The 115,343-nt window shown below is 65.8% G+C and carries 95 protein-coding genes, 3 tRNA genes and 3 pseudogenes (1 of these 101 running past the window's edge); 44 read left to right on the plus strand and 57 right to left on the minus strand.

Annotated elements, in window-relative coordinates; genetic code table 11:
• Positions 1-465, minus strand: a pseudogene (locus HB681_RS21915) (helix-turn-helix domain-containing protein); the annotation flags it as partial.
• Between the two features lie 217 nt (positions 466-682).
• Between HB681_RS21915 and HB681_RS21920 the strand changes: the two are divergent.
• Complete coding sequence (locus HB681_RS21920) at positions 683-1,003, plus strand: hypothetical protein (protein WP_213956985.1); 321 nt, start codon at positions 683-685, stop codon at positions 1,001-1,003.
• Positions 1,004-1,024: 21 nt separating this feature from the next.
• Here the strand turns inward: HB681_RS21920 and HB681_RS21925 are convergent, their stop codons facing one another.
• The 4 genes from HB681_RS21925 to HB681_RS21940 all read right to left on the minus strand — a co-directional run bounded on the left by HB681_RS21925 (position 1,025) and on the right by HB681_RS21940 (position 5,052).
• Entirely contained in the window at positions 1,025-1,729 is a 705-nt protein-coding gene (locus HB681_RS21925) for an SDR family oxidoreductase (protein ID WP_213956986.1), read from the minus strand.
• Positions 1,730-1,763: 34 nt separating this feature from the next.
• Positions 1,764-3,140, minus strand: coding sequence for an MATE family efflux transporter (locus tag HB681_RS21930; RefSeq protein WP_256735057.1), 1,377 nt, complete (start codon positions 3,138-3,140; stop codon positions 1,764-1,766).
• A 94-nt stretch (positions 3,141-3,234) separates the two neighbouring features.
• Positions 3,235-4,548 (minus strand): MFS transporter, encoded by a 1,314-nt coding sequence (locus HB681_RS21935; protein ID WP_213956988.1) that lies wholly within the window; start codon positions 4,546-4,548, stop codon positions 3,235-3,237.
• 39 nt (positions 4,549-4,587) lie between these two features.
• Entirely contained in the window at positions 4,588-5,052 is a 465-nt protein-coding gene (locus tag HB681_RS21940) for a MarR family winged helix-turn-helix transcriptional regulator (RefSeq protein ID WP_213956989.1), read from the minus strand.
• A 51-nt stretch (positions 5,053-5,103) separates the two neighbouring features.
• Between HB681_RS21940 and HB681_RS21945 the strand changes: the two genes are divergently transcribed.
• The 5 genes from HB681_RS21945 to HB681_RS21965 all read left to right on the plus strand — a co-directional run bounded on the left by HB681_RS21945 (position 5,104) and on the right by HB681_RS21965 (position 8,038).
• Positions 5,104-5,646, plus strand: a complete 543-nt coding sequence (locus HB681_RS21945; protein ID WP_213956990.1) for a PaaI family thioesterase — start codon at positions 5,104-5,106, stop codon at positions 5,644-5,646.
• Positions 5,647-5,690: 44 nt separating this feature from the next.
• Entirely contained in the window at positions 5,691-6,101 is a 411-nt protein-coding gene (gene gloA / locus HB681_RS21950; protein ID WP_213956991.1) for a lactoylglutathione lyase, read from the plus strand.
• A gap of 10 nt (positions 6,102-6,111) precedes the next feature.
• Positions 6,112-6,639: a DUF1697 domain-containing protein gene (locus HB681_RS21955; RefSeq protein WP_213956992.1), complete on the plus strand. Its 528-nt coding sequence runs from the start codon at positions 6,112-6,114 to the stop codon at positions 6,637-6,639.
• A 156-nt stretch (positions 6,640-6,795) separates the two neighbouring features.
• On the plus strand, positions 6,796-7,101 hold the full coding sequence (locus HB681_RS21960) for a hypothetical protein (protein ID WP_213956993.1): 306 nt from the start codon (positions 6,796-6,798) through the stop codon (positions 7,099-7,101).
• The gene (locus HB681_RS21965; protein ID WP_256735049.1) at positions 7,082-8,038 is read left to right on the plus strand and encodes a sigma-70 family RNA polymerase sigma factor; all 957 of its coding nucleotides are present in this window, start codon (positions 7,082-7,084) and stop codon (positions 8,036-8,038) included. Before HB681_RS21960 ends, HB681_RS21965 begins: the two co-directional genes overlap by 20 nt.
• Here HB681_RS21965 and HB681_RS21970 read toward each other — a convergent pair.
• The 5 genes from HB681_RS21970 to HB681_RS21990 all read right to left on the minus strand — a co-directional run bounded on the left by HB681_RS21970 (position 7,993) and on the right by HB681_RS21990 (position 19,188).
• Complete coding sequence (locus tag HB681_RS21970; RefSeq protein WP_213956994.1) at positions 7,993-14,661, minus strand: autotransporter outer membrane beta-barrel domain-containing protein; 6,669 nt, start codon at positions 14,659-14,661, stop codon at positions 7,993-7,995. The genes HB681_RS21965 and HB681_RS21970 overlap by 46 nt on opposite strands.
• A gap of 480 nt (positions 14,662-15,141) precedes the next feature.
• Positions 15,142-15,864 (minus strand): haloacid dehalogenase type II, encoded by a 723-nt coding sequence (locus HB681_RS21975; protein WP_213956995.1) that lies wholly within the window; start codon positions 15,862-15,864, stop codon positions 15,142-15,144.
• 197 nt (positions 15,865-16,061) lie between these two features.
• Entirely contained in the window at positions 16,062-16,703 is a 642-nt protein-coding gene (locus HB681_RS21980) for a bifunctional 4-hydroxy-2-oxoglutarate aldolase/2-dehydro-3-deoxy-phosphogluconate aldolase (protein WP_213956996.1), read from the minus strand.
• Entirely contained in the window at positions 16,694-18,526 is a 1,833-nt protein-coding gene (gene edd, locus HB681_RS21985) for a phosphogluconate dehydratase (protein WP_213956997.1), read from the minus strand. The genes HB681_RS21980 and edd overlap by 10 nt, the downstream gene beginning before the upstream one ends.
• A gap of 128 nt (positions 18,527-18,654) precedes the next feature.
• Positions 18,655-19,188, minus strand: coding sequence for an OmpA family protein (locus HB681_RS21990; protein ID WP_213956998.1), 534 nt, complete (start codon positions 19,186-19,188; stop codon positions 18,655-18,657).
• 108 nt (positions 19,189-19,296) lie between these two features.
• Between HB681_RS21990 and HB681_RS21995 the strand changes: the two genes are divergently transcribed.
• Positions 19,297-19,941, plus strand: coding sequence for a gamma-glutamylcyclotransferase (locus HB681_RS21995; RefSeq protein WP_213956999.1), 645 nt, complete (start codon positions 19,297-19,299; stop codon positions 19,939-19,941).
• Between the two features lie 177 nt (positions 19,942-20,118).
• Positions 20,119-20,589, plus strand: a complete 471-nt coding sequence (locus HB681_RS22000) for a superoxide dismutase family protein (RefSeq protein WP_256735058.1) — start codon at positions 20,119-20,121, stop codon at positions 20,587-20,589.
• On the opposite strand, the gene HB681_RS22005 is transcribed toward HB681_RS22000, so the two are convergent.
• Positions 20,573-21,130 (minus strand): NTP transferase domain-containing protein, encoded by a 558-nt coding sequence (locus HB681_RS22005; RefSeq protein WP_213957001.1) that lies wholly within the window; start codon positions 21,128-21,130, stop codon positions 20,573-20,575. The genes HB681_RS22000 and HB681_RS22005 overlap by 17 nt on opposite strands.
• 35 nt (positions 21,131-21,165) lie before the next feature.
• On the opposite strand from HB681_RS22005, the gene pdxH reads away from it, so the two are divergent.
• Entirely contained in the window at positions 21,166-21,813 is a 648-nt protein-coding gene (gene pdxH / locus HB681_RS22010) for a pyridoxamine 5'-phosphate oxidase (RefSeq protein WP_213957002.1), read from the plus strand.
• 227 nt (positions 21,814-22,040) lie between these two features.
• Positions 22,041-22,892 (plus strand): hypothetical protein, encoded by an 852-nt coding sequence (locus HB681_RS22015; RefSeq protein ID WP_213957003.1) that lies wholly within the window; start codon positions 22,041-22,043, stop codon positions 22,890-22,892.
• Positions 22,893-22,926: 34 nt separating this feature from the next.
• On the opposite strand, the gene HB681_RS22020 is transcribed toward HB681_RS22015, so the two are convergent.
• Both HB681_RS22020 and msrA read right to left on the minus strand, forming a co-directional pair.
• The gene (locus tag HB681_RS22020) at positions 22,927-23,883 is read right to left on the minus strand and encodes an AEC family transporter (protein ID WP_213957144.1); all 957 of its coding nucleotides are present in this window, start codon (positions 23,881-23,883) and stop codon (positions 22,927-22,929) included.
• Positions 23,884-23,914: 31 nt separating this feature from the next.
• Positions 23,915-24,187 (minus strand): annotated as a pseudogene (gene msrA, locus HB681_RS22025) (peptide-methionine (S)-S-oxide reductase MsrA); the annotation flags it as partial.
• Positions 24,188-24,294: 107 nt separating this feature from the next.
• Between msrA and HB681_RS22030 the strand changes: the two are divergent.
• Genes HB681_RS22030 through HB681_RS22055 form a run of 6 tightly spaced genes read left to right on the plus strand, consistent with a single transcriptional unit; the run spans position 24,295 to position 32,034 of the window.
• Entirely contained in the window at positions 24,295-24,975 is a 681-nt protein-coding gene (locus HB681_RS22030) for a TetR/AcrR family transcriptional regulator (protein ID WP_213957145.1), read from the plus strand.
• Positions 24,972-26,216, plus strand: a complete 1,245-nt coding sequence (locus tag HB681_RS22035) for an efflux RND transporter periplasmic adaptor subunit (RefSeq protein WP_213957004.1) — start codon at positions 24,972-24,974, stop codon at positions 26,214-26,216. Before HB681_RS22030 ends, HB681_RS22035 begins: the two co-directional genes overlap by 4 nt.
• 15 nt (positions 26,217-26,231) lie before the next feature.
• Positions 26,232-29,450, plus strand: coding sequence for an efflux RND transporter permease subunit (locus HB681_RS22040; protein WP_213957005.1), 3,219 nt, complete (start codon positions 26,232-26,234; stop codon positions 29,448-29,450).
• Positions 29,451-29,468: 18 nt separating this feature from the next.
• Positions 29,469-30,152, plus strand: a complete 684-nt coding sequence (locus tag HB681_RS22045; RefSeq protein WP_213957006.1) for a protein-L-isoaspartate O-methyltransferase — start codon at positions 29,469-29,471, stop codon at positions 30,150-30,152.
• Positions 30,153-30,159: 7 nt separating this feature from the next.
• Positions 30,160-30,498: a rhodanese-like domain-containing protein gene (locus HB681_RS22050; RefSeq protein ID WP_213957007.1), complete on the plus strand. Its 339-nt coding sequence runs from the start codon at positions 30,160-30,162 to the stop codon at positions 30,496-30,498.
• 18 nt (positions 30,499-30,516) lie between these two features.
• Entirely contained in the window at positions 30,517-32,034 is a 1,518-nt protein-coding gene (locus tag HB681_RS22055) for a TolC family outer membrane protein (protein WP_213957008.1), read from the plus strand.
• 13 nt (positions 32,035-32,047) lie between these two features.
• Here the strand turns inward: HB681_RS22055 and HB681_RS22060 are convergent, their stop codons facing one another.
• Positions 32,048-32,875 carry a thioesterase family protein gene (locus HB681_RS22060; RefSeq protein ID WP_213957009.1) on the minus strand — a complete coding sequence of 276 codons (828 nt, stop codon included), beginning with the start codon at positions 32,873-32,875 and terminating at the stop codon, positions 32,048-32,050.
• Positions 32,876-32,964: 89 nt separating this feature from the next.
• Here HB681_RS22060 and HB681_RS22065 point away from each other — a divergent pair, with 89 nt between their 5' ends.
• From HB681_RS22065 to HB681_RS22085, 5 genes are all read left to right on the plus strand, one after another.
• Positions 32,965-33,621 carry a TetR/AcrR family transcriptional regulator gene (locus HB681_RS22065; RefSeq protein WP_213957010.1) on the plus strand — a complete coding sequence of 219 codons (657 nt, stop codon included), beginning with the start codon at positions 32,965-32,967 and terminating at the stop codon, positions 33,619-33,621.
• Positions 33,622-33,790: 169 nt separating this feature from the next.
• Positions 33,791-35,443: an isovaleryl-CoA dehydrogenase gene (locus tag HB681_RS22070; RefSeq protein ID WP_213957011.1), complete on the plus strand. Its 1,653-nt coding sequence runs from the start codon at positions 33,791-33,793 to the stop codon at positions 35,441-35,443.
• 147 nt (positions 35,444-35,590) lie between these two features.
• Complete coding sequence (locus tag HB681_RS22075; RefSeq protein ID WP_213957012.1) at positions 35,591-37,099, plus strand: long-chain-fatty-acid--CoA ligase; 1,509 nt, start codon at positions 35,591-35,593, stop codon at positions 37,097-37,099.
• A 37-nt stretch (positions 37,100-37,136) separates the two neighbouring features.
• The gene (locus HB681_RS22080) at positions 37,137-38,456 is read left to right on the plus strand and encodes a serine hydrolase (RefSeq protein WP_213957013.1); all 1,320 of its coding nucleotides are present in this window, start codon (positions 37,137-37,139) and stop codon (positions 38,454-38,456) included.
• A gap of 33 nt (positions 38,457-38,489) precedes the next feature.
• A complete protein-coding gene (locus HB681_RS22085) occupies positions 38,490-38,771 on the plus strand; it encodes a hypothetical protein (protein ID WP_213957014.1) in 282 nt (93 codons plus the stop codon).
• 253 nt (positions 38,772-39,024) lie between these two features.
• On the opposite strand, the gene HB681_RS22090 is transcribed toward HB681_RS22085, so the two are convergent.
• Both HB681_RS22090 and HB681_RS22095 read right to left on the minus strand, forming a co-directional pair.
• Complete coding sequence (locus HB681_RS22090) at positions 39,025-40,350, minus strand: 3-deoxy-D-manno-octulosonic acid transferase (protein WP_213957015.1); 1,326 nt, start codon at positions 40,348-40,350, stop codon at positions 39,025-39,027.
• Between the two features lie 28 nt (positions 40,351-40,378).
• Positions 40,379-41,761: a phosphomannomutase/phosphoglucomutase gene (locus HB681_RS22095; protein ID WP_213957016.1), complete on the minus strand. Its 1,383-nt coding sequence runs from the start codon at positions 41,759-41,761 to the stop codon at positions 40,379-40,381.
• Positions 41,762-41,874: 113 nt separating this feature from the next.
• Between HB681_RS22095 and HB681_RS22100 the strand changes: the two genes are divergently transcribed.
• The 3 genes from HB681_RS22100 to HB681_RS22110 are packed head-to-tail and all read left to right on the plus strand — an operon-like array spanning position 41,875 to position 44,857.
• Positions 41,875-43,410, plus strand: coding sequence for an AlkA N-terminal domain-containing protein (locus tag HB681_RS22100; protein WP_213957017.1), 1,536 nt, complete (start codon positions 41,875-41,877; stop codon positions 43,408-43,410).
• An 11-nt stretch (positions 43,411-43,421) separates the two neighbouring features.
• The gene (locus tag HB681_RS22105) at positions 43,422-43,922 is read left to right on the plus strand and encodes a methylated-DNA--[protein]-cysteine S-methyltransferase (protein WP_213957018.1); all 501 of its coding nucleotides are present in this window, start codon (positions 43,422-43,424) and stop codon (positions 43,920-43,922) included.
• Positions 43,919-44,857, plus strand: a complete 939-nt coding sequence (locus tag HB681_RS22110) for a DMT family transporter (protein WP_345944721.1) — start codon at positions 43,919-43,921, stop codon at positions 44,855-44,857. Before HB681_RS22105 ends, HB681_RS22110 begins: the two co-directional genes overlap by 4 nt.
• Here HB681_RS22110 and HB681_RS22115 read toward each other — a convergent pair.
• The gene (locus tag HB681_RS22115) at positions 44,829-45,491 is read right to left on the minus strand and encodes a DUF1345 domain-containing protein (protein ID WP_213957019.1); all 663 of its coding nucleotides are present in this window, start codon (positions 45,489-45,491) and stop codon (positions 44,829-44,831) included. The genes HB681_RS22110 and HB681_RS22115 overlap by 29 nt on opposite strands.
• A 91-nt stretch (positions 45,492-45,582) precedes the next feature.
• Positions 45,583-46,992, minus strand: coding sequence for a PLP-dependent aminotransferase family protein (locus HB681_RS22120; protein WP_213957147.1), 1,410 nt, complete (start codon positions 46,990-46,992; stop codon positions 45,583-45,585).
• Positions 46,993-47,092: 100 nt separating this feature from the next.
• On the opposite strand from HB681_RS22120, the gene HB681_RS22125 reads away from it, so the two are divergent.
• Positions 47,093-47,797, plus strand: a complete 705-nt coding sequence (locus HB681_RS22125) for a c-type cytochrome (RefSeq protein ID WP_213957020.1) — start codon at positions 47,093-47,095, stop codon at positions 47,795-47,797.
• Entirely contained in the window at positions 47,797-49,074 is a 1,278-nt protein-coding gene (locus HB681_RS22130; protein ID WP_213957021.1) for a c-type cytochrome, read from the plus strand. The genes HB681_RS22125 and HB681_RS22130 overlap by 1 nt, the downstream gene beginning before the upstream one ends.
• Here the strand turns inward: HB681_RS22130 and HB681_RS22135 are convergent.
• The 15 genes from HB681_RS22135 to HB681_RS22205 all read right to left on the minus strand — a co-directional run bounded on the left by HB681_RS22135 (position 49,064) and on the right by HB681_RS22205 (position 69,305).
• The gene (locus HB681_RS22135) at positions 49,064-50,581 is read right to left on the minus strand and encodes a hypothetical protein (protein WP_213957022.1); all 1,518 of its coding nucleotides are present in this window, start codon (positions 50,579-50,581) and stop codon (positions 49,064-49,066) included. The genes HB681_RS22130 and HB681_RS22135 overlap by 11 nt on opposite strands.
• Before the next feature lie 32 nt (positions 50,582-50,613).
• Positions 50,614-50,880 (minus strand): PAAR domain-containing protein, encoded by a 267-nt coding sequence (locus tag HB681_RS22140; RefSeq protein WP_213957023.1) that lies wholly within the window; start codon positions 50,878-50,880, stop codon positions 50,614-50,616.
• Positions 50,881-51,110: 230 nt separating this feature from the next.
• A complete protein-coding gene (locus HB681_RS22145; protein WP_213957024.1) occupies positions 51,111-51,734 on the minus strand; it encodes a hypothetical protein in 624 nt (207 codons plus the stop codon).
• Between the two features lie 659 nt (positions 51,735-52,393).
• On the minus strand, positions 52,394-53,116 hold the full coding sequence (locus HB681_RS22150; RefSeq protein WP_213957025.1) for a putative type VI secretion system effector: 723 nt from the start codon (positions 53,114-53,116) through the stop codon (positions 52,394-52,396).
• Complete coding sequence (locus HB681_RS22155) at positions 53,113-55,818, minus strand: T6SS effector BTH_I2691 family protein (RefSeq protein ID WP_213957026.1); 2,706 nt, start codon at positions 55,816-55,818, stop codon at positions 53,113-53,115. The genes HB681_RS22150 and HB681_RS22155 overlap by 4 nt, the downstream gene beginning before the upstream one ends.
• A gap of 10 nt (positions 55,819-55,828) precedes the next feature.
• Positions 55,829-56,824, minus strand: coding sequence for a DUF4123 domain-containing protein (locus HB681_RS22160; protein ID WP_256353969.1), 996 nt, complete (start codon positions 56,822-56,824; stop codon positions 55,829-55,831).
• Between the two features lie 5 nt (positions 56,825-56,829).
• Positions 56,830-59,679, minus strand: a complete 2,850-nt coding sequence (locus HB681_RS22165) for a type VI secretion system Vgr family protein (protein WP_213957028.1) — start codon at positions 59,677-59,679, stop codon at positions 56,830-56,832.
• A 63-nt stretch (positions 59,680-59,742) separates the two neighbouring features.
• Positions 59,743-62,457, minus strand: coding sequence for a type VI secretion system ATPase TssH (tssH, locus tag HB681_RS22170; RefSeq protein WP_213957029.1), 2,715 nt, complete (start codon positions 62,455-62,457; stop codon positions 59,743-59,745).
• Positions 62,458-62,478: 21 nt separating this feature from the next.
• A complete protein-coding gene (gene tssG, locus HB681_RS22175; RefSeq protein ID WP_213957030.1) occupies positions 62,479-63,597 on the minus strand; it encodes a type VI secretion system baseplate subunit TssG in 1,119 nt (372 codons plus the stop codon).
• Positions 63,561-65,402 carry a type VI secretion system baseplate subunit TssF gene (tssF, locus tag HB681_RS22180; RefSeq protein ID WP_213957031.1) on the minus strand — a complete coding sequence of 614 codons (1,842 nt, stop codon included), beginning with the start codon at positions 65,400-65,402 and terminating at the stop codon, positions 63,561-63,563. The genes tssG and tssF overlap by 37 nt, the downstream gene beginning before the upstream one ends.
• 6 nt (positions 65,403-65,408) lie before the next feature.
• Positions 65,409-65,900 (minus strand): type VI secretion system baseplate subunit TssE, encoded by a 492-nt coding sequence (gene tssE, locus HB681_RS22185; RefSeq protein ID WP_213957032.1) that lies wholly within the window; start codon positions 65,898-65,900, stop codon positions 65,409-65,411.
• Positions 65,901-65,991: 91 nt separating this feature from the next.
• Positions 65,992-66,495 carry a type VI secretion system tube protein Hcp gene (locus tag HB681_RS22190; protein ID WP_213957033.1) on the minus strand — a complete coding sequence of 168 codons (504 nt, stop codon included), beginning with the start codon at positions 66,493-66,495 and terminating at the stop codon, positions 65,992-65,994.
• 77 nt (positions 66,496-66,572) lie between these two features.
• The gene (gene tssC, locus HB681_RS22195) at positions 66,573-68,057 is read right to left on the minus strand and encodes a type VI secretion system contractile sheath large subunit (protein WP_213957034.1); all 1,485 of its coding nucleotides are present in this window, start codon (positions 68,055-68,057) and stop codon (positions 66,573-66,575) included.
• Positions 68,058-68,061: 4 nt separating this feature from the next.
• Positions 68,062-68,577 carry a type VI secretion system contractile sheath small subunit gene (tssB, locus tag HB681_RS22200; protein ID WP_213957035.1) on the minus strand — a complete coding sequence of 172 codons (516 nt, stop codon included), beginning with the start codon at positions 68,575-68,577 and terminating at the stop codon, positions 68,062-68,064.
• Positions 68,578-68,603: 26 nt separating this feature from the next.
• Positions 68,604-69,305 carry a hypothetical protein gene (locus HB681_RS22205; RefSeq protein ID WP_345944722.1) on the minus strand — a complete coding sequence of 234 codons (702 nt, stop codon included), beginning with the start codon at positions 69,303-69,305 and terminating at the stop codon, positions 68,604-68,606.
• A 183-nt stretch (positions 69,306-69,488) separates the two neighbouring features.
• On the opposite strand from HB681_RS22205, the gene tssJ reads away from it, so the two are divergent.
• The 4 genes from tssJ to tssA all read left to right on the plus strand — a co-directional run bounded on the left by tssJ (position 69,489) and on the right by tssA (position 73,520).
• Positions 69,489-70,109 (plus strand): type VI secretion system lipoprotein TssJ, encoded by a 621-nt coding sequence (gene tssJ, locus HB681_RS22210; protein ID WP_345944723.1) that lies wholly within the window; start codon positions 69,489-69,491, stop codon positions 70,107-70,109.
• 99 nt (positions 70,110-70,208) lie between these two features.
• Positions 70,209-71,555, plus strand: a complete 1,347-nt coding sequence (gene tssK / locus HB681_RS22215; RefSeq protein ID WP_213957037.1) for a type VI secretion system baseplate subunit TssK — start codon at positions 70,209-70,211, stop codon at positions 71,553-71,555.
• Positions 71,556-71,604: 49 nt separating this feature from the next.
• Positions 71,605-72,396 carry a type IVB secretion system protein IcmH/DotU gene (gene icmH, locus HB681_RS22220; protein ID WP_213957038.1) on the plus strand — a complete coding sequence of 264 codons (792 nt, stop codon included), beginning with the start codon at positions 71,605-71,607 and terminating at the stop codon, positions 72,394-72,396.
• Entirely contained in the window at positions 72,396-73,520 is a 1,125-nt protein-coding gene (tssA, locus tag HB681_RS22225) for a type VI secretion system protein TssA (RefSeq protein WP_256735051.1), read from the plus strand. The genes icmH and tssA overlap by 1 nt, the downstream gene beginning before the upstream one ends.
• 33 nt (positions 73,521-73,553) lie before the next feature.
• On the opposite strand, the gene HB681_RS22230 is transcribed toward tssA, so the two are convergent.
• The 4 genes from HB681_RS22230 to HB681_RS22245 form a co-directional block, all read right to left on the minus strand.
• A complete protein-coding gene (locus tag HB681_RS22230) occupies positions 73,554-74,393 on the minus strand; it encodes an OmpA family protein (RefSeq protein ID WP_213957039.1) in 840 nt (279 codons plus the stop codon).
• Position 74,394: 1 nt separating this feature from the next.
• Positions 74,395-75,390: a type VI secretion system-associated protein TagF gene (gene tagF, locus HB681_RS22235; protein WP_213957040.1), complete on the minus strand. Its 996-nt coding sequence runs from the start codon at positions 75,388-75,390 to the stop codon at positions 74,395-74,397.
• The gene (gene tssM, locus HB681_RS22240; RefSeq protein WP_213957041.1) at positions 75,387-79,241 is read right to left on the minus strand and encodes a type VI secretion system membrane subunit TssM; all 3,855 of its coding nucleotides are present in this window, start codon (positions 79,239-79,241) and stop codon (positions 75,387-75,389) included. Before tssM ends, tagF begins: the two co-directional genes overlap by 4 nt.
• Positions 79,242-79,463: 222 nt before the next feature.
• A complete protein-coding gene (locus tag HB681_RS22245; protein WP_213957042.1) occupies positions 79,464-80,306 on the minus strand; it encodes a M15 family metallopeptidase in 843 nt (280 codons plus the stop codon).
• A gap of 123 nt (positions 80,307-80,429) precedes the next feature.
• On the opposite strand from HB681_RS22245, the gene HB681_RS22250 reads away from it, so the two are divergent.
• Positions 80,430-81,233, plus strand: a complete 804-nt coding sequence (locus tag HB681_RS22250; RefSeq protein ID WP_213957043.1) for a hypothetical protein — start codon at positions 80,430-80,432, stop codon at positions 81,231-81,233.
• Positions 81,234-81,262: 29 nt separating this feature from the next.
• Here the strand turns inward: HB681_RS22250 and HB681_RS22255 are convergent, their stop codons facing one another.
• The 4 genes from HB681_RS22255 to HB681_RS22270 form a co-directional block, all read right to left on the minus strand.
• Entirely contained in the window at positions 81,263-81,997 is a 735-nt protein-coding gene (locus HB681_RS22255) for a response regulator (RefSeq protein ID WP_345944724.1), read from the minus strand.
• Positions 81,998-82,273: 276 nt separating this feature from the next.
• Positions 82,274-82,507 carry a hypothetical protein gene (locus HB681_RS22260; RefSeq protein WP_213957045.1) on the minus strand — a complete coding sequence of 78 codons (234 nt, stop codon included), beginning with the start codon at positions 82,505-82,507 and terminating at the stop codon, positions 82,274-82,276.
• A gap of 65 nt (positions 82,508-82,572) precedes the next feature.
• Positions 82,573-83,676 (minus strand): porin, encoded by a 1,104-nt coding sequence (locus HB681_RS22265; protein WP_213957046.1) that lies wholly within the window; start codon positions 83,674-83,676, stop codon positions 82,573-82,575.
• A gap of 17 nt (positions 83,677-83,693) precedes the next feature.
• Positions 83,694-84,644: a DUF1254 domain-containing protein gene (locus HB681_RS22270; protein ID WP_213957047.1), complete on the minus strand. Its 951-nt coding sequence runs from the start codon at positions 84,642-84,644 to the stop codon at positions 83,694-83,696.
• Positions 84,645-84,827: 183 nt separating this feature from the next.
• Here HB681_RS22270 and HB681_RS22275 point away from each other — a divergent pair, with 183 nt between their 5' ends.
• Positions 84,828-87,545 carry a glucosidase gene (locus tag HB681_RS22275; RefSeq protein WP_256353967.1) on the plus strand — a complete coding sequence of 906 codons (2,718 nt, stop codon included), beginning with the start codon at positions 84,828-84,830 and terminating at the stop codon, positions 87,543-87,545.
• A 4-nt stretch (positions 87,546-87,549) separates the two neighbouring features.
• On the opposite strand, the gene HB681_RS22280 is transcribed toward HB681_RS22275, so the two are convergent.
• Complete coding sequence (locus HB681_RS22280) at positions 87,550-89,904, minus strand: fatty acid cis/trans isomerase (RefSeq protein ID WP_345944725.1); 2,355 nt, start codon at positions 89,902-89,904, stop codon at positions 87,550-87,552.
• A gap of 194 nt (positions 89,905-90,098) precedes the next feature.
• On the opposite strand from HB681_RS22280, the gene HB681_RS22285 reads away from it, so the two are divergent.
• On the plus strand, positions 90,099-91,460 hold the full coding sequence (locus HB681_RS22285; RefSeq protein WP_213957050.1) for an NUDIX domain-containing protein: 1,362 nt from the start codon (positions 90,099-90,101) through the stop codon (positions 91,458-91,460).
• A gap of 35 nt (positions 91,461-91,495) precedes the next feature.
• On the opposite strand, the gene HB681_RS22290 is transcribed toward HB681_RS22285, so the two are convergent.
• From HB681_RS22290 to HB681_RS22325, 8 genes are all read right to left on the minus strand, one after another.
• On the minus strand, positions 91,496-91,918 hold the full coding sequence (locus HB681_RS22290; RefSeq protein WP_213957051.1) for a secondary thiamine-phosphate synthase enzyme YjbQ: 423 nt from the start codon (positions 91,916-91,918) through the stop codon (positions 91,496-91,498).
• Positions 91,919-91,924: 6 nt separating this feature from the next.
• Positions 91,925-94,222 carry a xanthine dehydrogenase family protein molybdopterin-binding subunit gene (locus HB681_RS22295; RefSeq protein WP_213957150.1) on the minus strand — a complete coding sequence of 766 codons (2,298 nt, stop codon included), beginning with the start codon at positions 94,220-94,222 and terminating at the stop codon, positions 91,925-91,927.
• Between the two features lie 53 nt (positions 94,223-94,275).
• Positions 94,276-94,740: a (2Fe-2S)-binding protein gene (locus HB681_RS22300; RefSeq protein ID WP_213957052.1), complete on the minus strand. Its 465-nt coding sequence runs from the start codon at positions 94,738-94,740 to the stop codon at positions 94,276-94,278.
• 201 nt (positions 94,741-94,941) lie between these two features.
• The gene (locus HB681_RS22305) at positions 94,942-95,925 is read right to left on the minus strand and encodes an MBL fold metallo-hydrolase (protein ID WP_256353927.1); all 984 of its coding nucleotides are present in this window, start codon (positions 95,923-95,925) and stop codon (positions 94,942-94,944) included.
• 87 nt (positions 95,926-96,012) lie between these two features.
• Positions 96,013-97,263, minus strand: a complete 1,251-nt coding sequence (locus tag HB681_RS22310; protein WP_213957054.1) for an MFS transporter — start codon at positions 97,261-97,263, stop codon at positions 96,013-96,015.
• Between the two features lie 31 nt (positions 97,264-97,294).
• Positions 97,295-98,914 (minus strand): bifunctional 3-(3-hydroxy-phenyl)propionate/3-hydroxycinnamic acid hydroxylase, encoded by a 1,620-nt coding sequence (locus HB681_RS22315; protein ID WP_213957055.1) that lies wholly within the window; start codon positions 98,912-98,914, stop codon positions 97,295-97,297.
• 26 nt (positions 98,915-98,940) lie between these two features.
• A complete protein-coding gene (locus HB681_RS22320) occupies positions 98,941-99,897 on the minus strand; it encodes a VOC family protein (protein ID WP_213957056.1) in 957 nt (318 codons plus the stop codon).
• 109 nt (positions 99,898-100,006) lie between these two features.
• Positions 100,007-100,846 carry a fumarylacetoacetate hydrolase family protein gene (locus HB681_RS22325; protein ID WP_213957057.1) on the minus strand — a complete coding sequence of 280 codons (840 nt, stop codon included), beginning with the start codon at positions 100,844-100,846 and terminating at the stop codon, positions 100,007-100,009.
• 167 nt (positions 100,847-101,013) lie between these two features.
• Between HB681_RS22325 and HB681_RS22330 the strand changes: the two genes are divergently transcribed.
• A complete protein-coding gene (locus HB681_RS22330; RefSeq protein ID WP_213957058.1) occupies positions 101,014-101,727 on the plus strand; it encodes a TetR/AcrR family transcriptional regulator in 714 nt (237 codons plus the stop codon).
• A gap of 66 nt (positions 101,728-101,793) precedes the next feature.
• Here HB681_RS22330 and HB681_RS22335 read toward each other — a convergent pair whose 3' ends face one another.
• Complete coding sequence (locus HB681_RS22335) at positions 101,794-102,621, minus strand: GntR family transcriptional regulator (RefSeq protein WP_256735052.1); 828 nt, start codon at positions 102,619-102,621, stop codon at positions 101,794-101,796.
• A gap of 91 nt (positions 102,622-102,712) precedes the next feature.
• On the opposite strand from HB681_RS22335, the gene HB681_RS22340 reads away from it, so the two are divergent.
• From HB681_RS22340 to HB681_RS22380, 9 genes are all read left to right on the plus strand, one after another.
• A complete protein-coding gene (locus HB681_RS22340; RefSeq protein WP_213957059.1) occupies positions 102,713-104,191 on the plus strand; it encodes a mannitol dehydrogenase family protein in 1,479 nt (492 codons plus the stop codon).
• Positions 104,192-104,235: 44 nt separating this feature from the next.
• Entirely contained in the window at positions 104,236-105,252 is a 1,017-nt protein-coding gene (locus HB681_RS22345) for a TRAP transporter substrate-binding protein (RefSeq protein ID WP_213957060.1), read from the plus strand.
• Positions 105,253-105,263: 11 nt separating this feature from the next.
• Positions 105,264-107,123, plus strand: a complete 1,860-nt coding sequence (locus HB681_RS22350; protein ID WP_213957061.1) for a TRAP transporter large permease subunit — start codon at positions 105,264-105,266, stop codon at positions 107,121-107,123.
• Positions 107,124-107,154: 31 nt separating this feature from the next.
• A complete protein-coding gene (manD, locus tag HB681_RS22355; RefSeq protein ID WP_213957062.1) occupies positions 107,155-108,363 on the plus strand; it encodes a D-mannonate dehydratase ManD in 1,209 nt (402 codons plus the stop codon).
• Between the two features lie 39 nt (positions 108,364-108,402).
• A complete protein-coding gene (locus HB681_RS22360; RefSeq protein ID WP_213957063.1) occupies positions 108,403-109,446 on the plus strand; it encodes a Zn-dependent oxidoreductase in 1,044 nt (347 codons plus the stop codon).
• A gap of 195 nt (positions 109,447-109,641) precedes the next feature.
• Positions 109,642-110,469: a transporter substrate-binding domain-containing protein gene (locus tag HB681_RS22365; protein ID WP_213957064.1), complete on the plus strand. Its 828-nt coding sequence runs from the start codon at positions 109,642-109,644 to the stop codon at positions 110,467-110,469.
• 20 nt (positions 110,470-110,489) lie between these two features.
• Positions 110,490-111,155, plus strand: coding sequence for an amino acid ABC transporter permease (locus tag HB681_RS22370; RefSeq protein ID WP_213957065.1), 666 nt, complete (start codon positions 110,490-110,492; stop codon positions 111,153-111,155).
• Positions 111,152-111,811: an amino acid ABC transporter permease gene (locus HB681_RS22375; RefSeq protein ID WP_213957066.1), complete on the plus strand. Its 660-nt coding sequence runs from the start codon at positions 111,152-111,154 to the stop codon at positions 111,809-111,811. The genes HB681_RS22370 and HB681_RS22375 overlap by 4 nt, the downstream gene beginning before the upstream one ends.
• Positions 111,812-111,819: 8 nt before the next feature.
• Positions 111,820-112,584, plus strand: a complete 765-nt coding sequence (locus HB681_RS22380; protein WP_213957067.1) for an amino acid ABC transporter ATP-binding protein — start codon at positions 111,820-111,822, stop codon at positions 112,582-112,584.
• 59 nt (positions 112,585-112,643) lie between these two features.
• Here HB681_RS22380 and HB681_RS22385 read toward each other — a convergent pair.
• Positions 112,644-112,787 (minus strand): annotated as a pseudogene (locus HB681_RS22385) (IS481 family transposase); the annotation flags it as partial.
• A gap of 70 nt (positions 112,788-112,857) precedes the next feature.
• On the opposite strand from HB681_RS22385, the gene HB681_RS22390 reads away from it, so the two are divergent.
• Entirely contained in the window at positions 112,858-113,205 is a 348-nt protein-coding gene (locus HB681_RS22390) for a hypothetical protein (protein ID WP_213957158.1), read from the plus strand.
• Positions 113,206-113,248: 43 nt separating this feature from the next.
• On the opposite strand, the gene HB681_RS22395 is transcribed toward HB681_RS22390, so the two are convergent.
• From HB681_RS22395 to HB681_RS22415, 5 genes are all read right to left on the minus strand, one after another.
• A tRNA-Asp gene (locus HB681_RS22395) sits at positions 113,249-113,325 on the minus strand.
• Between the two features lie 70 nt (positions 113,326-113,395).
• Positions 113,396-113,471, minus strand: a tRNA-Glu gene (locus HB681_RS22400).
• Positions 113,472-113,506: 35 nt separating this feature from the next.
• Positions 113,507-113,582 (minus strand) — tRNA-Ala (locus HB681_RS22405).
• A gap of 64 nt (positions 113,583-113,646) precedes the next feature.
• Positions 113,647-115,035, minus strand: a complete 1,389-nt coding sequence (gene gltX, locus HB681_RS22410; RefSeq protein WP_213957068.1) for a glutamate--tRNA ligase — start codon at positions 115,033-115,035, stop codon at positions 113,647-113,649.
• Positions 115,036-115,040: 5 nt separating this feature from the next.
• On the minus strand, positions 115,041-115,343 hold the end of the coding sequence (locus HB681_RS22415) for an O-succinylhomoserine sulfhydrylase (RefSeq protein ID WP_213957069.1). It continues 915 nt past the right edge of the window; the window shows 303 of its 1,218 coding nt (coding positions 916-1,218); its start codon lies off the right edge, out of view; it ends in the stop codon at positions 115,041-115,043.

The following is a 115,343-nucleotide window of genomic DNA, read 5'->3' on the forward strand; positions in this document are numbered from 1 at the left end:
CAGCTCCGCGGCGGCCAGTTCCGCCACCGCCGCCAGCGATGGCGACAGTCCGCGCACGTCGAGTTGCGCAAGGGCCTTCTCGGCCTCGCCAAGACGCCCGATCAGCAACAACCGGCGCGCCGCGATCAGCCGCGCCTGCAGCGCGTTGGCATGGTCCGCGCGCGCCTCCAGCGTGCTCGCAGCCGAGGCCAGCGCGCGCGGCGAGCCACCAAGGTCGCGCATGGCCAGCGCCACCTCGGCCTCCGCGACCACGCAACGCGCACGCGAGTGTTCTTCATGGGTGCCGAATCCCCGGGCGGCGCGGCGCAACAGTTCGCGGGCGCGCACGAGTTCGCCGAGCTGCGCCATGGCGATGCCGCGCAGCGCCAGCGCCGGCGGGTCGTCGCGCAGGGCCACGCGCTTGAGCGCGCCGAGCGCATCGCCCGCGGCAAGGGCGCGTGCGGAGGCGGCGATCAGGGAGTCCATGGCGACAGGCTAACTTGACTCGCGAAATGCCGCGCGGGTTCTGGCCAGGTGCAGGCGCTGTAGGTCAGCGCGCCCTCCGCGTCGCAGTGGATTGCCACGCGCGACGCTGATGGCGCCCTGACGGCTTGCACAACTTCATGACACTTCGCTCCTCGCTTACACGCCGTTGACATGGGGATGCCACCATGAAGGCACTTATCGCTCTTCTGGAGTTGTCATGAAAAAACTTAGTTTCGCAGTTGCCGCAGCGGCCCTCCTTTCGCTCGGCGCCGTGGGGACCATTGCGCAAGCACAGCCGCGCATCGACGCGCAGGTCTACCTCGGCGCGCCCCCGGTGATCGTGGCGCCCCCGCCGCCCGTGTACGTGCGCCCGGCGCCGGTCTACTACGGCCCGCCTCCGCCGCCGCAACGCCGCTTCTACGACCATGATCGCGCCCACCGCTGGGACGAGCGCCACGGCTACTACCGCCACGACCGTGACGGCGACGGCGTGCCCAACCGATACGACCGCGCGCCCGACAATCCGTATCGCCGCTAAGGCCTGAGGGCGCGTGCTTCCTCAGCGCGCCGTAGCGTAGGCCGGAGCCTCGGTAGAAAGGCTCTGCTTGACCTGACGGGTCAACGCATCGGCAAGCACTTCGACCTGGTCCGCCTCCACGCCTTCGAGCGCCTGGCGGGCCACGTCATCAGGCGAAGCCTTCGGCCCCGCGATGCCCGCCGTCATGTCGGTCTCCATGAACGCGACATGCAGGCTCGTCACCTGCGTTCCCTGCCCGCGCAGCCCATCGCGCAACCCATTGCTCAACGACCACGCGGCCGATTTCGACGCACTGTAGGTGGCCGCACCCGGCAGGCTCAGCCAGGCCAGCACGGACAGCACGTTGAGGATCGCCCCGCCGCCATTGGCCTTGAGCACCGGCGCGAATGCACGCGCCATGGCCCAGGATCCGAAGAAGTTGGTCTCGAACTCCGCGCGCGCCGCGTCGAAGGCATCTGCCGCACCGAGCAGCGCACCACCCCTGGAGATGCCCGCGTTGTTGATCAGCAGCGTCACGTCGCCGCATGCCTTCGCCGCAGCCTCGATCTGCGCAGCGTTGGTCACATCGAGCGCCACCGGCGTCACACCGGCCAGCGTGATGCTCGCAGGGTCGCGCGCTGCGCCATAGACCTTGCGAGCGCCGGCAGCCAGCGCGGCCTTCGCAAATGCAAGCCCCAGGCCACGATTGGCGCCGGTCACGAACACAACGGAATCCTTGAGTTTCATCTACGTCTTTCGGTTGTCATAGGAAGAAGAAAATTCAGGCCCGCTGAACACGCCGAAGCATGCCGGCGGTGGTGCGCGGCCAGCCGACGCGACCGAACCACGCGCCGCCCGCGATGGCCGCCGCGATGACGGCCCCGTAAGCCACCATCGCCACGCCCTGCATGGAAAACACCTGCCCCAGGTTGCCGCCCCAGCGCAGCGCCAGCCAGCCACCGATGGCGGCAACCGCCAGGCGCACCAGGTTGCCCATCACCGGCCACAGCAAGCGCCCCGCCCCTTGCGAGGCGAAATACAGGACCAGCCCGACGCCGAAGAAGCCATACATCGGCCCGGCCGCCTGCAGGTACTGCGTACCGGTCTCGAGCATGCCCGGATCGCTGCCGAACAGTTGCAACCAGGGGCGTGGAAACAGTGCCGCCGCGAGGCCGATGGTCTCGGTCAACGCGAACGCCAGGGCCGCGCCGGCCCATGCGGCACGCATCGCACGCTCGCGCTGCCCCGCGCCCATGCAGGTGCCCACCATCGCCAGCAGCGGTGCACCCAGGCCGAAGACCAGCGGCACCAGCAGGTATTCGAGGCGCGATGCCGTGCCGTACCCGGCGATGGCGCTGGCGCCGAAGTGCCCGGCGAGCGCCGTGGCGACGCCGATGGCCAGGTTGGTGGAGAACGTCGAAACCGACCCGAGCAGCCCGACGCGCAGGATGTCCCGAAACAGCGCCCAGCGCAGCCGGATGCCGGTGAGCTTCAGCTTGAGCAGGCTGCGGTTCGAGCGCAGATACACCACCAGCGCGATCGTGCCGAGCAGGTAGTACAGCAGCAACGCCACCGCACCGCCCGCGATGCCCATGCCCGGGATCGGGCCCCAGCCGAAGATCAGCAGCGGCGACGCAGGCACCAGGAACACGACGCCCGCCACCATCACGTTGGCCGGCACCGTCATGTTGCCCGTCCCCCGGATCACCGCGGCCAACGAGTTGAACAGCCACACCAGGATCGCGCCCACGAACACCCAGTTCGAATACGTCAGCGCAGCCTCCAGCGCCTCTCCCGAACCGCCCATCAGCGTGTAGAGCCAGCGCCCGCCCAGCAGCAAGGCCAGCGAGAACACCACGCCAAATCCCAGCGCGATGACCATGGCATGCAGCACCAGCCCATCCGCATCGGCGCGACGACCGCCGCCGAGCGCACGCGCGATCGCCGACGCAATGCCACCACCCATCGCGCCCGCCGAAGTCATCTGCATCAGCATGACGATGGGGAACACCAGCGCCATGCCCGCCAGCGCATCGAGCCCCAGCTTGCCGACGAAGTAGGTCTCGATGAGGCCGGTCGCGGCCTGCGCGACCATCACCAGGATATTGGGCGCGGCCAACTTCAGCAGCGTGGGCACGATCGGCGCCTCCAGCAGCATCCGCGTGCGCGGGTCGAGGTTGCCGGCGGCGCGCGCCGGCGCGGGATTGGCGCCGTTGGCGGGATTCGCAGTGTTGGACATGGGGTTCCCTGTTTCAGGCGCGAGCCGTGGCCGAAGCGACGGGCTTGGCCGCCTGTTTCGCCGGGCGACGGATCATCATCACCAGCACCGAGGCCAGCAGGCAGGCCGCACCGGCCGTATACAAGGCCGGGGTGTAGGTCAGCAGCAACGTGCGCGCGAAGCCCGCGCCATAGGCGGCAGTGGCCGCGCCGAGCTGATGCGCGGCGAAGACCCAGCCGAACACCAGCCCGACCTTCTGCGGCCCGAAGGTGGCGCCGGCCAGCTTCACCGTCGGCGGCACGGTCGCGATCCAGTCGAGCCCGTAGAACATCGCGAACAGGCCCAGGCCGTAGATCGTGAACTCCGAATGCGGCAGCCAGAACAGCGAGAGCCCCCGCAGGCCGTAGTACCAGAAGAGCAGCTTGCGGTTGTCATAGCGGTCCGACAGCCAGCCCGACAGGATCGTGCCGACGAAGTCGAAGGCGCCCATCATCGCGAGCACCGATGCCGCCGGCACCGCGCTCAGGCCGTTGTCGCCGCACAGCGAGATGAAGTGCGTCTGCACCAGCCCGTTGGTGCTGAGGCCGCAGATGAAGAAGGTGCCGGCCAGGATCAGGAAGGTCTTGTTGCCGATGACTTCGCCCAGCACCTTGAACGGCGTGCCGAAGTTCATGACCATCGGCGCGGCCGCGGGCCCCGCCGGTTGCGTGCCGGGCGCTTCGCCATACGGCAGCAGCCCCACGTCGGACGGACGATTGCGCACCAGGCACAGGGCCAGCACCGCGATGGTCACGCAGCCCACGAACAGCGGTGCCACGGCGGAACGCCAGCCCCAGTGCTCGATCATCCAGGCCGCGAAGGGCAGGAACGCGAGCTGCCCCGTCGCCGCGCTGGCGGTGAGCATGCCGACGACCAGCCCGCGCCGCGCCACGAACCAGCGGTTGGCGACCACGGCACCCAGCACCAGCGCCGTCAACCCGGTGCCAAGGCCGAGCAGCAGGCTCCACAGCACGAAGAGTTGCCACAACTGGCTGGCGACGGTCACGAGCGCCATGCCGGTGCCCACCAGCGTGAGGCCGGCGCACATCACGGCACGCAGGCCGAAGCGTTCCATCAGCACCGCCGCAAATGGCCCCATCAGGCCGAACAGCGCGAAGCGCAGCGCCAACGCAGACGAGATCTGTTCCGTGCTCCAGCCGAATTCCGCGGTGAGCGGCTTCAGCATCGCGCCCGGCAGGCCCAGCGCGGCCGACATCGTCAGCATGGTCAGGAAGGTGACGGCGGCGACGATCCAGCCGTAGTGGATGCCACGGCGTTGCAGCCAGGCGGAGAGTTGTGAGGCAAACATGGGGGCCCTGCTTGAACTGGAATGAAAGGGTGCTGGAACTCAGGCGACGTGTTCGGCCTGCGCGGCGGGCTCGTCCGAACCCAGCAGCGCTAGCGACTCGTCGATGAGCTGGTGCAGCGCGCTCACGCGCTCCACGCCAAGGATCTTGTTGAGGCCGAGTTGCGCCTCGCGCCAATGCACCTGCGCTTCCTTGCGCTTGGCAATGCCCGCCTCCGTCACGGCAATGAGGCGGCTGCGCGCGTCGGCGCCCTCGCCCTGCACCAGCCAGCCCGCGGCCACCAGCGGCTTGAGGTTGCGCGTGAGCGTGGAAGCGTCGACGCTCATGGCACGGGCCAGGTCGACCGGGCGCAACGGCCCCAGGTTGATGACATGCGACAGCAGCGAGTACTGCGAGGTCTTCAGGCCGCTCGCCGCGACGTGCGCGTCATAGTGGCGCGAGACCACGCGGCCCAGCTGCCGGAGCTTGAAATTCGTACACCCTTGGGGTTTGGAAATTTGCGTCATGGCTTTGATTGTAGCTACAATCATTGCATATGCAACCGTAAAGGAAAGACCATGTCGCAAAACAACCTTCTCGAACAGTGGCTCGCCGAAGAGCGCGAAGTCATCGCCCGCCTCGATGCCGGCCCCGGCCCGGGCCTGGCGCGCCCCGACCAGCTGGAAGGCAAGACCGGCCTCGAAGTCATGCAGATGATGCTGGCTGGAGAGATTCCCTATGCCCAGATCGCCAAGACGCTGGAGTTCACGATCATCGAAGCCCGCCCCGGCGTCGCCATCTTCCAGGGCACGCCGCTGCCCCAGCACCTGAACCCGCTCGGCACCATCCACGGCGGCTGGGTCGCGACGATGCTCGATTCGGCGCTGGGCTGCTCGGTCCACACGATGATGCCGCCCGGCCGCGGCTACACCACGGCCGAACTCGGCGTGAACTACGTCAAGGGCCTCACGCCGAAGATCGAGCGCGTCCGCGCCGAGGGCAAGGTCATCCACTGCGGCAAGCAACTCGCCACGGCGGAGGCCCGCCTGTTCGGGCCCGACGGCACGCTCTACGCGCATGCCACGACCACCTGCCTCGTGTTCGAGATGCCCAAGCGCTGAGAGAGACCTCCCCACGCAGGCTCGTGGGAAGCAATAATCCCTCGATGAGACTCCTCCACACGATGCTGCGCGTTGGCAACCTCCAGCGCTCGATTGACTTCTACACGCAGGTGCTCGGCATGCAAGTGCTACGCACTTCCGAAAACCCCGAGTACAAATACAGCCTCGCCTTCGTCGGCTACGAAGGCAATCCGGCGCAGGCCGAGATCGAGCTGACGTACAACTGGGGCACCGAGAGCTACGAGCTCGGCACCGCCTACGGCCACATCGCGCTCGGCGTGCCCGATGCCTACGCGGCCTGCGAAAAGATCAAGGCCAACGGCGGCAACGTCACGCGCGAGGCGGGTCCGGTCAAGGGCGGCACCACGGTCATCGCCTTCGTGACCGACCCTGACGGCTACAAGATCGAGCTGATACAGCGCGCAGAACAAGCCGCCGGCGGCGGGCTGCGCTGACCCTGGCGCCATGACGCGTCACGTCGCGTTGCTGCGCGGAGTGAACGTGAATGGCATCACCATCCGCAGCGTCGACCTGAAGAAGCTGTTCGTCGACCTCGGCTTCGCGAACGTGCGCACGGTGCTGGCCAGCGGCAACGTACTGTTCGACGCCACCGGCAGCGCCGCAACGCTCAAGAAGCGCATCGAGGCCGCGCTGCGCGAGCGCTTCGGCTACGATGCCTGGATCGTGCTCGAAACGCAAGCGCAACTTGCGAAGGCGGCGGCGGCGTGGCCCTTCGAACGCATCGACGACGAGCGCCATCCGTACGTCGTCTTCAGCTCCGACGCCAAGGTGCTCGACGCATTGGTCCACCAGGCCGGAAAAGCAGATCCCGCCATCGAACGCCTGCAGGCCGGCCAGGGCGTGCTGTATTGGCAATGCCCGCGCGGCAGCAGCACCGACACGCCGGTCGCCAGGCTCCTGGCCAGGCAGACCTACAAGGCCAGCATCACTACGCGCAACCTGCACACGGTCGAAAAACTCATCGCCGATTGATTTCGCGCCACACCGCATCCTTTCGCGGCGCCCAAACGTCCTGTTGATTGCCTCTTGAGTCGATGCGGCTTCGCCATCTCGACTCAATCCCCCGCGGGGGGCGGGCCGGGCATCGCCCGGTCCTGGGGCCTCTCCAACATCAACCGAAGGACCGTCATGAAACACATGGTGAGCTACAAACTCAAGCCCGATTGCGTTGCCGAGAACGAACGCCTATCCAAAGCCGTGTACGAGGCGCTGGAGCAGGCACGGCCGCGGGGACTACGCTACGCGACGTTCAAGCTGGAAGACGGCGTAAGCTTCATTCACGTCGTCTCGCACGACGAGGCCGACGGCAGTAACACGCTGACCTCGCTGCCGGCATTCAAGGCGTTCTCGGCGGGCGTCAAGGAGCGCTGCGAGGTCCTGCCGCACCGCGTGCAACTGACGGAGATCGGATCCTATGGATTCATCGGCGAATGACCAGGCCGAGCCCGGCGACATCATCGGCATGCTGGAGCAGGGGCGCCGGCAATTCCTTGCGCTGGTCGCGCACATCCGGCCCGACCTGCACCGCTACTGCACCCGCATGACCGGCTCCGTCACCGACGGGGAAGACGTCGTGCAGGACACGCTGGCCGCCGCCCTCTTCGAACTGTCGCAGTCCCGGGCCTTGCCGCCGCTGCGCCCCTGGCTTTTTCGCATTGCACACAACAAGACCATCGACCACCTGCGCCATGAGAAATACCGGCGCCACGAGCCGATCGAAGCCGCGAGCGATGTCGCCGACGATGCGGCGGGCGAGCCCGACAACATGCTGGCGCGAAGCCAGGCCACCCGGGCTGCCATCGCGTGCTTCCTGGCGCTGGCGCCAGCCCAGCGCGCCTGCGTGATCCTGAAAGACGTGCTCGACCATTCCGCCGAGGACATCGCACTCGAACTGAACCTGAGCGTGCCGGCCGTCAAGTCCGCGCTGCATCGTGGGCGCGCCGTGCTGCGGCAAGCGGCCAGGGCGCCATCCCGTGCCCCGAACGCATCGCCGATCTCGCCGGCCCTGCTGCGCTACGCCTCGTTGTTCAACGCCCACGACTGGGACGGCGTGCGGGCCCTGCTCGCGGACGACGTGCGGCTCGACCTCGTGTCCCGGCGCAAGGCCGCGGGCCGTCGCGAAGTCGGCCAGTACTTCAGCAACTACGACCGAACCGCGGGCTGGCAACTGTTGCCCGCCTGGCTGGAGGGCCGCGAGGCGCTGGCGGTCCGCACGCAGGCGCAATCCGAAGCGCCGGCCTACTTCATCGAAATCGATTGGGCCGGCGGCCGGGTGGCCTCGATCCGCGATTTCCGCTACGTGCCCTACATCGCCCGGGACGCGGCCTACCAGCTGTACTTCACGCCGGCCTGCCCCTTGCCCGCCATGTAGTTGCGCGCACCGAACTCCCCGCCCACGCTGCCCCAGACGCTGACGCGCTTCGTCACGTTGCCTTGCAGGCCGATCCTGGCCTCGAAGCGGTTCCTGGGCATGCGATCGACGACACGATCGCCGTCGAACATCATCGACTTGTCGGCGGCGGTGCCGCGCCACCAGTTCACCTCGGCGAAGGGTCGCATCAGCTTGTTGCCCGCATCGTCGTCCGTGTTGCCATGGACGCGCAAACCGACGCGCGTGGTGGGGCCGCTCACATTCAGGCGCGACACCACCGTGCTCGTGGACTCGACGTGGTTGTCGGCGCGCAGGTCCTGCAGGATCAGTTGCGCCTGCGGCTCGACATACATCTGGCTCCGTCCGTTGTCGAACACCTTGAACGAGTAGCCGGCTTCCAGCGAAGCCGTGATGCCGCGCGAGCGGTACGACTCCTGCTGCAGCCCCAGGCCCTGCACCTTGTTCTTGTAGGCGCCGCCCAGGATCCATGCGTCCACATACGGGCCGGAGAGGATGTCGCGGTTGCCGTACCAGGTGGCGTACATGCCCAGGTTGTAGCCGTCGACCGTGCCGGCGGCCGAGCTGCCGTCGGCGTTGACCGAGCGGCTTTGCGTCCTGCCGTACATGCCCATCGCGCCGATCCGCACACTGCCTTCGCTGCCGACGTTAAAGCGGGCCAGGTCAGCGCCGCCGTGCAGGATGTAGGTACGGCCGCCGATCGTCGACTGCGGGCTCGCACCGTCGCGGCTGGCATAAGTGTCCACCACGCGCACCCAACCGTTGCCGTCGCTCGACGCCTTGAGGTCCTTGCCTTCCTGTCCCGGCGCCTGGCCCTGCCGCTCGTGCAGGGTGTGCACCGACATCTGCAACGCGGCCTGGCGATTGGCGAGATAACCGCCCACCTCCGGCCGGTACACAGGGAACGCCGCTGATCCGCCGCCGCCACCGCCGTCGACCGGCGGCCTGAAGGCCACCAGGCTCGAGGTGTTCACCAAGTACCAATCCTGCACCTGCCCGCCGTCTCCCCCGCGCACGAGCCGATAGTTGAATGCGCCGGAAGCGATCGCATTGCTGCCCACACGGTAGCCATCGGAGCGGGTGTCCAGCGCGAAGGCGCGGGCCGTGGTGGTGGCGCCATTGCGCGTCTCCACCACGCGAATGCCTTGCCGCGTCTGCGTGCCGGCAGTGCCCGCGGACTTCACCACCAGGCCGGTCGAGCCCGTGGCGCTGCCGCCGTCGATCACCAGCTTGTCGGTGGCCGACGCGTCGCCGCCCAGCACGGTGCGAATCACCAGGCTGGCGTTGTTGCCGACGTAGCCGCCCGTCACCACCAGGTTGTTGCCCGGCGTGCTGCCGATGGGGCCGGCCAGGTTCACGATGCCGTTGTTGCCGAGGCCATTGGCCAGCGTGAACACGCTGTTGCGCGGATTCGGCGTCGCGCCCAGCGCATTCAAGGCCGCCACGGTGCCGTAGTTGGTCACATGGCCGTTCACCGTGCCGGTGCCCGACAGCACGCCGGACTGAGCCACCGTGACTTCACCCGCGCCAGCGCCGCCGAAGCTGCCGCCCGCGATGAGCGCGCCGCCGTTGATGTCGGTGCGCCCGGTGTGCTGCACGTTGTCTTTCACGGTCACGGCGCCGGGGCCGTTCTTGACCACATTGCCGGCGCCGCTGACGGGGTTGACGAAGGCGCCTTGCGCGCCATCGAAGGTCAAGGTGCCGGCGTCGGCGATCGCGCCGCTGCCCAGGCCATCCACCTGCCGGATGGAAGCCGCGGCGCCCTGGGCGATCGACGTGGCCGCCGTCATGGAAGCGTTCGAACTCGAAACGGCCAGCGTGCCGCCGACGATGTTGAGCTGGCCCGCGCCGGTCAGTCCGCCGTCGGCCCTGCCCCCATTGACGAGGTTGAGCGTGCCGCCGCCCAGGTCCAGCATCGAGCCGGCATCCGCCTGCAACTGGCCGATGGTCTGCAGGTGCCCGGCGAGTTGGGCCTGCGTCGAATTCTGCAGGTTGAGCGAACGCGTGTTCCCCAATGCGTTGTCGGCCGCGAGCTGGAGCGTGCCACCGGCGACCGTGGTCTGGCCGGTGTAGTCGTTGGCCGTGTTCGACAAGGACACCAGCCCCGTGCCGGCATCGATCGCTAGGTTGCCGCTGCCGGTGATCCGGGCCGATTGGTCGCCCGCTTCGCCCGTCGCGCCGCTGCGCTGCTGCAGCGTCAGCGTCTGGCCCTGCTGCAGGTCGAGCTTCGTCAAGCCGTAGTTGACGTAGAGGCCGTCGTCTTGCCGGACGGCCAGGCGATAGTTGTAGTCGCCCTTCGCGACGACCTGCCCGCCCTGGGTGATGTCGAGCGTGCGCTTGTCGGAGATCAGTTGCCCGCCCTGGTCGCGCAGCACGAGGTTGCCGCCGGTGCCCACCGTGGCGGCGGCGTTGACGAGCTTGAGGCCGATGTTCGCGTCATCCTGCTCCAGCAGCGAGGCCCGGGTGTCGACCGTCGGCGTGACGGCGTTGTAGGGCGCCGGCACATTGACCTGGACCGTGCCCGTGCCGCTCGCGTCCAGCGCGCCGACGGTGATCGAGCTGACGGCGACCCTGTAGTTGGGCGCCGTGCCGTTGAACAAGGCGGCGCCGCCGTTGAACCTCAGGCCGCCGATCTTCTGCTCGCCGTCGCCCACCGTCGTGATGCTCTGCTGGCCGAGTTCCAGCGTGGCGTTCTGCAGGGCCGCGGTATTGGCGCCGCCCAGCGCGAAGCTGCTGTCGCCGAGCTTGACCGTCCCCGCGAACGCGCCGCCGACGTTGCGCGTGAAATCGAAGGTCTGGCCCGCGGTGTCCGTCACGACCGTGCCGGTGCCGGCCAGCTTGTTGTTCAGCGCGAACGCGCCGCCGGTCGCGGTGACGAGCGAGCTGCTCTTGTCGATGGAGAGGATGCCGGTGTCGGCCTGGTTGTCGTCGAGCTTGAGCGCCGTCTTCAGCGTGACGACCGAGCCATTGACGAGGGCGACGTTTTCGAAATTGCGGATGCCGGATGTCGCGCTGTCGTAGGCCGTCTGCGTGTTGTCCAGGATCAGGGTGTCGGTCGCGCCCCCCACGCCGCCGTCCAGGCGGCCCGTGACGATGGCCTTGTTGCCCCGCACGGTTACTGTGTCCTGGCCGGTGCCGCCGACGAGGTTGCCGGTGATCATGCTGTTGTCCAGCAGCGCCGTGTTCGTTCCGTTGCCGAGCAGGACGTTGCCCATGACAACGCCGCCCGCGCTGTTCTCGAAGGCGTGGCCCGCGTCGTCCAGCACGACGGCGTTGGAGCCGGCCACCCCCAACAAGGTGCCGTGGTTGACGAGCGTCCCGGGCGCGCCCTGCACCAGCACGGCGCCTGCATTCGTGCCCGTGATGTTGGCCCCCTGGTCGATCGTGACGGTATCGGCCGACTTGACCAGGATCGCCTGGCCCGTGCCGCTGACCTGGACCGACTTGCTCGTCACGGTGAGGTCCCCGGTCGTGTTGGCATAGACGCCCGAGCCGTTGCCGGTCACGCTGATGTCGAATGCATCGCCGACCACCAGGTCGCCGGTGGTGGGGGTGCCGTTGGCGTTGGTCAGGGCCAGCCCCTTGCCGGCCGTGTTGCTGCTCACCAGGATCGTGCCGTGCGAGGCCGCGTCGAGGTTGTTCTCGGTCAGCAAGGCGGCGCCGCTGCCCCTCATTTCAAGGAAGGTGCCGTCCAGCAGGGTGTTGCCCGCCTGGCCCTGGTTGGTCACGAGATTGCCGAAGCCGCCACCCAGGCCGATGATCGAAGCGTCACTGGTCAGCACGACGCGCCCCGCGTCCGTGCCGATCAGCACGCCGGAGGCGCCCTTGTCCACCGTGATGGTGTCCGAGGTCGTCAGCGTGCCACCCCCATGCACCCAGATGCCGGCGTTGCCGTCGTGCACGGTGATCGTGCCGGCCTTGCCGTCGACCGGCGTCACGCGCGAGCCCACGCCGGTGATCTCGATGCCGGTGCCGTGCGCGAGGTCGATGTCGCCGGCGTTGCTCAACTCGGCGCCGTTCTTCACCTGGAAGACGGTGACATTCCTGGCGCTGTCGTCCACCGTGATGTCGGCGGTATTGGTGAACCTGGAATCGCCTCGCCCGACGATATTGCCGCCCAGGTCATGCTTGTTGTCGTCCACCGAGACGGCGATGGTGTCGTCGCGGAACGAGATGACCTTGGCCGCGCCGGTCATCGTGCCCGTGGCGCCGCCTTCCACCTTGAGCGCCGTGGCGCCCTTGCCTGCGACAGTCAGGTCCATGTTGTCGAGGTTCGCCGAAGAGCCGACGCCGGTGACCAGGATCGCAGTGGAGCCTTCGCCCGAAGCCACCAGTGGTGCGGACGTTGCGTTGTTGATGGTGGCGCCGTCCTCGATGCGGAACAGCGTCGAGTTCTTCGTGGCCACGTCCAGCGCGCCGCCTGCCGGGGCGTTGTTGATGTTCACCACCGAGCCCACGCCATGGGCGAAGAAGCCGACCTGGCGCTCGCCGTCGTTGAACTTGACGTTGCCGCCGCTGACGTCGATCTTGCCGCCCGCGCGCGCATGCACGCCGATCGCGTTGTCCCCGCTCAGGTTCACCACGCCGCCCAGCGTCACCGCGCTGCCGGCGCCTTCGGCCCACACACCATAGTTGGGCAGGTCCTTGTCGCTCGACGTGCCGAGGTTGATGGTGCCGGTGCTCGTTGCCTTGCCGCCATCCGTGGCCTTGAGGCCCACGCCGTTGGTGCCCAGCAGGTTGATGGTGCCGGCATTGACGATGGTCGAGCTGCCGCTGTCGCCCTGGACCCAGATCCCGCGGTTCTCCAGCGGCGAGCCGTCACGCGCCCCCTTCACGTCGATCGTCCCGTTGTTCACCACGCTGGCCGAATTCACGCCTTGGACGAGGATGCCCGTCGCATCCTGCATGCCGCTGCCGATGCCGATGTAGCCGTCGTTGAGAAACTGGCTGCTGTCATGGACGACTACCGCCTGCCCGCCCGCGCGCACGGAGGTGTCAGCGCCGCCCGCGGCCATGCTGCCGGCCAGGCTTCCCGGCGTGATCGAGCCGGCCGCTTCACGGCCAAGGTACAGCACGCCAGTCGCCGTGTTGACGACCTTGCTGCCGTTGCTCGCCATCACGCCGAGCACCGGGCTGGCCAGCTCCGAATCGTTGGAGCCGATGTTCATCGCACCTTCGTTGATGAAGGTGCCCTGGTTGGTGACGTCGACGCGCGAGAAGCCGTTGAGCGCCCGGGTGTCGGAATTGACCGCGCCTGCGTTGAAGATGCCCTTGTTGGTCAGGACCGAGCCCGCACCGTCGACCGAACTGTTTCCGCCGATGTAGACCACGCCCGGCGCCGATGCATCGGCCGCCGTGGACGCATAGCCCACCGTCACCACGCCGTTGTTGGTGCCCTGCGAGCCCCCCAGGACCACGAACGGACGGGCAGTACCGGCGGTCGTGGCGATGCGACCGTCGTTGATGACCGTGGCGCCCTGCTCGCCGCGCAATGCGTCGCCATCCGCCATCTCCACGGTGGTGCCCGTCGGGTTGGCGACGCGCGCGGTGGCGTTGGCGCCCACGGCCAGCAGCAGCGCGCGCTTGCCGGCATCGATGTAGAGGGGATCGTTGGGCGGCAGTGGCGCGTCACTGCCGGTCGGCATGATGTGCACGCTGACCGGCGACGTGCCGTAAGCCAGCTTCACGCTCGCGTCGTAGTTCGCGTAGTCGATGCGGCCCGCCTGGATCTCCTGCACGAGCCAGGCGTTGTACTGGGTCAGCGAGGCCAGGTCCGTGACCGTGTGCGAGGTGGTGGCGCCCTTGGCGTCTGTGACGTTGAAGGTGCCGGTGTAGGCCACGGCATCGAAGGTCTGGTCGCGCGCGGCCGTCTGCGCCGGGGCAGCGGTGATCTGGAAGGCGTCGCCGAACTTCACGTAGTTGCCCGATCGCCAGACGGCCTCCGTCTTGTTGCCGGTCGTGCCGTCGACATAGATCAGCGCGGTCTGCTTCGCGGCATTCAGGGCGACCCGGCTCGTACCCAGGTCGACGTTGAGCGTGCCGTTCTGGACGCTCGCCAGGCGCAAGTCGACATAGGCCTGCGCGTCTTTCGGGAAAATCTGCACCGCGTTGACGAAGTAGGCATTTGCAAAAGCAGTGCCGATGGGCCCTTGCGTAAATGACGATGCGCTATAGACCGGCAGCGATTGCATATTGCCGGTGATCGAATCTGGCACCGTAATTGTGGAATTCTTGGCACCTACGACCAATTGCATCTTGCCCGTCACGTCCGGCGCTGTGGCATAGCCTTGCGAGATCGCATCTGCCCACGGGATGAAGTAGCCGGCCGGGATTTTCTGGAAATTGGCGGGGCCGGTGAGGCTGTTCATGCCGGTCGACGTGAAGACGGTCTGGCCCACCTTGTTGCTGTTGCCGCCGCTGTTCCAGTCCGGGGCGATCGTGACATCGAGCGCCATCGCCGGGCCGCTCGCCAGCGCCGCCGCGCCGAGCAGCCAGTGCGAAACCTTGCTGCGTGTGCTGGATTTGCTGCGCCCCCTGGCCGTTTCCTGGACGGCAACGTATGTGTTGAGTGATTCGTTCCAGATGACTCGGTGATTCTTATTCATTGACAATTTGAAAAAACGTTAATAGCTCAATATTCCAGCCTCCAAGTAAATCATGACGACTAAACGATCACAACCAAAGGTTCTGAACTTTCAATCACCGCAATTGTTAATTCAATTAACGCACTTGTGATTTATTCATTCTCACAGCTGCCGCGGCATCCCATTTTTTCAAGTCGACGCGCTTATTCCAGCGCTTGCGCTGCGACGGCAGTGCGCCAGCGTCCCGGAATGAATGCACTAGTCAATGCAAGACCCGCCTCAAGACAAATTGATTTGTCAATTGGCCAAAGGCACCGACGCTATGGAAGTACAGTGCGGTTTTAGGCAGGCGTGCAGGCGAACTGCGGCCGGCCGCAGCGGTGCGTCAGCTGCCAAAGGCCTGCAAATCGACCTGCCGTCGGGCGCACGGCAGAGGCGCCAGGTGTTGGCGCAGCGCCGCGGGGAGGCGCCGCGTGGCGCCTCGAAGCGTCGCCGGCAGCGCTAGGCGCAGCCCAGCAAATCCGCCAACGTGTTGATATCGCGGGCGTGAAAAGTGTTGCTTTCACGCGACGATACGTCCTTCGGACGCTTCGCGCCGTACTCCAGAGGACGCTCGATGTACCCGGTTTGCAGGCCGCAATTGCGCGCGGCCTCCAGGTCGTCATGGTGCGCGGCGGCCAGCATGACCTCGCCGGGGCTGAGGTCGAACACCCCAGCCACACCCAGGTAGGTGCGCGGGTCCGGCTTGTAGGCCTTGAATACTTCGGCCGACAGCACGCAATCCCAGGGCAGGCCGGCGCGCTTGGCCATCTCGGTGAGCAGGCCGATGTTGCCGTTCGACAAGGTGCAGATCGTGAACTTGCGCTTGAGGCGCGTCAGTCCCTCGACTGAATCGGGCCAGGCCGGCAGCCGATGCCAGGCGCGGTTCAACTCGCGTTTCCGGGCCTTGTCGAGACGGCCGACCTTGAACTCGCGCAACACGTCCTCGAGGATGGCGAGGTGCAGTTCATCGACGAGCGTGAAGCCGCCCTCGCCCGCCGCGAGCCGTTCCATGACGCCGCGCATCGCCGGCTGGTAGCCCGCGCGCCAGGCCAGCGCAAACGCATCGGCATCGACCTCGGGCAGCGCCTGCGCCACCTCGGCCGAGATGCCGCCGTGCCAGTCGACGACCGTGCCGAAGACGTCGAACGCGATGACCTTGAGGGTCTGTGTTGTGGACTCCATGAGCGCCATTTTGACGCTCTGGAAAACGGGGAGCCGAACAGCCGGATGCGCAGCCGAACAGCCGGATGCGGGCAGCCGAACGCAGAAGTCGCAAAAGGAATGCAGAAGCATTTCTTGAGTTTCTTCTGCGACCTCTGCGTACTTTTGTCTTCCTTCTGCGTTCGGCTGCCCGCGTCCGTGTCCGCGTCCGACGGACCTCAGCGCTTGAGTTGGCTCGCCTCGCGCGCCAGCGTTTCGATGCGGGCCCAGTCGCCCTTGGCGATGGCGTCGGTCGGCACGATCCACGAGCCGCCGACGCAGGCGACGTTGGACAGGGCTAGGAAGTCGGGCGCGTTGCCCAGGCTCACGCCGCCCGTGGGGCAGAAGGTCACGTCGCCGAACGGGCCCTGCCAGGCCTTCAGCATCGGCAGGCCGCCGGCTTGCATGGCGGGGAAGAACTTGAGCTCGGTGAAGCCGTCTTCCTGCGCCGTCATGATTTCGCTGCCGGTGGCAACGCCGGGCAAGAGCGGCAGGCCGATGTCGCGGCAGGCCTTGCCGACGGCGCGCGTGTAGCCGGGGCTCACACCGAACTTGGCGCCGGCCAGCGCGGAAGCCTGCGCATCGGCGGAGCTGCGGATGGTGCCGGCGCCGGCGACGGCCTCCGGCACTTCCTTGGCAATGGCCTCGATGCACTGCAGCGCCTGGGGCGTGCGCAGCGTCACTTCCAGCATGCGGATGCCGCCGGCCACCAACGCGCGCGCCAACGGCACGGCATGAGCCACGTCGTGCAGCACGATGACCGGTATCACCGGTGCGTCGCGCATCACCTGGAGCGCGGTCAATGTCTCTTTCACAGCCATGTACAGGCTCCTTTTTCTGCGGTCAAAGCATTGCGGCGCATGCCGGCGAACAGTTCGCGACCGAGGCCGCGGCCGTCGGCATCGCGTTGGGACTCGGGTTGGACGGCGTTCTCGCGCGCGGCCCATTCGTCGTCCGGCAGCAGAACGGCCAGCGTGCCGGCCACCGCGTCGAGGCGGACCAGGTCGCCGTCACGCACCTTCGCCAATGGGCCACCGGCAGCCGCTTCCGGCGAAAGGTGGATGGCCGCGGGGATCTTGCCCGACGCGCCGCTCATGCGCCCGTCGGTGACCAGCGCCACGCGGAAGCCCTTGCCCTGCAGCACGGACAGCGGCGGCGTGAGCTTGTGCAACTCGGGCATGCCATTGGCCTGCGGACCTTGCCAGCGCACCACGCACACGACGTCCCGGTCCAGTTCGCCAGCGGTGAAGGCCTTCTGCAGCGCGAACTGCGAATCGAATACGCGCGCCGGCGCCTCGATCACATGGCGGTCCTCGGGCACCGACGACACCTTGATCACGCTGCGGCCCAGGTTGCCGTTCAGCAGCTTGAGGCCGCCGGTGGCGCTGAAGGGCTGGCCGACCGGTCGCGTGATCGCCTCGTCGGCCAGTGGCGCGGCCGCATTCCAGCGCAACGTGGCATTGGCTGCATCCGCCAGTTCGGGAATGCCGCCGAATTCGCGGATGCCGCCGGCGCGCACGGTCATCACGTCGGCATGCATCAGGCCGGCCTCGACCAGCTCGCCGATCACGAAGCCGGGGCCGCCCGCGGCCTGGAACTCGTTGACATCGGCGGTGCCGTTGGGATAGACGCGGGCCAGCAGCGGCACCACGTCGGAGAGCCTGGAAAAGTCATCCCAGTCGATCACGATGCCCGCCGCGCGGGCTACCGCGACCCAGTGGATCAGGTGGTTGGTCGAGCCGCCCGTGGCGAGCAACGCGGCCATCGCATTGACGATGGCCCGCTCGTCGACCATCACGCCGATCGGCGGGCAGTCGTAGGCCTGGGCCGCGGCGCGTCCGAGCACGGTGCGGACCGCCTCGCGCGTCAGCGCCTCGCGCATCGAGTCGCCGGGCTGGATGAACGCACTGCCCGGCACATGCAGGCCCATGGCCTCCAGCAGCATCTGGTTGCTGTTGGCGGTGCCGTAGAAGGTGCAGGTGCCTTGGCCGTGATAGGCCGCCATTTCTGCCTCGAGCAGTCCCTTGCGCCCGACCAGGCCCTGCGCAGCCTGTTCGCGCACCTTCGACTTGGCCGTGTTCGACAGGCCCGAGGGCATCGGCCCCGCCGGCACGAACACCGTGGGCAAATGGCCGAAGTGCAGCGACCCGATGAGCAGCCCCGGCACGATCTTGTCGCACACGCCGAGCAGCAGCGCCGCATCGAACATGTCGTGCGTGAGGGCGACGGCCGTGCTCATCGCGATCACGTCGCGGCTGAACAGGCTCAGTTCCATGCCGGGCGTTCCCTGCGTCACCCCGTCGCACATGGCGGGCACGCCGCCGGCCACCTGCGCGGTCGCGCCGAGCTTGCGCGCCTCGTTCTTGATGATGTCGGGGTAGCCCTGGTACGGCGCGTGGGCCGAGAGCATGTCGTTGTAGGCGGTCACGACGCCGATGTTGGGCGCCCGTTCGCTCACCACCCTGAACTTGTCGTTGGCCGGTATCGCGGCCACTGCATGCGCGACGTTGGCGCATCCCATGCGATCGGAGCCCCGATCGCGGTCACGGATTTCGGCCAACTGCTGCAGATAGGCATTGCGCAATGGCTGGCTGCGCACGCGAATCCGCTCGGTGACCTCTAGAACTGTGGGGTGTGTGGTCATGGCCAATCATCGTACCAAAGCAATATGAAAAGCCCGGTGTTACCGGGCTTTTCATCGATACGCTCTTGCGCCTTTGCGCGCGGAACAGTATCTCGGGTCGATGTGGCTTTGCCACTGCGACTGGGGGCTCAATCCCCCAGCTTGACTTCCACGCGGCGTGCCTGGGCGTTGCTGCCGGTGCCTTCGGTGGTTTCGGGCTTCTTCAGTTCGAGCTTGTCGGCCGGCACGCCAAGGCCGACCAGCACGTCGCGCACCGCTTCGGCGCGCTTCTTGGCGAGTTGCTCGTTGATGGCGGCGTCGCCGGTGGTGTCGTGGTAGCCGGAGATCACGGCCCGCTTGCCGCCCTGGATGCCCTGGATCACGGCGGCGAGCGCTTCGGCCGCGCCGGGCGCGAGGTCCGTGCTGCCGGTCGCGAAGTAGAAGTTGACGACGCCGTTCTCCACACGGATGCTCGCGCCGTCCGGAATAACGACCACCACCGTTTCAGTGACCGTGGCCACGACCGGCGCGGTGGCCGCGGCAACCACGGGCTTGGCCTTGTGCGCCTTGCCGTTCGCATAGAGCGCAATGCCGATCACGAGGAACAGCACGAGCGCAATGACGCCCACTGCGATGCCGAGGATGAGATTTTGTTGACTGTCGTCGTCGCTGGGGGATGCCATCGGGCGGACTCCGTTATTAAGGGGCAAGTAAATAATGGTGCGGTGAACCATGAGCCTCAAATTGTAGGTGCACCTGCACCCGACCCCGGCCCGCCCGGGCTCGACCCCATGCCCAAGCCATTGCGCGATCCGAAGCCCATGCTGGACCGCGTGATCGAGCAATGGGGCGGCCACCACGACCTCTGGCTCTTCGGCTATGGCTCGCTGATCTGGAAACAGGAGTTCGAGCATGCCGAGCGACGGCCCGCGAAGGTGCACGGCTGGCACCGCGCGCTCAAGATGTGGAGCCGCGTCAACCGTGGCACGCCGGCGAACCCCGGCCTGGTGTTCGGCCTGCTCTCCGGCGGCAGCGTTCAGGGCATGGTGTTCCGCATCCCGGCGGCCGAGGGGCTGGAAACGCTGGGCCGGCTATGGCTGCGCGAGATGCCGACCGGCGTCTACGACCCGCGCTGGCTCGATTGCAGCACGCCCGGCGGCAAGGTTCGCGCGCTGGCCTTCACCCTGTCGCGGCGCAGCCCCAACTTCACCGGCGAACTGGGCGAGGCGCGCTATCGCGAGATCTTCGCCAGCGCGGCAGGCCGCTACGGCACGTCGATCGACTACGCGCGACAGACCTTGCTGGAACTGCGCCGCCACGGCATCCACGACGCGGCATTGGCGCGGCTGGTGAGGATGGCAGGCGAGGACCTGTCGGTCGCATCGCACGGTGACCCGGCGTCGTGGCGACAGGCGTCGTCGGACAAGTCCCCGTGATGCGCAGGCTTGTGCTGCGCGGCTTTACCCGGACATGAGGCCGCCCGATACTGGACCGGCCAATCATCTGGAGAAGCCATGACATTTCGATTCGCTGCCTTGACCACCCTCCCCCTTTCCACCCTCGCCCTTTCCACCCTCGCCCTTTCGAGCGCCTTGCTGGTCGGTTGCGGCAGCATGGGAATGGGAAAGGCCGGTGCCGTCGCCAACCTCGCGCCCACGGGCGCCATCACGCCCAACCCGACCCAGGGCAAGGCAACTTTCACGGCGCTGGAGCATGGCGTCCGCCTCACGGGCGAAGTCAGCGGCCTCCCCCCGGGCAGCGAACATGGCTTCCACATCCATGAAAAGGGCGACTGCGGCGACAACGCGATGGCAGCCGGCGGCCACTTCAATCCGGCCGGTGGCACGCATGGGAAGTTCGAGGCGGCAGGCAGCCATGCCGGCGAACTGCCCAGCCTGAAGGCCGACGCCGCCGGTGTCGCGCGCTTCGACGTGGAAGTCCATGCCATCTCGCTGACCGACGGCGCCGCCAACAACGTCGTGGGCCGCGCGCTGGTGGTTCACCGCGACCCGGACGACTTCAAGACCCAGCCGGCCGGCAACTCGGGCCCGCGCACGGCCTGCGCGATCATCGCGAAGGGTTGAGCAACAGCGCCTCGGCGCGCGCCAGGGCGTCGAGCGTGTCGATGTCGGTGACGATGCCGACGTCGTCGACTTCGATGTCCGCGACCTTCCCGGCGGCACGCAGCGCCTTGAGCACGGGCGCCGCCCCCAGGTTGCCTTGCAGCGCCATCAGCGACTCGCGATTCACCCGCGCAAAGCCGACGGGATGGCCGCGCTCGCCGCGGAAGAAGGGCTGCGCCGCCTGCGCCTCGCCGCCGAGCGCCGCCGCCACCTGCCGCAACGTGGACGGCTGCACCAGCGGGAGGTCACCCGGCAAGATCAGCCATCCCGCCGCGTCGGGCGTGTTGCGCACCGCCGCCGCGATCGAGTCGCCCATGCCGGGGTGGCCGGCATCTTCCAGGTGCCACGGCAGCCCACTCGCCTGGACATGGGCCAGCGTATGCGCCAGCACGGCCTGGCCGGCCAGCAGGGCCTGCAGCTTGGAACCGCTGCCGCCGGAAGCGACGAAGCGCTCGCCGCGTCCCGAAGCCAGCACGATGACGGTGGGCAGTGTGTCGGTCATGGCCGGAGTATCGGTGTCCGGCGCGACAATGGCCCATGAGCTCACCGAACGATTCCCTGGCCGCGCTGCGCAAGAGCTACGAGCGCGCCGAACTCGACGAAACCGCGAGCGCCGGCGACCCGCTGCAGCAGTTCGAGCGCTGGCTCACCGAAGCCATCGACGCCCAGGTGCCCGAACCCAACGCCATGACGCTGGCCACCGTGGCCGGCGACTTGCGGCCGTCGACCCGCATCGTGCTGATCAAGGGCTACGACGCGCGCGGCATCGTCTGGTTCACCAACTACCAGAGCCGCAAGGGCCAGGAACTGGCGGGCAACCCCTTTGCCGCACTTCAATTCCATTGGGTCGAGCTGGAACGCGTCGTGCGCATCGAAGGCCGCGTCGAGAAAGTCGATGGCGCCGAGAGTGACGCCTACTTCGCCAGCCGTCCGCTGGATTCGCGCATCGGCGCCTGGGCCAGTCCGCAGAGCGAGGTCATCGAGGGGCGGCAGGTATTGGTGAAGAACGCCGCGGTGATCGCGGCAAGGCATCTGCTCTCGCCGCCGCGGCCGCCGCATTGGGGTGGTTATCGGCTGGTGCCGGACCGCTGGGAGTTCTGGCAGGGGCGCGCGAGCCGGCTGCATGACCGGCTGCGCTATCGGCGGGAGGACGGATCCTGGCGTCGCGAGCGCCTCGCGCCATAGAGCCGAGCCCCTCAGGACGAGCGCCACGCACACCTGTCGGCCTCCGCGGCCAACCTTGTTTCTTCAAAGACACGGAACCGTTCGCCAACTCGCCTCCGACGATCCCGATGTGCGTCTGCGGTCTCGGCGTTACCGAGGTAAGTGTTCGTCCCCGGCATGTCCCGCGGCACACATCGGGGACTACACTCGCGGCCCCTCGATCACGGGGGTCTCCCAGGAGGGGAAGCATGAAAACAAAAGCAGTTTTGCTGGCGTCTGCGCTTGTCGCGCTTTCAGGTCTTTCTCCATCAGCCGATGCCGGCCGGTGCGGGCCGTCGGGCCAGTGTGGCCCGGGCAGGGCACCCGGCCCCCGAGACGATGTTTCTTTCCCCGAAGCGTCGGCTGTATCTGCGGCAATCAATGCCGCAGGCGATGCTGTACGAGGATTGCCGCTCATCGCTCCGATCTACTCGCTGCCGGGTGGGCAAACCTATGGTCGATGGGCCGTCGAATGGCAACAGTGGATCGCATCCATGCCGGCTGACAGGTATCCGCTGACGGACATGACGGGTCAGTTCTGCGCTGAACGCCAGGTTGGAAAAGTATGGTTCCTCGGTGGGGTTTACCAAGGCACCACGGCCACCCGCAATTGCAGTATCCCGGCCGGGAAGGCCATCTTTTTCCCCTTGATCAACAACTCTTATTCGGCGTTCCTGAACGACCTTCCTGAATCCACGCGAACGGAAGAGTTCGTGCGCGGGGCGGGATCGTGCAGCGTGCCGGCCGAGATTTCGGTCTGGATCGACGGCATCAAGGTCCCCCGCCCGACGAGATACTTCACGGGGCCTGGTGGCAGTCAGTCTCCCATCTACAACGCCCAGATGGGTCCCAACAACATCGGCCAGTACTCACCCGATCCTGCCAGCGGGGCAAGGTATGCAAAGGATCTCGCCCTGGTGCCGAGCGCCGAGCAGGGCTACTACCTTTTCGTCTATCCGCTGAGCGTCGGCGCGCACAAGCTTCGCTGGATCGCCACCGGCTGCTATGCGGCGGACGCACTGCAGGACGTGACCTACCATCTTTCAATCACGGCCAACTAGACCAGGGGCCGCGATTGCAGCGCCGCGCCTTGCGTCAAAGGTAGCCGACCAGCGCCATCACACCCGACAGCGTCACCAGCGCCAGCACCGTCGACACCACCACGCTGGCCGTGACCAGTTCCTCGGCCACCTTGTAGCGCTGGGAGAACAGGAACACGTTGGCGCCGATCGGCAATGCGGCGGCCACCACCATCACTGCCAGCGGCAGGCCGCGCAGGCCCATCGCCCAGCCCAGCCCCAGCGTCAGCAGCGGATGCACCACGTTCTTGAACAGGGCCTGCACGAGTGCGCCGCGCCAGTGCTGCCCCACGGGCGTCAGCGCCAGCGTGACGCCCACCATCGCGAGCGCCACCGGGCTGAAGGCCTGGCCCAGGAGATTGATCGGCGTATCGATCGCCACCGGCAGCGTCCAGCCGGTCTGCGCGAACAGCAGCCCCGCGATGATCGGCAAGGGCACCGGATGGATGATGGCGTTGCGCAGCGCGCGGCCTACCGTGCGCAGCATCGCCTTGCGATCTTGCCGGCCGGCGCCGCTGCGGGCCGCGTTCTCATGCGCCACCGCCAGTTCCAGCACCACCGTCGCGCTGGTCAGCAGCACCAGCGAATGCAGCGAGATCAGCGTCAGCAGCACCACCATGCCGTCCGGCCCGTAGGCCAGCCCGACCAGCGCGATGCCGATCATCACGGTGTTGCTGTACGTATTGGCCAGCGCCAGCACGGCGGCCGTCCGGTTGAAGCCGCGCCACAGCATCGTCGCCGCGAAGATCAGCCCCGCCGCCAGGAAGTAGGCCGCGACGGGCCGCAGGCTCAACTGCTCGACATGCACCGTGCTCATCGAGCGGAACAGCAGCGCCGGCGCCAGCAGCATGAAGATCAGGTTCGACAAATCCTTGACGGATTTGCCGCCGATCCAGCCGCGCTTGCCCGCGAGGTAGCCCGCCGCGATCAGTAGTACGACCGGCAGCAGCGAAGAGATGACGGTGGTATTCAGCGCTTCACCCGGCTCGCAAAGGTCTTCTGGAATTGCCCTGGCGGTTCAACGTGGTCGGGTCGTGCACCACGAAAAAGATCTCGAGGATCTCGCGCAGGGAGATCTGCGCGGTGTCGAACTCGACGTTGACCACTTCCACATGCCCGGTGCGGCCGGTGCACACCTGCTCGTAGCTCGGATTCATCGCCGAGCCGTTGCAGTAGCCCGATTCCACGTCGGTGACGCCCTGCACGCGGTCGAATACCGCCTCGCTGCACCAGAAACAGCCGCCGCCCGGAACGATCGATTCGGTCGAAGAAGACATGGATTTGGCATCCCGGATGTTGCAAAAGACGCAACGCGGCATTGTCGCGGCTTGACGCCCGGAGCGTCGGTCACTACATTACTAACCCGTCAGTCATTAACTCCCTCATGCCGTCCCAGAGCTTCCTTGCCGACAAGCTGCGCACCGTCAGCGCCAAGCGCGAGCGCCGTAAGGAAGCCCGCCCCGGCGAACTGCTGGATGCGGCGCTCGACCTCTTCGTAGAGAAAGGCTTCGCCGCCACCCGCTCCGAGGAAGTAGCGGCGCGGGCCGGCGTTTCCAAGGGCACGCTGTTCCTCTACTTCCCCAGCAAGGAAGAACTCTTCAAGGCCGTCGTCCGCGAAAACCTGTCGGGCAACTTCGCCGACTGGAACAAGGAGTTCGAGGCCTTCGAGGGCAGTACGCCCGACATGCTGCGCCACGTGATGCGCAGCTGGTGGCAACGCATTGGCGCGACCCGGATCTCGGGCATCACCAAGCTCATGATGAGCGAGGGCAGCAACTTTCCGGAGCTAGCGGCCTTCTACCAGGCCGAGGTGGTCATGCCCGGCCACGAACTGCTTCGCCGCATGTTCCGGCGCGGCGTCGAGCGCGGCGAATTCAAGCCGATCGATATCGACATGGCGATTTACACCATCGTCGCCCCCATGATCTTTCTCATGCTGTCCAAACATTCCAGCAACATCTGCATGGCGCCGAGCATCGAACTCGACGCCGACAAGTACATCGCCCTCCAAGCCGAGACGCTCCTGAACGGCCTTTGCGCGCCCTCCTCCAGGAGTGCCGCATGAAAAGGACGTGGTTGCGCTGGCTGATCGGCGCGCTGGTGCTGGTGCTGATCTGCGCAGGCGTGCTGCGCGCACTCTCCGCGCGCAAGGCCCAGCAGGCGGCCATCGCCAGCGCGGCGCAACCGGCCGAGACCGAAGTGGTGTTGACGCCCGCGGAAACTGTGCGCGCGACTCAGCGCGAACTCATGCAGACGCTGCCGGTCTCCGGCACGCTGCGCGCGGTCGACTCGGCCGTGGTCAAGGCGCGCGTGGCCGGCGAGTTGATCGGCCTCACGCTGCGCGAGGGCGACTCCGTCTCCGCCGGGCAGGTCGTCGCGCGCATCGACCCTGTCGAATACAACTTCCGCGTCCAGCAGGCGCAGGAGCAGGCCGACTCGGCCCGCGCGCAGACCGAGATGGCGCAGCGCACGCTCGACAACAACAAGGCGCTGGTCGAGCAGGGCTTCATCTCGCGCAATGCGCTCGACACCTCGCAATCGACCCTCAACGCGGCGCAGTCCACGCACCGGGCCGCATTGGCCGCGGTCGACGTGGCGCGCAAGTCGCTCAACGACACGGTGCTCAAGAGCCCGATCTCCGGGCAGGTGGCGGCACGGCTGGCGCAACCCGGCGAACGCGTGGCCATCGACGGCCGCGTGCTCGAAGTGGTGGACCTGAGCCGCATCGAAGTCGAAGCCACGCTGTCGGCGGCCGACTCGGTGTCGGTGCGCGTCGGCCAGCGTGCTTCCCTGCAGATCGAGGGCAGCACCGCCGGCATGGCGAGCACGGCCTCGGCCGAGCGCAAGGTCGGCGCGAGCGTGGTGCGCGTGAATCCGAGCGCGCAGGCGGGCAGCCGCAGCGTGCTCGTCTACCTCCGCCTGGACAGCAACGACGGCTTCCGCCAGGGGCTGTTCGCGCAGGGCACGATCGACGTGGGCCGCACCACGGCGCTGGCGTTGCCGCTCACCGCCGTTCGCATCGACAAGCCCGCGCCCTATGTGCAGACCGTGGTCGACGGCCGCATCGCCTACCGGCAGGTGCAGACCGGACTGCGCGGCCAGGTCGACGGCCAGACGCTGGTGGCCGTCACCGGCGTGGAAGACGGTGCACTGGTGGTGGCCGGAACCGTCGGCCCGCTGCGCGAAGGTACGCGCGTGAAGCTGGCGGAGGCTGTGGCGGCGCCTGTGGCGGCTGCCGTGTCGCCCGCTGCATCGCCCGCGACCGCGGCCCGCGTCGCATCGGGCGCCGCGCGCCCGGCGCCCTGATCGGCGCGCCCGGCCATGTGGTTCACTCGCGTCAGCCTGCGCAACCCTGTCTTCGCCACGATGCTGATGCTGGCGCTGGTGGTGCTGGGCGTCTTCTCCTACCAGCGCCTGCAGATCGACCAGTTCCCGAACATCGACTTCCCGGTGGTCGTGGTCATCACCGACTACCCCGGCGCCTCGCCCGAGATCGTCGAGAGCGAAGTCACCAAGAAGATCGAGGAAGGCGTCAACTCGATCGCCGGCATCAACAACCTCACCTCGCGCAGCTACGAGGGCCAGTCGGTTGTCATCATCGAATTCCAGTTGTATGTCGATGGGCGCAAGGCCGCCGACGACGTGCGCGAGAAGGTGGCCGGTGTGCGGCCGCTGTTCCGCGACGAGGTGAAGGACCCGCGCGTTCTACGCTTCGACCCGGCCTCGCGCGCCGTGTGGTCGGTGGCGGTGCTGCCCGATCCGGAAGCCAAGCGCCCTCCGAGCGCGATCGAGCTCACCAACTGGGCCGACCAGGTGCTGAAGAAGCGCCTGGAGAACGTGCGCGGCGTCGGCTCGGTCACGCTCGTGGGCGGCACCAAGCGCGAGATCAACCTCTACCTGAATCCCGGCGCGATGGAGTCGCTCGGCGTGACCGCCGACCAGGTGGTGAACGCGGTGCGCAACGAGAACCAGGCCTTGCCCGTGGGGGCAGTGCGCTCGCTCGAACAGGACCGCGTGGTGCAGATCGATGCGCGCATGGAGCGGCCGGAGGACTTCGGCAAGATCATCGTGGCGCGCAAGGCGGGTGCGCCGATCCGCGTCGACCAGGTCGCGCGCGTCTCCGATGGCGCACAGGAGATCGACACCCTCGCCCTCTACAACGGCCAGCGCACGCTGCTGCTCTCCGTGCAGAAGGCGCAGGACGAGAACACCATCGACGTGGTCGACGGCCTGGTCAAGGCCATCGCCGACATCAAGCCGCAACTGCCGCCGGGCGTGAAGCTGGAGCCGATCGGCGACGCCTCCCGATCGATCCGCGTGGCGGTGCAGAACGTGCGCCAGACGCTCATCGAAGGCGCGCTGTTGACAGTGCTGATCGTGTTCCTGTTCCTGAACTCGTGGCGCTCGACGGTGATCACCGGGCTGACGCTGCCCATCGCATTGATCGGCACCTTCTGGTTCATGCAGATGTTCGGCTTCACGATCAACATGATCACGCTGATGGCGCTGTCGCTGTGCGTGGGCCTGCTGATCGACGATGCCATCGTGGTGCGCGAGAACATCGTGCGGCATGTGCAGATGGGCAAGGCGCCGTACAAGGCCGCGCTCGACGGCACGCAGGAGATCGGCCTCGCGGTGCTGGCCACCACGCTCTCGATCGTCGCGGTGTTCATGCCGATCGGCTTCATGGGCGGGATCATCGGCAAGTTCTTCCACGAGTTCGGCATCACCATCGTGGCGGCGGTGATGATCTCGATGTTCGTGAGCTTTACGCTGGACCCGATGCTGTCCAGCCTGTGGCACGACCCGGCCATCGACAAGCACGGCAAGAAGCGCGGCCCACCCGTCACCTTCTACGACAAGACCATCGGCCGCGTGACCGGCTGGTTCGACGATGCGACGGAGAAGCTGGCCGAGGGCTACCAGTCGATCCTGCGCTGGTCGCTCAAGCACAAGCTGGCCACGGTGTTCGCCGCGGTGGGCGTCTTCGTCGGCAGCATCTTCATGGTGCCGCTGCTGGGCACCGAGTTCGTGCCGAAGGCGGATTTCTCCGAGACGGCCATCAACTTCTACACGCCGGTCGGCTCCTCGCTGGAAGTCACGGAGGCGAAGGCGAAGCAGGTCGACGTCATCCTGCATGACATGCCCGAGGTGCGCTACACGCTCACCACCATCAACACCGGCGACGCGCAGGGAAAGATCTACGCGAGCATCTACGTGCGGCTGGTCGACCGCAAGGCCCGCAGCCGCAGCGTCGACCAGATGTCCGCCGTGCTGCGCGAGAAGCTGCGCACGGTGCCCGGTATCACGGTCACGCACGTCGGCCTGCGCGACTCGGTGGGCGGCAACAAGCCCATCGAGTTCTCGCTGCAAGGCCCCGACCTGCAGGAACTCGAGCGCCTCACCAAGCTCGTGACCGAGCGCATCCGAACCATCCCCGGCCTGGTCGACCTCGACTCCAGCCTCAAGCCCGACAAGCCGACGGTGAGCGTGGTGGTCAAGCGCGACGCGGCATCGGACCTGGGCCTGGGCGTGGCGTCCATCGCCAACGCCTTGCGCACGCTGGTGGCCGGCACCACGGTGGGCACCTGGCGCGCGCCCGACGACCAGACCTACGACGTGAACGTGCGCCTCGCCCCCGAGGTGCGCAACACGCCGGGCGACCTGGCCCGCCTGCCCTTCGTCAGCACCACCATGGGCGCCAATGCCGACGGCAGCAGCCGCATCGTGCGGCTCCAGCAGGTGGCCGACGTGCGCGAATCGACTGGCCCGAACCAGATCAACCGCCGCGCGCTGGCCCGCGAAGTCTCGATCAATGCCAACAACGACATCCGCTCCGCCGGCGAAGTCTCGGCCGACATCCGCACCGCGCTCGACGGCATCGCCTTCCCGCCCGGCTACGGCTACCAGTTCAGCGGCTCGACCAAGAACATGCAGGAGTCCTTCGGCTATGCGGTGTCGGCGCTGGCGCTGGCCATCATCTTCATCTACATGATCCTGGCCAGCCAGTTCAAGAGCTTCCTGCAGCCGATGGCGCTGATGACCGCGCTGCCGCTCACCCTCATCGGCGTGGTGCTGGCACTGTTGATGTTCCATTCGACGCTGTCGATGTTCTCGATCATCGGCGTGGTGATGCTGATGGGGCTCGTGACGAAGAACGCGATCCTGCTGGTGGACTTCGCGATCCGCTCGCGCGAGCCGCACCTGGCGGATGACGGCAGCACCGCGCCGGGCCTGGACCGGGCCGACGCCCTGCTGCTCGCGGCCCGCGTGCGGCTGAGGCCCATCCTGATGACCACGCTGGCGATGATCTTCGGCATGGTGCCGCTGGCCTTTGCGCTCAGCGAAGGCGCCGAGCAACGCGCGCCGATGGGCCAGGCCGTGATCGGCGGCGTGATCACATCGTCGCTGCTGACGCTGGTGGTGGTGCCGGTGGTGTACTGCTACATGGATGACCTGGCCAACTGGGCGCGGCGCAAATGGCAGGGAACGCCGGCCGCGCCGGTGGACGGCACACCTAAAATTCACGGCTTGTCCTGACCCGACCCGAGAAAGACCATGAACCCCCACGCCAACCCGACGCTTGAAAACCTGCGCTTCAACATGATCGAGCAGCAGATCCGCCCCTGGGATGTGCACGATCCGGCCGTGCTCGCGCTGCTCAACGAGATCCACCGCGAGGACTACACGCCCGAGGCGCACCGCACCCTGTCCTTCTTCGACATGGAACTGCCGCTCGGCGACGGCAGCGTACCCGGCGAGATCATGCTGGCGCCCAAGATCGAGGCCCGCACGCTGAACGACCTGAAGGTGCAGAAGCACGAGACCGTGCTGGAGATCGGCACCGGCTCCGGCTTCATGGCCGCCCTGCTGGCCAACTGCGCCGCCAGCGTGCTGACACTGGAGATCAACCCCAAGATCGCCGCGACCGCCGCCGAGACGTTGCGCCGCAACGGCGTCAGCAACGCCGAGGTGCGCGTGGCCGATGGTTCTAAGCCGCTGCCCAGCGGTCCCACCTTCGACGTGATCGTGTTGAGCGGCTCCGTCGCGAAGATCCCGCAGAACCTGCTGGGCTCGCTGAAGATCGGCGGCCGCCTCGCCGCGATCGTCGGCGAGGAACCGATGATGCGCATGCACTTCGTCACGCGCACCGGCGAGGGCCAATGGAGCACCGCCCAGCCCTGGGACACGGTGGCGCCGCGCCTGCTGAACTTCCCCGAGCCCTCGCGCTTCGCGTTCTGAGCATCCGATGATCGATCAAGTCGCCCCCGCCGACCTGGCCGCCTGGTTCGCCGCCGACGCGGCCGCGACGCCGGTGCTGCTGGACGTGCGCGAACCCTGGGAATGGCAGACCGCCAGCGTCACGCCCTCCGGCTTCACGCTGCTGACCATTCCGATGAACGAGATTCCGGGACGCCTGTCCGAACTCGATCCGGCCCAGCGCGTGGCCTGCCTGTGCCACCACGGCGCGCGCAGCCAGCGCGTGGCGATGTTCCTGGCCCAGAACGGATTCGATGCGCTGGCCAATGTGGCTGGTGGCATCAATGCCTGGTCGGTCCAGCACGACCCGACTGTTCCCCGCTATTAGTTTTTTTCAGGACCCTTGATGCCCCTCTGGCCCCGGCTGCTTCCACTCCCTGCCGCATTGCTTGTGGCGCTTTCATTGCCGGCTCATGGCCAGAGCCTGATCGAACTCTACGACGCCGCGCGTGGCTACGACGCCACCTACAAGGCAGCGCTCTCGCAGTACGACGCCAGCATCGCGCGGGCCGCGCAGGCCAAGGCGGGCATCCTGCCGGCGGTGGGCCTGTCGGGCAGCGCCGTGCACTCCAACATTGCGGTCGACACGCCGCAGGGCGACATCTCGCGCAAGATCAACACGCAGGCCGGCGGCGTCAATGCCACGCAGCCGCTGTACCGCCCCGCCAACTGGGCCACCTACGAGCAGGGCAAGCTCCAGGCCGACATCGCGCAGGCGGTGCTGACCGGGGCCGAGCAAGACCTCATCGTGCGGGTGAGCCAAGGCTACTTCGATGTGCTCGCCAGCCAGGACACGCTGGCGCTGGTGCGCGCCCAGAAGGCGGCCACGGCGGAACAACTGGCATCGGCCAAGCGGAACTTCGAGGTCGGCACCGCGACCATCACCGACACGCGCGAAGCCCAGGCCCGCTTCGACCTGGTCGTCGCCCAGGAGATCGCGGCCGAGAACGACCTGCAGATCAAGAAGATCGCGCTCGACGAACTGGTCGGCCGGATCGGCACCAACCCGACACCGCTGGCCGCACCTGTCACCCTGCCCGCCCTGCTGCCAGCGGACGTCAATGTGTGGGTGCAGCAGGCCGAGGCGGTCCATCCGTCGATCCTGCAGGCAAGGCTCGGCGTCGACGTGTCGGGGCTCGAAGTGAAGAAGGCCGAGGCCGGCCACAAGCCCACGCTCGACGTGCAGGCCGGCTACAACGTCACCAACAATCCGCAGGGCACCTCCACGGCGCTGGGCAAGTCGCGCATCAACGCGGGCAACATTGGCGTGGTGTTCAACATGCCGCTGTTCGCCGGCTTCGCGACCGAGAACCGCATCAAGGAAACCCTGGCTCTGGAAGACCAGTCGCGCTCGATCCTGGATTCGACGCGCCGCACCGTCAACCAGAACACGCGCTCGGTCTACCTCAGCCTGGTGTCCGGCGCGGGCCAGGTCAAGGCGCTGGAAGCGGCCGAGGCATCGAGCCAGAGCGCGCTCGATGCCAACCGGCTGGGCTACCAGGTCGGGGTGCGCATCAACATCGACGTGCTCAATTCGCAGAGCCAGCTCTACCAGACCAAGCGCGACCTGGCGCTGGCGCGCTATGGCGTGCTGCTGGGCAACCTGAAGCTGCGCCAGGCCAGCGGCACGCTGGCGCCGGCAGACCTGCAGCCGATCAATGCCACGCTGGCGCAAGCCGGCAGCGCAGCGGCCGCCGCGTCGCCCACCGTGCCTTCGGCCGCGACGATCAGCCCGGTGCCCGTGCCGTCGAACTCGATTCCCGGCGCGACGCCCCTGGTGCCGCAACAGCCGTTCAATCCGCCGGCGCCGGTGATGCCGGTGCCGCCTCCGCCGCCGGTCATCCTCAACCCGCCGACGCGCTGAAGTCCCGGGGCGTCTACGCGGCCGCGCGTTCGCGCAGCACCAGCGTCTGCACCGCGATGCCGATGGGCCCGTGCTCGTCATAGAGGCGCGAGGTGACCATGCCCGCGCCCCCGCCGTCCACCTGCGTCTCCGACAGGAGCCCGACCCACTCCCCGACGGGCTCGCGGTACAGGTGCAGGCTGAGGTCGGCGTTCGTGAACAGGTAGCGGTCGAAGGGCAGCACCCAGCTCAGGCCGTTGCCGAAGTCCGCCGCGGCGGCCGCGCGCATGGCGGGTGATGTCGGCACGCCTTGCACCAGGGGCGCCGCGAGCCTGAACCAGGCGCCGGCGGCGCCGGGCTGCGACGGGTCGCCCTGGGCCACACGGGTTTCCATGGCCGTGCGGTAGAACGAGGTCCCTTCGGGCAAGCCCGGGATGCGCACGCGTTCGCTGCACTCGGCAGGCAGGCGCTCCAGCTGTGCCGGCGATCCGCTGTGCGGCAGGTCGGCGGGCAATGCGATCCGCTCGCCGCGCAGCAGCAGGGCATGGGCGCTTGCGACCAGCACATCGCCGGCGAGCAGGTCGATCGTGACGCGCGCCGTCGAGCGTGCGGCCTGCACGCTGTGCTGCGTGCGCAGCGGCGCCACGGGCACCGGCTTGACCAGTTCCACGCTCATGCGCGAAAGGCGCCAATCGCCTTCTGGCGCTGCGCTTTCCGCCACGTGCGCGAGCAGCGCGCAGGGTGCGCCGCCATGCTGGGCACGCGGGTCCCACGGCCCGCGCGAGAGTTCGGTGGGCAACCAGGTGTCGCCCTCCCGTGCGTAGACTGCGTGGACATCGGTCAAGGCTGGGGTGTTGGTCATGTGAAGGATCGGGTCGCCGAAGCGTGCGCCAAAAAGGATGGAAAAATTCTAGACACAACATCGGTGCCAGATGTTCATATTCGCTTGCCATGAAATCCCGTTCGCAACCCCTTGCCTCACCCAAGCGAAGGAAGCCGCTCCAGTCGCGCTCGAAGGAGACTTCGCGCGCCTTGCAGGAAGCCTTTGTTCAGCTCCTCGTCGAGCGTGACTACGCCCGCGTGACGATCCGCGAGATCGTCGCGCTGGCCGGCACCGGCCTGGGCAGCTTCTACCAGTACTTCGCCAGCAAGGACGAACTGGCCCGTACCTGCATCCACCTGCGGACCAAGGCCCTGTTGCAGGCCATGCGCGACGCCGTGAACGCGCATGCCGGGCAGCCCCTGCCCGACATCGTCGACGCGGTGCTGGAGTCGCAACTGGCGGCGGTTCGCAAACGGCCGCAGGAATGGGGCGTGCACTTCGTGCTCGAGCGGCACTTGTCCGGACCCGAGGCCTACCGCAAGATGTACCAGCAGTTCATCGATGAATGGGTGCACGCATTCGAGGTGGGCGCGGGGCTGCCGGCCGGCTTCCCCAGTCAGGAGGCCGCATTGGTGAGCCAAGCCATCATGTACGAGCTGTTCGCCACCACCCACATCCGCTCGGACAAGAAGGCCGACCTGGAGGCGCTGGAGCGCCAGGCGCGGACCGCTTTGCACGCCTACCTGGCCCACGTTCCAGCGCAGGGCGAATCGCGCAAAACCTGAACAAGGTGCCACCGCGGCCGGGCTCAAAGACCGCGTCAAAAACGTGCCTTGTCCCGTGCCGCGTCCCGGAGATCGCGCGCCAGCCATCGGTGCGCCGGCGGCGGCAAACCTGAACATCCTGCGGCCTCTTTTTCCCTAGACTTCTGGCCATCCCATTCAAGGAGGCGACATGGCCTGGCAAACCCACGAGATCAGCAACCAGTTCGACGAACTGACCGACTACAACCTGTTCGCGACCGACGCGCCCCTGCGCGAAGCACTCGCACGCGCCGGCGCCGACTGGGCCGCGCCGCAGATGACCAGCTTCGGCGACACGCTGGGCAAGGCCGAGACCTGGAAGCTGGGCGCCGACGCCAACAAGTACAAGCCCGAGTTCGAGGCCTTCGACGCACGCGGCCGCCGCATCGACACCGTGACCTTCCATCCGAGCTGGCATCAGCTGATGGAAGGCTATCGACGCGAGGGCTTCATCTCCCTGCCCTTCCGCGACATGCAGCAGCAAGGCCGCTGGGCCGCCTGGGCGGCGGGCTTCTACCTGCAGGGCCAGGTCGAGGCCGGCGTGCTGTGCCCGGCCACGATGACGCAGGCCGCCATCCCCGTGCTGCAGAAGGAGCCGGCGCTGTGGGCGAAGTACGGCGCCAAGCTCATGAACAACGAATACGATGCGCGCGACATCCCGATGGACCAGAAGAAGTCGGTCTGGATCGGCATGGGCATGACCGAGAAACAGGGTGGCTCCGACGTGCGCGCCAACACCACCACCGCCACGCCCATTGGCGCGGGCGGTCGTGGCGGCGAATACCTGATCCGCGGCCACAAGTGGTTCTTCTCGGTGCCGATGAGCGACGCCCACCTCGTGGTGGCGCGCACGCAGGAGGGCGGCCATTCCTGCTTCTTCGTGCCGCGCTGGAAGCCCGACGGCACCAAGAACCCGGTTCAGATCCAGCGCCTGAAGGAAAAGGTCGGCAACCGCAGCAACTCCAGCAGCGAAGTCGAGTTCCAGGACGCCCTCGGCTTCCTGATGGGCGAGGAAGGCCGCGGCATCCCGACCATCATCGAGATGGCCACCTACACGCGGCTGAACTGCGTGGTTGGCAGCGCGGGCTTCCTGCGCCAGGCCACGGCGCAGGCCATCGGCTATGCGCGCAAGCGCAAGGCATTCGGCAAGCTGCTGGTCGAGCAGCCGCTGATGCGCGGCGTGCTGTCCGACCTGGCGCTGGAGAGCGAAGCCGGCCTGGTGCTGGCGATGCGCCTGGCGCAGGCCTTCGAGTTCGGCGACGACCCGGCCCAGCGCGTCTGGAAGCGCGTGATGACGCCCGCCGCCAAGTTCTGGATCTGCAAGCGCGCGGTCGAGATTTCCGGCGAGGCGATGGAAGTCTTCGGCGGCAACGGCTACGTCGACAACGGCCCGATGGCCCGCATGTTCCGCGAAGCGCCGGTCAACTCGATCTGGGAAGGCTCGGGCAACGTGATGTGCCTGGACGTGATGCGCGCCATCGCCCGCGACCCCGAAGGCGCGCACGCCCTGCTGCACGAGCTGGCGGGCAATGCGAATGGCGACGCCCGCCTGCTCGACGAGTTGCATGCCCTCGGGGAGATGCTGCAGCAGCCGCCAGAGCAGCTCGAAGCGCTGGGCCGGCAGTTCACGCAACGCCTGGTGCTGGTCGCGCAGGCCACGCTGTTGTGCAAGGTGTCGCCGGCCTTCGTGTCCGATGCCTTCATCGCCACTCGACTCGATCCCCAGTGGGGCCGCGTGGTGGGCGCCATCGACACGCGCCAGATCGACGTCGCGGCATTGCTGGAGCGCGCGCTTCCCGCCTGAGAAGGTGTGAATCTTCCTACTGCGGCCACCGATCTCGGGTCTGCGGTCCTCACCGCACGAGAGTGCGGTTCCGGTCCTCAACCCGAGCTCGGCGCCCTCGCTACGGAATCTTCACACCTTCCGAGCCCATCGTCCGGTACAAAGAACATGAACCTGATTTCCATCTTCGACACCAACGTCCACAAGACGCCGGACAAGGCCTGCCTGCGCGTGGCCGGCAGGAGCATCACCTATGCCGAGGTGCAGTCGCGCTCGCGCCAGGCCGCGCATGCGCTGGCCGGCCTCGGCGTGCAGCGCGGCGACCGCGTGGCGCTGATGTGCTTCAACACGACCGGCTTCGTCTACGCGATGCTGGGCGCCTGGCGACTGGGTGCCACGCTGGTGCCGGTCAACCACAAGCTGCAGGCGCCAGAAGTGCGCTACATCCTCGAGCACAGCAAGTCGCGCGTGTGCATCGGCGACGGCGCGCTGGCACCGGTGCTGAAGACGCTGGCGGACGCCGCCACCTGCCTCAGCACCGACTCGCCCATCGACGGCCTGCAGGACTTCGACGCCCTCTGCGCCGCCGCGCCGTCGACGCCGCTGGCCAACGAAGTCGCCGATGAAAACTCGATGGCCGAGATCCTCTACACCTCGGGCACCACCGGCCGGCCCAAGGGCTGCGTGCACAGCCATCGCAACGTGGTGCTGACGGCCATCAACGCGGCGCTCGGTTTGTCGATCACGCGCGACGAGCGCACACTGCTGGCCATGCCGATCTGGCACGCCTCGCCGCTGAACAACTGGCTGAACGGCACGCTCTACATGGGCGGCACCGTGGTGATGATGCGCGAATACCACCCGCTCAAGTTCCTGCAGACGGTGCAGGACGAGCGCGTCACCCTTTTCTTCGGCGCACCCGTCGCCTACTCCGTGCCGCTGCAGGTGGTACCGAACTTCGCCGACTTCGACCTGTCCAGCGTGCGCGCCTGGATCTATGGCGGCGGCCCGATCGGCGCCGAACTGGCACGCAAGCTGGCCGTGGCCTATCGCAGCGAGACCTTCTTCCAGGTCTACGGCATGACGGAAGCCGGCCCGGTCGGCACGACCCTGTACCCGAACGAGCAGGTCGCCAAGGCCGCCTCGATCGGCGCCGCGGCAGGCCCCGCGGTGGACATGCGCGTGGTGCGCGAGGATGGGGCCGACGCCAGGCGCGGCGAAACCGGGGAGATCTGGCTGCGCACCGAGTCCGCAATGCAGGGCTACCTCGACGATCCCGAAGCCACGCGCAAGGCCTTCTCCAACGACGGTTGGTACAAGAGCGGCGACATCGCACGCGTCGACGAGGACGGCTACCTCTTCATCGTCGACCGCATGAAGGACATGATCGTCACCGGCGGCGAGAACGTGTACTCCAAGGAGATCGAGGACGTGCTCAGCGCGCACTCCGAGATTGCCGACGTCGCCGTCATCGGCGCGCCGCATCCCGAATGGGGCGAAACCGTGGTTGCGCACATCGTGGTGGCCAAGGGTTGCAACCCGAGTCCCGAATCGTTGCGCGAATACCTGGCCGACAAGCTCGCAAAGTACAAGATCCCGCGCGAGTGGGTCTTCGCCGCCACGCTGCCGCGCACGCCCACCGGCAAGCTGCAGAAGTTCCTGTTGCGCAAATCCTGAAACGCGCGGAACCTCGGCTCGACCGGGAGAAGACAACATGAACAAGATCCAGACCATCAAGACCATTTCCGCCGCCATTGCGCTGCTGTTTGCCGGCGCCGCGATGGCGCAGGCACCGGCAGCCGCACCCGATCCCGCCGCCAGCGACCCCGTTGCGATGGGCTGGATGCAGGGTTCGCCACCGGCTGCCGACAAGACCGTGCGCTGGGTCGACGGCAGCTTCTACAAGTTCCCGCAGACGCGCTGGTCGTTCGCGCACTGGAACCAGTTGATCCCCTCGTCCGATGTCTGGCGGGGCGATGGCAAGGTGGCCGCGCTGCCGCGCGCCGAGCGCAAGGACATCGCCGGCCTGAGCTTCCAGCCCGCGAACGGCGGCGCCACGATGACCTTCGAGCAGGCGCTCGCGGCCAACTACACCGATGCCATCGTCGTGCTGCACAAGGGCCGCATCGTCTACGAGAAATACGCCGGCGCGATGACGCCGCACACGCGCCACATCGCGATGTCGGTCACCAAGTCGTTCTTCGGGACGCTGGGCGAGATGCTCGTCAACGAAGGCAAGCTCGACCCCGGCGCGATGGTCACGCAGTACATCCCCGAGCTGAAGGACTCCGGCTTCGGCGACGTCACCGTGCGGCAGGTCATGGACATGACCACCGGCATCAAGTTCTCCGAGAACTATGCCGACCCGAACGCCGAGATCTGGACCTACGTGCGCGCCGGCAGCGTGCTGCCACGCCCCGCCGGCTACACCGGGCCGCAGAACTTCTACGATTTCGCCAAGACCGTGCAGAAGGATCCCGAGGCCGCGGGCGCCTTCCGCTACCAGACCGTCAACACCGACGTGATGGGCTGGCTGATTCGCCGTGCGACCAACAAGACCGTGGGCGAACTGCTCTCGGAGCGCATCTGGAGCAGGCTCGGCACCGAGCGCGACGCCATGATCGCGGTCGATTCGGCCGGCAACGAATTCGCCGGGGGCGGCCTGATCCTGACCGCACGCGACATGGCGCGCTTCGGCGAGATGATGCGCAAGGACGGCAAGTTCAATGGCCAGGCGATCATCCCCAAGGCGGTCGTCGACGACATCCGCAATGGCGGCGACCGCGCAGTCTTCGCGCGCGCCGGCTACGCCACGCTGCCGGGCTGGAGCTACCGCGACATGTGGTGGATCTCGCACGACGACCACGGCGTCTTCGCCGCGCGCGGCGTGCACGGCCAGACCATCTACATCGATCCGAAAGCGGAGATGGTGATCGCGAGATTCGCCTCGGCGCCGCAGGCCGCCAACGGCGTCAGCGATCCGGTGATGCTCCCGGCTTTCCGTGCCGTGGCGGACAGGTTGATGCGCCGCTGATTCGCGGATCCAATCCAGTGCGGGGACATCGCAATGCGCCCGCATCGTTCAAAGGATCGACACTACCCCGCGAAGACGGCCTTCGTCCGCGAGCAACTGCGCGGCGGGCGCAGGGCCTCGGAGCTCGCGAACCAGTTGTACCGGGAGGGTACCCACTCGATCCAGATCGTCCTGATCTTTCACCAGGCCACCGGCGCCAGCATCGCCGATCTCACGGCGTTCGGCAGCTGGTGGGGCCGCAGAGGCGTCACCGACGCCCATGCCTTCGATGAATGGGCCAGGGAGGTCTTCGGTGATCCTCCGCGCCTGCGGTAGCCAGCCGCTGGGCGCCGTGCAGGCCAGTCATTCATCCGGGAAAGCAAAAGAGTCCTGCTCCCGCGTGGCATGGGACCCAGCAGGGCGGCTACGTCGTGTGGCGGCAGATGATGTCTTCGCCGGAGTTCCGGCCGCGCAGCATCTTCGCGACTCGCAAGCTGAACGAAGAGCAGGCGGTGCTCGGCAGTACTACCCCCGCCTCCGCTATTCGAGCCGCAGCGACTTCGAGAAGCTGAGCTGCGAGAAGCGGTAGCTACGGCCCGGTCGGCTCGGCGATGGCCAGCACGGCCTGGGCAGTGCGCTGCGCGGCGCCGCGATTGGAGGATGAGAACGCCTGCGCGGCCTCCACCATCGCCGCATGGCGCGCAGGGTTGCCCACCAGCGCCAGCGCGGCCTTCACGGCCTGCTCCATGTCGTTGACGCGCAGCGATGCACCGGCCGCCAGCGACAGTTCCGCCGCCTCGGCGAAGTTGAAGGTCGACGGGCCCATCACGACCGGGCAACCGCAGGCAGCCGCCTCGATCAGGTTCTGCCCGCCGAGCGGCTCGAAGCTGCCGCCGAGCAATGCGACATGGGCCAGGCCGTAGTACAGCGCCATCTCGCCGAGCGAGTCGCCAAGCCAGATTTCCGCATCGCCCTGGTCCTGGTCCACCGCGCTGCGGCGCGCCACCGCAAAGCCATTCGCCTCGACCAGCGCAGCCACTTCGTTGAAGCGCTGCGGATGCCGCGGCACGATCATCCATTGCACGTCGTGTACGCGCTTGGCGATGGAATTGATGGCCGTGTGCGCAACCGGCACCGGCGCGGCGGCGCCAAAGCGCTTCAGCACCTCGAGCAGTTGCTGCTCCTCACCGTCGCGCGAACTGGCGAACACGATGACCGGCTTGGGCAGCGTGGCCCGCAGGCTGGCCGCTGTGGCGAGCTGGCGCGGTTCAGGCGCGGCATCGAACTTCATGTTGCCGAAGATGCCCGACACCTTGGCGCCCAGCGACACCAGCCGATGCGAGTCGGCCTCGGTCTGCGCCCACACCGCCCTGAGCGACGAATAGGCCGGCCGCGCCAGCCAGCCCAGGCGCTCGGCTGACGCCAGCGACTTGGCATTGAGCCGCGCATTGGCCAGCACCAGCGGGATGCCGCGCTCGGCGCAGGCGGCCGTCATCTCGGGCCAGACCTCGGTCTCCATCAACACGCCGATGCGGGGCGAGAAGCGGTCCAGGAAGCGCGCCACCGCCGCGGGCGTGTCCCAGGGCTGCCAGACCTGGACATCGCCCGGCTGCAGCAGCTTGGCGCCCTCCTCGCGGCCCGTGGCGGTGCCATGTGTCAACAGCAGGCGAATGCCGGGCGCCTGCCGCCGCAGTTCCTCGATCAGGATGCCCGCTGCGCGCGCCTCGCCGAGCGAGACCGCATGGATCCAGCACCAGTCGGTGCCGCCAGGCGTGGTGGGGTAGTGGCCGAAGCGTTCCTCCACCGCGACCCCATAGCCGGGTTCGGCCACGGCGCGACGGCGCAGCTTGCGGCGCAGCAATGGCTGGATCAGCCTGGTAACAACGCCATAAAGGCGCAGGGACAACGAACGCACGTGATTCTTTTTCTCTTGTTCGCCGCGATCAGTGGGCAGCTTCGGCCAGCTTGGCGTCGGGCTTGACGGTCTTGAGCAAGGTCAGCATCGTGTCCTGGATGCGATGCAGCGCTGCATCGGTCTGGCCCTCGAAGCGCATCACCAGCACCGGCGTGGTGTTGGACGCACGGATCAGGCCGAAGCCATCGGGCCAGTCGACGCGCAAGCCGTCGATGGTCGAGACCTTCGCGGGTGCGTCGAAGCGTGCAGTGCTCACCAGCGTATCGACCAGGCCATGCGGCTCGCCTTCGGCACAGGCCACGTTGAGTTCGGGCGTCGAGAAGCTGGTCGGCAGGCCGTTGAGCACGACGTTCGCATCGGGGCTCTTGCTGAGGATCTCCAGCAGGCGGCAACCCGCGTAGGTGCCATCGTCGAAGCCGAACCAGCGCTCCTTGAAGAAAATGTGGCCGCTCATCTCGCCACCGAGCGGCGAGTCGACTTCCTTCATCTTCGCCTTGATGAGCGAATGGCCGGTCTTGAAGATCATGGCCACGCCGCCGGCCGCTTCGATGGCCGGGCCGAGGCGCTGCGAGCACTTCACGTCGTAGATGATGGTGCCGCCCGGCACGCGCGAGAGCACGTCCTGCGCGAACAGCTGCATCTGGCGATCGGGGAAGATGTTCTGGCCGTCCTTGGTGACGATGCCGAGGCGGTCGCCATCGCCATCGAAGGCCAGCCCCAGTTCGGCATCTCCGGCCTTCAACGCGGCCATCAGGTCACGCAGGTTCTCGGGCTTGCTCGGGTCCGGGTGGTGGTTGGGGAAGTTGCCGTCGACTTCGCTGAAAAGCTCGGTCACTTCGCAGCCGAGCGCACGGAAGATGGCCGGCGCCGATGCACCTGCGATGCCGTTGCCCGAATCGACCACGATCTTCATCGGCCGCGCGAGCTTGATGTCGCCGACGATGCGCTGCACATAGGCCGGCAGCACATCGACTTCGCGCACGCTGCCGCCCGGCGCCAGCGTGGCGCTGCCGGCTTCCATCGTGCGGCGCAGGCCCTGGATCTCGTCGCCGTAGATGGCACGGCCGGCGAGGATCATCTTGAAGCCGTTGTAGTCCTTCGGGTTGTGGCTGCCCGTGACCTGGATGCCGCTGGTGCAGAGCGTGTGCGCGGCGAAGTAGAGGATGGGCGTGGTGACGGCGCCGACGTCGATCACCTCGACGCCGGTGGCCACCAGGCCGCGGATGAGTGCGGCGCTCAAGGAAGGGCCCGACAGGCGGCCATCGCGGCCCACGGCCACAGCCTTCTCGCCGGCTGCGCGCGCCGCGCTGCCGAAGGCACGGCCAAGGGCTTCGGCCACGTCCACGTCGAGCGTGCTGGGCACGACCCCACGGATGTCATAGGCCTTGAAAATCGTAGCGCTGAGTTGCATGAAGGAGTCCCTGGCTGGTCTGAAAAAAGCGAACGGCATTGTAGGCCGGAGGTTTGCGGGGATGATGTCCGGAAACGGCTATTCCCAGAGTGGGAGAGCCGTATGATTCCCCTATGTCGAACCCTTCCGCGCCCACCCTGGAGAGCGATGCCTGCTACCTTGCGATGAAGACGCACGATGCACGCTTCGACGGGACATTTTTCACGGCTGTGACATCTACCGGCATCTACTGCCGGCCGGTGTGCCGCGTGAAACTGCCGCGGCGCGAGAACTGCCTGTTCTTCCGGCATGCGGCGCAGTGCGAGGCCGAGGGCTTTCGGCCCTGCCTGCGCTGCCGGCCCGAACTGGCGCCGCGTGCCGCAAGCTGGTCCACCGAGGACGCCTCCCGCATCCTGGCGTTGCAGGCCGCAAGGTTGATCGACGAGCCCGATGCATGGGCCGAGGACGGCCCCGGCGCCGCGCAGATTGCCATGCGGCTCGGCGTGAGCGACCGGCACCTGCGGCGCATCTTCGAGGCGCAGTTCGGCGTGTCGCCGCTGCAGTATTTGCAGACGCGCCGACTGCTCGCGGCCAAGCAGTTGATCGCCGACACGCGCCTGCCGATGACGCAGGTGGCGCTGGCCAGCGGCTTCGCCAGCGTGCGACGCTTCAACGCGGCCTTCCTGGCGCATTACAAGCTCAACCCGAGCGCATTGCGGCGCGCGGGCGGCAGCCGCGAGGGCCGGCCGATCGAAGTGCGGCTCGGCTACCGGCCACCGTATGACGCCGCGGCCATGCTCGGCTTCTTCGAGCGTCGCGCATTGGGCGAAGTCGAGACTGTCGTCGCTGGCACCCTCGCGCGGACGCTGCGCATCTCGCAGGCTGGACGCACGCACGGCGGCTGGCTGCAATTGCGTTTCGATGCCGAGCGCGAGCTGGTGCTGCTGTCGGTGAGCGATTCATTGGCGGCGGTGCTGCCGGTGGTCATCAGCCGGGTCCGGGGCATGCTCGACCTGGACGCCGACCCAATCGCCATCAACGCTGCCCTGCACGCGCACTTTCCGCAAGGCGACGGGCTGCGCGTACCCGGCACGCTCGACGGCTTCGAACTCGCAGTGCGCGCCGTGCTGGGCCAGCAGATCACAGTCGCGGCGGCGCGCACGATGGGCACGCGGCTGGTCGCGGCTTTCGGCGAGCCCATCGAAACGCCGGTCAAGGGCCTGGGCCGCTTGTTCCCGACACCGGCTGCCATTTCCGCCGCCAGCGGCGACGCGCTGGGGCAGCTTGGCATCGTGAAGCAGCGCCAGGCCGCGCTGCAGGCGTTGGCGCGCGAAGTGGCCGATGGCCGGCTTGCATTGCATGCCGGCGCCGACGTGCCAGCCACGTTGGCCGCGTTGCAAGCCCTGCCCGGCATCGGCGACTGGACGGCACAGTACATCGCCATGCGCGCGCTGCGCTGGCCCGACGCCTTTCCTGCCGGCGACGTGGCCTTGCAGAAGGCGCTTGGCGTGACCGGCGCCAAGGCGGCGCACGAAGCCTCGCTGGGTTGGCGGCCGTGGCGCAGTTACGCGGTGCTGCGCGCGTGGCACTCGCCGCCCTCACCCCCGGACGCACAGGCCCATCCATCGACGATCACGGCCGCTCGCACGACAACGAGCGCCATCGACTGAACAGAACCATCATGAAATTCAAGCATCCCTCGGCCATCCACTGCACCCACATCGACAGCCCGCTGGGGACCATCACGCTGGCCGCGACCGACGCCGGGCTTGCGGGCTTCTGGTTCGACGGCCAGAAGCACATGCACGACATGAGCGGCTGGCAGACCGATGACGACCATCCCGTCCTGCGAGAAGCGGCGCTGCAGGTGCACGACTATTTCGCCGGTCGCCGAAAGGACTTCGACCTGCCGCTCGACCTCTCGCACGGCACCGACTTCCAGCAGGCCGTGTGGAAAGCGCTCTGCACCATCGCGCCCGGCACGACCACCACCTACGGCGCGCTGGGCGCGGGCATCGGCAGGCCGACGGCGGTTCGCGCGGTCGGCGCGGCGGTCGGGCGGAATCCGATCAGCGTGATCGTGCCGTGCCATCGCGTCCTGGGCGCCGATGGCGGGCTGACCGGCTACGCAGGATCGCTCGAACGCAAGAGCGCATTGCTGGCGCTGGAGGGCGCCTTGTGAGCCAACCCGTCGTGCATTCGCGCCGCTGGCTGGTCGACCTCGTCCTGCTTGGCGCACTGTGGGGTGCGTCCTTCCTCTTCATGCGCATCGGCGCGGCGGAGTTCGGTGCGCTACCGACGGCCGCGGTGCGCGTCGGCATCGCCACGCTGTTCCTGCTGCCCTGCCTCTTCTTCGCGCGTCAAGGCGCGGCGCTGGCGCAGCACTGGAAGCCGATCCTGCTCATCGGCGTGGCGAACTCCGGCCTGCCTTTCGCGCTGTTCTGCTTTGCCCTGCTCACCTTGAGCAGCGGACTGGCCGCGGTGCTCAACGCCACGGTGCCGATGTTCGGCGCGCTGGTCGCGTGGGCCTGGTTCCGCGACCGGCCGGACAACTCGCGGCTGGTCGGGCTGGTGATCGGCTTCGTCGGCGTGGCCTTGCTGGCGAGCCACAGCACCACGCCGCACGCCGGTGCCCAAGAGGGCTCGGGCGGCGCGCAACTCCTCGGCGTGCTGGCCTGCCTGGGCGCGTGCCTGAGCTACGGCATCTCGGCCAGCGCCACGCGGCGCTACCTCGTCGGCATTCCGTCGCTGGCGACGGCCGCCGGCAGCCAGGTCGGCGCGACGCTGTTCCTCGTCCTGCCGGCCATCTGGCTCTGGCCGACGCAGATGCCGAGCCTGCATGCATGGCTGGCGCTCACGGCGCTGGGCATCTTCTGCACCGGCGTGGCCTACATCCTGTTCTTTCGCCTGATCGCCCTGGCCGGGCCGGCGCGCGCACTGACCGTGACCTTCCTGGTGCCGGTGTTCGCGGTGTTCTACGGGGCGGTGTTCCTCGACGAGCCGATCACGATGTGGATGCTGATGTGCGCGGCGGTGATCGTCTGCGGCGTGGCGCTGTCGACCGGGATCGTGAAGCTGCCGATCGGCGCTACTGGATGGCGCCGGCAACCACGTTGATGCTGAGCGCCAGCACCAGCATGTTGAAGCCGAAGGACAGCACGCTGTGGATCAGCGTGATGCGGCGCATCTCCGCCGAGTTGATCTGGACGTCCGACACCTGCGAGGTCATGCCGATCACGTACGAGTAGTAGACGAAGTCGGCGTAGTCGGGCGGCGCAGTGCCGGGGAAGTCGAGGCCGTGGTCGTCCTTGGCACGGCTCATCTTCTGCAGGTAGTAGCTGTGCGCGTAGTGGAAGGCGTAGACGGTGTGGATCATGAGCCACGAAAGGGCCAACGCCACCAGCGCCAGCAGGATGTGCGCGGCGCGCACCGGCCCCGCGAGCAGCTTGACCTGCTGCAGCAGCATCGCGATGGCCACCATGCTGACGGTGACCGCCGTCAGCATGATCACCAGCAGCACCAGGTTGGGCTGGTCCATCTCCTGTGCGCGCTGCCGCGTCTGCTCCGCATCGAAGGTGTGAGCCAGCCACCACGCCAGGCACAGGTACACCGCGACGCCGACGCTCCAGCCGAGCAGCCCGCGACCCATGCCGTTCAGCAGCGGCCACGGGATCAGGCCCACCACGACGCCGACAGCACCGCCGTAGATCAGTCGTTGCGGGCCGGTGGTCGTCGAAAGGTGTTTGCGCATGCGGCCGACTGTAGCGCCGCCCTTGCACGCCTGCGTGCTGGGGCTTGTTCACACGACGAACGGAGTCGCTCGTCACCAGTGCGAACCGGTCCTACCCGGCCAGGCGGCCCAGCGTCTCCAGCGCGCGTTCGCTTCGCGCGTCCCATGCGTGGCCGTAGTTGAGGCGCAGGTGGTTGCCGAAACCGCGCGTGGCCGAGAAGACCGGGCCCGGCGCCACGCTGATGCCTTGCGCGAGTGCGCGTCGATGCAGGTCGAGCGCGTCGACATGCTTCGGAAGCTCCAGCCACAGGAAGTAGCCGCCGAGCGGGCGCGTCGCGCGCGTGCCCTCCGGGAAGTAGTGGCCGACCGCCTGCGCGAAAGTCGCCTGTTGGGTTGCCAGCGTCTGCCGCAGGTTGCGCAGGTGCTTGTCGAAGCCGCCGCGTTCCAGGTAGGTTGCGAGCGCGAGTTGCGTCGGCACCGCGGTGTTCAGCGTGCTCGTCAGCTTGCGGCGCGCCACGTTGCGGGTGAAACGCCCCGGCGCCGCCCAGCCGATGCGGTAGCCCGGCGCCAGGCTCTTCGAGAAGGACGAGCAGTGCAGCACCAGGCCTTCGGTGTCGAAGGCCTTGGCCGGCGCGGGTTGCCTGTCGCCGAAATACAGCTCGGCGTAGACATCGTCTTCGATCAGTGGCACCTGATGGCGTGTGAGCAGTTCGACCAGCGCCTTCTTCTTGGCCGCCGGCATGAGGCTGCCGAGCGGATTCTGGAACGTGGTCATGAGCCAGCACGCGCTCGGCTTGTGCCGCACAAGCGCTTGCTCCAGCGCGCCCAGCTCGATGCCTTCGCGCGGATGCGTCGGCACTTCGATCGCCCGCAGGCCCATGCGCTCGAGCGCCTGCAAGGCAGCGTAGAAGGTCGGCGATTCGACGATCACCGAATCGCCGGGTTGCGTGACCGCGCCGAGGCACAGGTTGAGCGCCTCCAGCGCGCCATTGGTGATGACGATCTCGTCGGCCGGCACGTTGACGCCGTTGGCCAGGTAGCGCAGTGCGATCTGCCGGCGCAGCGCGGCGCTGCCGGGCGTGAGGTCGTCCACCGTGCTCCATGGGTCCAGCTTCTTCGCGCTGGCCGCGAGGATCTGGCCCAGCCGCGGCAAGGGAAACAGCAGCGGGCTCGGAAAGGCGGAGCCGAAGGGCACCACCTCGCGCGTCATGCTGGCTTCGAGGATGCTGAAGACGTGCTCGCTTACATCCAGCGCCACCGATTCGCCATCGGGCTGCGATGTGAGTTCCGTCTCCGGCGGCGCCGCGCGCGGCCCACCCTCCGCCACGTAGTAGCCCGACCGGTCCCTGGCGCGGATCAGGCCGCGCGCCTCCAGCAGGTAGTACGCCTGGAACACCGTCGACGCGCTGACACCGCGGCTTTCTCCCGTGCGCCGGACCGATGGGATGCGGTCGCCAACCCGCAGCGTGCCACTGCGGATCGACGCTTCGATATCGGCGGCGAGAGCTTCGTAGCGCTTGATCGGCGGTGTAGCGTCCATGGTCGCCCGACTCTATCTGCTACGCACGATCAAGCTGAAACTGCATCTGTTCTTTTGGGTCGGTTCGCGTCACAGTCGTGCCATGTCAAAACGCTTGTGCTGGGTTGTTGCGTTCTTCCTCGGTGGGCTCCTGGCGGCTCCCTCGATGGCGGCGGCGCCTGAGGACACCATCGCGCAGCGCGTGGCCGCCTGCATCGCCTGCCACGGCCGCGAAGGCGCGACCACCGGTGCCGGCTACTTTCCGCGCCTGTCGGGCAAGCCGGCCGGCTACCTCTACAACCAGTTGCGCAGCTTCCGCGATGGCCGCCGATTCAACAGCGACATGGTGTGGATGGTGAGGCACCTGTCGGACGACTACCTGCGCGAGATGGCCGAGTACTTCGCCGGACTCGACCTGCCCTACCCGCCCGTCCCGCAGACCACCGACGCCAGCGATGCCACCTTGAAGCGCGGCCGGCAGCTTGCCCTGGAAGGCGACGCCACACGCGGCATCCCGGCCTGCGTGCAATGCCACGGCGCCACGCTCACCGGCGTGCAACCGGCCATCCCCGCGCTGGTCGGCCTGCCGCGCCTGTATGTGTCGTCACAACTCGGCGCGTGGCTCACACAGGACCGGCATGCCTTGGCGCCCGATTGCATGGCCGAGATCGGCCGCAAGATGACGACCGCCGACATCAACGCGGTGGCAAGCTGGATCGCACTGCAACCGATGCCGGCCAATACCAAGGCCGCAGCCTCCTTGCCCGCGCCGTTGCCGTTGAAATGCGGCGGGATGGAGGCGAAGTGATGCGACGCCTTGCATCGATCCTTCTGACGCTTCTCTTGCTGCTCGCCGTGCTTGCTGCCATGGTGTGGCAGCTGAACCTTCGCGGCGAAGACCCGCTGCCCGATCCAGCCGTGGCGTTCACCCCCACGCCACAACAGGTCGAACGCGGCCGCTACCTCGCATTGGCCGGCAACTGCGCCGGCTGCCACACCACGCGCGGCGGCGTACCGTACGCGGGCGGGGTTGCCATCGACACGCCGTTCGGCTCGGTCTATTCCACCAACCTCACGCCCGACAAGACGCACGGCATCGGCGACTGGAGCGCCGCCCATTTCTGGCGCGCGATGCACAACGGCCGGTCGAAGGATGGACGCCTGCTGTACCCGGCGTTTCCGTACCCGAACTTCACCAAGGTCACGCGAGAAGATTCCGATGCGATCTACGCGTATCTCCAGCAAGGCGTGGCCGCATCACCGCGCCCCAACGACGCACATCGGCTGCGCTTCCCCTACGACACGCAGCTGGCACTCGCCGTGTGGCGCGCGCTGTCATTCACGCCCGAGCCCTTCGTCGCCGATGCCTCGAAGCCCGCGGAGTGGAACCGCGGCGCCTACCTGGTCGATGGGCTGGCCCACTGCATCGCCTGCCATGGGGCGCGCAACGTGCTCGGCGCGACGGAGCAGGAGCGCGGCCTTTCCGGCGGGTCGGTTCCGGTCGAGAACTGGTATGCGCCATCACTCACCTCCTCGCGCGAGGCCGGTCTTTCCGAATGGGACGCGGAGCAGATCGTCGCGCTGCTGCGGACGGGAAGGTCCACGCACGGCTCTGTCATGGGACCGATGGCCGATGTGGTCTACCGCAGCACCCAGCACTTGAACGAGGCCGACCTGCATGCGATGGCTGCGTACCTGAAAGCGCTGCCGAGCCCGACGGGTTCTGCAACGCCCGCCCCATCGAAGGCGATCCGCCGCGACCCCGGCGTGATCGCCGCCGGCCAGAAAATCTTCGACCAGCGCTGCGCGTACTGCCACGGCGACAAGGGCGAAGGCGCACCCGGCGCCTACCCACCGCTGGCGGGCAATCGCGCCGTGCTGATGGACTCGCCGGTCAACCTGATCCAGATCGTGCGGCACGGCGGCTTCCTGCCTTCGACCGCAGGCAACCCGCGCCCCTATGGCATGCCGCCCTTCCGCCAGGCGCTGGACGACACTGAAGTGATCGCGGTGTTGAGCTACATCCGCGGCGCCTGGGGGAACAACGCCGAGCCGCTGTCCGCGCAGGACGTGCTCAGGCGCTGACCGGTTTCTCTGCGCTCTCTGCGGGCGGGATGGGCATGCCGACCAGCACCGCGCCGCGCGCGAAGGCATCGGAGACCGAGGCGACCATCACGTGCGTCTGGTGCTCCTTCGCGAGATGACATGCCAGCGCCAGCCCGACGAAGTCGCTCGCCGCGCCCATGTGCGCGCAGGTGGTGCCGGTCGACAGGTTGTTCTCGTCGAAGCTCACATGCGGCAAGCGGTCCTGCAGCAGCTTCGCGACTTCGGTGACGCGCGATGCACGATGGTCGGCATCGCTCACCACCCATTCGATGGCGGTGACTTCCAGTGCGGATGCTTCGGCCAATCGCCCCGCGAGCGCGCCGAGCATGGTGGCGCGCGACACGGTCGAGGCGTCCGCCGATGATTCGAGCTGCCCGAACGCGGGCCGCGCGACCTGCGCCGCGTCCGCGCTGGCAAAGCGCACATCCTTCGCGCCGGTCAGCAGCAGGCCTGCGCTGGCCTCACCCGGCATGAGCCCATTACGGCGTGTCGTCGAAAACAACAAGCCACGCGCATCCCACTGGGCAACGCACGAATCTGAAATCGCCGACTCGCTCGCCATCACGATCCACAGCGCCGGCTTCTGCGATTCGCGATTCAGCGCGAGGCTGACGCGGTCCAGCAATGTCCAGCCCGTCGTGCCCGCCTCGCTGCGGACGTAGTCGACTGTCCATTCGTGCGTCGGGTCTTCGCTGCGGCAGGTGTGCTGCGACCATTGGGCTGCAAGCAGGCGCTCCTGCTCCGACCACCCGCCCGGCAGCAGCAATGAGATGCGTAGCAGCGGCTCTTCGGGGACGTCGCGCTGCCTTGCCGTGCTGTTGTCGGAAGCGGGCGTTGGCGGCGCCGCTGCGAGCATGGCTTCGTCCGCTCGAGGCAGCAAGTCGGCCAGCGTCTCGCGCATCGACTGCATCGCACGCAGCCGGTCATCCGGCAGCATCGACACATCGATTCCGGCGGACATCGACAGGGGCATCTCGGCCAGTTCGTCGCGCGGTTCATCATCCACTTCGAGCTCCGCAATGCGCGCAGCGAAGATCGGAAAGCCCGCATCGTTCTTCAACTCGGGGTCTGGCTTGGCCCCTTTCCCTTCCGCGACCGCCGCGGCCAGCTCCTCCACCGAGGCACCGCCGGGCGTGCGCAGGCTGGACGCCAACACGCTCAGACAAAACCGGGCCTCATCGGCATCCGTCTTGTGTTGGCCGCCGCCGGGTGCAGTGCCGCCACGGAAACCACCCGTCGAGCCCTGGCCTTTCGCAGCAGCGGCCTGCGATGCCGGGTTCGCTGCGTCGCCCGCCAGGCTCGCACGCGCCTTGCTCACACCCCACACGGCCATCACCAACGCGAGCGGCGCCGCCAGGAGCCACACCACCACGTCGCCCGTGCTCGGCATACGCGCAGTCGACTGCCAGTAGACGTACACCAGCCCCCAGACGAGGGCGAACACCGCCATCACCAGCAGCGCCGGTTTGATCAATCGCGAGAACATGAAAGTAGAAAAGAAACGCGCGCGTGACGGCGCTATTCGGAAGAAGAGTCGAACTGACTGGCCAGCAACAGCGAGCCGCAAGCGGTCGTGTCATGGTGACGCGCCACCCGCCGCCCATCGATCTCGACATAGGGGCTTGCCGTCACGATCGGGTTGATCCCGTGCCCCGGAATCGGACACTTCACTAGGTCCCCGATTCGCGCCACGCGCTTCTCGTCGGTGAATGTGTTTTCGGATGCGGTGATGACGACACCGCCATGGTTGGTCTTGTCGCCCAACAGGATGAATGGTCTGTCCATTTATTGTTCACTCCCTTGACTGTCTGATTGGCCGGCGCCGCAATGCTCGCGGCGTCTGTGCGTGGACGGTGCATGCAGCCTGCTGATGGTAGCTGCGAATAAGGTAAGGGAAGGCAGCGAGTAGCCCGCAATGCTTCAAACGGTGAGGCGTCTTCGGCACTCAGCCACAGTCTTGAAGAGAACCGCAGGGCCTCGTCAAGATGGCTGAGTCCAAGGTTCTCATGGCGCAATCATCTTGCGGATGCCATCATCCGACGCAACTTAGCCAACGGCTTGGCCCAGCACTGTTCAATCGGTTTGCACCCGGAATTGCGCCCAAGCAAGATTTGAACAGCAACCGTCTTTGCAGGGGAGGTCAGAACGACGGAGTAGCACTGACCACCATATGGGCTGTGGACACCTGCCTCAGAAGACCAACCGCAAAGCGGAAATGCCTCAAAAGCAGTCCAGTCACCAAGTCGGGTTTGCTGAACACTTTCAGTTGGATCACTGATTCTGATTTGGCCAGTCGCCGAGTCCATCCAGTAGGTATCAGCACTTTGGGCAGTAGCGCAAAGGTGAATGCCGCCCATACAAACTGATCCCCCATCTGAATGTGTTCCGCCAACAGGCTTGCTTTTAATCAAAGAAAACGTGATCCGCGTCGGTGCTCCCTTCTCTCCGGCAACGACACTCGTCGCCGCATCCAACTCTCCTACAACTAGTGCGCGATACATATCCGTCGGGAGTCGGATGGCAATGTCTTCGACACTGGCCATGTTCTCTGAACTAGTTGCCGCAAACGCTTGAAATGGTGCACCGGCAATCAGCAGCGCACAACATCCGAATCGAATGAAAAATTGCTTACTCGTCATCGCCGAGGATCCCGTATGCGCGGACTGTGTGAAACACCCGGTTATCTAGTGCAGTTGTCCCCCCATTGATGCCTCGAGTAACCGCAATGTCAGCGTTCGCGATTCCTCGGCGCCTTGACCGAAGAAATGAGACATCTGTTGAGTGCTTCCCGCGATGAGGTATTTCCTCAACACTTGATTGACGAACTGGCGATAGCGTTCGCGGACAACATGACTCAGTGCATCTGGCGCGCTCTCAGTCTTTTTTTGCGATCCGGCGCTGATATGTGCTTGGATATACCCTTTCAAGCTCCTCGGTGCTCAACCACCCGCATCTCCTGAACTGCCCGATGAACTCCCTCGGGTGCCAGTGCCATTGGGCATCTTTGTACGACTGCTGCGGCAATCCATCGAAGGTGAGACTGCCTCCAAGTGAGTCTACAACCGCTCCCACGCATCTGAGCTCTTCTTGAAGGCATCCAACTCCTTCGCAAAACCATAGCGCACTTCGATCGTTGCCTTGTCCCATTCCTTCGGAAACTTGGCGACGCTGCGACGTAGTTTTTTCAGGACATCAGGCCTGCCCAGGCGCTTCGTCAGTTCCTCGGGTTCACACGCTTCTCAACAGACGCGGAAATGAAGCCGTGGTTAACTCCATATTTTCGAGGGCGACATAATTGTCAATAACGAAAAAAGAACAAGCCATACTCACCCGGATCATCCTGCCTACGTTTGGCCTTAGATGAGCTCACGAGATCGACATTATTTGGATCTGGCAAGTCGAGAGTGACAAAGATTTTTTGAGCCAATCGAACGAAGGGCGTCCATCTACGGCATAGGCTGAAAGTCATGAGGCCAAAAAATGCGTAGGAAGCTAAAACGACATAGTGAAAACCGGTAAGCATTACCGCAAAATAACGGTCCGCGCTCACCGTAGAAAAAACAAAAATTGCCATCATCACCGAAAAACAAGTTGCGATGATCAGCCACCACTTCAAGGCATTTCGGATATGTTTTGCCATGCCCCGCGAGCAATGCGGGTACAGCGCAATGATGCGATCATCTGGCCGGGCAATCCCTGCCGTTTCATAATGGTCTCCCCGCCACTCGGCCGCGACCTCGACCTGATCGCCCTCCTTGAACGGGCTTCGCCATACCCACCCTTTCACCGGTCTGTCGTCCAGATCAAATTCCAAGTAGTCTGCCGCTTCCTCTACGCTGGCAGCGCTTGAGGCACTAGCGATTGCAGCCCCACTCAGCCCCGCGATTCCTGCTGCAATCGCTACCACACCCAATTTTGTTCGATCAGCGCCCGTGAAAACAAAGCTGGCTTCGGCGCGGGTGGCCTTATAGTTCCTGATTTCGCCCGAAAGTTTTTTTAGGCCGTTTGGATGTCCGCTCATTGGAGTCCCATTTCAATCAGCGCCTTTTTCATCTTTTCGTCTTGCTCCTTGGCCGTCTTATATCCTCCCGTTGATCGCTTTTTTCCAAACGCGGAATGATCAATCCAGTCTTCGATCGCGTTAGGCGAGATCCACCAAATGACAACTTGAACGCCGAGCATCCCCACAGTAATCCACCCCCCTGCGGCCATCCCTAAAATTCGCAGTCCGATAATCGCAGCTGCTCGCGCGCCGACCGCTTCGATGGCGGCACCTGCTGCGGCACGCCCGGTCAGTCGGGCAACAAGGGGCGCCGCATAGGTAAAGGTAACGGCGAATGTTAGTGCACCATTGGCAACACCTAAACCACCCTTGAGGGCGTAGAGCCAGTAGAGATTGCCGTAGCCTTTAGCGTCAGCCTGTTTCGAATCCTCAAAGTCAAGATAGACGCCAACCCACGCAGCTCCTCCACTTAGTACGCCGCCCCAGCCCTTCACCACTTGATACCCCCAAGTTTCTGCGCCCATTCCCGGCATATTCTTTATCGGCACTGTCGCAATGTCCATTAATGCACTCCCAATAGACATACCTGAGGCGAGCAAACTCAGCCAGCTCTTCATGTCGTTCTTGGTCTTGCTCTCGATCAGCAGCTTGCTAAAGTTCACACCCTCGATGAGCATTACCACCATTGCTAGCCGTGCGTCCTTGATTGCTTGCGGCGCTTTGACGTCATCAGAGACCTTGAACTTGGCCCATGCGGTTCTCAGACCCTCTGTCTGTTGCGTATGAATTTCACGCGTATCAAGTTTCATGAAGGTCTTGGTCGCTTGCAGACGGCGCAAGGTTTGTGCACGGCCAATTTTCTCTGCCGCGACTTGTTTGGCAATCAAATCCTCCGACTCCATCGGGTTCACAAAAGCGCGAACACTGAAGATATGCTGGATTATTTTCTCGCTCGCATAGTCACCTAATTTGTCGACCCGAAAATGCTTGAAAATAAAGTCACCTACAGTGATTGCAAATTTGTCGGCGCCGTGTACGTTTACTTTATTTATCGAGGCACCAAACGCAGAAGATGTTCCCGTAGCAGCCTTGACGTTAGCATCGAAAACGCTTTGCGCCTTCTTGTACGTATCTGCGATCGATTTCATGAACTTTGCTGAATAGCCGATCCAAGTGAGTGTGCTTGCCAGCGTCTGCTCTGACTTATGGTGTACAGCTTCGTTCAGCTTCTCGTCGAGTTCTTCGCGTGCATGCATCTGGTTGAGAGCAACAACCCTCCAAAGCAGATTCGACTCGACCGTAGCCTTGCACTCCTTCACCCAAGTCTCGATCTTTTGCGCCCCCGACCGGCACGAGCCTATACCCCATATCGCCTCGGCAACCTGCTCCCCAAAAACCATGCCGTCGAGCAAGTTGTGACCATCGAAGTCGTTGAACGTGTCCAACAATAGCTGCGCCTCAAGCCAACGAATGAGTGGTATCGTGCGTTGATCGACGATAAAAGCGGCCGCGGCATGGAACTCCGCCAATTTTTTCTCTACACGTTCGCTCTCGTCCGTATCGATACGTTCTCGATAAGGTGGCCACGCCTTACCCGCCAAGCTTTTGCCAAATTCTTCGGATAGTCGAGGAGCGCCAGCGGAAATTTTGCTATTGAGAATGCGAACTTGATCCAATTGTTTTCGTAGATATTCTTCGTCCGGTGAAGTCCTTGACTTTTCTTCGAGTTCCCGCTGCGCAGACTGCAAGGGTCCATCCTGCGCGCCGCGCAGAACGTGCTCTTCTCCTCGTGAAAATGCTTGATTTTCTAGAGCGTTTCGCAGGCCCTTGTAGTTGTTGAGCGCTGCAATTTGTAATTCACGCTCGTCCCCATACTTCTTGATCCATCCGGCCGCGTCGTTTCGGTAGCCATTGAGTTCGTGCGCGATACCGATAGCGTCCCACATTGCGAGGACGTGAGGCTCGCTGGGTTTTCCCGCCCCCTTGTTTCGGCATACCATGTGTACGATAGTGCCCTCGGCCATTCCGGTCCTCAGATGCCAAGGGTAGCGAGTGCTCATTCGATGTAGATCCATAGTGGAGTAGCTACCGTTCTCCTCGCTAAGATCGCTGACTTTTCTGTCGAATGGCAACGACCCTGTGGGCGCGACCGAGGCATATTCGAGGATGTCCTCCAGCGTAGCTTGAGTGGCAATCGCGCCATGCGAATGCTTGACGCCTGCGGCCATCTGAGCTGGATGAATAGTTTGCATGCGCTTGTTGCGCAGCTTGCTATTGCGTTCATATCCTTGAACGGTTTCCTTGCTCCACTTGTGTTCGCTATAGGCAATCCAAGTCGGTCCACATTTCTCGGGTTCCGAGATCACGATGTAGTGCACTTGCGTGTTGAGCGCGTGGCGTGAGCATGCCAATGCCGGCGTGCTTTGAGGCCAAGCGGCCGCGGGGCTAGGCTGAATGGTGAAGCAGCCGTCCTCGCCCACAGCGTAACACTCCCATTTGTTGGAGCCTTCTTTGTTTGTTTCGTAAAAGATATACAGAAATCCAGTACGCATCGTGCGCAGAGCGTATTGAAACTCGCTGCCCAGTGCGACCTCTTTGACTCTCTGTCCACTGGCCCATCCAGGCAATCCAGGTTTGACGTCTTTCGGAACAACGGTGTAGCGCACCGGCATGATCGGCAGACCCTTCGAAGCGCATTGATCGCACGCAAGCTTCACCATACTTCCCCCTTCACATTTCTTTTACTGTGTTCGGCCATCCTGCGGTGTAGTCACTCGCGAGGACATCGTTTGCCGCGCATTCGCGCGCGATCCTGATCCAACTTTCTGTGCTCACGCAATCGATTAATTGCGTGAAATAGTCCCCGGACTCCCGCTGTTCGAGCAATCTCTCAATATCTGGATGCGAGTCGAAACTGGGGTGGACCGCGAATGCGCAGTGGGCGTACGACGCAAGGTCGCTTACGCTGCTGAAGCCTGTCGCCATCGCCCGGCGTACCGCAGCGAGAGCGCCTGCAAAAATGGATTCAAACCGTTCGCCCGACGTGTGGGCCTGCGTCCATTCGCGGAGTGCCAAATTCAGCGGCGCGATGGAATCCACGTCCCGCCACAAGGCGTCCGTGAGAGTGAGCTGCCCGGCGTCGCCGGCAGGAACCGTGGTGTCGGTTCGGATCGGCGTTAGACGCCCGATGGGGTCGAGTATCCAGAATGTATCGATTGGCCCTAACAGTGCACGACGCTGTTCTGGGGAGAGAAACTTCCATAGCCACCATAGAACGGCCGGGTCATGTATACGGAGCCAAATCGATCCAACTCCAGGACGGTGCTGCAACATCGCGTTGCGCAAATGCCTTGCAACCTGCGTGGCGGACGAATCGCTCGTCAACCATCCGCCGATTCGACGCCCCGCACCGGACTGGAGCGCATCGGCCTGCAATTCTTCGCAGGCCTCTGCGACGCTGTGTGCAAGGAGTTCACTGCCGGCAAACCTGCCGGTGTCAAAACCCACCAAGACCGGCCAATGCGTCGGATCAACATTCGGCTCGAGCCGCACCGGAGTTTGCGAGTGCTCCAGATAGTCCGATGCAATGGCGTCCGCATCAGTGATTGGACGCAGCACGGAGTCCAAAATCAGAAAGCAGTTCGGTGCATGGGGCAAACCTAGCTGTCGATGCAGCTCATGCGAGATATGCCTTGCGACGGCCTCGACGGTGATTGATGACTCCATCTCGATCAACCAAGTGCCACAGTCGCGCTTTGTGACGCGGCGGCTGCTATGGAGCTTGGTGCACAGCCCTTGTATGTCGCGCCGTCCACCGAATTGCTTGCCCTATCCCCCATCGAACTCACCATCGAATGCATCCCATGAAACATCACCCTCCCAGGCGCATGAATCTTGATGCTGCTCCCCTCCAGCTTCACGTACGCCCCGCCCACCGTCAGCAGCACATGCGTCGGCGCCTCCACCTCGATCTCCTTCGTCACGCTCGCGATCGTCACCTTCTTGTCCGCCGCGATCTTCGTGGCGCCGCTCTGGCTTTGCAGCTTCACCTTGCCGCTGGCCGCATGCAGGCTGATACCGCGCTCGGTGTTGGGCTCTTCCGCCTTGGCCTTGGTGCCGACCGTGTACAGGCTCACGCCCTTGGCCACGGCAATGGCCGCCTGGCCTTGCGCCATCAGGTCGATGTCTTCGTTGGCGACGATCGTGCTGGTCTGCCCGCTCACAATCACCGCCTCCTTGGGCGTGGCGATGCCGATGCCCATCGGCGCCGTGAGTTGCAGGTGCGGTTCGCTCCACGCGGTCACGGTGCCCTGGCCGCCACCGGTGGCCTTGATATCGCCGTCGTCATCGCTTCCACCCGCGCCTGAGCCGCCCTCTGTCGTCCCCAGCACCTTCGCCACGTGCTTGAGCCCTTCCATCGGCTCCAGCTTGTCGGGCTTGGCCTCGCCCTTGAGCATGGCCTTCTGGGTCTGCGCGCTTTCCGCCAGTGACTCGGCGAGTTCTCGTGCCTGCGTGGTCTGGTTCTGCGCCTCTCGACTGGCCATGAAGGGACCGGTCGCGTTCGGTTGCGCATGGGCGCTGACCAGCAAGCCGGAGCCGGCCCGGATCGCGCCCTGGGCGGTGGTGGCCAGTTCCGCCCCGTGGCCGCGGTCCTTGCCGCGCTGGTTGTCGTTCTGTTGCTTGTGGTGGCCCAGGTGCAGCCGGCTGGAGGCTTGCGTGGTGGCCAGTGCCAGTCGGCTTTGCTGCGGGGTGTCGTCGAAGACGAGTTGGTTGTAGCCGCCGGTGCCGCTCTGGCTGGCGCGCATCTCCTGGGTCTTGATGCCGCTGTAGACGGCGTTGTGGGCGTGCTCGCCCTCCTGGCCGGCGAACCAGGCGGGCGCATTGCCGGTGGCGTTGGCCGCGCCGAGCTGCTTCCGGTTGTACTGGGCATCGGGCTCGCCCTGGCCGTTGTACAGGGCCGCGACAACGACGGGGCGGTCGATGTCGCCGTGCAGGTAGTCGACCAGCACTTCCTGTGCGGTGCGTGGCGCACCCGCCTGGCCCCAGTTGGTGCCGGCCATCGCGGTGGCCACGCGCACCCAGGCGCCGAGTTGGTGGGCGGCGGGGGCGTTGTTGTCGCCGGCCGGATGCGCAAGGCGGCTGCTGGAGCCGCCGCCGCGCTGCCAGTGGAACTGGACCTTGATGCGGTGGTCCCTGTCCGTGTGGATGACATCGCCCGCACCGATGACGATGGCGCTCTGGCTGCCCTGGATGGTGGGCTTGGGGTGGATTGCGCGGCCCTTGCCGTCCAGGGTGAGCGGGCGGTACGGGATCGCGGCGCGCACGGCGCTGAAGTGGTTGCGGTAGTGGGGGACGGCTTCGCTGGCGTTGCCCTTGTTGGACTTTCCAGCCTTGTTGCCTTTGCCGTCGTCCGCAACGACCGGTAAGTCCTGCGCCAGGTCGGGCGCACCCAGCTCCTCGTTGGCTGCACGCTGGAGGTCCTCATCGAGGTTGTTGCGCGCAACGTGGCGCACGGTCAGGACGGCGAAGCGCCGGTCTTCCGCGCCGTCACGGTCATGCACCGGGTGCTGGGTCAGCGTGAAGGTGCTGGCCGGGCTCAGTGTGCGGGCGGTGCCTTCTCCCTCGAAGGCCTTGTTGCGCAGTTCCAGTGCTTCGATGGCGTTGCGCAAAAGGCGCGCACCCTGCGCGCTGGTCTCCCACGCGTAGTGCCCCGGGTCGTCGGCACGGTGCAGGGTGCGGTGGCGCAGGCTGTTGGTGTGGTTGCTGGCTTCCTGCAGAGGCCGCGGGCTGACGGACTTGTAGTCCCAGCTCACCTGGCTCAGGCTGTTGGTTTGCAGTTGTCGGCGTGCGTGCCATTGCTGAATGCTGTCCTCGGCCTCGCTGGCATCGGCGCGGTGGAAGCGGATCTCCGCTTGCGCGTTGGGCTTGAACGCACCGGCGTGGTCGGCGATGACCATGGTGTGCTGGCCCAGGCTCTCACCACTGGCGGACTGGTGTTCGAACCAGTAGAACAGGCCCTCTTCGGCCAGTAGACGAGTCACGAAAGCCAGGTCGCTTTCGTTGTACTGGGTGGTGATGCCACGCTGCGGGTAGACGCTGCGGTCGGCGATGTCCCAGCGCCATTGGGGGCTGAGCTTGCCCTGGGTCTGGTAGTCCGCGAAGACGGCCTCGACGATGTCGAAGACGGCCTTGTCCTGGAACAGATAGCTGTCTTGCCGCCACTGCAGGAAGCTGAACCAGGGTTCGATGACCAGGCGGTAGCGGGCGAAACCGCCATTGCTGGAGATCAGTTGAGCTTCGGTGACATGACCGTGGAAGGGTCGCAGTTCAGTGCGGCTTTGCGCCGTCTGCAGGTCGAGGCGAACAGCCTGGCCGATCAGGCTCTTGAGAGGGATGTGCGCATCATCGGAGAGCGTGCTCAGTTCAAGGCGGAAGCCACCGGCATCGATGGACTCCTCCCCATCGAGCGCCTCTGCCAGCAGGCGGTTGGCGCCGAGCGGCGTGTGCAGCACCAGCAGGCGGTGGCGTTGCTCGAAGCCTGCGCGCAGCAGGTTGCCGACTTGCAATGGACTGACGGACATTTTTGTTCTCTCCCTGTTCACTCATCACTCTTCACCGACGGCCCCTCGGCCGTCAAGACGGGCTCACGTGATCCTGTATTTGAAGTCGCCGTTCTTCGCCGAGCCGACCTTGATCTTGCCGATCTGCGCTTCGTCCGCCATGCGTGCAAGCACGGCCTCGGCAATCTCGGGAAGCAAGGTGCCGTTGAGGATGTGATCGACGTTGCGCGCACCCGAATCCACCTCCGTGCAACGCGCCAGCACCGCATCGACCAGCGACGCGTCCCATTCGAAAACCGCCTTGTGGTTGACCGCGATGCGGTCGCGGATGCGGCCGAGCTTCAGCTCGATGATCTGCACCAGCACCTCGTCCGTGATCGGATAGAAAGGCGCCACTTTCAGCCGACCCAGGAAGGCCGGCTTGAAGGACTTCATCAGCGCCGGGCGCAGTGCCTCCGCGAGCACATCGGGCGCGGGCAGTTCGTCACCGGACTTGTTCAGGCAGGCCTGCATGATCTGCGGCGAGCCGATGTTCGACGTGAGGATGATCAGCGTGTTCCGGAAGTCGATCTCGCGGCCTTCGGCGTCGTCCATCATCCCCTTGTCGAAGGCTTGGAAGAACATCTCCATCACATCGGGATGCGCCTTCTCGACCTCGTCGAGCAGCACCACGCTGTAGGGCGCGCGGCGCACCGCTTCGGTCAGCACGCCGCCCTCGCCGTAGCCCACGTATCCGGGCGGCGAACCCTTGAGCCCCGACACGCTGTGCGCCTCCTGGTACTCGCTCATGTTGATGGTGATCAGCTTCTTCTCGCCGCCATAGAGGATGTCGGCCAGGGCCAATGCCGTCTCGGTCTTGCCGACGCCGGACGGGCCGACGAACATGAACACGCCGCGCGGCTTGTTCGGATCTTCGAGTCGGGCGCTCGCCGTTCGCACGCGCTGGGCTACCGCCGCCAGCGCATGGTCCTGCCCGATGACGCGCTCGGCAAGCAGCTTGTCGAGCTTGCGCACGGTGCGGATCTCGTCCTTCACCATGCGGCCGAGCGGAATGCCGGTCCAGGCCGAGACGATTTCCGCGACCACATGCCCGTCGACCTGCAAGGGCACCATCGGCGTCTCACCTTGCAACGCGCGAAGTTCAGCGAGCAAGGCATCCAGCTCACTCGGCGCTGCGCCAGGTGCGGCCTTCTTGCCGCGAGCGGAAGACTTGGGGCTCGCCGCCTTTTCAGGCGCCTTGTCATCCGCCTCCGCGGGCATGACAGGCGCGGCCTCCCGCTCCGCACGCAAGGCCCTGATGCGCTCGACCAGTTCGCCTTCCTTCTTGAGCTTGGCCTCGTACTCCACCAACGATGCCTGCACAGCTGCCTTCTGCTCAGCCAGTTCAGCCAGCCGCGCCTCATGCCGGCCGCCCGCCACCGTGTCGCGCTGGAGCGCTGCCGCCTCGGCGTCAAGCCGATCGATCGACTTTCGCGCCTCTTCGATCAACGCCGGCGTCGCGCTCTGCCCCAGCGCCACTTTCGCGCAAGCCGTGTCGAGCACACCAACCGCCTTGTCCGGCAACTGCCGACCGCTGATGTAGCGATGCGACAGGCGCACCGCCTCGGTGATGGCCTCGTCCAGCACGCGAATGTTGAAGTGCTTTTCCATCAGCGGCACGATGCCGCGCAGCATCGCGGAGGCCAGCGATTCGCTCGGCTCCTCGACCTTCACCACCTGAAATCGACGTGCCAGCGCCGCGTCCTTCTCGAAGTACTTCTTGTACTCGCCCCAGGTGGTCGCAGCGATGGTGCGCAGCTCGCCGCGCGCCAGCGCCGGCTTCAGCAGGTTGGCCGCATCGTTCTGGCCAGCCTGCCCGCCGGCGCCGATCATGGTGTGCGCCTCGTCAATGAACAGGATGATCGGATGCGGGCTCTTCTTGACCTCGGCAATGACGTTCTTCAGGCGGTTCTCGAACTCGCCTTTCACGCTCGCACCGGCCTGCAGCAAGCCCATGTCGAGCGTATGCACTTCCACGCCGTACAGCACCTTCGGCACGTCGTTCGCGGCGATTCGCAGCGCCAGCCCCTCGACCACCGCGGTCTTGCCGACGCCAGCTTCGCCGGTGAGGATGGGGTTGTTCTGGCGGCGCCGCATGAGGATGTCGATGACCTGGCGGATCTCCGCATCCCGGCCGACCACCGGGTCGAGCGCACCACCACGCGCGCGCTGCGTGAGATTGGTGGTGAACTGGTCGAGTGCCGGCGTCTTGCCCGACACCGCGCCGGCTTCAGGCTCGGCTGCAGGCGCACCTGCCGACGAGCGGGCCGCGTTGGCATCGGCAGCCTCATCGGAGCCATCGGTGAGCTTGTCGAAATCGTGCTTCAGGTCTTCCAGGCGGATCCTGGCGAACAGCGGCGAGCCGCGCTGGGCGAGCTGCGACAAGTCGGGCTCGGTCAGCCACGCCAGCAGCAAGTGTCCGGAGCGGATCGCCGTGACATGGGCATCGAGCGAGGCCAGCAGCCACGCGTGCTGGAACAGCTTCTGCAGGTACGTCGAAAACACCGGCGTCCGCGTGTTCCCGTTCTTGAACGCGCCGATCTCCCGCTCCAGGTCGGACTGCAGCGCAGTCGCGCTGATTCGGTTGGCACGCAGCACGCGCGCGATATCGTTGCCCGGCTGCTCCAGGAGCGCAAGAAACAGATGCTCCAGGTCGACCTCATAGTGCCCTCGCGAGAGACACAGGTTGGCCGCACGTTCGGTCGCGGCACGCGCGGAAGGGTTGAGCTTGGTGATCAGCGTCTTGAGTGATGTGCTCATTGCTTTTTTTCTTCTGGAAGTTCAGTTATTCAATGGATGCAGTTCGTACGAGGTGTCGCTGCGGTCCTGCGGTGCGGCGCGCGTGGTCAGGAAACTGTCCCAGCCAAGATGGCTGCCCAGCGGCTCGTCGAGCGTGACCGAGCGCACTTCCTCCTTGGCCAGGATCAGTCGAACCTCGTATTCGACGGTGACGCCCGCCAGCAGCCCAAGCATCTTTTCCAGCGCCTTCGCATGCGCTTTTCCGGGAAAGAAATCGCGAAACTGCGTGCGCTTGAGCGGCCCGATCCACAGCCGGATGCGCAGGTCACGCTGCCAGACGCGCACGCCCGCCAGCGCCGTATGCCCCAGCTGGATGTTGTTGCCCCCGAGTTGCGACATCTGCGATCTCGGTACGTCGTACCACTTGCCGAGGAACTGCTCCACGCGGATGAGGATCTTGAAGTAGTCCGACAGCACCCGTTGCAGGAACACCCCCGACATCGGCCGGTGCTGCACCGCGGCCGCGTAGCCGGCGACGCTCTCGTCGTACACCCGGCCGTCGCCCTCCTGCAACGGCTGGCGCTGTGACTTGTGTTCCAGGCCTGACAACGACAGCAACGCCGGCAGGTAAGCGCGCGTGCGCTCGTGCTCGTAGTGCAGCGGCAGCCGGTACTTGCGCCAGGCCGCGTAGAACAACGCGGCGGCGCGGTTGGTGAAGATGTCGAGAAACGCCCGCGCTGCGCTGTCGCGCTGGTTCTGCTCGCGCCGCTGCAGGATCTCGGTGTAGGCAATGGGCAGCGCGCCAGACGCTCCCAGCATGCCGAAGAACGCCGGCGTGATCTCGACCTTGTCGATGGCGTCGGAATCCGGGTGGGGCAGGCTCGCCCAGTCGCTGCCGGACACCGCCTCGCCTGCGGCATTGCGCAGTTGCAGGGCTTCGATCTCGCTGGGCGGAAAGCCCAGGTTCAGCGAGCTCCGGAAGCGCATGCGCTGCGGCACCATGCGCTCGCCGGGCACGAGTCGCTGATGCACGTCGCGCTCCTGTCGCCGAAGCATCGCCAGCTCGAGAAGCCGCACCGCCTGGAAGAACTCGAAGCGGTAGGGCTCGCGCGCGAGCTGCTCGATTACAGCAGGATCGAATCGCCGCTGCGTGGCTTGCATCGCACGAGCTCCTCGTTGTCGCGGGACGACAGGATCACCAGCTGGGTGAAGCTGTTCAGGTGCACGTAGAGCCCGAAGAAGTGGTCCAGCACGCGCGCGAACGCCTGCAGGCTGCTGCCCACGAATCCAGCCTCGTCGACCGTGATATGCACTTCGATGCCGCGCACGAAGGTCGCAAAGGGCTTGCCCGGCAGCCACTGCGTGGCGGGTCGCTGCTCGATGGCAACCAGCGCCTCGATCTGCCGGCTCGACACCGCCGTGCGGCCCTGGTCATAGAGGCGCAGCATTTCCTTGAGCGCCGGCAGGCCGCTGCCGACCAGCGACAAGTGGTTGAGCGACAGGTGCGAGATCAGCCGCCAATGCGCCGACTTGCCCCGCGCCACGCGCTGCGTGCGGGTCGGCCGACGCAACAGGCGGATGCCCTGCGCGACCGTATTGCCATCGAGGAACAGATCCCCGCCAGGAAGCCCGATCGCCATGGCATTGGGCACATCCCGGTTGGTGCAGGTGATGTCGATACTGAGCGTCTCGGTCACCGGCGCGGCGGGGTCGAAGTCGATGTCGACGATGGAGATCTCGGTCTCGTAGCCTGGACTCTTGCTGGCCACCAGTTCGTTGCGACGGGCGAACCAGTAGTGCTCCGACTCCTTCGGCTGTTCACCGTGATGCAGCGAGTAGAACGGGCGGAACTCGACAAAGGTCTTGCCCCCCGGTGTTTCCTTGACGATCGTGACCGAGTCGATGCTGTAGACCTCGTAGGCCGAGGCATGCTTGGCATCGCCCAGCACCGGATAGGCCGCCGCCGCGTGCGTGATGCGGATCGGGTTCGCGGCCTGCTTGAACAAGTTGACGACCGGCGTGCAACCCAGCCGCAAGTTCCGACTCGATACGCCCTCCAACAGCCGCGACACCGGCGAATCGGCGCGCAGGTGGCGCATTACCCAATGCAGTGTCAGCGTGCGGCAAGGCCCGACGGCCTCCAGCGCCTTGCCCAGGTCGATGTCCAGGAAGTTGAACTTCTCCGGAAAGGCGAAGTACTCGCTCAGCAAGCGGTAGGCCGGGTGCGAGCGCGCGGGCAGTTCGATGAGCGCATCGGCCTCGTCGAAGCCGACCTCGTGCAACAACTCTCCCATCACCGGCGTCCACTTGCCACTGCGATTCGGCTCCACAAACACTGCGGCAGTCTTCAGGAACATCGCGTCGGCCAGCGCCATGGCGAGCGATGGCTCGGCATCGATGAACACGCGCAGGCGATCGAGTCCCAGCTTCTGCAGCGAGGTCTGTTGACCCAGCAACTCGATCGTGACCGACAGGCTTGCGGTCGCGTTCTTCGGCAGCGTCACATGCAAAGGCGGGTTGACGACCGAATGGAAGACCGCATCGGCGATCTGCACCGGCGCCAGCGTCACGTCGTAGGCCGTGCGAAAGCAGCAGGTGACACCCTGCATCGGGCGCGACTTGAGGACAGCGCCACGCTCCACCGTCACTCCCATGCTCAACTTCGCGACCGCTTCGCTGCCGTCGAATTGCGCGATCGAGCACGACGGAAACGCGCGAAGGTAGTGCGGATACAGGATCTCGAGCAGCGCCTCGGTGAACTCGGGATAGTCGTCGTCGAGCTTCTTGCTGATGCGCGAGGTCAGCAGCGCGAAGGACTGGATCATCCGCTCGACGTGCGGGTCTTCGCTGTTGTCCGAAGCCATCGCGAGGCGTGCCGCGATCTTCGGATAGTTGTTCGCGAACTCCTGCGAGTAACCGCGCAGGAACGCAAGCTCGCGCTCGTAGAACGGCAGTAACTCTTCCATGGTGTCCTAGTAGTTGCGGGCCTTGCTGGCCCCGCGGGTCACGGAATATTGGAGGGTGGTGGGCTGAAGGAGCGCGTCGAAATTCACCGGCTCGCTCATCGCAGGCAATGTGAGCAAGGCCGAGATGCTGAAGTACAGGACGCTGGTGTTGGACTGACCATCGAGTTCCAACGTCACCACGACGTTTGTCAGTCGCGGCTCATGCCGCGCGATCGCTTGCTCCAGCGACCTGCAAATGAACGAGCGGTCGTTGAAACTTGCCAGGCTGCGCCCGGAGAAGTCGTTGAGCCCGTAAGTCAGGATGGACTTCTTGCATTGCTCCAGGCCCTGGAGCATGGGATCGGTGAACACCATGCGCGTGTTCAGCAAGGACTCCAGGTCACGTGCCACCACGTTCTTCATCTCCTCCAGCGAGAAATTCCGCAGCGCTGGCGAAGCCGCTCCGCGACGATCGTCGTCAAACAGCTTGTCGAGCAAGCCGGGTTCAAACCCAGTCATTTATTGTTCCCGCCTTCGGGCGGCCGCCGTGGGGCGACCGGCCCAAAAAAGAACCGCGGCAATTGCCGCGGTTCTTGCCTGCAGCTCAGACTCAGACCGAGTAGGTCTTGTCGTTCTTGGTCAGGCTCCAGGCGCCTTGCGAATTGCCGCCCTGGTTGCCGCCGATCTTCTGCTGGATGTACTTCCACTGCACAGCGGCGTACTTGAGCGAGAAGGATTCGCTCGGCACGCCGGTTTCCACCACGCTCGGGCTCACGCTGGAGATCAGCACGTACTTGAGCTTGATTTCCAGGTACTTCACACGCTTGCCTTCACCGTCGGCGCGGAAGAATTCGATCGTGACTTCGTCGAAGGTGCTGCCGCCCGAAGCGTGCTGGTACAGCAGCGGGCTCACGACGTCCATGTCCTTCGTGAAGATCATTTCGCCGTGCTCGCAACGCTCTGCGGTGTGGCCGCCAGCGGTGGATGCCGTTGCCGAGCGGGGCTGAACGATGGTGTGATGCCAGGTGTTGACCTCGATCCAGTCCTTGTGGTCCTTGTCCTGCGACTCACCCTTGATGGCCGGGCTGCCGAATTTGACGTAGATGTCTTTCACTCTTACCTCTCCTGCTGAAGTTTTTGATTACGGGAATAAACCAACACACTGACACCGCACAGGCAAGCCACCACGGCCTACTTGTTGACGGACTGGGGAAGATCCGCCACGAGACGCAGCGAGATCGACAATTCATCGAGCTGAAAGTGCGGCCGCAGGAATGCGACCGAACGATAGACACCCGGCTTGCCCGGAACCTCGGACACCTGGACAGAGGCCTCGCGCAGCGGGAACTGCGCCTTCTGCTCCTGCGACGCGTTGTCGTCGAGCAGCACGTACTGCGAGATCCAGCGATTCAGGAACTGCTCGACGCTCTGCGCCGATGCAAAGCTGCCGATCTTGTCGCGCATCATCGCCTTCAGGTAGTGCGCCACGCGCGACACCGAGAAGATGTACTGGAGTTGAGCCGACAGCACCGCATTGGCATTGGCGCTGTCGGTGTTGTACTTCTTGGCTTTTTGCAGCGACTGGGCGCCGAAGAAGGCCGCGTAGTCGGAGTTCTTGCAGTGCACCAGCGGAATGAAGCCGAGGTCGCTCAGTTCCTTCTCGCGACGATCGGTGATCGCGATTTCGGTCGGGCACTTGAGCGCGATGTCGCCGTCGTCCGTCTTGAAGGTGTGCGTGGGCAGGTCTTCCACCAGCCCGCCGCCTTCGACACCCCGAATGGCGGCGCACCAGCCGAAGTCATCGAACGCTGCCGTCAGGCGCGTGGCAAAGGCCCAGGCTGCGTTGCACCAGAGGTACTTCGAGTGGTCCGTGCCGTCGACGTCTTCGACGAAGTTGAAGCTGTCGACGATCGTGCCTTCCTTGGGGTCGTACGGCAGGCGCCCGAGGTAGCGCGGCAAGGTCAGGCCGACGTAGCGCGAATCCTCGGAGTCGCGGAACGACTTCCACTTGGCGTATTCGACAGTGTCGAACACCTTGGCCATGTCGCGCGGCTTGCCCAGGTCGGAGAAGGTCTCGAGGCCCAGCAACTCAGGCGATGCGGAGCTGATGAACGGCGCATGCGAGGCAGCCGCAACATGCGACATCTGCTCGAGGAAGTACATGTCTTCCGGCTGGCGGGTGACCTCGTAGTCACCAATGATCGCCCCGAAGGGCGCACCGCCGAAAGTGCCGAATTCTTCTTCGTAGATCTTCTTGAACATCGAGCTCTGGTCGAACTCGATGGCGGACTTGAAGTCCCGGACCAGGTCGCGCTTGGTGGCGTTCAGTACCTTGATCTTGAGCATCGATCCCGTGGGTGTTTCCTTGACCAGGTAGTCGAGGCCACGCCAGGTGCTTTCCAGCTTCTGGAATTGCGGTGCATGCATCACGGCGCTCAGTTGGGCTGAGATCAGGTGATCGAGGTCTGCCACGCGTGCGTCGATCATGGCGGAGACGTTGTCCGACACGATGACGGAGCCATCGAGCACTTGGCTGACCAGTTCTCCGATGATGTCGCGGGCGCGGGAATGTTCGGACTCGGACTTCGCGACCTTGCTCTGGTCGACGATCTGGTCGAGCAGGCTGGTGGTGGCCTGTGCGCCATCCGCGAATGCCGCTACTTGCGCTGCGCTCATAGGTTCAGCCCTCCTTCTTCTTCGCAGCGTCCTTGCCCAGGCGCTGCAATTGTTCGGTATTGCCGAGCACGTCGGCCAGCAGGTCTTCGAGCTTGCCGTTGCCGGCCATCTTGTTGCGCAGGTCGGCCAGCTTGGTGCGCGCGTCGAGCAGCTTGCGCAGTGGCTCGATCTGGTCGACCACAGCCTCGGGGGAAAAGGATTCCATCGAAGTGAAGGTGAGGTCCACGCCGAAGCTGCCGCCGCGCGCGTCGAGCTTGTTCTCGACCTGGAATGCGGCGCGTGGTTGAACGCCCTGCATGACGTCGTCGATGTTGTCGCGATCGACGTTGACGAACTTGCGATCCCTCAGCTTCGATTGGTCGATCCGCGACTGGCCGGCCAGGTCGGCGACCACACCTACGACGAATGGCAGCTCCTTCTGTTCGATACCGTCACCGATCTCGACGTCATAGGTCAGTTGCACCCGCGGGGGACGCACTTTTTGCAAGCGCTTCTGCACGCTTTGTCTTTTGGTAGCCATGGATTTCCTCCCTGCAAGAAACGCAGTTACTTCAACGCATCGAATGGATTGCCGTTGCCCGAACGGGCGGCGGATGCCGCGGCAGGCGCGGCCTTGGCGGGTGTTGCGGGCTTCACGGCCGCGGCGGGTGCAGGTGAAGGCGCTGGCGTCACATCCGTGGATGCGGCGGCAGGCGCCCGTGCGGCCCTGGGAGGCGGCGCCCGACGTACGGGGGTCGCGGCGCGCGCAGACTCCGTTGCAGGAACCAGCACCGAGGTGCCCAGGGTCTCGCGCAGGAGTTGCGCAAGCCTTTGCGCATCGGCCGTGGTGTCGCCGCTCAGCGAACTGTCCTTGCGAAGGTCTTCGAGCGAACGCGCGGCCAGGCGAAGACCGCCCACGGCCGTGACGCTCTTGGCTTGCCGGTTCGAAGGATCCCGCTTGAGTGTTTCTTCAGCCGCGACGATGGCAAGGCTGTAGTTGCCCTGCGCAAAGTGGATCTGGGCGATACGCGACCACGGTTCCCCGCGGCTGGGGTTGTTGGTCGCGATCTGCTGGTACATGCGGATGGCGCGTTCCTTGTCGCCCACCTTGTCGGTTGCCGCGACCTGGTCCGCCTCCGCCATGCTCTTGCTGAATGCCTCCGACGACTGCGCCGCCGCCGTTGTCGTCGGCGCCGTAACGCATCCGGTCAAGAGGCCAGTGGCGATAGAAAACGCCACCACCGCACTTGCAATGTGCTTGTTGTTCACCACTACTCCCTGAAGTCTTCTGTTTTGTCGGAAAGGCCACTCGCCCTTTCCAGCCCGGCCGAACGATACTACATATTGCTTAAGGGTCGGTCGCGGCCCGTACCAAACATGAGGGAGAAATACACAATGCGGACTCGATCCGTTTCGCTTGAGGGCTTGCCGCGGTGCGAATCGGCGCACGCCGTGCCCGCCTACCGATTCATTGCGACTTTGCTGTGCGCAGCAGCCCTCGCGGGCTGCGCATCGCCGGTGGCCACGCTGGGCACCGTTGCCAAGGTCGCACTCGAAGTCAGCGGCCTGAGCAAGCCCGAGTTGCCCGAGCTTCAAAAGCCGCCGCGCAAGGTACCCGTCTCGATCGCCGCGGGGAAGAACCTGAATGCCGACGATCGCGGCCGCCCCCTGGCCGCTGTGATGCGCATCTACAAGCTGAAGGACACCACGGCGTTCTACCAGGCGCCCTTCGATGCATTCGTCACCACCGGCCGCGACAAGGCCGTGCTGGGCGATGACCTGATCGAAAGCCGCGACATCACGCTCATCCCCGACCAGCAGCTCAACCTGAGCGAGACCTTGCCACGCACGGTCAACGCCATGGGAATTGTGGTGCTCTTCCATTCGCCCGGTGGGCAACGATGGCGTGTCGCCTTCGATGCGGCAGAGGCCGAAAAGACAGGCGTCGTCATCGGTGCACACGCCTGTGCGCTCACCGTCACGCAAGGTGCTGTGATCGACGTCCAGGGTCATGGGCAAAGCGAGCCACCGCGTACGTACAACAGGCTCGCGCAGGTGAACTGCAAGAGCTGAAGTTTCGGGGTCGCATGAGATACTGCGACCGCTTTTTTTCGCCGCGCCAAGGGAGCCATACCCGTCGCGGCAAATGTTTTCCAAGGGAGTTGATTCGTCGTGAGCTATGCCGCCAAGGTTCTTTGGGGCGAGGGCCTTTTCCTGCGCCCTCAGCATTTCCAACGCCAGGACGCCTACCATGAGGCGCGCCTTCACAACACCGCTCAATCGCTGCACCCGTACTACTGGGGCGTCCGCTCGTTCAGCTTCGACCTGGACGCGCTCGCCAGCGGCATGCTGCGTGCATCGGAGCTGTCAGTCGTATTCCCCGACGGCGAGCCGTATTCGGCGCCGCATGTCGACAAGCTGCCGCCCCCGATCGCGCTCGACACGCTGAGCCCCGGGCAGAACGAGATCACTTTCTACCTGGTGCTGCATCCGGTAAGGGAACTCGGGCACAACTACAAGGAGCCGGAGGACAGTGCATTCGCCGCGCGATACGTCAGCGACGCGACGCAGTGCCCCGACCTCTTCACCGATGCGGTCAACGCCGAGGTGGTCTACCTGCGCAAGACCGTGAAGTTGCTGGCCGACTCCGAGCCGCGCGAGCAGTTCGTCTCCATCCCGGTGGTGCGCATCCGGCGCACGGCATCGGGCGGCTTCGAGCTCGACCAGGCCTTTGTACCGCCATGTATTTGCGTGGATACATCGCCCACCGTCTACCAGCAATTGCGCCGCCTGCTCGACGTGCTGCAGGCCAAGGTCAACTCGCTCTACGGGATCCATCGCGAGGCCAGCAAGAACATCATCGAGTTCCGCTCCGGCGACATCGCCTCGTTCTGGCTCCTGCACACCGCCAACGCGGCATTTGCGTCGCTGTCGCATCTGTTTCGACATCCGGCGCTGCACCCGGAACGCCTCTTCCAGGAGCTGTTGAATCTTGCCGGCGCGCTGATGACTTTCGCCAAGACCTACACGCTGAACGACCTGCCCACCTACGACCACGAGAAGCCCGGCGCAGCATTCGCCGAACTCGACCACATCATCCGCGACCTGCTCGACACCGTGATCTCGACGCGCTACTTCGCGATCACATTGACCGAGACGCGGCGCGCCTTCCACATGGGCCGGCTCGACTCCGGCAAGATCGACGAGAAGACGGTGTTCTACATGGCCGTCACCGCCAGCATGCCGGCGGCCGAACTGGTCGAGGCCGTGCCCGCGCGATTCAAGATCGGCGCACCGGAAGACGTCGACAAGCTGGTGCTCTCCGCCATGCCCGGCGTGCGCCTGGTCTACGCGCCGCAGGTGCCGCCTGCCATCCCGATCCGCGCCGGCGCCTGCTACTTCGCGGTCGACAGCAAGAGCCCGCTCTACGAACGCATGCTGCAGGCGCAGAGCGTCGCCATCTACGCGCCGACCGGCATTCCCGACATGCAACTCGAACTCATCGCGGTGACATCGTGAACGCATTGAACAAAGCACGCGGCACGGCACACAGCAGGGAGTATTCCAGATGAACGCCACAGCACGCCCGCCCTCCCTCTTCGGCGGAGACGCACCCCCCGCGGGATTCACGCCCGCAGGCACCCTTCCCGCACAGGACTCTTCGCTCCTCGACATCCTGTATGACGGCTTTGTGATGCTCTTTCTCATCAAGAAGAAGCAGCAGCCCGCGCAGGCCGAGCAGTTCCTCGGCGGCATCCGCAGCTACCTCGCGGAGTTCGAGCGCAATGCGCGCAAGCTCGGCGCCGGAGCCGAGGAAGTCCATGCCTGCAAATACGCGTTCTGTGCCGTCGTCGACGAATTCGTCCTGGCCTCGCCGGAGTTCGCGATCCAGCCCGAATGGGAGCGCCGGCCGCTCCAGTTGGCCCTGTTCGGCGACCAGATCGCCGGCGAGAACTTCTTCCACATGCTCGAAGCGCAACGGGCCGAGGGCGCGGCGCGCGTGCAGACGCTTGAAGTCTTCTATATGTGCCTGCTGCTCGGCTTCCAGGGCAAGTACATCCTCGAAGGCCCCGAGAAGCTGGCCTACCTCACGGCCCGGCTGGGCGACGAGATCGCCAACATCAAGGGCAAGCGCACGCCCTTCGCGCCGCACTGGCCCCTGCCCGACCAGATCGCGCACACGCTCAAGCGCGAGGCGCCGCAGTGGGTCGTCGCATCGGTGTTCTCGCTGATCGCACTGGTCGGCTTCATCGGCTTGTCCCTGCACCTGTCCGGCACCACGCAATCCACCTTGGAGCGCTACCAGGACATCGTGCGCCTGGGCCCGCGCCAGGCCAACCTCACGATCTCCCTGCCCTGATGGCCGCTGAAACCATGCTCGACCTCGACGCACTGCTCGCCCCCATTCCCGGCCCGTCCCCCTGTGGACCGGACATGCTCTTCTCACCCCAGTTCGACGCGATCCAGGCGGCGCGCTTGCAGGACGACCCCTCGCTCGAACAGGGCGACTGGGTAATCGATCTCAAGGAAGCCGACTGGCCCTTCGTCATCGCCGAGTCGCAGAAGCTGCTGACCGATTCCACCAAGGACCTGCGCCTCGGCGTGTGGCTCACCGACGCGCTGGCCAGCCGCCAGGGCTTTGCCGGATTGAACGACGGCTACCGTTTGCTGACCGGCCTCTGCGAGCGCCATTGGGACGACCTGCACCCTCATGCCGAAGACGGCGACTTGGACATGCGGTTCGGCAGCGTCAGTTGGCTGGCATCGCGCTCCATCGAACTCGTGCGGCGCGCGGCGATCGTGAACGACGGGAAGGTCTCCTACGGCGCCCACGCCTGGGAGCAGGCCCTCGCCCTCGACCAGGCCGTCAAGCGCGCGCCATCCGACGCCGACGAACTGACGCGGGGCAAGATCACGACCGATCAGTTCGACCGCGTGCGCCGTGCGACGCCGGCAAAGTTCCTGCAGGCCGTGCATGCCGACCTGTCGGCCTGCGAGGCGTCCGTGAAACGCTTCGAGCAGGTCTTCGATGCGCGCACCGACTCGCAAGGGCCGAGCTTCGCGCGGGTCAAGGACATGCTGGAATCCGTTCGCGCCACCATCGAGCGCTTTGCGCGTGATGCCGGTGTTTCACTCGGTCGCGCCGCGGCGCCACCCGCGCCAGTCGCCGGCGACGAATCGCTGCAGCGCGTCGAGCGCATGCTTGCAACGCCCATCGGCGAAGCACCCGGCGCCATCGCAACGCCGCAGCGCGGCGGCATTCACACCCGGGCCCAGGCGATCGCGCAACTCAACGAGGTAGCGACCTTCTTCGAGCGTACCGAGCCTTCGAGCCCCACGGCGTACATGGCCAAGAAGGCCGCGTCGTGGGCCGACATGTCGCTGCATGCGTGGCTGCGCAACGTGGTCAAGAACGAGCAGGAACTCGCGCAACTGGAAGACCTGCTCGGCGTCCGCGGGCAGACGCCGGAAGACGGCAACTGAGGGCGGTTGCCCTCACCGGGAAGGGCGCTGCGTTCAGCGCCCGACCCTGAACTCGATGCGTCGATTGCGCGCGCGGCCCGCGTCGGAGTCGTTGCCCGCCACCGGCTGGTCCGGCCCGACGCCGCTGGTGCTCATGGTGGCAGGATCGATGCCCTTGCCGACCAGGTACCCCTTGACGGCCTCCGCTCGCGCCTGGCTCAAGGCCAGGTTCGACGCCCGGTTGCCGGAGTTGTCGGTATGGCCAATGATCGCCACCGACTTGTTGCTGAGCTTTGCCAGCGCAGCGGCAATCTCTTCGAGGATAGCCCGCCCCTTCGCGGTGAGCGTCGCACTGCCGACCTCGAACTCGATGATGCGGTTGCCCAAGGCCTGGTCCACCACGATCTGCTCGGACACCGGCACCCGAAGGCTGTTCTTGATGGTGTAGGTCGGATTCAGTGCGCCCGCCATGTCGCTGACGATCTTCTGGCGCAACGCTTCATTGCCGACTTCACCTTGCGCGGTGATCTGGGTGCCCTGGATCTGCAGTTGCCCGCGATGGATCTGCTTGAGCGAAGGGTTGAGCAGCTTCTGCACATTGGCCGACCAATTGGCCGGCGTTCCGACGGAACTGACGACCTCGATCCGGTCGATCACGTTGGCCGGGCCATATACCTGGCGCAATGCGCCGACGACTGCCGCGCGCGTCGCCTCGTCGGGCACCTGGCCACCCGCCACGACCTGCTCCGGCTTGCCGGCGGTGCCGCCCGGGCTTTCGATGTTGGCGCCCTGCGCGGGTGCGATTCCAGGCGATTGGGCCTGTGTCAGCGGCGACAACGCAAGGATCCCGACCCCGGCCAGGATGCGCAACGACGCGATATTCAGTTTGCGCATCTCAATCCCCGATGAAGACTTCGCGAAACGCGGACAACACGATTTCGAGCGGCAACTGCGGCTGCTCGAGATAGCTCACCAGCTTGTACATCGCGTAGTTGCTGTGAATGCTTTCCTCAACCCATTCCGGGTTGTCGATCTCGATGTTCTGCTCGGCATGGACCTGCAGGTGCAGCACGCTCTGCAACGTCCGGGGCGACAGCCCGTTGAACCCGACGATCAGGCGTGGCAGCCCGCCGACGGCCGAGACGCAGAGCACCAGTTCGAAGTCCGCCCTCGCGAAGAACCTGGACACGATGTCGACCCAGAAGGTCGCCACCAACGGCTGGAGGAACGGATCGCGCGGCAGCGGCAGGGTCAGCCCCTTCTCGAGATGCGACACCGTGCTGGCCATGATCGGTTGCAGGAGCAGGCCCAGCGCCAGCGTCAAGCGCCGCAACGACACCTTGTGGCCGTCGAAGTTGAGCGTCTGCTCGATGCGCAGCAGGCTGTACTCGCGAATGAAGTCCTGATAGGCCGCATGCGCGCTGGAGCCCTGGAAGATGGTCTCGACATGGAAGGGCACGGCTTCGAGGCCGCGCAGGTCGGCCTCGATATCGCGGCTCGCCTCGAGGTCGGTCACACGCCGCGACACCATGTCCCACCACGGTTGCAGCAAGGCTGGCGCGCCGCTCATGAAATCGATGGCCTTTTCGACGTCCAGCGGCACCGCCACCAGGAACGGATAGCGGCGCGACGACTCGTCATGGCTGGGCCGCACATGACCCGCGATGGCCAGGCGGCTGCGCGAGCCAAGGCACACGAAATGCAGCGGCGCCGCATCGTCGTAGATGAGCTTCCAGCGCGGGTCCTTGGACAGGAGTTCCATGCCCTGGGAGAGCCAGTTGTCGAGCACGCGCAGCAATTGCGGGTTGTAGATGCCCTTGACGAAATCGCCGCGCATCGGCAGCTTGCCGAAGTACGACATCTGCTGGGCCTGGAGCGACGGCTGGCTCATGGGGTTGCTCCTGTCGTTGCCGCGCCGCCCGGAGCGGGCGCGAGTGCTGGTGCACCCGGTGCAGAGGCCACGGGGCGGACATCGACTACCGACGCGGGCAACGTGATGCCGCGCAAGCCCTTGCCCTGCGGCGAGTCGGAGCCGCTGGCGCCAGCCTGCGCGCTCTGGATCAGGCGCAGCTTCACCGAGACGGAGGCAGTGCCCTTGCTCCACGTCAACTCGAAACTGTTGTCAGGCAGTTTCTTGCGTTGCGCGGTGGCAAACAGCTTCTCCAGCCCGAAGTTGCCCGGCTCGTTGACCAGTTCGACCGTCGTTCCATCGAAGGTCACGGCGCTGATCTTCGAACCCGGCGTGCCCTGCGCGTTGGGCCAGACGAAGTTGGACCATTGCGGCGGCGTGTTGCGGTAGCGCAGTTGCTGGCCATCGATCTCGATCACGTACTCGGTCAGGCTCGACGCCGGCTGCGGCAGGATCTGGAACAGGGTCTGCGGCTGTGCCGCCGCCGCGCCGCCGGACGCCGCGCCCCCGGCCAGCGGTGCGACCCATTGCGCAAAGCCGCCGACGAATTCCGGGTTCAGGCGCAAGCCTTCGTCGCCCCAGGTGCGCGCAGAAAGCAGATCTCCACGCCGATTGACCAGCGGCCCCATCGCGGTCGCAACGAACTTGCCGATCGCGCCCTCGGGTCCGAAAACCTGCGCAATTTCAGCCGGTGCGGCCTCGATGGTGGAGCGCGCCGCAAACGGGTACTTGGTCGCCAGCGATTGCTGGAACAACTGCTGGACCTGCGCACTCCAGACCTTGTTCAATTCGACCGCGGTCGGCTGGATCGTCACCGAATACGCGCTCAGCAGCGGGCGCACCAGCAAGGGTCGCAGAGCCTGGCGCTGCGACGGGTCCATGCCGGTCAGCATCTGCTCGTCGACGTACTTGAGCGCGTCGGCCAGTTCGGAGCCATTACCGTCGAGCGTCTGCTGCATCAGCTGGCGCGCGCCGGGGCCCGGATCGCCCTGGTTCTTGATCTGGTTGAAGCGCGTCCGCAACTTCGACAACGCGCCCAGATAGCCCTTCAGCAACGAGGTGTTGTCGCGGTCCACGACGATGCGGCCGACGCCCGCGAACTCCTTGCCCACGGGCCCCATCGGGATCTCGACCGGGTTGCTCGCATCGATGTTGACGTTGACGTTCAACTGCGACGGCGTGGCGCGCGAGAACACGCCCTTGACCCATGCCATGGCGCCGGTGCCGGCCTGTTGCAATCCGGCATTGACCACCGACGGGTTGTCCCAGGAGGTCTGGTCGTAGACGGTGGTGAACACCTTGCGAATCGGCGAGTTCTGCGGGTCGCCCAGCACGTTCATCGCGCCGACGGCCTGGTCGAAATTGGCGAGGTCGCGCACGGCGATCCCCTGGAGGAAACGCCTCCACTCCTTCGCGTACTCGAGCTTGTACATGTTGACCAGCGTCTTGCGGATCTGCTCCGGGCTGCCCTCGAGCGTGAGGTCGTCGTTGCTGGCGACGTTCAGCACCCAGTCCTTGTTGGTCGTCTCGCGATTGGCCGCGTCACGTATCGCCTGGTCGACGTATTGCTGCCAGGCCTCGCGGGTGAAGGCGCCCGAGATCGCCGTGCTGCCTGCGATGACCGCCTCGCTCTCCCCTGTGCTGGCGCCGCCGATGATGCGCGACACGGTCATCGGCGCGAAACGGGTCGATGCGCGCGCCTTGATCTCGGCATAGACGCGCTCGCGCGCCGGCATGCCGCGCACCACGTGACGCAGGGCGTCGCGCGTTTGCTCGACCGCCGTGAGATTGATGTCGGTGATCACCGGCCAGTTGTCGTCGCCGACACGGCTGAGGTAGAAGCTGATCGCGCGCTCGGCATCGCGGATGACCTGCTGGCGCGTCATGTCGCCACGGTTGGCCTCGAGCCACACACGCCAGAAGCGGGAGATCTGGTCGGTCAGGTGCGCGGTCTCGACGTGCCGCTTGTCGGCCAGCATGAGGTAGGTCTTCAGGGCGTTGTACGTGTCCTGGACATCGGTGGGCGATGAGCCGGCATACAGGCCGCCGGCATCGGCGCGCGGGGAAGCGTGGGTGGCCACGACGGGCGTCACCGCCGGCGGGGCGCCGTCGGCGAGCGGCACGTTGGGGCGCTTCAGCAACTCCGGGTGGGCGTTGACCTCTTTCAGGAAAGCCTGCAGGTTGTCCGACACCGGCGACAGCATGAGCTGCTTGATGCCGCCGTAGTACTCGGCCAGCAGCTTGTCCTCCAGCGCGTTGCCCTGGTAGAGGCCCAGTGACAACGCCAGCGGTCGGTCGCTGCGGAATTTCTCGAGTTGCTCGATCCGGTCCTGCAGGATGCCGAGGCTCTCGAAGCGTGCCTTGAGCCCGGGTCCGCCAGCCTGCAGCTTCACGACCTTGTCGAGGTCGGCCTGCACGTTCTCGACCAGTTGCCGGTTGCCCAGGTAGGACCAGGTCCAGCCGCCCAGCATGAGGCCGAGCGCGGTGACGAAGCCGAAGAAGACCAGGTATCGCAGGCGCGTCTTCATCGGGCTGGAGAACTGGCGGACTGTCTTCTTGTCGGCGAAGATGACTTTGGAGAACAGGTCGCGCAGGAAGAATCCGTTCTGCGAATAGACCTCCTTCGCCTTGCTCGACGGGTCGGTCAGCCGAAGCCCGAAGCGCGATGCGATGCGCTCGGTCGACAGGCTGCGCAGCGTGCCTTCCTGCAACGCGCTGGTGAAGTAGAAGCCGCGAAACACGGGCTTGTACTGGAACGGATTGCTTTCGAACAGCGTGGACAGGAACGCGCGCAGCGCCGGCTTGGTGGCCGCGAACTCCAGCGGAAAGATCAGCAGTTCAGGCGATGGATTGGTGTTGCGGCGCGTGGCGATGTGCGCCACGCTGATTTCCTTCAAGCCGGTGTAGAGCTCGTCAAAGCGCTCGTCGAACAGCGCGACGGCATCCTGCTTCTCGTCATGCTCGTAGGGCAGCGTCGCACCCCAGACGCGGTCGCGTTCGACCTTGTCGCTGTCGCCGAAAAATTCGGCGAAGCCGGTGATCAGGTCGGCCTTGGTGAACATCACGTAGACCGGCGCGAAGATCTCCAGCCGCTCGGTGAGCTCCTGCACGCGCTCGCGCAGGCTCTTGGCCAGTTCGATCGCGAAGTCGGGGCGGTTGCCGATGAGTTCCGGCACGCTGGCCGTCACGATGATTCCGTTGATCGGCGCCTTGGGCCGGTACTTCTTGAGCAGGTCGAGGAAGCCGAACCATTCCTTGCGGTCTTCCTGGTGCACCGAGTAGCGCCCGGCCGTGTCGAGCACGATGCCTTCGGTGGTGAAGAACCAGTCGCAGTTGCGCGTGCCGCCGATGCCCTGGATGACCGCGTTGCCTTTTTCCGCGAACGGGAACTGCAGGCCTGAATTGAGGATGGCCGTGCTCTTGCCGGCGGCGGGGTTGCCGATGACCATGTACCAGGGCAGTTCGTACAGGGCTTCGTTGCCCGAGACCTGGCCGATCTTGGAGGTCTTGATGGTCTTGACGGCCTCGATCATGCGGGCGCGCAGCACCTCGATCTCGGCCCGTCGCGCGGGGTCGGCGACGGGTGTGACCGGGGCCGTCTCGCCCTGGTGCTCGAGCATGTCGCCGAGCTCCTGGTTGGCCTTGCGCCTGCGCCAGCGGCGGATGAGCCAGACCACCAGCCAGATGCCCAGGGCCACGGAGAACGCGGCCACGGCCCACATCAGCGCGAGTTCGAGTTGTTGCACGCCGAGGAACAGGACCCCGGCGAGCGCCAGGAACCCGGTGACGGACAGCGTGCGCGTGTCCAGCAGGAAACTGAAGAAGCGACTCATGACTCAGGCGGGCCGCGATGCGGCAGCGGTCATGGCGCAGGGCGCTCGGCCGGAATCCGCGCGCATGCCGCGGCGGCTTGATGATGTCGATTGATTGCTGGACGCGGCATCGGAGACGCCGTCGGATCCATCGCCCGGCACGTTGTGCGGTCGATTCATTTTTATCTACTCCCTTGGCTGCCCTGCGCACCGCATTCTTGGCGGCGCGCAACTCACACAATGTCAATCCCGTGGCAGCTTGAAACCTGGCCTGCGGTATTCCACGTGCCCGTAGTCCTTGAACGACCACCGGCCGCCCCAGACAAGCCCGAGCGACTCGGCCACTTCGCCATACAGGCGGTAGCCCTCCATCGCCCACGCATCCTTCTCGGAAATGACGAGCTTGCCATTTCGATAGAACGCGTTGTCTGCTGCCAGACCATACTGATGGTAACTTTGATTTGCCTTCGCTCGCGTCACGTGCTCGCCCAAAGCAGCAAGTTTTGCCTGACGCTCCGGACTTCTGTAGCCCTCGAGCAGCGCCAGGTCGTAGCCGTGCTTGTCCTTCATGACCTTGTAGACGAGCAGCAGGCGCGCGCGAAAATCGGGGTCCAGCACATCCCAATTGCGGCTGCCTTCCCGGGTCAACGGCCGCACCTGCTCCACCTCGGCCGTCGCGAAGACCTCGGGCGGCAAGGCTGGCGGCGGCACCAGTTGCTCGCCTCGAAGCAATGCCTCGACCTTCTCGTCGGTGTCGCGGGCGGCGTCTTCATAGAACACCGTCTTGCCGCTGCGCAGCACCACGCTCAGCAGCACGGGGACGGCCACGACCACCAGCGCGCCGAGCAGCATGAGTCGGCGCCGGACCAGGAACTGCATCGCGCCGGACCCCGCGTGGCCCGCGGCGCGCACCGATGCGGCGGAGGTCTGCGCGGCGCCATGCCGCGCACGACGCCAGCTACTGGTGAAGGACCGCCACGCGCCGCTCACCGCGGCCATGGCTCGCGCCCGCGCAGCCGGCAGAAAAAAAATGGCGGCCGCGGCCACCATCAGTACGAAATAGAAGAAAAGCGCGAATGCGAACAAGCAAAACCGTGAGCGATGCGAAGACACGGGAATTGTAGGTTGGCGAAATCATTGGAAAACCTGCTAATCTGCGACGGCTGTCACCTTGTGCTGAAAAGTACTGGTTCATCAGGGGGAAAACAAATGAGCAATTCAAGCAACAAGGCGTCCACGAGCCGTTGGCCCAGCCTCATGGACTCCGCGCCTTCCTCGCCTTCGGACCCGCGAAATTCCACGGAACCCACCCGCGTGCTGGCCGACCTCGGCGGCCACAAGCCGCCGGGCATTTCGGGCGGCATGATCGCGGTGGCCTGCTGCATTGTCGCGATGGGTATCGGGGCCGGCTTCTGGGCCACGTCGGGCGCACCCAGGACAGTTGCGGCGGCGGCGCCGCCCGCGGTGGTCGCAAGCGCGCCCGCGCCGGTTGTGGCGCCCATCCTATCGACCGCGCCCGCCAGTTCGCCCGCGCCCGTCGCGGCCGAGGCGCCGAAGCCGACAGTCGCGGCCCTCGCGCCGCCGAAGGTCGAAGCAGCGCCCGCTGCGGAAATAAACGTCGCAAAGATCTCCGAAGAGCCCTCGGCCCCGCCCAAGGCCGTTGCGGCCAAGCCCATCGGGGAACACAAGGCGGCCGCACCCGTGGCGGTTGCCGCCAGGGTCAAGGCGCCAAGCGCATCGAAAGCCGGATCCGACAAGCCACGAAAGCTCGCGGCGAGCAAGCCCACTCAGAAAACCGCGTCGGTGAAGCAGCCTCGCCAGCCCGTCAATGTGGTGGCCACGCGGGACAGGGCGCACGCGCCAGGCAAGCCCGGCAGCACGATCGTCACGAGGGCACGCGACGACAAGCGGCGCGAGGCAGGCAGCGCCGCACCCGCCGCCCGGAAGTACACCGATCCGGACACCGACCTGCTGGCGGCCATGTTGCGGCGCAACGGCGGCGGCCCGCAGTAGCCCTCACGGGTTCCTGCCCGACCTCTCTTTCAATTGCCACCACGCACGGGCGCAAAGGCGAGCGGCGCCTCGAGCTGCCCCACCGCCTTCACGAGTTCGGCCAGCGAGCGCACCTCCATCTTTTCCATGACGTGCGCGCGATGGGCCTTGACGGTGCGTTCCGCCGCACCGAGTTCCCAGCCGATCTGCTTGTTGAGCGCGCCATTCACCACCATGTCAAGCACCTGCCGTTCGCGCGGGCTGAGCCTGGAATAGCGGGCTTGCAGCGCGGTCTGGCGCAGTCGCGCGCGGCGGCGCACGGCGTCATCCTCGATCACCTTGGCCACGACCGGCAGTAACGCATCGCTGTCGACCGGCTTGAAGAAGAAATCGGCGGCGCCGGCCTTCATGGCGCGCAAGGTTTCATGCACCGTGGCCTGCGCCGTCACGAAGATGACGGGCAAGGGTTCCGGCTGCGTGGCAATCATTTCCTGCAGGTCCAGCCCGCTCGGTCCAGGCATGTGGATGTCCAGCACAAGGCAACCTGGCGCGTCTCCGATTCCGTCGAGCAACATCTCGCCGACGGAACCGTATTGCGCCGTCCTGTACCCTGCCGCGCAAAGGACCCCGTGAAGCGCACGCCTGAACCTCACGTCATCGTCAATGAGACGTATCAGCGGCGCAGCTTCGCTGTCATCCAACAAGTCGCTCTCGATCATCTCGACCTTCCGCGCCCCATGCGCGTCCATGCAGTCAACTCCCTGACGGCTGTTATGTCGTTGCATGCGGCTATTGAAACTGGCGGGTCGACGCGCGGCAACCTGACTTTTGGTCTAGTTCCGCATGCCGATGCTTCCGAAGAAAGCGGGCGCCATGGGAGCACACCGGCAACCCGCGGACAAGGCTGTTCACAAATATTTTCATATTTGCCGACCAGAACCCAGCAGGTGTCCAGCGGCTTTCTGCGGCGCTTGGAGACCCGGCGCTCCGGCGCAAATGCGTCTCTCAGGCCGGCGCCACGTGTGTCGGGGGGCGCCGCAGAAATCAGCCGCGCAGACCGATCAATCGCAGCGGAAGCTCACCTCGGCGCCGGGCGCCGGCTTGACCTTGGGGTTGGTGAGCCGCATCGGCGCACCGAAATTGCGGCAGTAGGCTTCCGCCTCCCGCAGGGTCGGCGACGTGAAGACGCCATCACCCAGCCGCGTGACGCGAGGCGCAGGACCTGACGCGCAGCCGGCGACGACCGAAACGATGACGAGGGCGAAGAAGCGTGTGGCGAACATCGGGAGCAGCATGACTGCTGTCAGCTTGGAGGAAGTGCGCCACTTTAGCCGCAGTGCCCTGCCGCGACGATGCAGTGTCAGAAGCTGTGGCGCATCCCGAGGTCCATGCCCCGAGAAGACCGGTTGGGCGCGGTGCTGGCGCCGTTGAGCGCGGTGGTCGAGCCACCGCTGTTGTGCACGTACGCGCCAGTGGCGTAGAGCGCGGTGCGCTTCGACAGGTTGTAGACATAGCCGAGCGACAGCTTGCGCGCCGCCGGGTCGCCGGACTCGCGCGTTCCGTAGCTCGAGTACGCCATCTTGAGCTGGTTCAGGCCCACCGGAACGATGGCGCCCAGCACGAAGCCCTTGCGGACAACGGGCAGCACGCTGTCCACCTCGTCGCGGTAGTAGCCGACAGTCATCCTGACGAATTCGAAGTCATAGGCGGCGCCGATATTGAAGACACGGACAGTCCCGAAGTCGGCCGTGGACGCATAGCGGGCTCTCGATCCCGCCACCGCCAGCGCGAAATTGCCGGCGCTGTAACCGAGCCGGGCCGCATACCCCGTGCCGTCGTGCGTTGGCGGCAGGCCCGTGCCGGTCACGTTCTCGCCGAGGAAGTACTGGACTTCGCCGAAGAAACCGTAGAAGTCCGGGGGCAGGAAGTAGCCCACCATGTTGGACGCGCGCGTCGACGTGGGTCCTGCGATCGATTCGACCTGCGGCTCGGTGGTGCCGACGCCGTTGTTGCCGAAGGGGTCCATGTCCTCCCTGTTGCGGTACGAAGCCGTCTTGTCGCGGCCCAGGCGCAACTCACCCCACCAGTCGATCAGGCTCACCGTGGCGCGACGATTGAACGAGATCACGTCAGACGGCGTCGCGCCACCGGGCTGGTTGTTGGTGTTGCCGGCCATGCCCAGCCCGTTGTCGAGCGTGTAGCCCGCCTCGAGCCAGAACCCCGCCGCGAGCCCGCCCCCCAAGTCCTGGACGCCCCGGATTCCGAAGCGCGACGTCGCGTTGCCGCCGCTGTATAGCTGGATGAGACGCGATGTGCTGCCCTCGCCGTAGCCGATCGCTATGTCGGCAACACCGAACAGGGTCACTCCGGTGCGGTCGACGGTCGTCTGGCTCGTCTGCGCGGAGACCGTCAAGCTGGCACCGCCCAGTCCCGAGACAAGAACGCCGAAAACGGCTCGCTTCATCGTCACGCTCGTGGCGCTCAGGCCAGCATGCCCCGCCACGTGCCGCGATGGCCCGCCAACGAGCATCCGTTGCGAGTCATGCGTGCCGCGGCATCGCCAACCAGTGCAGCTTCCGCGAGGAGCGCCTTCATGGTGTCGTCGGGCGCGAAGCGATGGCCGAAGCGCATGCCGATCTGCGCCAGGTGGAAGCGTTCGAGCGGCGTCACCGCGCCGGCCGGCTCCTGCTCGACCAGTTGGCCGAGTTGCTCGAAGTAGCGATAGTCGGCGGGCGCGCTCGTGTCGATGGGGCCATGGGACCGGTTCAGGTACTGCACGGCCGGCACCCCCGATGCCTGCTGCGCCAGCGGATAGATGCGCAGCCCGGCGAAGCGACGGACGGCCCGCAGCGGATCACCATCGACCGGTTGCAGCAGCATCCATACCCCGTAGGTCGGCGAGCGCAGCACGAGGTAGCCCGGCCAGTCGCTTTCCGCGTCCCCCGGCCGGTCGCACTCCGCGTCGCCAGGCGGCAGCACCAGGTACTTCCCGCCCTTGGCCACGGCCCGCCCAATGCGCGCAACGTCACCCACCGGGCGCTGCCACATGTCGTCGAACACGCTCGCGATCCCGGCCGGAACGTCGATCACGATGGGGCCGTTGCGGAGGTTCAGGAAACTGCACACCTGCACTCTTTCGCGGACGCCGGACGTCGATTCTCCAGCGCCCTCCTGCAGGGTCTTCCAGATGACGACCTGGCAGGTCTGGCGGATGCCCGAGTTGGCCAGTCCCTGCCTGAAGCGGAACATGGCGACCGCTTCGGCGTTGTGCTGGTAGATGTCGACGGCGCGGCTGAAGGTCAGCATCTGCGCCAGGTGCTCGGCCGATTCGACGGTGGGGTGGCCATTGTTGAAGGTCAGGGCGCCGTAGCGCGTGTTGAAGGTTCCGTTGTCGATGCAGCGGTCGGGCGGGCGCTCGCTTCGAATCATCATGGTGGCATAGTTCTACTTCTTCCCGCGCAAATTTCCAGTCGTCTGATGGGGATGCTGCACCTGCACCTTGGTGCAATCCGCGGCACAAGTGCAACGGCTGCGCGACACTTCACCCCTCGCCCGAAGTACCGGAGGTGTGCGTTGACCCACGATGCAGAACAAGCCAGGCTCGATGAGGCGCGCATGAAGCGCGCGGACTGGAAGAAATGGGGACCGTACCTCAGCGAACGCCAGTGGGGCACCGTGCGCGAGGACTACAGCGACAACGGCGACGCCTGGAACTACTTCACCCACGACCACGCCCGCTCCCGCGCCTACCGCTGGGGAGAGGACGGCCTCGGCGGCATCAGCGACGACCACCAGGTGCTGTGCTTCGCGCTCGCGCTATGGAACGGCCAGGACCCGATCCTCAAGGAGCGCGCCTTCGGCCTGGCGAACGAGGAAGGCAACCACGGCGAGGACGTGAAGGAGTGCTACTTCTACATCGACTCGACGCCGACGCACTCGTACATGAAGTACCTGTACAAGTACCCGCAGGCGGCCTATCCGTACCTCGACCTGATCCAGACGAATCGCCAGCGGGGCAGGCTGCAACCCGAGTACGAGTTGCTCGACACCGGCGTGTTCGACGGCAACCGCTACTTCGACGTCTTCGTCGAATATGCCAAGGCGGGGCCCGAGGACGTCCTGGTGCGCATCACCGCGGTCAACCGCGGCCCCGATGCCGCGCCGCTGCATGTGCTGCCGACGCTCTGGTACCGCAACACCTGGGCGGCCCCTGGCGGCGGCACCCAGCCCGTGGTGGAGAAGATCGACCTGCACGGCCCCGCGGCGATATACGCGCATCACACCGATCCGTTGTTTCGGGAGTCGCTGTCCGACTACTACCTGAGCTGCGATACGGACGCTCCGTTGCTGTTCACCGGGAACGAGACCAACAACGCGCGCCTGTTCGGCACGCAGAACGCAACGCCCTATGTGAAGGACGCGTTCCACGACTTCGTGGTGCATGGCAACGCCAACGCGGTGAACCCGGCGCAGCAGGGCACCAAGGCCGCCGCGCACCACGCGATGACGCTGGCCGCGGGCGAGACCCGCGTGATCCGCCTGCGCCTGAGCACGCGCAAACCCGATGCCTCGACCTTCGCCGACTTCGATGCCGTGTTCGCCGAGCGCCTGGCCGAGGCCGATGCGTTCTACGACGTCGTCACGCCGCCCGCCGTGCGCGCCGACCCGGACCGCGCGAACGTCATGCGGCAGGCGCTGGCCGGCATGCTGTGGTCCAAGCAGTACTTCTACTACGACGTCGGCCTGTGGCTCGACGAGCACGGCGCGGGCTCTGACGTACCACAGGCGCGACGGCGCCTGGGCGTGCGCAACATCGACTGGGGCCACATGTTCAACGACGACATCATCTCGATGCCGGACAAGTGGGAGTATCCGTGGTACGCCGCGTGGGACCTGGCCTTCCACATGATCCCGCTCGGCATGGTCGACCCCGAGTTCGCCAAGCAGCAACTCGGCCTGATGCTTCGCAACGATTACCTGCATCCCAACGGCCAGTTGCCGGCCTACGAATGGAACTTCGGCGACGTGAATCCACCGGTACACGCCTGGGCGACGATGCAGCTCTACCTCGTCGACAAGGAGCATCGAGACGACGACGGCGACATCGAGTTCCTGAAGTACGCCTTCTCGAAACTGCTGGTCAACTTCACCTGGTGGGTCAATCGCAAGGACCGCACCGGCGCCAACGTGTTCGAGGGCGGCTTCCTCGGGCTCGACAACATCGGCGTGTTCGACCGCTCCAAGCCGCTGCCCACCGGCGGCTACCTCGACCAGGCCGACGGCACCGCGTGGATGGTGTTCTTCAGCCAGCAGATGTTGCGCATTGCCGGCGAGCTGGCGGTGCATGAGCCGCTGTACGAGGAGTTCGTCGAGAAGTTCTACCACCACACCCTGTCGATCGCCGGCGCGATGGACCGCGTGGGCGAGTGCAACGACGAGATGTGGGACGAGGAAGACGGCTTCTTCTATGACGTGCTGCGGTTGCCGGACGGCAACGCCCAGCGGCTGAAGGTGCGCTCGATCGTCGGGCTGCTGCCGCTGGCCGCCGTCGCGATCTTCGAGGAAGGCACGCTCGAAAAGCTGCCCAACTTCCGCAAGCGCGCCGCCGAGTACCTGATGCGCCATCCCGAGCTGCGGGGCAGCATGCACCTGCCCGACCGGCCCGGCGTGGCAGGGCGCCGCATGCTGGCGATCGTCGACGAGAGGAAGATGCGGCGGCTTTTGTCGCGCATGCTCGACGAGTCCGAATTCCTCAGCCCGCACGGCATTCGCGGGCTGTCGCGCCAACACCTGGAACACCCCTACGTGTTCGAGCATGCCGGCGGGCAGTACCGCGTGGGCTATGTGCCGGGCGACTCCGACTCCGGCATGTTCGGCGGCAATTCCAACTGGCGAGGCCCGGTGTGGATGCCGATCAACTTCCTGCTCATCACGGCGCTGCTGCGCCTGTATGCGTACTACGGCGACGACTTCACCGTGGAATGCCCGACCGGCTCCGGCCAGATGATGACGCTGATGGAAGTGGCGCACGAACTGGGCGAGCGCATCACCCGCCTGTTCCTGCGCGACGCCTCCGGCGCGCGGCCGGCGAACGGCAGCGCGCACAAGTTCAGGGACGATCCGCACTGGCGCGACCTTGTGCTGTTCCACGAGTACTTCCACGGCGACACCGGCGCGGGCGTGGGCGCCAGCCACCAGACGGGCTGGACCGGATGCGTGGCTCGCATCATCCAGACCAATGCCGTGCTGACCCCCGACATGCTGACTTCGACTGGTGCGGAGGCTAAGGTGATGGACGCGCTGCAAACGGGCCGCACGCGGCCGCCCCCTTGAGCCGTCAGCGATTCTCGAGCCGGTTGTAGTCGAGCACACCTGCTTCCAGGGGCTGCGTCTTGCGATAGCGCGCGAGCACGTCGTCGCTGACGGCCCAGAACGCCGGATTGGTGCGACGTACGGCCCAGCGTTGCGAGAAGACGGTGTAGTCCCTCTCCGAGCGCAATTGGCGTATCGCATCGGCCAGCGCGGGAATCTGCGCGACATCAAGGCGGTAGAACGCATTCGGATAGCTGCCGACGATGCCGGGCACGACAGTGAGGGTGTCCTCCTCGGGCCGCAGCTCCCGCTTCTCGCCGACCAGGTGCGAGACGCTGGCATGCCCGGTGTCGCGCAGCAGCGTGAAGGTACTGGTTGCGCCGTCGGGCGTGTCGATGACGAGCAACGCCACTTCGGGCAGCCACTGCAAGGACGTGCCGCTGATGGCGGCGAGGTCGCGCAGCGGCGCACGCAGAGCGGGGGGCGCGTTAAGCGCAAGGTCGAGGCGTGTGTCCAGCACCGGCGCGAGCCGCGTCTTCATCTGTTCCATCAGCTCGCGCCTTGCATCCGAGGTCTTGTAGCGCACATCGCTCTCGGAGCGCAGCGTGGTGCCCTTGCCGCCGTAGACCTGCTCGCGCGTGCTCCGGCTGTCGCCGCGGTACCAGGCGTCGCGCGTGGGGATGCGCTGCGCGCGCGGCAGCAGCGCGATGAAGTTGAACTCGCCCTCCATCCGGAGGAAGTCCATGTACATCCGCGAGTTGAGCTGGTGCCCGACGTTGCCGTAGACGTCGTAATCGGCCACCAGCAGGTAGTGGATGCGCTCCAGCAACGGATAGCCGATGACCCAGGCGGTGCGCGGCGTATCGCCCACCATGCCCTTGACGACGCTCGCGCTGTCGTAGTGGCGGAAGATCGTGAGCGCCGCGTTGTCGTTGCGGCCGTCGCCATCCCAGACCAGGTTGAGGCCAAGCTTCACCCGTTTCTCGAACACGCCGGTCAGGAGTTTGGACCGGGACTCGAGGTATTTGTTTTCCAGGCGGGCGTACTGCACCCACGGCACCAGCAGGTCCGTGTTGCTGCTGCCCGTGGGCAGTCGCAGCAGGTTGGCATCGCGCGCCAGTGCTGCGGACAGCGGTTTGTCGAAGCGTTCATCCGGCGCAAGGAACACCACCCAGAAGCGGTCGCGGATCACGTCGAGCGCCATCTGGCCACGGCAGACCGGGCCTTTGATGAAGCCCATGATGGTGAACTCCGCCTCCTCGAGCATGAAGCGGTAGCGCGCATTCACCGGCAGCGCCGCGAAGGTCGAGAACGGGTTGGCTGCATCCTGCGCGCTGTAGCCAGGCAGGCTTGTCACGGCATAAGGCGGATCGAGGAACATCTCGCGCCAACGGGCCATGCGCTGCGCCGACAGCACATACGGCATGTGCGTCTTGGCGACGATGGTCTCGCGCTCGGGGACCATGCGGTAGTAGACGCGGTCCACGCCGGGGCTGTCGACAGGCCGCCGGCTCGCGATGACACGCACCGGCTGGCCCGGCGGCGTGGCCGAGCGCACCAGCTTGAAGAACTGCCGCTGCGGGTCGTCGTCGAAGTACAGGTGCGCGAGGAACAGGTGCTCGTAGGCGTAGCGGCTGAACAGCTGCGCCTTGAGCGAATCGCCGTTGAGGAACTGCTCCCACTGCGCGACGCGTTGCATGGCCAGCGCGGTCGGTGCGGATGGCGCGACCGCGGGTGCGCCCTCCGCCAGCCAGCGCGTCAGCGTGTCGTTCTCGGTCGTGCTGAGGGCGGGCAGGCCGAAGGGCATCCCGGCCATCGGCGTGTTGCGCTCGTAACGGTCGATTTCCTCGCCGGCCGGGCACGATGCGGCACGCTCCAGCGAGAAATCCAGCCCGCCGCCAACGACGCCTTCGGTGGGCCCTGGGTGAGCCTGCTTCAGCGCCAGCAGGCGGTGCATGAGCCCGGCTGTCCGGTTGGCTTCCGGCGTCTGGACCGCGTGCTCGTTCAACACGGCGAAGAAATCGAGCGCACGCCATTCCGAAGTCTTGTCGGCATCGACATACATGCGCGAGGGCTGCGCGGCGCGCAATCGCGTGGCGTCATACACCGGCGTCTTGCTGGCGCCGCGGGCAAGCCCGTCCCAACTCGTGGCCTTGAACTGGCACGGCGCGTCGTTGCAGGCATGGCACACGACGCAGCGACGGTCGAGGATGGGCTGGATCACCTGCGCGTAGGAGGCCGATGCGGGCCCGGCAGGCGGCGTGTCGAAGCGCGTCGGGTCGGCGGGGCCGAACAGCTTGTCGAAGCCGGACCCGGCAACGACCGCGCAGCCAGCGACCAACAGGATGACGATCAGCCACAGGATCCGTTTGCTCGGCACGAGGTTGCTCCTGACGAAATGTTGCTCGCGGCAATTCTCACCCAGGTGATTTGAAGCGGCGCCAACCTGGCTTGCTTGTAGGAGGGTTGCCAAAAATGCCGGGTCCATGCAAGTCGCGGGACAGGCCATGGTTGGCCCCGCGGCGACAGGGGCCGCTTGGATCGGGCCCGGGATGGCATCGACAATGGCACTTCATGCAAGCCCCAACCTCCGCCATCAACTCGCCAGCTCCCCAAACCCCATCGACGCCGCGCCCGATACGCGCCGCAGCCACGCTCCTCGTGCTGCGCGACGGCCGCGACGGTCTCGAGGTCCTGCTCCTGCGCCGCGCTGAAAAAGCCAACGACCAGAACAGCGGCGCCAGCGTGTTTCCGGGCGGCATGCTCGACGCGCACGACCGCAGCCTGCATGGCCACTGCACCGGCCTGGACGACACGACGGCGAGCGCACGTCTTTCGGTGAGCGCGGGCGGGCTCGACTACTACGCCGCCGCCGTCCGCGAGTGCTTCGAAGAGGCCGGCGTGCTCTTCGCGAGCGATGCCAGCGGCAAGTCGATCGATCTGGCGGCGCTCCCCGCGCAGGAGCTCGACGCCATGCGCCATGCCGCGGCGCAAGGCACGGATGCGCTGCTGGCGCTGTGCGACCAAAGGGGCTGGCGCCTGGCCGTCGATCGCCTGGCCTATTTCGCCCATTGGCTCACGCCGCCCGGCATGCCGCGCCGATTCGACACCCGCTTCTTCGCGGCACTGATGCCGCCAGCGCAGGTGGTCAGCGAGGACGGTCTCGAAACCGTCGAGCACATGTGGCTGCGGCCAGCCGATGCGCTGGCCCCGGCGCGTGGTCTCAAGCTGATGAACGTGACGCGTCGCATCCTGCAGCAACTGGACGCATTCGGCAGTGCCGGGGATTGTCTGGCCCATGCGCGTTCGCTGCAGCAGATACCCCTCAACATGCCGCGACTCGCACAAGGCCCGCAAGGCCAGCGGGCAGTGAACATCGAGGAGCCGGCATACGAGGAATTGGGCCACGTCGATCCAGACGGCCAATGCACCGGGCGCTACGCGCTGGAGGCGGGCCTTGCGATGCGGCTCTCGCCCCAGGTCTGGCGCGTGACGGACAGCGCGGATGGCACGCCGACGGCACCTGGCCTGAACAGCTACTTCATCGGCGAGGCGGGTGGCGACTGCGCACTGATCGACCCGATGCCCGCGGGATCCGCGCACTTCGCCGCGCTGCGTAGTGCAGCACCCGGGCCGGTCCGCTGGATTCTTTCGACAGGACCGCGCGGGAGCCTGGATGCGGCGACAGTCGAAGGCCTGCGGGCGGCATGGCCCGAGGCCCGCCCGCTGCAAGCTTCAACGGACGAAGTGCTGAAGGTGGGCGGCACGACGATCCGTGCGGTGGTCGACGCCGAGGACGCCGACGCGCTCGCTTTCCTGCTTGTCGAAGAGCGACTGCTCTTCACCGGCAGCGGCGCCACGGTGCCTGCGCACATGCGCGATTCCGTCGACTGGATCGTGCCGGCCCAGGGCTTCATGCGCAGGCGCGCGCGCTGAGCGTGCGGTCTGCGGCTTGTCGCCGAAGAGCGCGCCTACGCCCCCAGCAGATGCAGCACGAGTTCCCGCCGATGCGGGCGCGTCCGGTGTTCCCAGAGATAGATGCCTTGCCAGGTCCCAAGCGCCAGCCGGCCACCGTATAGCGGAATCGACAGTTGCACGGCCGTCAGCGCCGCACGCACATGCGCCGGCATGTCGTCAGCGCCTTCGTCCCGGTGACGGAACAACGGATCGCCGTCGGGAGCCAGGCGCGCAAAGAATCGATCGAGGTCGCCTCGCACATCAGGGTCCGCGTTTTCCTGGATCACCAGGCTCGCCGAGGTGTGCCTGACGAAAACCGTCAGCAATCCTTCTGCCAGCCCCGCCTTGGCCACCCAGTCAGCCACCTCCGGGGTGACCTCCAGCAGCCCACGACCGCGCGTCTGGAAGATCAACGACGTGGTGAACTGCTGGATCATCCCGCCTCAGGACACGTTGGCCAACTGCGCACGCAGCGGCAACTGCCGGATTCGCTTGCCGGTCGCTGCCGCGATCGCGTTCATCAGCGCCGGCGCGATCACCGGCACCCCCGGCTCACCCACGCCGCCCAGGGGCACGTCATAGCTCGAGGGCATGATGTGCACGACGATCTTCTTCGGCGCCAGGTTCATGCGCATCACCTCGTACTGGTGGAAGTTGTCCTGCTCGGCGCGGCCGTTCTTGAAGGTGATCTCGCTGACCACCGCCTGGCTCAGCCCCATCACGCAAGCGCCCTCGATCTGCGAGCGCACGCGGTCGGGGTTGACCGTCGGGCCGCAGTCCACCGCCACATCGATGCGCGGAATCAGGATGTCGCCCGACGGGTCGACGCTCACCTCCACGACCGCGGCAACATAGGTGACGAAGCTGTAGTGCGCCGCGAGGCCCAGCCCCTGGCCGTTGCCCATCTTGCGGCCCCATTGCGCTTCCTTCGTCGCGCGTTCGATCACCCCGCGCAGCCGGCCCACGTTGATCGGGTAGCGCTCGGGCGACTCGCCATGGTTCCAGCCGTCGCTGATCTTGGTCGGATCGATCAACCGGTTCGGCCCCAGCAACTCGATCAGCAAGTCGCGATGGTCCTTGCCCTGCGCCTGCGCAATCTCGGCGATGAACGACTGCGACGCGAACGCATGCTGGATGTTGTTGACTGAACGCAGCCAGCCAATGCGCGCATGCGCGGTCGCCTCGGGGTTCTCGATGCGGATGTTCGGAATCGCGTACGGCAGACCGGCCAGGCCCAGCCCCAGTTCGAATGGCGCCAGCGTCTTCGGGTCCGGCGCGAAGATCGACGCAATCGTCGGTTCTGCCGTGCGGTGCAACCAGGCCGTGACCTTGCCGTTGGCGTCCAGGCCCGCTTCCAGGTGCTGCGCGCAGACCGTGTGGAAGTAGTCGTGGTGCAAGTCGTCCTCACGCGTCCAAGTGAGTTTGACTGGCTGGCCGCCCATCTCTTTCGACGTCAAGGCGGCCTCGACCACGAAGTCCTGCTTCGACTTCCGCCCGAAGCCGCCGCCCAGCAGCGTCACGTTGACTTTGACCTTGTCCGCAGGCAGGTCCAGCCGTTTCGCGACGCGGTCATGCGCGGCCTGGGGCGACTGCGTGCAGGCCCAGACCTCGCAGGCGCCATTGACGATGCGTGCAGTCGCAGCCGGGCACTCCATCGACGCGTGCGCGAAATGCGGCACGTAGTAGTTGGCCTCGATCTTCTTCGTCGCCTTGGACAGCGCAGCGTAGGTGTCGCCTTCGTTGCGGACTTCCTTGCCGCCGGTCTTCAGCACGGCCTGCTCGAGTTCGGCCCTGAAAGCGGGCGAGTTGTAGCTCGCGTGCGCGCCGTCATCCCATTCGATCTTGAGCATGCGACGGCCCTTGATCGCGGCCCAGGTGTCGTTGCCGACCACGACGATGCCGCCGACGGGCTGGAACTCCGAGGGCGGCGGCGTGCCTTCCATCGCAAAGACCTTGATCACGCCGGGCACCTTCATCGCCTCGGTGGCATCGAAGCTCTTGACCTTGCCGCCGAGCACTGGTGGGCGCGCGATCACCGCGTACAGCATGCCCGGCAGGCGGGTGTCGATGCCGTACCAGGTCTTGCCGGTCGCGATCGCCTGCCCGTCGGTCAGGAAAGTGTCCTCCTTGCCGATGTAGCGGTACTGGCTCGGGTCCTTCAGCTTGACCGAGGCGGGTTCCGGCACATCCAGCTTCGCGGCAGCGAGCGCAAGGGCGCCATAGCCGAGCTTGCGACCGCTGGGCTTGTGCACGACTTCGTGGTTCCTGGCCTGCACCGAGTCGAGCGGCACCTTCCATTGCGCGGCCGCGGCCTGTTCGAGCATCACGCGGGCACTCGCACCGCACCGGCGCATCGGGTCGAACCAGTGGCGCGTGCTGCGCGAGCCGTCGGTGTCCTGGTTGCCGTATTTGGCCTCGTCGCCCGGCGCCTGCACCACGCGCACCCGCTTCCAGTCGGCCTCCAGCTCATCGGCCACGATCTTGGGGATGCTGGTGCGCACGCCCTGCCCCATCTCGGAGCGGTTGACGACGATGCTGACGGTGCCGTCAGGCGCGATCGAAACGAAGATCCTGGGGCTGTCGCGCAGGCCTTCCGGCATGCCGTCGCCGCCGTACTTCACGGGCGCATCGGCCGCGGCGCCAATGGCGGGAAGGCCGACGTACAGTACGAGGCCCGTCAACGGCGCAGCCTGGAGGAAGCGGCGGCGGCTGGTGCCCGCCGAGGGCGCCGACGCAGCCATCGAAGCGCCGGAAGCAAGGTAGTCGGCAAGCGAATGGGGTTGGCGGCGCGCGTTCATGCTGCATCTCCCATGCCGGCAGCGGACTTGATGGCCGCTCGGATCCGGGTGTAGGTGCCACAGCGGCAGATGTTGCCGCTCATGGCCTGGTCGATGTCGGCGTCGCTGGGCCTGGGGTTGGTCTGCAGCAGCGCAGTGGCGCTCATGATCTGGCCCGACTGGCAGTAGCCGCATTGCGCCACGCCGACTTTCATCCACGCGGTCTGCACGGCTTTGCCCGCCTGGCTGGCGCCGACGCCCTCGATCGTCGTGATCTTCTTGCCCACCGCCGTGGACAGCGGCGTCTGGCAGGCGCGCACCGGCGCGCCGTTGAGATGCACGGTGCATGCGCCGCACAGTGCCATGCCGCAGCCGAACTTGGTGCCGGTCAGGCCGACATGGTCCCGCAAGACCCAGAGCAAAGGGGTGTCATCCGGCGCCGCGACGGTGGTCGCCTTGCCATTGATAGTCAACGTGGTCATCGTGATGTGCTTCCAAGGTGGGTGGAAATCACCAAGCCGTTGATCTTTGCTCGCCGAACTCAGCCTCGCCACGCTGTGCCGTCTACCGGTGCGGGCCGAGGCAGGCACGCACTGTCGACGGCCCTGGCATCGAGCGCGCTTGGCGCTCCGCACGATTGTGCTGCCGCGGCCTGGCAAGCACAACTACCTCGAAGACGGGACTCAGGGCGCCATCGGTTCGATGGCTTGCCGCTTTGCGTCGAAGACCTTGACCTCCGCGTCGATCTCGAAGCGTGTCAGGTCCTCGCCAATTACAAGGGGGCCGTCGTAGGTCGTTCGTGTACGCGCCAGCACTTCGGTCGGCGGCACGTCCAGCGGCGCGTTCGCCCTGAACACGATGATGTGCGTGAAAGCGGCCACCTTGGGTCGTGCCATCGAGAAGATGCGGCCCGCCTCTTCCGGCGTGGTGTGGTGTGCCGCGATCTCCTTGAAGCGCGGGTAGGCCTTCAACAGGCCGGGATCGATGTCCGCCACCTCATGGATCAGCAGGTCCGCGCCCTTGGCCTGGGCAGCGATGCGCTCGTCGTAGGTGGTGTCGCTGGAGATCACGACCTTCTTGCCCTCGTACTCGATCCTGTAGCCGAAGTTGTGTTCGATGAGGTCGCCATGATGTGTAGCAAAGGCGGTGACCTTGACGCCGTTGCGCTCGTAGACCACGCCCGCCCCGATGTCGTGGGCGTCGAAGGCGATGCCCGCCGGCGGCAGCTTCTCGTCGGCGATGCGCGTCCGGATGTCCTCGGCAAAGGCGGCCGTGAGGTTCCGGGTCATGGCCTCGGTGCCTTTGGGTCCGTAGATGACCATCGGCGTGGTACGCGAACCGAAGGGCGTGGGCAGCCAGCCGGTCAACCACAGGTCGGGCAAACCCACCAGGTGATCCGAATGAAAGTGTGTGATGAAGCTGGCCGTGACGTCCTTGAACGGGATGTTCAGTTGCGCGAGCCGGATGCTGACGCCGCGCCCGAGGTCGAACACCAGCTTCTCCTTGCCGGCTTCGACCAGGATCGACTGGCTGAAGCGCACGTTGCTGGGCACGGGACTGCCGGTGCCGAGCAGCGTGACGTTGAGGGGTGCGGCTTGCGCAGTGACAGCGGCGCATGCGAAGGCGAGCGCGCCGAGGGCGCGACGGGCGAGGGAGAGGCTGTTCATTTGAACCATCGATTTAGTTGGGTGCTTTGCCCGGCCGCTGGTGTTGGCCCGGTCGGGTGGCAGAGTGAAGCGAAACCGGGGGGCGCGTCAGGCCTTTCCAGGCGCGGTTTCCTTGAGCGACAGCGCCACGAAGAACCCGATCACCAATGCCACGGCTGCCAGATGCATGATGTATTGAATGCCGAAGTGCTGGGCCACATAGCCCGCGATCACCGGCGCAATGCCACCCCCGAAGATCTCGCCCGTCCCCACCACGATGCCCGACGCCGTAGACATCAGCTTCGCCGGCACCGACTCGGCACTCAGCGGGCCGACCGTCAGGCAGATCATGCTGAAGATGAAGAACAGCGTGACGAACAACCATGCGAACAGGCCATAGGGCTGCGCACCGGTGTGCATGAGGAAGTACAGTCCGATGCCCGCGCCGATGACCGAGATGATCATCACCGGCTTGCGGCCGATGCGGTCCGACAGCGCAGGCATCACCAGCGTGCCCATCGTGCCGCCGAAGCCGATCGCCGAAAGCACCAGCCCCATCTGCTCCAGCGACAGGTGCAGGTAGTCGATCAGGTAGCTGGGCAGCAGCGCGCTCAACACGACCAGGTTCGTCAGCCAGCACAGCATGCCGATCATGTTGAGCGGTACGTTGCGATACCGGAACACGTCGGACCACTTGTGCGGCAATGCGTCATGCGTCGACGTGTGCGTCGCGGCGACGGCAGCCGGCGTGTTGCGCAGCGTGCGATACAGCAGGTACGCAATGAGAAGCCCCGGGATCGACACCATCGCGAAGATCCAGTGCCATTCGACCACCTTGAGCAGTTGCGTCACCAGGATCGGCGCGATGCCCAACCCGAACAGCGGCAGCGCCGCCTGCTGGATGCCGATGTTCATGCCCTGCCGCGAAGGCTTCGACGCATCCAGCGTCGCGACGATGCTCGACGGCGTGTACGCGCCCTCCGCAAAGCCGATCAACGCACGGATGAACATCAGGCTCATCACGCCGGTCGCGAGCCCGCTGAAGCCGGCCAACAGCGAGAACACGATGATCGCGGGAATGATCACCTTGCGATGCCCGAGGCGGTCCGACAGGTTGCCCATGAACAGCGCAGCCACGCCCCAGGCAATGGCCAGCACGCCGGTCACCTGGCCGAGTTGCTGGTAGTTCAACCCCAGGTCTTTCGCGATGACCGGGAACAGCGGCAGGATCATGAAGCGGTCGATGCCGACCAGGCCGAAGCCCAGGCACAGCAACGCAACGGCTTTCCATTCATAGCTGACGTCCCGGCGTGATGAGGTCGGCAGGACGCCCGGGTGGGCGGCGGTGTGGATGTTCATGGTGCTTGTCTCCAGTTGTCTTCGTGCTTGCTCAGGCGGCGAGCGCTTGCGGTTCTTGTGCGGAAGCGATCTTCACGCCATGGAGCTGCAGGTCGGCCGCGAGGTCGTCGACCAGCGCGTCGAGGTCGGACGCATCGACGGCGGCGCCGTAGAGGTAGAAGTCGGGCCGCACCAGCATCGTCTCGACGCCATGGCGTTCCATCCAGGGGATGAACTTCGCGTCCACATCCGTCAGTGCGCCGGCGGTGTCCCGTGCCGCGACCGTGACGCGATGCGCGCCGAGCGCATCCAGGAAAACCCGCTGCGACGCGCCGAGTCGCGACAGCGCGCCAGCATTGCGCGACACCAGCACGAAGCCCAGCCCGACGACGTCGTCGAAGCGACCGGTGCGGCTGCCCGAGCGCACGATGCCGTGCGGGCACAGCAAGCCGGCCGGCGACTGCACCGCGCCGTCCTGGCCCCGGCGCAGGATGCCGTCGGTCAGGCTCGGGAACGGCGGTGGCGGCGGCACTTCGCCAGCGAAGAAGGCGCGGTCGCGCTCGGCGGCCGCTGCGGGGTCGGGGATGCAGATGATCTTGCCGAGGAACATCGACAGGTCGATCACGTCGCTCACATGCGGGCGGCGCTCGGGCTGGTAGGTGTCGAGCAGCGAATCGTCAGCCCTGCCCTTCAGGATCAGGTCGAGCTTCCACGCGAGGTTCCAGTCGTCGCGCAGGCCGGCGCACATGCCCTGGCCCATGAAGGGCGGCATCACGTGCGCGGCGTCGCCGGCGATCAGCATGCGGCCCTTGCGCCAGGTGTTGGCCAGCAGCGAGCGGAAGGTGTAGACCTTGTGCCGCACGATGGTGGCTTGGTCGCGCCTGACCCACGGTTCGAGCAGGTCCCAGGCAACGTGTTCGTGTTCCAGCTCGGCGGCCGTCTCGTGCGGCAGGCGCATGAACTCCCAGCGGCGGAAGTAGCGGCCGTCCTTGACGCCGGCCGGCACGATGGTGGTCGGGCGGACCGGGTTGCAGTACTGGGCGGCCGGCGGGATGTCGAGGGTGACGCCTTCGTTCGGCAGCACGTCGATCACGAGCCAGTCGGCTTCGAAGCCGCGGTCTTCCTGGGTCGAGCCGATGGCCTGGCGCACCAGGCTGTTGGCACCGTCGGCGCCGATCAAGTACTTGCAGCGCACGGTGCGCGTTTCACCTGATTCGGTGTCGCGCACCACGAGCTGCGCATAGTCCGCCGTCTGCGTCGCCTCGATGGCTTCCCAGCCCAGGTTGAGCGTGACTTCGGGGCGCGCCTGCACGACTTCCTCGAACATCTTCTCCAGCGTCGGCTGGTGCACGAAGTTCACCTCGGGGCCGCCTGAGATCGATTCGGATTGCCAGTCGATCGAGAGCAGTTCCTTCCACTCGGCGTTGAACCACTTGTAGTGCGGGCCGGCATGGCTCACGGCGGGCAATTGCTCGCTCATGCCCAGCGCCGAAAGCACCCTGTACAGCTCATGGTCGATGCACACCGCACGCGGCAGTGCATAGCGCTCGCGCCAGCGTTCGAAGATAGCTACCTTATGGCCTTGCCGCGCGAGCGACAGGGCCATGATCTCGCTGACTGGGCCGTAGCCGATCTGCACGACGTCGTAGAAGGGAATGTTGCTGCTGTTCATGACGAGTCTCCTTGCGGCGGTGCGGCTCAGCGCGCGGCCAGTTCGTGGTTGACGATGAAATCCTCGGGAAGCGATGGGCCCCAGACGTAGAGCGAGTCCTCGCCAGGGTGGTCGGCGGCGGGCCAGGTGTTGCCGGGCTCGACAAAGTCGATGTCGAACGAATACTCCGCATAGCTGCCCCACGGGTCGCGCACGTAGCGGAAGTAGTTGGAGCCGAGCACGTGGCGGCCGACGCCCCAGCCCTTCTCGTAGCCAGCCTCTGCCATCTGTTGCGTGCCCTGGCCGACCTCGTCGATGGACGGCACGCACCAACTGCTGTGATGCAGTCCGCCACCGTTCGACAGCGCCAGTGCGATCAGGTGGTGGTCGCTGCCATGCGGCGTGTGCAGGAAGGCGATGACCGAGCCCGACTTGTCGGAGAGGCGCAGGCCCAGCACGTCTTCGTAGAAGGCGCGCGCCGCATCGACGTTGGCGCTGAACAGCAGGATGTGGGAGAGGTACAACGGCCGCGCCGCCTTGGCCTTGCTGCGACTTGGCGACCGGCCGGCGTTGGCGTTCTCCGGCGGGAACTCGCGCGGTGCCGGTTGCGACGGCGACGACTTTTCGGCGACACGCAATTGCAGCGGCATCGCGTCCGGCCCTTCGATCCAGATGCCGCCTGCATCGGCACGCGCAGGCGGCGCAATGGCCGGGATGCCCCTGGCCGCCAGGTGTTGCTGGAAGCGCGCCTCGTCTCTTGCGTGGATCCCCAGGCTGACCCATTCCAGCCGCTTGGCGTCGCCGCCCTTCAACGCGCGGGCCCAGCGGTGCGGATGGCCGAAGGTGTAGAGCGCCAGCGCGTCGCCTTCGTCGCGCACATCGAGTCCGAAGGCCGTGTAGAAGTGGCGCGCCTGTTCCAGGTCCGGCACGCTGTAGACGAACTCGTCGACGGAGTGCACCGCCAGGAAGTCCTTGTCGTCGTGATGGCTTGTCGTTGCAGTCATTCGTTGTCTCCTTGTTGACTTTTGGCGCGGGCAAAGCTCCGCCTGCGGCGCGCTGCATTTCGTGCAACGCGGCCTTTTCTTGAAAGGGTTCAGCGGCTGGGGCGGACGGTCAGATGACCCGTTGACGCTGCGTGCCCAGCACGCCCGCGCTCAGCGTCATGACGTCGCCGCGCTTCAGGAACTGCGGGCTTGGCTTCATGCCCAAGCCGACGCCCTGCGGGGTGCCGGTGATGACCACGTCGCCGGGCAGCAGGGTCATGAACTGGCTCAGGTAGGACACCACTTCCGCCACCGGAAAGATCATGTCGGCCGTGTTGCTCTGCTGCTTCACTTCACCGTTGACAGCCAGTTCGAGCGGAATGTTCTGCGGGTCAGGCAGCTCATCGGTGGTCACCAGCCACGGACCGATCGGGCCGAAGCCGTCGAAGCTCTTGCCCTTGCCCCACTGGCCGTTGCGCTTGATCTGCCAGTCGCGCTCCGACACGTCGTTGGCCAGGCAGTAGCCGGCCACGTGCTTCAGCGCATCGGCCACCGGCACCTTCCTGCACTGCGTGCCGATGACGAAGCCAAGCTCGATTTCCCAATCGCCGGCAACCGAGCCCTCGGGAAGCTCGACGTCGTCGTCGGGGCCGGCCAGCGAGGTCAGTGCCTTGGTGAACACCACCGGCTCCTTGGGGATCTCCAGGCCCGACTCCTCCGCATGCTTGCGGTAGTTGAGGCCGATGGCGACGAACTGGCGCACGCCCGCGACCGGCGCCCCGAGCCGCGTGCCTTCCGGCACCAGCGGCAGCTTCGACAGGTCGATGGCGGTGAGCGCCTGCAGCTTGGCCGGCGACATCCACTCCGGCGTGAAGTCGGGGATCAGCAGGGACAGGTCGCGGATCTTGCCGTTGGCGTCGAGTGCGCCCGGTTTTTCTGCCCCTGCGGGGCCGTGACGTAGCAGCTTCATGGGTGTGCCTCTTGAGTGGTTGATTTGGACTGTTTGTCTAAAACGAACTTTAGTCGAACTGACAAAAACATCAATATGACAAACCAGAGAAAATGGTAGGTGGTTTCCCTGAGCGCCATTGCCCGAGTCCGGTCGAAACCCATCGTGTACCCTCGACAGCCATGGCAATGAAGCAAGCAGAAACAGCCCCCGAAGATCACCGTGTGCGGGTCGGCGCGCAGCGGCGCGAGAAGACGAAACTGCGCCTGCTCGAGAGCGCGCTGTCCGTGTTCTCGGAGAAGGGACCGGACGTCGCCGTCATCGACGACTTCATCGCCGCGGCCGGGGTTTCGCGCGGCACCTTCTACAACCACTTCAAGACGACGAACGAGTTGCTGCTCGAACTGGCGGCAGCCATGAGCGACGAGGTGCTGCGGATCGTCGACCCGCTCGTCCTGCAACTTGAAGACCCTGTCGCACGCGTCGCATGCGGCACGCGCCTCTACATGCAGATGGCCGTGCGCTACCCGCTGTGGGGCGGCTTCATCACCCGCGTTGGCACCCGCATCGCCACGCGCGGCCAGCTCATCGACCTCTACCTCACGCGCGACCTCGAGGCCGCGCGCAAAAGCAAGCGGATCCAGGTCGACAGCGTGACGGTCGCGCGCGACATCGTGCTGGGCTCGATCTTCTACGGCATCGAGACCATGCTCACCGAGCCGACACAGAAGCACCATCCGGAACACATCCTGCGCAGCGTGCTGGTGGGTTTCGGTCTCGATCCGAAAGAGGCGGAGACCATTGCCTACATGCCCCTGGCCATGCCCGGTGCTGTGGAAGGCCCTATCTTTTCCGGTTTGAAACGCGTCGACGGCACGACCGGCCGCAGCAAGCGAAGCTGAGGTGGCCAGCCAGCTGCCGGCCGAGCTGAAGAGCTTGCCTGCGATCGCGCCCCGCGCGCTTCTCACTCAATCCGAAAAGTAGCTTTCCGGCGCCTGCTCGCGCAACGCGGCCAGGTGCCCGCTGATGTGATTGATGTGGGAGGACACGCTGGCGCCAAGTCCCGCGACGTCGCGCGACGCCATCTGCGCCAGCATTTGCTCGTGCTCCTGCAGCGCGCGTTCGGCATGGCCCGCCACGTGGCCCAGCAGCAGCCAGCGCACACGGTCGAACTGGCGCTTGATGGGCTCCAGCATCTCCCAGACGTGTCCTCGCCCGGCAAATTCGAACAGGCGGCGATGCATCAACTCGTCGAGTTCGGAGAATCGATCGATCTCTCCGCTCGACACGGCGCTTCGTTGCCGCTGGACGATCTGTCCGAACTCTTCCAGCTGTGAAGGCGTGATCGTCTGCACCAGTTGCACGTGGCTGGCGCACTCCAGCGTGCTGCGCACGAACCGCCCCTCTTCCAACAATTGCGTGCGCACTGGCGCGACGATGGTGCCCACCTGGCGATAGATCAGGACCATCTGCTCGTCGGCCAGTTGCGCCAGCGCCTCCCGCACGGGCGTCCGGCTGACGTCGATCAGCTTGGAGATCGTGGCCTCAGACAACGCGGTGCGCGGAGGCAAGGTACCGCGCACGATGGCCTGCAGCAGCTGGTCATGCACCTGCGCCGTGTAGGAGCGCGCGGGATCGAGGCGGAAGCCGGCAAGCGCAGTGACCAGCGGACCCTCTGCGGGCGACGGTTCGGCGGTCTTTCGCCCCTTGACGGGCACGCGGTCGGACGTGGCGATGGCTGTTCCTTTAAACGAGGTTTCCGCCATGGTAGTACACAAAACAAAAGCCACTTGCATGGGGTTTTCCCGGTATTGCGAGACGACATTCGCATCCTAGACTTCGTTGCACCACATTTACTACCATGGTAGTGCGGTAACAGGAACAAGCATGACAACGAGCGTCCTCGATCAATTGCATCTGTCATCGGACCATCTGCGCGCCGCCAACGCTTCGGTCACCCAGCCGAACTACGATCGAACGCGCCTGCAGACAGGCATCGTGCACCTGGGACTGGGCGCCTTTCATCGTGCGCACCAGGCCCTGTACACCGAAAAGGTGATTTCAGAAGGCGACCTGCGCTGGGGCATCCTCGGCGTCAGCCTGCGCGACCCGCGCGTCCCGGATGCCCTGACGGCGCAGGACAACCTCTACTCAGTAACCGAGCGGCACGGCGACGAGGCCCGCACGCGTGTCGTCGCTTCGCTGCGCGGCGCCCTCTTCGCACCGCGCGACCTGGTGCGGGTCATTGCGGCCATCGCCGATCCGTCCGTGTCCATCGTCAGCAGCACGGTGACCGAGAAGGGCTACAGCCAGAACCCGGCGAGCGCCGACCTCGACATGGACGACGCGGATGTCCGTCACGACATCGCGCATCCGGAGGCGCCACGCACCACGCTCGGCGTGCTCGCCGCCGGCATCCGCCTGCGCCCCGACACTGCGCCCCTGACCCTGGTCTGCTGCGACAACATGGCCGGCAACGGCGACACCCTGCGCAAGCTGCTGGTGCAATACGCCGACCAGTTCGACCCGAAGCTCGCGCGCCGCATCGAGACCGATATCGGCTGCCCCAACAGCATGGTCGACCGCATCGTGCCTGCGGCGACACCCGCTTCGCTCGACTGGGCGGCAGCGCGGCTCGGCCTGCGCGACGAGGCGGCGATCGTCTGCGAGCCCTTCACGCAATGGGTGATCGAAGACCGCTTTGCAAGCACTCGCCCCGCGTGGGAAGACGCCGGCGCCTTGCTGACCAGCGACGTGCGCCCCTACCAGGCGATGAAGTTGCGCCTGCTGAACGGCACGCACTCCGCCCTCGCCTACGCAGGCCAGTTGTGCGGACTGGAGACCGTGGCCGACGCGATGGCGGATCCGCTCGTCGGCGCATTCGCGCGACGCCTGATGCTGGAAGACCTGCGCTCCACGGTGGCCGCGCCATCGGGCTACGACGTGACCTCCTATTGCCACGACCTGCTCAAGCGCTTCGAGAATCCCACGCTGCAACACCGCACGCAGCAGATCGCGATGGATGGCACGCAGAAGATTCCTGTGCGCTGGCTGCCCGCCCTGCGCGAGAGCCTGGCGGCCGGCGTCGAACGCCCGTTGCTCGAGCGCGCATTGGCAAGCTGGCTTCACTACCTGGCCACGGGCCGCAGCGACAGCGGCGCCGCGTTGGTCATCAGCGACCCGGGCGCGGAGGCCCTCGCATCGCTCTTGCGACAAACCGGCAACGACGTCGATGCGGCCCACGCCGCGTTGGCGCACGGCCCCGTGTTCGGCGCGCAGCCCTGGCCGCACGCCTTCGTCGAACGCCTGGCGCTTCACCTGAGCACCTTGCGTCAAGGCGGCATGAAGACGCTGCTCGCCCGCTGAACCCGCACATTCGCCCACTCACAAGACCCAACGGAGACATAGCCATGACTTTCGCGCCCACACGCCGCCAGTTCGCCACCACGCTCGCCGCTGCCGGCGTTGCCGCATCGCTGCCACGCTTCGCCTTCGCCGCGGGCGAGATCAAGCTCAAGTACGGCACTGCCTTCCCCGCCGACCATCCCGGTACGCTGCGCATCAAGGAGGCGGCCGAGGCCATCAGCAAGGACACCGGCGGCAAGGTCGACCTGCAGGTCTATCCGACCAGCCAGCTCGGCAGCGAGCCCGACATGATTTCGCAGACGCGCGCCGGCGCCATCGACATCATGTCGACGGCCGGCACCAACCTGCAGACGCTGGTGCCGACGGCCGGCATCAACGGCGTGGCCTTCGCCTTCAAGGACTACGACGCGGTCTGGGCCGCAATGGACGGCGACCTCGGCGCCTACGTGCGCAGCGCGCTGGCCAAGGTCAACCTCTACGCCTTCGACAAGTGCCTCGACAACGGCTATCGCAACATCACGTCGGCCAGCAAGGCCATCGCAACGCCGGCCGACCTCAAGGGTTTCAAGATCCGCGTGCCGGGCATCCCGCTGTGGATCTCGATGTTCAAGGCCCTCGGCGCCTCGCCCACGGCGATCCCCTTCGGCGAGTTGTATTCGTCGCTGCAGACCAAGGTGGTGGACGGCCAGGAGAACCCGCTTGCGCTGATCCAGAGCGCCAAGCTCTACGAGGTCCAGAAGTTCTGCTCGCTGACGGCCCACACCTGGGACGGCCACTTCATTTTCGGCAACGCGAAGAAGCTGCAGGCCCTGCCCAAGGAAGTGCAGGAGTCGCTGGCGAAGAACCTCAATGCGGCGGCGCTCAAGCAGCGTGCCGACATCGCAAAGCTCAACACCGATGCGCAGGCGCAGTTGACCAAGCTTGGCGTGACCTTCAACAAGCCCGATGCCGCGCCGTTCCGCGAGATGCTCAAGAGCGCCGGCTTCTACACCGAGTGGAAGGGAAAGTACGGCGACGAGGTGTGGGCCAAGCTGGAGAAGTATTCGGGCAAGCTCGCCTGAGGACCTGCGCCATGCAGTCCACCATCGACCCCCTCGACATCGTGCCGGACACCAGCACACGCTGGTTCGACCGCTTGCTGGCCTGGATCACCGAGATCCCGGCCGCCGCCATCGTGGTGGCTGAAGTCCTCATCCTCGGTGGCGGCGCCTTCGCGCGATATGCGCTGCACGAACCGCTCACCTGGACCGACGAACTCGCGAGCATCCTGTTCCTGTGGCTTGCGATGCTCGGCTCGTGCATTGCGTTGCGGCGCACCGCCCACATGCACCTCACGACTTTCGTCAAGGACCTGTCGCCCGAACGGCGCGCCTGGACCGACGCGCTGGGCATGTGCCTGGTCGTGGCGTTCCTGGCCATGTTCATTGGGCCAGCCTGGGAGCACTGGCACGAGGAAATCGAGGTGTCGACACCGGTGCTCGGCATCAGCGAAGGCTGGCGCGCGGGGGCGGTGTTCGCCGGCGCGATCCTCATGCTGGTGACCGCGGTGACGCGTCTCGTCGAGCAGTCGCCATGGAAGCAGATCGCCGTGTGCGGCATCGCGGTCGCCGTGGGTGGCGGTGCGCTGTGGCTGCTGTCGCCAGCGCTGGCAAGCCTCGGCAATCTCAACCTGGTGATCTTCTTCCTGGTGATGCTGGTCGGCTGCATCGTGATCGGCGTGCCGATCGCGTTCGCCTTCGGCTTGGCCACGATGTCGTACCTGGCCTTCTCGACGACGACACCGATGTCGATCATGCCCAACCGCATGCAGGAGGGCATGTCGCACCTGATCCTGCTGGCGGTGCCGCTGTTCGTGTTCCTCGGTTCGCTGATCGAGATGACGGGGCTGGCGCGCGCCATGATCAACTTCCTCGTGAGCCTGATCGGCCATGTGCGCGGCGGCCTGCAGTATGTGCTGCTGGGCGCGATGTACATCGTCTCCGGCATCTCGGGCGCCAAGGCGGCAGACATGGCGGCGGTGGCGCCGGCCCTGTTCCCGGAGATGAAGAAGCGCGGCAGCAAGGACGGCGACCTGATCGGGCTGCTGTCCGCCTCGGGCGCCATGTCGGAGACCATTCCGCCGAGCATCGTGCTGATCACGGTGGGCTCGGTGACGGGCGTGTCCATCACTTCGCTCTTCATCGGCGGCTTGATGCCTGCGGTGGTGGGGCTGTTGCTGATGGCCTTCGTCGTCTGGTGGCAGACGCGCCGCGAAGACATGACCGGCGTCACCAAGGCCTCGCGCAAGGAGATCGGCAAGCTGCTGATGGTGGCGCTCCCCGCGCTGCTGCTGCCGGTGATCATTCGCACGGCGGTGGTGGAAGGGGTGGCCACGGCCACCGAGGTGTCGACCATCGGCATCTTCTACACGGTGCTCGCGGGCCTGTTCATCTACCGGCAGTTCGACTGGAAGCGGATCTATCCGATGCTGCTCGACACGGCGTCGCTGTCGGGCGCGATCCTGCTGATCGTCGGCTGCGCGACGGCGATGGCCTGGGCGCTGACGCAGTCGGGTTTCGCGCAGGACCTGGTCAAGATCATGACGGCCGTGCCGGGCGGAAAGATGGGCTTCCTGCTGGTGTCGGCGCTCGCCTTCGTCGTGCTCGGCAGCCTGCTGGAAGGCATCCCGGCGATCGTGCTGTTCGGGCCGCTGCTGTTCCCGATCGCAAAGATGGTCGGCGTCAATGAAGTGCACTACGCGATGGTCGTGATCTTCGCGATGGGCCTGGGCCTGTTCGCGCCGCCTTTCGGCGTGGGTTTCTATGCCGCATGCGCCATCGGCCGCGTGTCGCCGGACGTGGCGATGCCGCGCGTCTGGCCGCACATGGCGGCGCTGTTCATTGCGCTCCTGTTGTTGGTCTTCGTGCCCTGGTTCTCGGTCGGCTTCCTCTGAAGCGTCCTTCATCTTCTTCCTGGAGTCTCCCTTGAAAATCGAACGAATCACGATCATCGTGACCTGCCCCGGCCGCAACTTCGTGACGGTGAAGATCGTCACCGACGAAGGCGTGGTCGGACTCGGCGATGCCACGCTCAACGGCCGCGAACTCTCGGTCAAGTCCTACCTCGAGGACCACCTGGTCCCCTGCCTCATCGGCCGCGACCCGCGCAATATCGAGGACATCTGGCAGTACATGTACCGCGGCGCCTACTGGCGGCGCGGCCCGGTGACGATGACCGCCATTGCCGCCATCGACATGGCGCTGTGGGACATCAAGGGCAAGCTCGCCGGCATGCCCGTGTACCAGTTGCTCGGCGGCAAGAGCCGCAACGGCCTCATGGTGTACGGCCATGCCAACGGCCGCGACCATGCCGAGGCCATCGAGGCCGTGCAGAAGCACATCGAGGAAGGCTACAAGGCGATCCGCGTGCAGTCCGGCGTGCCGGGGCTGGCCAAGACCTACGGCGTCGGCAAGACCAAGGGGCACTACGAGCCGGCCGAGAAGGGCCTGCCGCCCGAGGAGCCGTGGGACACCTCGCTCTACCTGCGCCACACCCCCGAGCTGTTCCGCAAGGTGCGCGAGGCGGTCGGCTTCGAGCCGCACCTGCTGCACGATGCGCACCACCGGCTCACGCCGATCGAGGCCGGCCGGCTCGGCAAGGAACTCGAGCCCTGCAGCCTGTTCTGGATCGAGGACGCGACGCCTGCGGAGAACCAGGAGGCCTTCCGCCTCATCCGCCAGCACACGACCACGCCGCTGGCCATCGGCGAAGTGTTCAACTCGATCTGGGACTGCAAGGACCTGATCAGCGAGCAACTGGTGGACTACATCCGCTCGACCATCGTGCATGCGGGCGGCATCACGCACGTGCGCCGCATCGCGGACTTCGCGGCGCTGTACCAGGTGCGCACGGGCTTCCACGGCGCAACGGATTTGTCGCCGGTGTGCATGGCCGCCGCGGTGAACTTCGGCATGTGGGTGCCCAACTTCGGCATCCAGGAACTGATGCCGCATTCGCCGCTCACCGACGAAGTATTCCCCCACAACTATCGCTACGAAGACGGCTACCTGGTCATGGACGAAGTGCCCGGCCTGGGCGTCGACATCAACGAGGAACTGGCCGCGAAGTACCCGTACGAGCGCGCCTACCTGCCGGTAGCCCGGCTCGCCGACGGCTCGATGTGGAACTGGTGAGGCGCACCGCGCCTCCTCTCCCAACCCAAGGAATTCAACATGCTGAGCGTCGTCGTCGACCAACCCAACCACATGGCCGTGCAAGAGCGGCCCATGCCTGAGCCACAAGCCGGCGAAGTGCGCGTACGCGTGCGCTTTGCCGGCATCTGCGGCTCCGACCTGCACATCTTCCACGGGCACAACCCCTTCGTCTCATACCCGCGCGTGATCGGCCACGAGTTCGTCGGCCGCATCGAATCGGTGGGTGAAGGCGTCAGCGCATCGCGCATCGGAGAGACCGTGGTGGTCGACCCGGTCATCAGTTGCGGTCAATGCCATGCGTGCCTCATCGGCCGGCAGAACGTCTGCAGCCGGCTGCAGGTGATCGGCGTGCATCGCGACGGCGGCTTCAGCGAATATGCCTGCGCGCCGGCCAGGAATGCCTACGTAGTGCCGAAGGGCCTGGCCCATGCAAGCGCCTCGGTGATCGAGCCCTTTGCCGTTGCGGCCAACGTGACGGGGCGCACCGGCGTGTTCCCGAGCGACGTGGCGCTGATCTATGGCGCCGGGCCGGTGGGGCTGAACCTGATGCAGGTGCTCAAGCGCGTGTACGGCATTCGCGCCTTCATCACGGACCACTTCGACGAGCGGCTCGCGCTGGCATTGACCTGCGGCGCGAGCGAAGACGAGATCATCAACACATCGCGCGAACCGCTGCAGGAAGCGTTGGCGAAACGCGGCGTGGAAGGCGGTCCGACCCTGATCTACGACGCCGTCTGCCACCCGTCGATCCTGGAGGAGGCCGTGCGCATCGCCGCGCCCGCCGGTCGCATCGGCATCCTGGGCTTCTCCGCTTCTCCGTCCGCCATTCCGCAGCAGGAGCTGACCAAGAAGGAACTCACGCTCTACGCCTCGCGGCTGAACTGCGCGATGTTCCCGACCGTCATCGACTGGATCGAGCGCGGCCTCGTCGACCCGGGCCGCATCATCAGCCACAAGGTGGACTTCCGCGACGTGGCGGGCGCCTTCGAGATCGCGGAGAAGAATCCGCGCTACAGCTGCAAGGTGCTGCTGGACTTTGGCGAGGAAGTCGGGGCGACCTGAATCGCGTACGCGGCCTGTCGTTCCGCTCCTCGCATGGCGTGCGAGACCAGAGGCAGCCTCGGTGACCAGCGGGTTCTAGTGGTTTACCAGATTCGCCGGATTGCCGCGCCACTTGTATGGTCGTCACGCTCGCCTGACGCTGGCGCAGGCACTTTCCCATCCCGGAACGCCGGACCGAACAACAGGAGACCAGAGATGATCCCACCCATCAGGACCTTGATCGCAGGCGCGCTGCTCGCCACCTTGGCGTGCCAGGCCGCGGCGCAGGCCGTCCCGGCGCCCGGCACGAGCGCGCGCATCGACGCGATCAAGAAGTCCGGCGTGCTGCGTGCCGCCGTGCTCTCGAATCCGCCGTGGCTGGTCGAGAACACGACCGGCTCCGGCGACGCATGGGCCGGCCCGGCGTGGCTGCTGGCTGTGGAAGCAGCCAAACAGTTGGGCGTGAAACTGCAACCCGTACCGGTCTCGCACGAGACCAAGGTGCCGGTGCTCGCGTCGAACCAGGCCGACATGACGATCTCGCCACTGTCCGTCACACCGGAGCGCCTGAAGGTGGTCGACTTCGTGACCTATTCGCGCACCGCCCTGTGCGTTTTCGGCCGTGCCGACAACCCCAAGGTGGCCAATGCCAAGTCGATCGACGAGTTCAACAGCCCCGACGTGACGGTCGCCTACTTCACCGGCGGCGGAGAAGAGAACTGGGTCAAGAAGCGCTTTCCCAACGCCAAGCTGCGCGGCGTGTCCACCGCGGGCACGGCCGCGCCGGTCGAGGAGATCATGGCCAAGCGCGCCGACGTCACGCCGATCAACCGCGTGCCATGGCAGGCGCTCAACCGCAAGGTCAAGGGCCTGAAGGCATTGCCGGATGGCAACAACTGCCAGGACTCGACCGAGATGGCGACGCCAATCGGCCTGGCGATCGACAAGAACCAGCCGGAATACCTGGCCTGGCTCAAGGCGCTGAATGAATCGATGAAGGCGAAACTGGACGCGGACGAGGCGCGCATCATCAACGCCATGTAGGCATCCCGACGGCTCGCCCGATGGATTTCGACTTCTCGCCCCTGCTCGACAGCTGGCAGTACCTGCTGGGCGGGTTGGGCATCACGCTGCTGCTGTCGGCGATGACGGCCGCGGGTGCGCTGGTGCTTGGCACCCTGCTCGGGCTGGGTCGGGTCTACGGCCCGGCATGGCTGCGCATCCCGATCGTGTTCTACATCGACACGCAGCGCGCGATCCCGGTGCTGGTGATCCTCGTGTGGTTCTACTTCGCCGTGCCGATCCTCACGGGCATCAGCTTCCATCCCTTCTGGGCGGCCTTCATGGCGCTGACGCTGCACATCGCCGCCTACGTCGCGGAGATCGTGCGCGCGGGCATCGAGTCGATCCGCCCCGGTCAACTTCGCGCGGCGCTGGCCCTGGGCATGTCGCGCTTCCAGGTGGTGCGCAAGGTCGTCATGCCGCAGGCGCTGGTACGCATGCTGCCGGCATTCGGCTCCATCCTCTCGATCACCATCAAGGACACCGCCATCGCCACCGTCATCGCGGTGCCTGAACTCATGAAGCGCGCGGAGACGATCGCCGGCCAGAGCTATCGCCCGATCGAGGTCTTCACCGTCACGATGGTCATCTACTTCGTGATCCTGTTTCCCGGTACGCGGCTCATCGATGCGCTGTACCGCCGCGTCGCGCACCTGGGACGCTCATGAACCTGGACTGGAGCATCGTCTGGGACCATCGCGAAGATTTGCTGCACGGCGCCCTCCTCACCGTGTTGCTGACCGTGCTCACCATGCTGGTCGCCGTGCCGGCCGGCATCGTGCTCGCACTGATGCGCCTCTCGCGTTCGACGATCCTGTCGGGCGCCAGCCAGGCCTTCGTCGAATTTTTCCGGAACCTGCCGCTGATCCTGGTCGTGTACTGGGCCTTCTACGTGATGCCGGTGCTGTTGAATATCCAGTTCTCCGCCTTCACCACCGGCCTGGCGGCACTGTGCCTCAACGTCTCGGCCTACAACGCCGAGACCTTCCGTGCCGGCATCAACTCCATCCGCAAAGGCCAGACCGAGGCCGCCATCGCGGTCGGCATGAGCCGCTGGCAGGCCATGCGCAAGGTCGTGATTCCGCAAGCCTGGCGACGCGTGCTCCCTGTGCTTGCAAGCACCTGGGTGTCGCTGTTCAAGGACACCTCGCTGGTCTCGGTGATCGCCGTGGGTGAGCTCGCGCACGTCGCGCTGCAGATCCGGTCCTCGAGCTTCCGGGTGCTGGAGATGCTCACGGCCATGGCAGTGATCTACTGGTTGATGGGCTACCCGCAGGCCAAGCTCGTGGACTGGGTGCAGAAGAAGTTCGAGGTCAAGGAATGAGTGAGCCCATGAACGAACGCAAGGCCGCCAACGGCCCTGCCGTGGTTGTCTATGACAACGTACGCAAGCTGCATGGAAGCTTTGTCGCGATCGACGGCGTCTCGCTGCAGGTCTACAAGGGCGAAGTGATGTGCCTCATCGGGCCTTCGGGTTCCGGCAAGTCGACGCTGCTGCGCTGCACGAATGCGCTCGAGTCCATCGAGGGCGGACGCGTGCTGATCGACGGCGCGCCCCTGCCCACCAACGAGCGGGAAGCGCGCAAGGTGCGTCAGCGCATGGGCATGGTGTTCCAGAACTTCGAGTTGTTTCCTCACAAGAGCGCGCTCGACAACGTCGCGATGGGGCCCGTCACGGTGCTGGGGCTCAGCCAGCACGAGGCACGCGAACGTGCCATGGCGCTCCTGAAGAAGGTCGGCCTCGCGGACAAGGCGCACAACTTCCCCAGCGGACTGTCTGGCGGCCAGCAGCAGCGCGTGGCCATCGCGCGGGCGCTTGCGATGGAACCCGAGGTCATGCTCTTCGATGAGCCCACGTCCGCACTCGACCCCGAGACCATCGGCGAAGTGCTCAACGTCATGAAGCAACTTGCCGAGGAAGGCATGACGATGATCGTCGTGACGCACGAGATGGCCTTCGCCCGTCGTGTTGCGAACTGGGTGGTGGTGCTGGACCATGGCAAGGTCGTTGAACAGGGGCCGCCGGCGCAAGTCTTTGAAGCACCGAGAGCGGAGCGCACGCGCGACTTCCTGAGCCACCTCGGCTGGCACGGCTAGCTGGTCGTGCCGGCCAAGCGGACTGCGCACGTCACGCGTCGCCGCGGGCAACCGTGCGAATGGCTGGGGCGCACGATGCGCCCGAGCTTCTTCGTATCGATGTGCAAGCGTTCGCCAGGAGCTTCTCGCTCATGACGCACCAGCGGGGCAACCGGATCGAGTGCCTTCAGGCTCGTCAGGCCCAGGCGCTCCTGCAGCCGAGAAGCGGCGCGAGCTGTTGGTTGCCAGGGGTCACGCCGGGAGAATGCGGGCGCAGCATGTCGTGATGCGCCGATGGCGGAAGCGTCGGCGCACGTGCGCAATCCCGACGATCTTGCTGCTGAGCTTTTGGGTCATGGCATCGACCTCGGGTGGGTTGCGGTAGCTGTCGCGGAAGAGCCCCACAGGCCTGCATGCACGCCGCTCGTTCAGATCGCATTGCTCGATCATGGTGGCGATGGCGGCACGCTTGGCCTGTGGGGCTATCGCTTTACCCCGAAGGCGGTGTTCAGCGCGTGGATGTCCGGGTGGGCTTCGGCCAGCAGCTTCTTGAGCTTGTTGTTCTCGGCAGCGCGCTGGAGGCTAACCGCTCAACGACTTCCGCATGCAGGTAAGACCGGCGGCAAGATCTCACGAGCATAAAAAGAAAAAAGCCCAAGTAGATCAACTACTTAGGCTTCTTAGATGGCGGAGTGGACGGGACTCGAACCCGCGACCCCCGGCGTGACAGGCCGGTATTCTAACCAACTGAACTACCACTCCTGGTAGACAACGTTCACTCTGATGACAGAGCCAAGTGCTGCGACTTGTGCCTCGCTGACCGAAGTCAATTTGGCGACCCTACGGGGATTCGAACCCCGGTAGCCACCGTGAAAGGGTGGTGTCCTAGGCCTCTAGACGATAGGGTCAAAACCTTGGAACAACTTCCGACTCGACTTTTCAATGGTGGAGGTAAACGGGATCGAACCGATGACCTCTTGCATGCCATGCAAGCGCTCTCCCAGCTGAGCTATACCCCCAAATATCCACCTATTCGCTGAGCCCCTGCTCCTGCGCGTCGAGCCTCGAATTATATACTGGAAATCAGCTCATTCTCAACCTTGCCAAAATAGTTTCGCGAGAAAAGAGTGCGAGCACCGCGTCCAGCGACGGGGTTTGCGGGGTTCCCAGAACCAGCACACGCACCGGCATGGCGAGAGCCGGCATTTTAAGGCCATGGGCAATCAGCACTTCCTTGATGGCTGCGGCGATGGTCGGTTTGTCCCATGCAATGCCGGCCAACTTGTCGGCAAGCGCCGCGATGGCGGGGCGCACGCCATCGGTCAGGTGTTGCGCGCGATCGGCCTCGCTGGCCGTCACGTCGGCATAGAAACCCGCTGCCCAATTGGCAAGTGCGACGGTGGTGTCGCAACGGTCCTTGAACAGTGCGCAGATGTCGGCGAGGCGCGCGTCGGCATCGATGCCGCGCTTCTTCAACTGAGCGGCCACCAGTTGGGCCAACGCCGCGTTGTCCATCTGCTTGATGTAGTGCGCGTTGACCCAGCTCAACTTGGCCGCATCCCATTGCGCAGGGCTCTTCGACAGGTGCGTGCCGTCGAACCATTGCACCAGTTGCTCACGCGTGAACAGTTCGTCGTCGCCGTGGCTCCAGCCGAGGCGCGCGAGGTAGTTCAGCATGGCTTCGGGCAGGTACCCGTTCTCTTCATAGGCGGTCACGCTCACGGCGCCGCGGCGCTTGGAGAGCTTCTGTCCGTCATCGCCGAGGATCACCGGCACATGGCCGAACTGCGGTAGCGGCGCACCGAGCGCGTTGAAGATGTTGATCTGCCACGGCGTGTTGTTGATGTGCTCGTCGCCGCGGAACACGTGGCTGATGGCCATGTCCCAGTCGTCGACCACCACGGCGAAGTTGTACGTGGGCACGCCATCCGGTCGCTGGATGATGAGGTCGTCGATCTCGCGGTTGTTGATGGTGATCGGTCCCTTGACCAGGTCGTCCCAGGTCACGTCGCCTTCGACGGGGTTGCAGAATCGCACCACTGGCGGCACGCCTTGCGGCACCGGCGGCAGCACCTTGCCCGGTTCCGGACGCCAGCGACGGTCGTACAAGGTCTTCTCGCCGCGCGCGCGCTGCGCTTCGCGCATGGATTCGAGTTCCTCCGGCGTGCAATAGCAGTGGTAGGCGGTGCCCGCCGCCAGCATCTGCGCGATCACTTCCTGGTAGCGCGCGAGGCGCTGCATCTGGTAGATCGGGCCTTCGTCGTAGTCGAGGCCGAGCCAGTGCATGGACGCGAGAATCTGGTCGGTCGATTCCTGCGTCGAGCGGGCCACGTCTGTGTCTTCGATGCGCAGCACGAATTCACCACCGTGGTGGCGCGCATAGGCCCACGAATAGAGGGCGGTGCGGGCGGTGCCGAGGTGCAGGAAGCCGGTGGGGGAAGGCGCGATGCGGGTTCTGATTTTTCGGGTCATGTGATTCAAGGTGCGAGCGTGCCGAGGCCGCGCAGCAGGTCGGCCTGGATGTCGTCGATGTGGTCGAGGCCGGCCGCGATGCGGATCAGGCCCTGGCCGATGCCGGCCGCTTGGCGTTGCGGTTCGGAGAGGCGGCCATGCGACGTCGTGGCAGGATGGGTGATGGTGGTCTTCGTGTCGCCGAGGTTCGCGGTGATGCTCAGGACGCGCGTGCTGTCAATGACATGGAACGCATTCGCTCGCGCCTCATCGGGCGTGTCGCCGATCACGTCGAACGACACCACGGCGCCACCCTGCCCCGACTGCTG

The sequence above is a fragment of the Variovorax sp. dw_954 genome (genome assembly GCF_018449755.1).
Taxonomy (GTDB): Bacteria; Pseudomonadota; Gammaproteobacteria; order Burkholderiales; family Burkholderiaceae_C; genus Variovorax.

Bases quoted from the DNA above. Each gene is read 5' to 3' on its own strand.
- HB681_RS22375 (WP_213957066.1), top strand. From the start codon at position 111,152: ATGAACCTGGACTGGAGCATCGTCTGGGACCATCGCGAAGATTTGCTG.
- HB681_RS22285 (WP_213957050.1), top strand. From the start codon at position 90,099: ATGCAAGCCCCAACCTCCGCCATCAACTCGCCAGCTCCCCAAACCCCA.
- HB681_RS22150 (WP_213957025.1), bottom strand. From the start codon at position 53,116: ATGAGCGGACATCCAAACGGCCTAAAAAAACTTTCGGGCGAAATCAGG.
- HB681_RS21980 (WP_213956996.1), bottom strand. From the start codon at position 16,703: ATGGCTGTGAAAGAGACATTGACCGCGCTCCAGGTGATGCGCGACGCA.
- HB681_RS22365 (WP_213957064.1), top strand. From the start codon at position 109,642: ATGATCCCACCCATCAGGACCTTGATCGCAGGCGCGCTGCTCGCCACC.
- tssG (WP_213957030.1), bottom strand. From the start codon at position 63,597: ATGCAAGCCACGCAGCGGCGATTCGATCCTGCTGTAATCGAGCAGCTC.
- HB681_RS22330 (WP_213957058.1), top strand. From the start codon at position 101,014: ATGAAGCAAGCAGAAACAGCCCCCGAAGATCACCGTGTGCGGGTCGGC.
- HB681_RS22105 (WP_213957018.1), top strand. From the start codon at position 43,422: ATGAAATTCAAGCATCCCTCGGCCATCCACTGCACCCACATCGACAGC.
- HB681_RS22050 (WP_213957007.1), top strand. From the start codon at position 30,160: ATGATCGATCAAGTCGCCCCCGCCGACCTGGCCGCCTGGTTCGCCGCC.
- HB681_RS22015 (WP_213957003.1), top strand. From the start codon at position 22,041: ATGAAAACAAAAGCAGTTTTGCTGGCGTCTGCGCTTGTCGCGCTTTCA.
- HB681_RS22230 (WP_213957039.1), bottom strand. From the start codon at position 74,393: ATGCGCAAACTGAATATCGCGTCGTTGCGCATCCTGGCCGGGGTCGGG.
- tagF (WP_213957040.1), bottom strand. From the start codon at position 75,390: ATGAGCCAGCCGTCGCTCCAGGCCCAGCAGATGTCGTACTTCGGCAAG.
- HB681_RS22035 (WP_213957004.1), top strand. From the start codon at position 24,972: ATGAAAAGGACGTGGTTGCGCTGGCTGATCGGCGCGCTGGTGCTGGTG.
- HB681_RS22250 (WP_213957043.1), top strand. From the start codon at position 80,430: ATGAGCAATTCAAGCAACAAGGCGTCCACGAGCCGTTGGCCCAGCCTC.
- HB681_RS22040 (WP_213957005.1), top strand. From the start codon at position 26,232: ATGTGGTTCACTCGCGTCAGCCTGCGCAACCCTGTCTTCGCCACGATG.
- HB681_RS21960 (WP_213956993.1), top strand. From the start codon at position 6,796: ATGAAACACATGGTGAGCTACAAACTCAAGCCCGATTGCGTTGCCGAG.
- tssF (WP_213957031.1), bottom strand. From the start codon at position 65,402: ATGGAAGAGTTACTGCCGTTCTACGAGCGCGAGCTTGCGTTCCTGCGC.
- HB681_RS22295 (WP_213957150.1), bottom strand. From the start codon at position 94,222: ATGGCTGCGTCGGCGCCCTCGGCGGGCACCAGCCGCCGCCGCTTCCTC.
- HB681_RS22300 (WP_213957052.1), bottom strand. From the start codon at position 94,740: ATGACCACGTTGACTATCAATGGCAAGGCGACCACCGTCGCGGCGCCG.
- HB681_RS22320 (WP_213957056.1), bottom strand. From the start codon at position 99,897: ATGACTGCAACGACAAGCCATCACGACGACAAGGACTTCCTGGCGGTG.
- HB681_RS21975 (WP_213956995.1), bottom strand. From the start codon at position 15,864: ATGGAGTCCACAACACAGACCCTCAAGGTCATCGCGTTCGACGTCTTC.
- HB681_RS21970 (WP_213956994.1), bottom strand. From the start codon at position 14,661: ATGAATAAGAATCACCGAGTCATCTGGAACGAATCACTCAACACATAC.
- HB681_RS22380 (WP_213957067.1), top strand. From the start codon at position 111,820: ATGAACGAACGCAAGGCCGCCAACGGCCCTGCCGTGGTTGTCTATGAC.
- HB681_RS22065 (WP_213957010.1), top strand. From the start codon at position 32,965: ATGAAATCCCGTTCGCAACCCCTTGCCTCACCCAAGCGAAGGAAGCCG.
- HB681_RS22140 (WP_213957023.1), bottom strand. From the start codon at position 50,880: ATGGACAGACCATTCATCCTGTTGGGCGACAAGACCAACCATGGCGGT.
- HB681_RS22270 (WP_213957047.1), bottom strand. From the start codon at position 84,644: ATGATGATTCGAAGCGAGCGCCCGCCCGACCGCTGCATCGACAACGGA.
- HB681_RS22100 (WP_213957017.1), top strand. From the start codon at position 41,875: ATGTCGAACCCTTCCGCGCCCACCCTGGAGAGCGATGCCTGCTACCTT.
- HB681_RS21925 (WP_213956986.1), bottom strand. From the start codon at position 1,729: ATGAAACTCAAGGATTCCGTTGTGTTCGTGACCGGCGCCAATCGTGGC.
- tssA (WP_256735051.1), top strand. From the start codon at position 72,396: ATGGCCGCTGAAACCATGCTCGACCTCGACGCACTGCTCGCCCCCATT.
- HB681_RS21940 (WP_213956989.1), bottom strand. From the start codon at position 5,052: ATGACGCAAATTTCCAAACCCCAAGGGTGTACGAATTTCAAGCTCCGG.
- HB681_RS22000 (WP_256735058.1), top strand. From the start codon at position 20,119: ATGGGAATGGGAAAGGCCGGTGCCGTCGCCAACCTCGCGCCCACGGGC.
- HB681_RS22130 (WP_213957021.1), top strand. From the start codon at position 47,797: ATGCGACGCCTTGCATCGATCCTTCTGACGCTTCTCTTGCTGCTCGCC.
- HB681_RS22125 (WP_213957020.1), top strand. From the start codon at position 47,093: ATGTCAAAACGCTTGTGCTGGGTTGTTGCGTTCTTCCTCGGTGGGCTC.
- tssH (WP_213957029.1), bottom strand. From the start codon at position 62,457: ATGAGCACATCACTCAAGACGCTGATCACCAAGCTCAACCCTTCCGCG.
- HB681_RS22070 (WP_213957011.1), top strand. From the start codon at position 33,791: ATGGCCTGGCAAACCCACGAGATCAGCAACCAGTTCGACGAACTGACC.
- HB681_RS22290 (WP_213957051.1), bottom strand. From the start codon at position 91,918: ATGATCCAGCAGTTCACCACGTCGTTGATCTTCCAGACGCGCGGTCGT.
- HB681_RS21945 (WP_213956990.1), top strand. From the start codon at position 5,104: ATGTCGCAAAACAACCTTCTCGAACAGTGGCTCGCCGAAGAGCGCGAA.
- HB681_RS22370 (WP_213957065.1), top strand. From the start codon at position 110,490: ATGGATTTCGACTTCTCGCCCCTGCTCGACAGCTGGCAGTACCTGCTG.
- HB681_RS22155 (WP_213957026.1), bottom strand. From the start codon at position 55,818: ATGGTGAAGCTTGCGTGCGATCAATGCGCTTCGAAGGGTCTGCCGATC.
- HB681_RS22085 (WP_213957014.1), top strand. From the start codon at position 38,490: ATGCGCCCGCATCGTTCAAAGGATCGACACTACCCCGCGAAGACGGCC.
- gloA (WP_213956991.1), top strand. From the start codon at position 5,691: ATGAGACTCCTCCACACGATGCTGCGCGTTGGCAACCTCCAGCGCTCG.
- HB681_RS22160 (WP_256353969.1), bottom strand. From the start codon at position 56,824: ATGGAGTCATCAATCACCGTCGAGGCCGTCGCAAGGCATATCTCGCAT.
- HB681_RS22335 (WP_256735052.1), bottom strand. From the start codon at position 102,621: ATGCAAGTGGCTTTTGTTTTGTGTACTACCATGGCGGAAACCTCGTTT.
- HB681_RS22305 (WP_256353927.1), bottom strand. From the start codon at position 95,925: ATGAACAGCCTCTCCCTCGCCCGTCGCGCCCTCGGCGCGCTCGCCTTC.
- HB681_RS21930 (WP_256735057.1), bottom strand. From the start codon at position 3,140: ATGCTGCTGGAGGCGCCGATCGTGCCCACGCTGCTGAAGTTGGCCGCG.
- HB681_RS22325 (WP_213957057.1), bottom strand. From the start codon at position 100,846: ATGAAGCTGCTACGTCACGGCCCCGCAGGGGCAGAAAAACCGGGCGCA.
- HB681_RS22275 (WP_256353967.1), top strand. From the start codon at position 84,828: ATGAAGCGCGCGGACTGGAAGAAATGGGGACCGTACCTCAGCGAACGC.
- HB681_RS22360 (WP_213957063.1), top strand. From the start codon at position 108,403: ATGCTGAGCGTCGTCGTCGACCAACCCAACCACATGGCCGTGCAAGAG.
- HB681_RS21920 (WP_213956985.1), top strand. From the start codon at position 683: ATGAAAAAACTTAGTTTCGCAGTTGCCGCAGCGGCCCTCCTTTCGCTC.
- HB681_RS22115 (WP_213957019.1), bottom strand. From the start codon at position 45,491: ATGCGCAAACACCTTTCGACGACCACCGGCCCGCAACGACTGATCTAC.
- HB681_RS22060 (WP_213957009.1), bottom strand. From the start codon at position 32,875: ATGACCAACACCCCAGCCTTGACCGATGTCCACGCAGTCTACGCACGG.
- pdxH (WP_213957002.1), top strand. From the start codon at position 21,166: ATGAGCTCACCGAACGATTCCCTGGCCGCGCTGCGCAAGAGCTACGAG.
- HB681_RS22095 (WP_213957016.1), bottom strand. From the start codon at position 41,761: ATGCAACTCAGCGCTACGATTTTCAAGGCCTATGACATCCGTGGGGTC.
- HB681_RS21990 (WP_213956998.1), bottom strand. From the start codon at position 19,188: ATGGCATCCCCCAGCGACGACGACAGTCAACAAAATCTCATCCTCGGC.
- HB681_RS22390 (WP_213957158.1), top strand. From the start codon at position 112,858: ATGGCGGAAGCGTCGGCGCACGTGCGCAATCCCGACGATCTTGCTGCT.
- gltX (WP_213957068.1), bottom strand. From the start codon at position 115,035: ATGACCCGAAAAATCAGAACCCGCATCGCGCCTTCCCCCACCGGCTTC.
- HB681_RS21955 (WP_213956992.1), top strand. From the start codon at position 6,112: ATGACGCGTCACGTCGCGTTGCTGCGCGGAGTGAACGTGAATGGCATC.
- HB681_RS22135 (WP_213957022.1), bottom strand. From the start codon at position 50,581: ATGTTCTCGCGATTGATCAAACCGGCGCTGCTGGTGATGGCGGTGTTC.
- tssB (WP_213957035.1), bottom strand. From the start codon at position 68,577: ATGGCTACCAAAAGACAAAGCGTGCAGAAGCGCTTGCAAAAAGTGCGT.
- HB681_RS22345 (WP_213957060.1), top strand. From the start codon at position 104,236: ATGACTTTCGCGCCCACACGCCGCCAGTTCGCCACCACGCTCGCCGCT.
- HB681_RS22265 (WP_213957046.1), bottom strand. From the start codon at position 83,676: ATGAAGCGAGCCGTTTTCGGCGTTCTTGTCTCGGGACTGGGCGGTGCC.
- HB681_RS22260 (WP_213957045.1), bottom strand. From the start codon at position 82,507: ATGCTGCTCCCGATGTTCGCCACACGCTTCTTCGCCCTCGTCATCGTT.
- HB681_RS22350 (WP_213957061.1), top strand. From the start codon at position 105,264: ATGCAGTCCACCATCGACCCCCTCGACATCGTGCCGGACACCAGCACA.
- HB681_RS22310 (WP_213957054.1), bottom strand. From the start codon at position 97,263: ATGAACATCCACACCGCCGCCCACCCGGGCGTCCTGCCGACCTCATCA.
- HB681_RS22005 (WP_213957001.1), bottom strand. From the start codon at position 21,130: ATGACCGACACACTGCCCACCGTCATCGTGCTGGCTTCGGGACGCGGC.
- HB681_RS21935 (WP_213956988.1), bottom strand. From the start codon at position 4,548: ATGTTTGCCTCACAACTCTCCGCCTGGCTGCAACGCCGTGGCATCCAC.
- edd (WP_213956997.1), bottom strand. From the start codon at position 18,526: ATGACCACACACCCCACAGTTCTAGAGGTCACCGAGCGGATTCGCGTG.
- icmH (WP_213957038.1), top strand. From the start codon at position 71,605: ATGAACGCCACAGCACGCCCGCCCTCCCTCTTCGGCGGAGACGCACCC.
- HB681_RS22055 (WP_213957008.1), top strand. From the start codon at position 30,517: ATGCCCCTCTGGCCCCGGCTGCTTCCACTCCCTGCCGCATTGCTTGTG.
- tssC (WP_213957034.1), bottom strand. From the start codon at position 68,057: ATGAGCGCAGCGCAAGTAGCGGCATTCGCGGATGGCGCACAGGCCACC.
- HB681_RS22080 (WP_213957013.1), top strand. From the start codon at position 37,137: ATGAACAAGATCCAGACCATCAAGACCATTTCCGCCGCCATTGCGCTG.
- HB681_RS22340 (WP_213957059.1), top strand. From the start codon at position 102,713: ATGACAACGAGCGTCCTCGATCAATTGCATCTGTCATCGGACCATCTG.
- HB681_RS22045 (WP_213957006.1), top strand. From the start codon at position 29,469: ATGAACCCCCACGCCAACCCGACGCTTGAAAACCTGCGCTTCAACATG.
- HB681_RS22315 (WP_213957055.1), bottom strand. From the start codon at position 98,914: ATGAACAGCAGCAACATTCCCTTCTACGACGTCGTGCAGATCGGCTAC.
- HB681_RS22075 (WP_213957012.1), top strand. From the start codon at position 35,591: ATGAACCTGATTTCCATCTTCGACACCAACGTCCACAAGACGCCGGAC.
- HB681_RS21965 (WP_256735049.1), top strand. From the start codon at position 7,082: ATGGATTCATCGGCGAATGACCAGGCCGAGCCCGGCGACATCATCGGC.
- tssM (WP_213957041.1), bottom strand. From the start codon at position 79,241: ATGAGTCGCTTCTTCAGTTTCCTGCTGGACACGCGCACGCTGTCCGTC.
- HB681_RS21995 (WP_213956999.1), top strand. From the start codon at position 19,297: ATGCCCAAGCCATTGCGCGATCCGAAGCCCATGCTGGACCGCGTGATC.
- HB681_RS22145 (WP_213957024.1), bottom strand. From the start codon at position 51,734: ATGACGAGTAAGCAATTTTTCATTCGATTCGGATGTTGTGCGCTGCTG.
- tssE (WP_213957032.1), bottom strand. From the start codon at position 65,900: ATGACTGGGTTTGAACCCGGCTTGCTCGACAAGCTGTTTGACGACGAT.
- HB681_RS22165 (WP_213957028.1), bottom strand. From the start codon at position 59,679: ATGTCCGTCAGTCCATTGCAAGTCGGCAACCTGCTGCGCGCAGGCTTC.
- HB681_RS22030 (WP_213957145.1), top strand. From the start codon at position 24,295: ATGCCGTCCCAGAGCTTCCTTGCCGACAAGCTGCGCACCGTCAGCGCC.
- HB681_RS22255 (WP_345944724.1), bottom strand. From the start codon at position 81,997: ATGCAACGACATAACAGCCGTCAGGGAGTTGACTGCATGGACGCGCAT.